Annotated in this window: 103 protein-coding genes, 4 tRNA genes and 3 rRNA genes (2 of these 110 cut by a window edge); 50 read left to right on the forward strand and 60 right to left on the reverse strand. The window is 64.8% G+C overall.

The features are described from left to right. From WJ542_RS15175 to WJ542_RS15185, 3 genes are all read left to right on the forward strand, one after another. Positions 1-6 carry the final stretch of a DUF2069 domain-containing protein gene (locus WJ542_RS15175; RefSeq protein ID WP_411190025.1) on the forward strand. 393 nt of this gene lie to the left of the window's left edge, so 6 of the gene's 399 nt are visible here — the last part of the coding sequence; its start codon lies off the left edge, out of view; it ends in the stop codon at positions 4-6. Positions 7-169: 163 nt separating this feature from the next. Continuing rightward, on the forward strand, positions 170-1636 hold the full coding sequence (locus WJ542_RS15180; protein ID WP_411190026.1) for an FAD-binding oxidoreductase: 1467 nt from the start codon (positions 170-172) through the stop codon (positions 1634-1636). Continuing rightward, positions 1633-2445 (forward strand): metallophosphoesterase, encoded by an 813-nt coding sequence (locus tag WJ542_RS15185; RefSeq protein WP_411190027.1) that lies wholly within the window; start codon positions 1633-1635, stop codon positions 2443-2445. The genes WJ542_RS15180 and WJ542_RS15185 overlap by 4 nt, the downstream gene beginning before the upstream one ends. 53 nt (positions 2446-2498) lie before the next feature. On the opposite strand, the gene WJ542_RS15190 is transcribed toward WJ542_RS15185, so the two are convergent. Both WJ542_RS15190 and WJ542_RS15195 read right to left on the reverse strand, forming a co-directional pair. Then, positions 2499-2663 carry a hypothetical protein gene (locus WJ542_RS15190; RefSeq protein ID WP_411190028.1) on the reverse strand — a complete coding sequence of 55 codons (165 nt, stop codon included), beginning with the start codon at positions 2661-2663 and terminating at the stop codon, positions 2499-2501. A 177-nt stretch (positions 2664-2840) separates the two neighbouring features. Next, positions 2841-3782, reverse strand: a complete 942-nt coding sequence (locus WJ542_RS15195; protein WP_411190029.1) for a LysR family transcriptional regulator — start codon at positions 3780-3782, stop codon at positions 2841-2843. Positions 3783-3938: 156 nt separating this feature from the next. Here WJ542_RS15195 and WJ542_RS15200 point away from each other — a divergent pair, with 156 nt between their 5' ends. The 5 genes from WJ542_RS15200 to WJ542_RS15220 all read left to right on the forward strand — a co-directional run bounded on the left by WJ542_RS15200 (position 3939) and on the right by WJ542_RS15220 (position 11031). Next, positions 3939-5561 (forward strand): efflux transporter outer membrane subunit, encoded by a 1623-nt coding sequence (locus WJ542_RS15200; RefSeq protein ID WP_411190030.1) that lies wholly within the window; start codon positions 3939-3941, stop codon positions 5559-5561. A gap of 11 nt (positions 5562-5572) precedes the next feature. After that, positions 5573-7819 (forward strand): FUSC family protein, encoded by a 2247-nt coding sequence (locus tag WJ542_RS15205; protein WP_411190031.1) that lies wholly within the window; start codon positions 5573-5575, stop codon positions 7817-7819. After that, positions 7809-8009 (forward strand): DUF1656 domain-containing protein, encoded by a 201-nt coding sequence (locus WJ542_RS15210; RefSeq protein ID WP_027793410.1) that lies wholly within the window; start codon positions 7809-7811, stop codon positions 8007-8009. Before WJ542_RS15205 ends, WJ542_RS15210 begins: the two co-directional genes overlap by 11 nt. 17 nt (positions 8010-8026) lie before the next feature. After that, positions 8027-8893, forward strand: a complete 867-nt coding sequence (locus WJ542_RS15215) for an efflux RND transporter periplasmic adaptor subunit (protein WP_411190032.1) — start codon at positions 8027-8029, stop codon at positions 8891-8893. Positions 8894-9114: 221 nt separating this feature from the next. Next, on the forward strand, positions 9115-11031 hold the full coding sequence (locus tag WJ542_RS15220; RefSeq protein WP_411190033.1) for a propionate--CoA ligase: 1917 nt from the start codon (positions 9115-9117) through the stop codon (positions 11029-11031). A gap of 18 nt (positions 11032-11049) precedes the next feature. Here WJ542_RS15220 and WJ542_RS15225 read toward each other — a convergent pair whose 3' ends face one another. Together WJ542_RS15225 and WJ542_RS15230 are read right to left on the reverse strand one after the other, a co-directional pair. Further along, positions 11050-11838, reverse strand: coding sequence for a 5'-methylthioadenosine/adenosylhomocysteine nucleosidase (locus WJ542_RS15225; protein ID WP_411190034.1), 789 nt, complete (start codon positions 11836-11838; stop codon positions 11050-11052). 43 nt (positions 11839-11881) lie between these two features. Further along, positions 11882-14236 carry a UvrD-helicase domain-containing protein gene (locus WJ542_RS15230; RefSeq protein WP_411190035.1) on the reverse strand — a complete coding sequence of 785 codons (2355 nt, stop codon included), beginning with the start codon at positions 14234-14236 and terminating at the stop codon, positions 11882-11884. Positions 14237-14407: 171 nt separating this feature from the next. On the opposite strand from WJ542_RS15230, the gene WJ542_RS15235 reads away from it, so the two are divergent. Both WJ542_RS15235 and galU read left to right on the forward strand, forming a co-directional pair. Further along, positions 14408-17275, forward strand: a complete 2868-nt coding sequence (locus WJ542_RS15235; RefSeq protein ID WP_411190036.1) for a valine--tRNA ligase — start codon at positions 14408-14410, stop codon at positions 17273-17275. 100 nt (positions 17276-17375) lie between these two features. Then, positions 17376-18257 carry a UTP--glucose-1-phosphate uridylyltransferase GalU gene (galU, locus tag WJ542_RS15240; RefSeq protein ID WP_411190037.1) on the forward strand — a complete coding sequence of 294 codons (882 nt, stop codon included), beginning with the start codon at positions 17376-17378 and terminating at the stop codon, positions 18255-18257. Positions 18258-18380: 123 nt separating this feature from the next. Here galU and WJ542_RS15245 read toward each other — a convergent pair whose 3' ends face one another. The 4 genes from WJ542_RS15245 to WJ542_RS15260 form a co-directional block, all read right to left on the reverse strand. Continuing rightward, positions 18381-18608: a sulfurtransferase TusA family protein gene (locus WJ542_RS15245; RefSeq protein WP_027793404.1), complete on the reverse strand. Its 228-nt coding sequence runs from the start codon at positions 18606-18608 to the stop codon at positions 18381-18383. Between the two features lie 104 nt (positions 18609-18712). Then, on the reverse strand, positions 18713-19774 hold the full coding sequence (locus WJ542_RS15250; protein WP_411190038.1) for a Gfo/Idh/MocA family oxidoreductase: 1062 nt from the start codon (positions 19772-19774) through the stop codon (positions 18713-18715). Between the two features lie 25 nt (positions 19775-19799). Continuing rightward, positions 19800-20813 (reverse strand): inositol 2-dehydrogenase, encoded by a 1014-nt coding sequence (gene iolG, locus WJ542_RS15255; RefSeq protein ID WP_411190039.1) that lies wholly within the window; start codon positions 20811-20813, stop codon positions 19800-19802. Then, the gene (locus WJ542_RS15260; protein WP_411190040.1) at positions 20806-21696 is read right to left on the reverse strand and encodes a MurR/RpiR family transcriptional regulator; all 891 of its coding nucleotides are present in this window, start codon (positions 21694-21696) and stop codon (positions 20806-20808) included. Before WJ542_RS15260 ends, iolG begins: the two co-directional genes overlap by 8 nt. Before the next feature lie 252 nt (positions 21697-21948). Between WJ542_RS15260 and WJ542_RS15265 the strand changes: the two genes are divergently transcribed. The 7 genes from WJ542_RS15265 to iolB all read left to right on the forward strand — a co-directional run bounded on the left by WJ542_RS15265 (position 21949) and on the right by iolB (position 31118). Continuing rightward, complete coding sequence (locus WJ542_RS15265; RefSeq protein WP_411190041.1) at positions 21949-23001, forward strand: sugar ABC transporter substrate-binding protein; 1053 nt, start codon at positions 21949-21951, stop codon at positions 22999-23001. Positions 23002-23238: 237 nt separating this feature from the next. Beyond that, positions 23239-24420 (forward strand): ABC transporter permease, encoded by a 1182-nt coding sequence (locus WJ542_RS15270; protein WP_411190042.1) that lies wholly within the window; start codon positions 23239-23241, stop codon positions 24418-24420. 13 nt (positions 24421-24433) lie between these two features. Then, positions 24434-25255 carry an ATP-binding cassette domain-containing protein gene (locus WJ542_RS15275; RefSeq protein ID WP_411190043.1) on the forward strand — a complete coding sequence of 274 codons (822 nt, stop codon included), beginning with the start codon at positions 24434-24436 and terminating at the stop codon, positions 25253-25255. A 39-nt stretch (positions 25256-25294) separates the two neighbouring features. After that, the gene (locus WJ542_RS15280) at positions 25295-27334 is read left to right on the forward strand and encodes a bifunctional 5-dehydro-2-deoxygluconokinase/5-dehydro-2-deoxyphosphogluconate aldolase (protein WP_411190044.1); all 2040 of its coding nucleotides are present in this window, start codon (positions 25295-25297) and stop codon (positions 27332-27334) included. Further along, the gene (iolD, locus tag WJ542_RS15285) at positions 27331-29370 is read left to right on the forward strand and encodes a 3D-(3,5/4)-trihydroxycyclohexane-1,2-dione acylhydrolase (decyclizing) (protein ID WP_411190045.1); all 2040 of its coding nucleotides are present in this window, start codon (positions 27331-27333) and stop codon (positions 29368-29370) included. The genes WJ542_RS15280 and iolD overlap by 4 nt, the downstream gene beginning before the upstream one ends. Before the next feature lie 9 nt (positions 29371-29379). Continuing rightward, positions 29380-30318, forward strand: a complete 939-nt coding sequence (gene iolE, locus WJ542_RS15290) for a myo-inosose-2 dehydratase (protein WP_411190046.1) — start codon at positions 29380-29382, stop codon at positions 30316-30318. After that, positions 30315-31118 carry a 5-deoxy-glucuronate isomerase gene (gene iolB, locus WJ542_RS15295; RefSeq protein ID WP_411190047.1) on the forward strand — a complete coding sequence of 268 codons (804 nt, stop codon included), beginning with the start codon at positions 30315-30317 and terminating at the stop codon, positions 31116-31118. Before iolE ends, iolB begins: the two co-directional genes overlap by 4 nt. An 85-nt stretch (positions 31119-31203) precedes the next feature. Here iolB and WJ542_RS15300 read toward each other — a convergent pair whose 3' ends face one another. Next, entirely contained in the window at positions 31204-32877 is a 1674-nt protein-coding gene (locus tag WJ542_RS15300; protein WP_411190048.1) for a methyl-accepting chemotaxis protein, read from the reverse strand. A 366-nt stretch (positions 32878-33243) separates the two neighbouring features. On the opposite strand from WJ542_RS15300, the gene WJ542_RS15305 reads away from it, so the two are divergent. The 3 genes from WJ542_RS15305 to WJ542_RS15315 all read left to right on the forward strand — a co-directional run bounded on the left by WJ542_RS15305 (position 33244) and on the right by WJ542_RS15315 (position 36135). Continuing rightward, positions 33244-34494, forward strand: a complete 1251-nt coding sequence (locus WJ542_RS15305; protein WP_411190049.1) for an MFS transporter — start codon at positions 33244-33246, stop codon at positions 34492-34494. Positions 34495-34749: 255 nt separating this feature from the next. Next, entirely contained in the window at positions 34750-35235 is a 486-nt protein-coding gene (locus WJ542_RS15310; RefSeq protein WP_411190050.1) for an adenosine-specific kinase, read from the forward strand. Positions 35236-35241: 6 nt separating this feature from the next. Then, the gene (locus tag WJ542_RS15315) at positions 35242-36135 is read left to right on the forward strand and encodes an ATP adenylyltransferase family protein (protein WP_411190051.1); all 894 of its coding nucleotides are present in this window, start codon (positions 35242-35244) and stop codon (positions 36133-36135) included. Positions 36136-36216: 81 nt separating this feature from the next. Here the strand turns inward: WJ542_RS15315 and WJ542_RS15320 are convergent, their stop codons facing one another. The 3 genes from WJ542_RS15320 to WJ542_RS15330 all read right to left on the reverse strand — a co-directional run bounded on the left by WJ542_RS15320 (position 36217) and on the right by WJ542_RS15330 (position 38607). Beyond that, entirely contained in the window at positions 36217-36684 is a 468-nt protein-coding gene (locus WJ542_RS15320) for an acyl-CoA thioesterase (RefSeq protein WP_411190052.1), read from the reverse strand. 61 nt (positions 36685-36745) lie between these two features. Then, complete coding sequence (locus tag WJ542_RS15325; RefSeq protein ID WP_411190053.1) at positions 36746-37276, reverse strand: NUDIX domain-containing protein; 531 nt, start codon at positions 37274-37276, stop codon at positions 36746-36748. Between the two features lie 83 nt (positions 37277-37359). Then, a complete protein-coding gene (locus WJ542_RS15330; RefSeq protein ID WP_411190054.1) occupies positions 37360-38607 on the reverse strand; it encodes a YbfB/YjiJ family MFS transporter in 1248 nt (415 codons plus the stop codon). A gap of 108 nt (positions 38608-38715) precedes the next feature. On the opposite strand from WJ542_RS15330, the gene WJ542_RS15335 reads away from it, so the two are divergent. Next, a complete protein-coding gene (locus WJ542_RS15335) occupies positions 38716-39657 on the forward strand; it encodes a LysR substrate-binding domain-containing protein (protein ID WP_411190055.1) in 942 nt (313 codons plus the stop codon). A gap of 43 nt (positions 39658-39700) precedes the next feature. On the opposite strand, the gene alaS is transcribed toward WJ542_RS15335, so the two are convergent. Continuing rightward, positions 39701-42325, reverse strand: a complete 2625-nt coding sequence (gene alaS / locus WJ542_RS15340) for an alanine--tRNA ligase (RefSeq protein WP_411190056.1) — start codon at positions 42323-42325, stop codon at positions 39701-39703. Positions 42326-42746: 421 nt separating this feature from the next. Between alaS and WJ542_RS15345 the strand changes: the two genes are divergently transcribed. Both WJ542_RS15345 and WJ542_RS15350 read left to right on the forward strand, forming a co-directional pair. Then, complete coding sequence (locus WJ542_RS15345; protein WP_411190057.1) at positions 42747-43967, forward strand: CaiB/BaiF CoA transferase family protein; 1221 nt, start codon at positions 42747-42749, stop codon at positions 43965-43967. 216 nt (positions 43968-44183) lie between these two features. After that, the gene (locus WJ542_RS15350; RefSeq protein ID WP_411190058.1) at positions 44184-45902 is read left to right on the forward strand and encodes a glutamine--tRNA ligase/YqeY domain fusion protein; all 1719 of its coding nucleotides are present in this window, start codon (positions 44184-44186) and stop codon (positions 45900-45902) included. 88 nt (positions 45903-45990) lie between these two features. Here WJ542_RS15350 and WJ542_RS15355 read toward each other — a convergent pair whose 3' ends face one another. Both WJ542_RS15355 and WJ542_RS15360 read right to left on the reverse strand, forming a co-directional pair. Then, positions 45991-46440, reverse strand: coding sequence for an NUDIX hydrolase (locus WJ542_RS15355; RefSeq protein WP_411190059.1), 450 nt, complete (start codon positions 46438-46440; stop codon positions 45991-45993). A 10-nt stretch (positions 46441-46450) separates the two neighbouring features. Continuing rightward, positions 46451-46840 (reverse strand): hypothetical protein, encoded by a 390-nt coding sequence (locus tag WJ542_RS15360; protein ID WP_411190060.1) that lies wholly within the window; start codon positions 46838-46840, stop codon positions 46451-46453. Between the two features lie 186 nt (positions 46841-47026). Between WJ542_RS15360 and WJ542_RS15365 the strand changes: the two genes are divergently transcribed. Beyond that, positions 47027-47263: a hypothetical protein gene (locus tag WJ542_RS15365; RefSeq protein WP_411190061.1), complete on the forward strand. Its 237-nt coding sequence runs from the start codon at positions 47027-47029 to the stop codon at positions 47261-47263. Between the two features lie 81 nt (positions 47264-47344). Here WJ542_RS15365 and WJ542_RS15370 read toward each other — a convergent pair. Together WJ542_RS15370 and WJ542_RS15375 are read right to left on the reverse strand one after the other, a co-directional pair. After that, positions 47345-47421 (reverse strand) — tRNA-Arg (locus WJ542_RS15370). A 111-nt stretch (positions 47422-47532) separates the two neighbouring features. Beyond that, complete coding sequence (locus WJ542_RS15375; protein ID WP_411190062.1) at positions 47533-48363, reverse strand: undecaprenyl-diphosphate phosphatase; 831 nt, start codon at positions 48361-48363, stop codon at positions 47533-47535. Positions 48364-48931: 568 nt separating this feature from the next. On the opposite strand from WJ542_RS15375, the gene WJ542_RS15380 reads away from it, so the two are divergent. The 4 genes from WJ542_RS15380 to WJ542_RS15395 all read left to right on the forward strand — a co-directional run bounded on the left by WJ542_RS15380 (position 48932) and on the right by WJ542_RS15395 (position 52969). After that, on the forward strand, positions 48932-49843 hold the full coding sequence (locus WJ542_RS15380) for an aldose epimerase family protein (RefSeq protein WP_411190064.1): 912 nt from the start codon (positions 48932-48934) through the stop codon (positions 49841-49843). A 157-nt stretch (positions 49844-50000) separates the two neighbouring features. Then, on the forward strand, positions 50001-50699 hold the full coding sequence (locus tag WJ542_RS15385) for a peptidoglycan DD-metalloendopeptidase family protein (RefSeq protein WP_411190065.1): 699 nt from the start codon (positions 50001-50003) through the stop codon (positions 50697-50699). A gap of 609 nt (positions 50700-51308) precedes the next feature. Continuing rightward, a complete protein-coding gene (locus tag WJ542_RS15390) occupies positions 51309-51623 on the forward strand; it encodes a DUF2288 domain-containing protein (protein WP_411190066.1) in 315 nt (104 codons plus the stop codon). Further along, the gene (locus WJ542_RS15395) at positions 51620-52969 is read left to right on the forward strand and encodes an MATE family efflux transporter (RefSeq protein WP_411190578.1); all 1350 of its coding nucleotides are present in this window, start codon (positions 51620-51622) and stop codon (positions 52967-52969) included. The genes WJ542_RS15390 and WJ542_RS15395 overlap by 4 nt, the downstream gene beginning before the upstream one ends. Positions 52970-52990: 21 nt before the next feature. Here the strand turns inward: WJ542_RS15395 and WJ542_RS15400 are convergent, their stop codons facing one another. Continuing rightward, positions 52991-53299 (reverse strand): hypothetical protein, encoded by a 309-nt coding sequence (locus WJ542_RS15400; protein WP_411190601.1) that lies wholly within the window; start codon positions 53297-53299, stop codon positions 52991-52993. Here WJ542_RS15400 and WJ542_RS15405 point away from each other — a divergent pair. Beyond that, a complete protein-coding gene (locus WJ542_RS15405; RefSeq protein WP_411190067.1) occupies positions 53298-53471 on the forward strand; it encodes a hypothetical protein in 174 nt (57 codons plus the stop codon). The genes WJ542_RS15400 and WJ542_RS15405 overlap by 2 nt on opposite strands. A gap of 180 nt (positions 53472-53651) precedes the next feature. On the opposite strand, the gene rrf is transcribed toward WJ542_RS15405, so the two are convergent. From rrf to WJ542_RS15430, 5 genes are all read right to left on the reverse strand, one after another. After that, a 5S ribosomal RNA gene (rrf, locus tag WJ542_RS15410) occupies positions 53652-53765 on the reverse strand. Between the two features lie 156 nt (positions 53766-53921). Then, positions 53922-56802: ribosomal RNA gene (locus WJ542_RS15415) — 23S ribosomal RNA — on the reverse strand. A 300-nt stretch (positions 56803-57102) separates the two neighbouring features. Further along, positions 57103-57178, reverse strand: a tRNA-Ala gene (locus WJ542_RS15420). 37 nt (positions 57179-57215) lie between these two features. After that, positions 57216-57292 (reverse strand) — tRNA-Ile (locus WJ542_RS15425). A 66-nt stretch (positions 57293-57358) separates the two neighbouring features. Next, positions 57359-58889, reverse strand: a 16S ribosomal RNA gene (locus WJ542_RS15430). The 16S, 23S and 5S rRNA genes sit together here with 2 tRNA genes alongside, the layout of an rRNA operon. 673 nt (positions 58890-59562) lie before the next feature. On the opposite strand from WJ542_RS15430, the gene WJ542_RS15435 reads away from it, so the two are divergent. From WJ542_RS15435 to WJ542_RS15450, 4 genes are all read left to right on the forward strand, one after another. Continuing rightward, positions 59563-60777, forward strand: a complete 1215-nt coding sequence (locus WJ542_RS15435) for a DUF2863 family protein (protein WP_411190069.1) — start codon at positions 59563-59565, stop codon at positions 60775-60777. A gap of 196 nt (positions 60778-60973) precedes the next feature. Continuing rightward, positions 60974-61900 (forward strand): helix-turn-helix transcriptional regulator, encoded by a 927-nt coding sequence (locus WJ542_RS15440; protein ID WP_411190070.1) that lies wholly within the window; start codon positions 60974-60976, stop codon positions 61898-61900. Positions 61901-61909: 9 nt separating this feature from the next. After that, positions 61910-62584, forward strand: a complete 675-nt coding sequence (locus WJ542_RS15445) for an energy-coupling factor ABC transporter permease (protein ID WP_411190071.1) — start codon at positions 61910-61912, stop codon at positions 62582-62584. 210 nt (positions 62585-62794) lie between these two features. Then, entirely contained in the window at positions 62795-63442 is a 648-nt protein-coding gene (locus tag WJ542_RS15450) for a BspC domain-containing protein (RefSeq protein WP_411190072.1), read from the forward strand. Positions 63443-63518: 76 nt separating this feature from the next. Here WJ542_RS15450 and WJ542_RS15455 read toward each other — a convergent pair whose 3' ends face one another. Next, complete coding sequence (locus tag WJ542_RS15455; protein ID WP_411190073.1) at positions 63519-64682, reverse strand: M14 family metallopeptidase; 1164 nt, start codon at positions 64680-64682, stop codon at positions 63519-63521. Between the two features lie 15 nt (positions 64683-64697). Continuing rightward, positions 64698-65489, reverse strand: coding sequence for a peroxide stress protein YaaA (gene yaaA, locus WJ542_RS15460; RefSeq protein WP_411190074.1), 792 nt, complete (start codon positions 65487-65489; stop codon positions 64698-64700). A 52-nt stretch (positions 65490-65541) separates the two neighbouring features. Here yaaA and WJ542_RS15465 point away from each other — a divergent pair, with 52 nt between their 5' ends. Beyond that, positions 65542-66072: a putative toxin-antitoxin system toxin component, PIN family gene (locus WJ542_RS15465; RefSeq protein ID WP_411190579.1), complete on the forward strand. Its 531-nt coding sequence runs from the start codon at positions 65542-65544 to the stop codon at positions 66070-66072. A 112-nt stretch (positions 66073-66184) separates the two neighbouring features. After that, positions 66185-67375 carry a pyridoxal phosphate-dependent aminotransferase gene (locus WJ542_RS15470; protein WP_411190075.1) on the forward strand — a complete coding sequence of 397 codons (1191 nt, stop codon included), beginning with the start codon at positions 66185-66187 and terminating at the stop codon, positions 67373-67375. Positions 67376-67492: 117 nt separating this feature from the next. On the opposite strand, the gene WJ542_RS15475 is transcribed toward WJ542_RS15470, so the two are convergent. Next, positions 67493-68134, reverse strand: a complete 642-nt coding sequence (locus WJ542_RS15475) for a glutathione S-transferase family protein (RefSeq protein WP_411190076.1) — start codon at positions 68132-68134, stop codon at positions 67493-67495. Between the two features lie 173 nt (positions 68135-68307). On the opposite strand from WJ542_RS15475, the gene WJ542_RS15480 reads away from it, so the two are divergent. The 5 genes from WJ542_RS15480 (at position 68308) to WJ542_RS15500 (ending at position 73178) form a co-directional block, all read left to right on the forward strand. Then, positions 68308-69096, forward strand: coding sequence for an oxepin-CoA hydrolase, alternative type (locus WJ542_RS15480; RefSeq protein WP_411190077.1), 789 nt, complete (start codon positions 68308-68310; stop codon positions 69094-69096). Then, positions 69097-69816 carry a histidine phosphatase family protein gene (locus WJ542_RS15485; protein ID WP_411190078.1) on the forward strand — a complete coding sequence of 240 codons (720 nt, stop codon included), beginning with the start codon at positions 69097-69099 and terminating at the stop codon, positions 69814-69816. Between the two features lie 34 nt (positions 69817-69850). Continuing rightward, a complete protein-coding gene (locus WJ542_RS15490) occupies positions 69851-70957 on the forward strand; it encodes a phosphotransferase (RefSeq protein ID WP_411190079.1) in 1107 nt (368 codons plus the stop codon). Positions 70958-71008: 51 nt separating this feature from the next. Next, positions 71009-72268, forward strand: coding sequence for an acyl-CoA dehydrogenase family protein (locus tag WJ542_RS15495; RefSeq protein WP_411190080.1), 1260 nt, complete (start codon positions 71009-71011; stop codon positions 72266-72268). A 208-nt stretch (positions 72269-72476) separates the two neighbouring features. Further along, positions 72477-73178 carry a glutathione binding-like protein gene (locus WJ542_RS15500; RefSeq protein ID WP_411190081.1) on the forward strand — a complete coding sequence of 234 codons (702 nt, stop codon included), beginning with the start codon at positions 72477-72479 and terminating at the stop codon, positions 73176-73178. A 90-nt stretch (positions 73179-73268) separates the two neighbouring features. On the opposite strand, the gene WJ542_RS15505 is transcribed toward WJ542_RS15500, so the two are convergent. The 28 genes from WJ542_RS15505 to WJ542_RS15640 form a co-directional block, all read right to left on the reverse strand. Continuing rightward, positions 73269-73739 (reverse strand): MaoC family dehydratase, encoded by a 471-nt coding sequence (locus WJ542_RS15505; protein WP_411190082.1) that lies wholly within the window; start codon positions 73737-73739, stop codon positions 73269-73271. Then, a complete protein-coding gene (locus tag WJ542_RS15510; RefSeq protein WP_411190083.1) occupies positions 73736-74209 on the reverse strand; it encodes a MaoC family dehydratase in 474 nt (157 codons plus the stop codon). The genes WJ542_RS15505 and WJ542_RS15510 overlap by 4 nt, the downstream gene beginning before the upstream one ends. 29 nt (positions 74210-74238) lie before the next feature. Beyond that, positions 74239-75366, reverse strand: coding sequence for an acyl-CoA dehydrogenase family protein (locus WJ542_RS15515; RefSeq protein ID WP_411190084.1), 1128 nt, complete (start codon positions 75364-75366; stop codon positions 74239-74241). Between the two features lie 10 nt (positions 75367-75376). Continuing rightward, the gene (locus WJ542_RS15520; RefSeq protein ID WP_411190085.1) at positions 75377-76585 is read right to left on the reverse strand and encodes an acyl-CoA dehydrogenase family protein; all 1209 of its coding nucleotides are present in this window, start codon (positions 76583-76585) and stop codon (positions 75377-75379) included. A gap of 64 nt (positions 76586-76649) precedes the next feature. Beyond that, positions 76650-77084: a DUF1178 family protein gene (locus WJ542_RS15525; RefSeq protein WP_411190086.1), complete on the reverse strand. Its 435-nt coding sequence runs from the start codon at positions 77082-77084 to the stop codon at positions 76650-76652. 132 nt (positions 77085-77216) lie between these two features. After that, a complete protein-coding gene (locus WJ542_RS15530; protein WP_411190087.1) occupies positions 77217-77807 on the reverse strand; it encodes an NUDIX domain-containing protein in 591 nt (196 codons plus the stop codon). Between the two features lie 85 nt (positions 77808-77892). Continuing rightward, positions 77893-78195, reverse strand: a complete 303-nt coding sequence (locus WJ542_RS15535) for a DUF2818 family protein (RefSeq protein ID WP_411190088.1) — start codon at positions 78193-78195, stop codon at positions 77893-77895. Further along, a complete protein-coding gene (nuoN, locus tag WJ542_RS15540) occupies positions 78195-79667 on the reverse strand; it encodes an NADH-quinone oxidoreductase subunit NuoN (protein WP_411190089.1) in 1473 nt (490 codons plus the stop codon). Before nuoN ends, WJ542_RS15535 begins: the two co-directional genes overlap by 1 nt. 24 nt (positions 79668-79691) lie before the next feature. After that, positions 79692-81191: an NADH-quinone oxidoreductase subunit M gene (locus WJ542_RS15545; RefSeq protein ID WP_411190090.1), complete on the reverse strand. Its 1500-nt coding sequence runs from the start codon at positions 81189-81191 to the stop codon at positions 79692-79694. Positions 81192-81206: 15 nt separating this feature from the next. Next, positions 81207-83270, reverse strand: a complete 2064-nt coding sequence (nuoL, locus tag WJ542_RS15550; protein ID WP_411190091.1) for an NADH-quinone oxidoreductase subunit L — start codon at positions 83268-83270, stop codon at positions 81207-81209. Positions 83271-83281: 11 nt separating this feature from the next. Beyond that, a complete protein-coding gene (gene nuoK, locus WJ542_RS15555) occupies positions 83282-83587 on the reverse strand; it encodes an NADH-quinone oxidoreductase subunit NuoK (protein ID WP_027795463.1) in 306 nt (101 codons plus the stop codon). An 18-nt stretch (positions 83588-83605) separates the two neighbouring features. Then, positions 83606-84280: an NADH-quinone oxidoreductase subunit J gene (locus WJ542_RS15560; protein WP_411190092.1), complete on the reverse strand. Its 675-nt coding sequence runs from the start codon at positions 84278-84280 to the stop codon at positions 83606-83608. Between the two features lie 174 nt (positions 84281-84454). Beyond that, positions 84455-84943, reverse strand: coding sequence for an NADH-quinone oxidoreductase subunit NuoI (nuoI, locus tag WJ542_RS15565; RefSeq protein ID WP_411190093.1), 489 nt, complete (start codon positions 84941-84943; stop codon positions 84455-84457). Between the two features lie 11 nt (positions 84944-84954). Continuing rightward, positions 84955-86019 (reverse strand): NADH-quinone oxidoreductase subunit NuoH, encoded by a 1065-nt coding sequence (nuoH, locus tag WJ542_RS15570; RefSeq protein WP_411190094.1) that lies wholly within the window; start codon positions 86017-86019, stop codon positions 84955-84957. After that, positions 86020-88353: an NADH-quinone oxidoreductase subunit NuoG gene (gene nuoG / locus WJ542_RS15575; RefSeq protein ID WP_411190095.1), complete on the reverse strand. Its 2334-nt coding sequence runs from the start codon at positions 88351-88353 to the stop codon at positions 86020-86022. It lies immediately after the preceding gene. 129 nt (positions 88354-88482) lie between these two features. Then, a complete protein-coding gene (nuoF, locus tag WJ542_RS15580; protein WP_027795468.1) occupies positions 88483-89811 on the reverse strand; it encodes an NADH-quinone oxidoreductase subunit NuoF in 1329 nt (442 codons plus the stop codon). After that, positions 89808-90293 carry an NADH-quinone oxidoreductase subunit NuoE gene (gene nuoE / locus WJ542_RS15585; protein ID WP_411190096.1) on the reverse strand — a complete coding sequence of 162 codons (486 nt, stop codon included), beginning with the start codon at positions 90291-90293 and terminating at the stop codon, positions 89808-89810. Before nuoE ends, nuoF begins: the two co-directional genes overlap by 4 nt. 153 nt (positions 90294-90446) lie before the next feature. After that, positions 90447-91700 carry an NADH-quinone oxidoreductase subunit D gene (locus tag WJ542_RS15590; protein WP_411190097.1) on the reverse strand — a complete coding sequence of 418 codons (1254 nt, stop codon included), beginning with the start codon at positions 91698-91700 and terminating at the stop codon, positions 90447-90449. 9 nt (positions 91701-91709) lie between these two features. Continuing rightward, on the reverse strand, positions 91710-92315 hold the full coding sequence (locus tag WJ542_RS15595; protein WP_411190098.1) for an NADH-quinone oxidoreductase subunit C: 606 nt from the start codon (positions 92313-92315) through the stop codon (positions 91710-91712). Between the two features lie 21 nt (positions 92316-92336). Further along, complete coding sequence (locus tag WJ542_RS15600; RefSeq protein ID WP_006052903.1) at positions 92337-92816, reverse strand: NuoB/complex I 20 kDa subunit family protein; 480 nt, start codon at positions 92814-92816, stop codon at positions 92337-92339. Positions 92817-92890: 74 nt separating this feature from the next. Further along, positions 92891-93250: an NADH-quinone oxidoreductase subunit A gene (ndhC, locus tag WJ542_RS15605; RefSeq protein ID WP_027795472.1), complete on the reverse strand. Its 360-nt coding sequence runs from the start codon at positions 93248-93250 to the stop codon at positions 92891-92893. A 158-nt stretch (positions 93251-93408) separates the two neighbouring features. Further along, positions 93409-93493 (reverse strand) — tRNA-Leu (locus tag WJ542_RS15610). A 113-nt stretch (positions 93494-93606) separates the two neighbouring features. Next, positions 93607-94020 (reverse strand): preprotein translocase subunit SecG, encoded by a 414-nt coding sequence (gene secG, locus WJ542_RS15615; protein ID WP_411190099.1) that lies wholly within the window; start codon positions 94018-94020, stop codon positions 93607-93609. 99 nt (positions 94021-94119) lie between these two features. Beyond that, on the reverse strand, positions 94120-94902 hold the full coding sequence (tpiA, locus tag WJ542_RS15620) for a triose-phosphate isomerase (protein WP_411190100.1): 783 nt from the start codon (positions 94900-94902) through the stop codon (positions 94120-94122). A gap of 152 nt (positions 94903-95054) precedes the next feature. Further along, the gene (locus WJ542_RS15625) at positions 95055-96065 is read right to left on the reverse strand and encodes an NAD(P)H-quinone oxidoreductase (protein WP_411190101.1); all 1011 of its coding nucleotides are present in this window, start codon (positions 96063-96065) and stop codon (positions 95055-95057) included. A gap of 133 nt (positions 96066-96198) precedes the next feature. Further along, complete coding sequence (gene pnp / locus WJ542_RS15630; RefSeq protein ID WP_411190102.1) at positions 96199-98358, reverse strand: polyribonucleotide nucleotidyltransferase; 2160 nt, start codon at positions 98356-98358, stop codon at positions 96199-96201. 364 nt (positions 98359-98722) lie between these two features. Further along, on the reverse strand, positions 98723-98992 hold the full coding sequence (rpsO, locus tag WJ542_RS15635; protein WP_027795476.1) for a 30S ribosomal protein S15: 270 nt from the start codon (positions 98990-98992) through the stop codon (positions 98723-98725). A gap of 166 nt (positions 98993-99158) precedes the next feature. Continuing rightward, positions 99159-100433, reverse strand: coding sequence for a branched-chain amino acid ABC transporter substrate-binding protein (locus WJ542_RS15640; RefSeq protein ID WP_411190580.1), 1275 nt, complete (start codon positions 100431-100433; stop codon positions 99159-99161). Between the two features lie 247 nt (positions 100434-100680). Here WJ542_RS15640 and WJ542_RS15645 point away from each other — a divergent pair, with 247 nt between their 5' ends. Next, positions 100681-101190: a hypothetical protein gene (locus tag WJ542_RS15645; RefSeq protein ID WP_411190103.1), complete on the forward strand. Its 510-nt coding sequence runs from the start codon at positions 100681-100683 to the stop codon at positions 101188-101190. Positions 101191-101291: 101 nt separating this feature from the next. On the opposite strand, the gene WJ542_RS15650 is transcribed toward WJ542_RS15645, so the two are convergent. The 6 genes from WJ542_RS15650 to WJ542_RS15675 all read right to left on the reverse strand — a co-directional run bounded on the left by WJ542_RS15650 (position 101292) and on the right by WJ542_RS15675 (position 108365). Then, positions 101292-102836, reverse strand: coding sequence for a 2-isopropylmalate synthase (locus WJ542_RS15650; RefSeq protein ID WP_411190104.1), 1545 nt, complete (start codon positions 102834-102836; stop codon positions 101292-101294). A 336-nt stretch (positions 102837-103172) separates the two neighbouring features. Then, positions 103173-104051 (reverse strand): CDP-diacylglycerol--serine O-phosphatidyltransferase, encoded by an 879-nt coding sequence (gene pssA, locus WJ542_RS15655; RefSeq protein ID WP_411190105.1) that lies wholly within the window; start codon positions 104049-104051, stop codon positions 103173-103175. Between the two features lie 11 nt (positions 104052-104062). After that, the gene (locus WJ542_RS15660; protein WP_027795481.1) at positions 104063-104716 is read right to left on the reverse strand and encodes a phosphatidylserine decarboxylase; all 654 of its coding nucleotides are present in this window, start codon (positions 104714-104716) and stop codon (positions 104063-104065) included. Positions 104717-104866: 150 nt separating this feature from the next. Further along, positions 104867-105883, reverse strand: coding sequence for a ketol-acid reductoisomerase (gene ilvC / locus WJ542_RS15665; protein WP_411190106.1), 1017 nt, complete (start codon positions 105881-105883; stop codon positions 104867-104869). A gap of 90 nt (positions 105884-105973) precedes the next feature. Continuing rightward, positions 105974-106465, reverse strand: coding sequence for an acetolactate synthase small subunit (gene ilvN, locus WJ542_RS15670; RefSeq protein ID WP_027795483.1), 492 nt, complete (start codon positions 106463-106465; stop codon positions 105974-105976). Between the two features lie 115 nt (positions 106466-106580). Then, a complete protein-coding gene (locus tag WJ542_RS15675) occupies positions 106581-108365 on the reverse strand; it encodes an acetolactate synthase 3 catalytic subunit (RefSeq protein WP_411190107.1) in 1785 nt (594 codons plus the stop codon). Between the two features lie 334 nt (positions 108366-108699). Between WJ542_RS15675 and WJ542_RS15680 the strand changes: the two genes are divergently transcribed. The 9 genes from WJ542_RS15680 to WJ542_RS15720 all read left to right on the forward strand — a co-directional run. Then, positions 108700-109263 carry an RNA polymerase sigma factor gene (locus WJ542_RS15680; protein WP_411190581.1) on the forward strand — a complete coding sequence of 188 codons (564 nt, stop codon included), beginning with the start codon at positions 108700-108702 and terminating at the stop codon, positions 109261-109263. After that, entirely contained in the window at positions 109260-109715 is a 456-nt protein-coding gene (locus WJ542_RS15685) for a DUF3619 family protein (protein WP_411190108.1), read from the forward strand. Before WJ542_RS15680 ends, WJ542_RS15685 begins: the two co-directional genes overlap by 4 nt. A gap of 16 nt (positions 109716-109731) precedes the next feature. Next, positions 109732-110514, forward strand: a complete 783-nt coding sequence (locus WJ542_RS15690) for a DUF3106 domain-containing protein (RefSeq protein WP_411190109.1) — start codon at positions 109732-109734, stop codon at positions 110512-110514. 101 nt (positions 110515-110615) lie between these two features. Then, the gene (locus WJ542_RS15695; protein WP_411190110.1) at positions 110616-111146 is read left to right on the forward strand and encodes an RDD family protein; all 531 of its coding nucleotides are present in this window, start codon (positions 110616-110618) and stop codon (positions 111144-111146) included. A 124-nt stretch (positions 111147-111270) separates the two neighbouring features. Next, positions 111271-112218 carry a UDP-2,3-diacylglucosamine diphosphatase gene (locus WJ542_RS15700; RefSeq protein ID WP_411190111.1) on the forward strand — a complete coding sequence of 316 codons (948 nt, stop codon included), beginning with the start codon at positions 111271-111273 and terminating at the stop codon, positions 112216-112218. A 107-nt stretch (positions 112219-112325) separates the two neighbouring features. Next, entirely contained in the window at positions 112326-113357 is a 1032-nt protein-coding gene (locus WJ542_RS15705) for a glycosyltransferase family 4 protein (RefSeq protein WP_411190112.1), read from the forward strand. A 163-nt stretch (positions 113358-113520) separates the two neighbouring features. Then, on the forward strand, positions 113521-114141 hold the full coding sequence (locus WJ542_RS15710) for a diacylglycerol kinase (protein ID WP_411190582.1): 621 nt from the start codon (positions 113521-113523) through the stop codon (positions 114139-114141). A 183-nt stretch (positions 114142-114324) separates the two neighbouring features. Continuing rightward, on the forward strand, positions 114325-115050 hold the full coding sequence (locus tag WJ542_RS15715; protein WP_411190113.1) for a TetR/AcrR family transcriptional regulator: 726 nt from the start codon (positions 114325-114327) through the stop codon (positions 115048-115050). Further along, positions 115047-115343: the 5' portion of an LOG family protein gene (locus tag WJ542_RS15720; RefSeq protein ID WP_411190114.1), read on the forward strand. It continues 288 nt past the right edge of the window; the window shows 297 of its 585 coding nt (coding positions 1-297); the start codon lies at positions 115047-115049; its stop codon lies off the right edge, out of view. Before WJ542_RS15715 ends, WJ542_RS15720 begins: the two co-directional genes overlap by 4 nt.

The raw sequence follows: 115343 nt of genomic DNA on the forward strand, positions 1-115343 counted from the left end.
GCATGACGGGTCGCACGACGGGCCGCATGACCTGCCGCCTGCCCGCCCGCGCACCGCTGGCGCGCGCACCGTGTCACACTGAACCCCTCTAGCCAACCGCCAGGCGCCAGGTCCGCGGCGGCAGCGCCCGCCACCGCCCCCCGCGCCCGCGAACAGCCCCCGGAAAATCATGAGCCAAGCTCAACCCGATACCCCTTCCGCCTTCCTCGATGCCTGCGTAGCCGCGCTCGGCGCGCAGCACGTCCTCACCGACGCGCACGACACCGCGCCCTTCGTCACGGACTGGCGCAAGCGCTATCAGGGCACCGCGCGCGCCGTGCTGTGTCCGGCCGACGCGCGCGAAGTAGCCGCCGTCGTGAAGCTCGCGCACGCCCACCGCATCGCGCTCGTGCCGCAGGGCGGCAACACGGGCCTCGCGGGCGGCGCGACGCCCGACGCCGGCGGCGGCGAAGCCGTGCTGAGCCTGCGCCGCCTGAACCGCGTGCGCGAGATCGATCCGCACAACAACACGATCACCGTGGAAGCGGGCGCGATCCTCGCCGACGTCCAGGCGCGCGCGGCGGAAGCCGGGCGCCTGTTCCCGCTCTCGCTCGCGGCCGAGGGCAGTTGCACGATCGGCGGCAATCTCTCGACGAACGCGGGCGGCACCGGCGTCCTGCGCTACGGCAACACGCGCGAGCTGTGCCTCGGCCTCGAAGTGGTCACGCCCGAAGGCGAGATCTGGGACGGCCTGCGCGGGCTGCGCAAGGACAACACGGGCTACGATCTGCGCGACCTCTTCATCGGCGCGGAAGGCACGCTCGGCATCATCACGGCGGCCGTAATGAAGCTGCATCCGCAGCCGGCCGCGCGCGTCACGGCGCTCGCGGGGCTCGGCTCCGCGCATGCCGCGCTCGACTTTCTCGCGCTTGCGCAGCGTTATGCCGGACCGCTCCTCACGGGCTTCGAGCTGATGTCGGACTTCTGCATGCGGCTCGTGGGACGCCATTTCCCGCAGCTACGCTATCCGTTCCAGACGCACCACGCGCAAGTCGTGCTGCTCGAACTGTCGGACAACGAGAGCGAAGAGCACGCACGCGCCCTCTTCGAGCGCCTCATGGAAGCCGCTCTCGAACAAGGCCTCGTGGAAGACGCCGTGGTGGCCGAAAGCCTCGCGCAATCGCAGGCGTTCTGGAATATTCGCGAGCACATCCCGCTCGCGCAGGCGCAGGAGGGGCTGAACGTGAAGCACGATATCGGCGTGCCGATCTCGCGCATCGGCCATTTCATCGAGGAAACCGACGCCGAAATCGCACGTGCGGTACCGGGCGCGCGCATGGTGACGTTCGGCCATCTCGGCGACGGCAACCTGCACTACAACGTGCAGGCGCCCGAAGGCGTCGATCCGAAACCCTTCCTCGCCGAAAACGAAAAGACCCTGAACCGCATCGTGTACGACAGCGTGCATCGCCACCGCGGCACGATCAGCGCGGAGCACGGCCTCGGACAGTTGAAGGTGGACGAAGCGGCGCACTACAAGAGCGCCGTGGAATTGCGGCTGATGCAGGCGATCAAGACGGCGCTCGACCCGCTGAACCTGATGAATCCGGGCAAGGTGCTGCGCACGCCGCAGGAGCGGCGGGAGACCTCGACGTGAAGATCCGCATCCTGTCCGACCTGCATCTGGAGCACGACGAGCCGGACACGATCCCGCACGCCGACGCCGATCTCGTCGTGCTCGCGGGCGACATCCACAACCACGCGCTCGGCCTGCGCTGGGCGGCGGAAACCTTCGATCCGCAGGTGCCCGTGGTCTATGTGCCGGGCAATCACGAGTATTACGACGGCGAATTCGGCGCCCTCGAGACCGCGATGCAGGACGCGGCCTCGGCGCTCGATCACGTGCACTTCCTGAACAATGCGACCCTCGTCGATCCCGCGGGACGCTGGCGCGTGCTCGGCACGACGCTGTGGGCGGACTTCACGCTGTTCGGCGCCGACGACGACGCGCGCGAACGCGCGATCGCCGCGGCCGGGCGCGTGATGCTCGACTTTCGCGGCCTGATTCAGGTGTCGTGGCCCGAGAGTCCCGGCGCACTGGCGCGGGACTTCACGCCCGGGGATTCGGTCGCGCTGCATGTCCATGCGCTCGCATGGCTCAAGGGCGAGCTGGCCAAGCCGTTCGCTGGCAAGACGATCGTCGTCACGCACCATGCGCCGCACCGGCTGAGCCTCGCGGCGCGCTACGCGAACGATCCCGCGTCCGCGGGCTTCGTGAACGATCTCGACGCGCTCGTGCGCGCGCCCGTGGCGCTATGGCTGCATGGACACACGCATACGTGCTTCGACTACACGGTCAATGGCGCGCACGTCGTCTGCAATCCGCGCGGCTACCGCGATCGCCGCACCGGCGTGCCGGAAAACCCGGCGTTTGCCTGGGACAAGGTGGTGGAGCTGGAAGACTGATACGGCCCGTCGGACCGGCGGCGGCTAGTGCCGTCGGGCGGTTGACGCGTTGCTCAGCGCAGACCGTCGCGCGCGTCCGGCGCGGCGCCGTCGATGCGCTGCGCGCGCAGCGACACCGGCTGAAGCAGTGCGCGACGCATGCGCAGCAGATCGCGCGATGCCGCAATGCCGATCAGGCCCATCATCACGGCGATGCCGATCATCAGATGCGTATCCATGGAAGTCCTCGGGTGCTGGCGAATTGAACGTTGGCGAAAAAGCGTTCCGCTACGTTAGCAAAGCGCCGCGCAGCCGGGCGTAAGGAAGTGTTGCGATCGGCCTCAGGTGTAACAGCCTGTCACAGCGGCCGGTAACAACGCACTGCCCGTCAGGGAGGGCAGGCCAGGTACGACTGGCTAGGTGCGCGCGAACTGGCGCAGTTCCGCCTCGTCGGTGGCGAGCGTGGACGGCAAGGACTCGCGCAGCAGCTCGATCCACGTACGGATCTTCGCGTCGAGATACTGGCGCGACGGGTACATCGCGTAGATGTTCATTTCCTGCGACTTGTATTCGGGCAGGATCCACACGAGGTCGCCGTTGCGCAGCCCGCTGATGGCCGAGTACATCGGCAGGACGCCCACGCCCATCCCCTCGCGCAGGGCCACGGCCAGGGCCTCCGCCACGTTCACCTGGAACGTCGAGGGACCGAGGTCGGTGACCTGGTCGCCGCCCGGGCCGGTGAAGCGCCATTGCGACGCGGGAAAGATCGGCGTCACCATCTGCAGGCACGCATGCTGGGCAAGATCGGCGGGCGTTTGCGGCACGCCGTGGCGCTCCAGGTAGGCCGGCGAGGCGCAGGCGATGCTGAACGTGCTCGCAATGCGCTGCGAGACGAAACCCGAATCGGGCAGATCGGTCGCGAGCATGAGCGCCACGTCGTAGCCTTCGTCGAGCAGGTCCGGCATGCGCTGCGCGGCGAGCGTCAGCTCGACGCTCACGTCGGGATAGAGCTGCTGGTACCGCCCCACGGCCGGCACGACGTAGTGCTGACCGAAGCTCGTCATCGAGTAGATCTTCAGCTTGCCCGAAGGCCGCGCGTGCGCGTCGCCGGCCTCCGCTTCCGCCTGGTCCACGTACGCGAGGATCTGCTCGCAGCGCTGCAGGTAGCGTTCGCCGGCCTCGGTCAGCGCGATGCGGCGCGTCGTGCGGTTCAGGAGGCGCGTGCGCAGATGCGCTTCCAGATCCGAGACGGCGCGCGAAGCGTAAGCCGTCGTCGTATTCAGGTGCTGCGCGGCGCCCGTGAAGCTGCCTGCCTCGACCACCCGCACAAATACCCGCATGTTTTGGAGCGTATCCATAGCCATCCTCTCTATGACGGAGGCATTGTTACATATTTCGTAAGATCGATTGTCTCAAATCTCGTAAAAATGCCTTGCATCTTTACCGGTTATTCGGGAATAGATCGAAAAATATAATTACGCACACTGATCTATAGCCAATAAAAGGAGTAAATCGTGCAGTCTCCGGTACCGAAAGGACTTGCCGCACTCACGGTTCTTACGCTCTCGTTGATAATCACAGGTTGCGCCAGTACCGGGGGCATCGCACCGCAGGCGAAACAGACCGAGGCGTCGCAACTCGATGCCGGATCGGCCATCCGGGCCGCCGACACCGACGCCCAGTGGCCCGCCAGCGACTGGTGGAAGAGCTACGACGACCCGCAACTGAACGCCTGGATCGAAGACTCGATCTCGGGCAATCCGTCGCTCGCGGCCGCCCAGGCGCGCGTGCGCGAGGCCCGTTCGATGGCGGGCGTCGCGCAGGCCGGGCTGCTTCCGCAAATCAGCGGCAATATGTCGGTCCAGCGCGAGCACTGGTCCGACAACGTGTTCTACGGTCCCGGCCCGCTCGCCGACGCGAATACCTGGAACAACACGGCCACGCTCGGCCTCTCCTATCACCTCGATCTCTGGGGCCAGGACAAGAACACGGCCGAGCAAGCGCTCGACCTCGCGCACGCGAGCGCCGCGGACGCGCGCGCCGCGCAGCTCGAACTCGAAGTGAACGTCACGCGCGCGTACATCGAGCTTTCGATGAACTACGCGCTGCTCGATATCGCAAAGCAAACGCTCGCCGAACAGCAGAAGGTGCTCGCGCTCGCCCAGCGGCGTCTGGCGGGCGGGCTCGGCACGCAGCTCGAAGTGACGCAGGCGCAAACGCCGCTGCCCGAGTACGAGCGCCAGATCGACGCGCTCGAAGAGGCCATCGCGCTCGGCAAGAACCAGCTCGCCGCACTCGCGGGCAAGGGGCCGGGCGCCGGCGAAGCGATCACGCGCCCGGCGCTCTCGCTCGCAAGCCCGGCGGGCCTGCCCTCGGCGCTGCCCGCCGAGCTGATCGGCCATCGCCCGGACATCGTCGCGGCGCGCTGGACCGTGGCCGCGCAGGCGCGCGGCATCGACGTGGCCAAGGCCGGCTTCTATCCGAACGTGAACCTGCTCGTCTCGATGGGCGGCTATGCGGCCGCGGGACCGCTCTTCCAGTTCCTCAAGTCGTTGAGCGGCAGCTACTCCGCGGGCCCAGCCCTCTCGCTACCGATCTTCGACGGCGGACGCCTGCGCGCGCAGCTCGGCGCGCAATCGGCCGCCTACGACGTCGCCGTCGATCAATACAACCAGACCATCGTCACCGCGCTCAAGGAGATCGCCGACGAGGTGGTGCGCATGCGCTCGCTCGCCACGCAGGAAGACGACGCCCACCGTTCGGTGACGATCGCGCAGCGCAACTTCGACCTCTCCGAGGAAGGCTATCGCCGCGGCCTCACCGACTACGTGAACGTGCTGATCGCGCAGCAGCAACTGCTGACGGCGCAGCAGGGCGTCGCGCGCATTCAGGCCGCGCGCCTGACTGCGCAAGCCACGCTCGTCGCCGCGCTGGGCGGTGGGGTGATCGACGCGGCGAGCGATCCCGCTGTCGCCACGCCCACCGAAGCCGAGCAACTGCCCGCGCACGGCAGGAAGACCCGCGACATCCCGCTCGCGCCGGCCGCTCTGCTCGCACCGCGTTCGTCGGTCACCGAAGGCGCGAACGCACCCGGCGCCAACGCCAGCGCCGGCCGTCCGGCTCCCGCGGCCAACTGAGGCACGCCACGATGCAAGCGTCCTCTCCCCCCGCACCGCCGGCCGCCGAGCGCACCTTCGCGGCGCTCGCCGACTGGGCGCGCACGGACGGCCTCGTCTGGATCTACGTCTTCAAGGCCATCGCCGCGGCATTGCTCACGCTCGCCATTGCGATGAAGCTCGATCTGCCGCAGCCGCGCACGGCAATGACCACAGTCTTCATCGTGATGCAGCCGCAAAGCGGCCCCGTGTTCGCCAAGAGCTTCTACCGGCTTTGCGGCACGCTCGTCGGTCTCGTCGTGATGCTCGCGCTGATCGGCCTCTTCGCGCAGCAGCCCGAGCTGTTCCTCGCTTCGACCGCGCTCTGGGTCGGCATCTGCACCGCGGGCGCCGCGCGCAACCGCAACTTCCGGTCTTACGGCTTCGTACTCGCCGGCTACACGGCCGCGCTGATCGGCATTCCGGCCTCGCAGCATCCGGACGGCGCGTTCATGTCGGCCATGACGCGCGTGTGCGAGATCTCGGTCGGCATTCTCGCGTCGGGCTTCGTGAGCGCGGTCGTGTTTCCGCAGTACACGGGCGATCTGCTGCGCTCGACGGTGCGCCGGCGTTTCTCGTCGTTCGTCGACTACATCTCGGCGGCGCTGGCAGGCCAGGTGGATCGTTCGCAGATCGAAGCAACCAACCTGCGCTTCGTGTCCGATATCGTCGGGCTCGAGGCCAGCCGCAGCACGGCCGTGTTCGAAACGCCCGATTCGCGCATGCGCTCGGGGCGTCTCGCGCGCCTGAACACCGAGTTCATGAGCGCCTCCACGCGCTTTCACGCGCTGCACCAGTTGATGAACCGGCTGCGCAGCGAAGGCGCCTCGGCCACGGTCGACGCGCTCGAGCCGTACTTCCGGGAAATCGCGCCGCTCTTCGCCAAGGCCGGCGAGCCAGTGCTCGCGGCCGCCGACGCGGCGCACGTCGCGCGGCAGCTCGACGCCTGGCGCGAAGCGCTGCCGAGGCGCGTGCACGAAACACGCGCCATGCTGGAGACAGAACTGGAAACAGAAATGCGTGACACGCACGCCGGCGCCGCCGCCGGCCTGCTCGACTTCGACACCGCGACGGAACTGCTGTACCGCTTCGTCCACGACATGAACGAGTACACGGCGACCTACGCGTCGCTCGCGGTCGACACCCACTCGCGCGAAAAGTGGATCGCCCGCTACGTGCCGAAGACGAACGGGATCGCAGCCGGCGTCGCGGGCCTGCGCGCGGCGATCGTCATCGGGCTGCTCGGCGCGTTCTGGATCGCGACCGCCTGGCCGAGCGGCACGACCCTCGTGCTGACCGCGGCGGCCACCTGCGCGCTGGCCTCCTCCGCGCCGCAGCCCGCGCGCATGGCGACCCAGATGGCGCTCGGCACCGTGCTCGCGTCGCTCGTCGGCATGATTCTGGTGTTCGGCGTGTTTCCGCGCATCGACGGCTTTCCGATGCTGTGCGTCGCGCTCACGCCGGCGCTCGCGTTCGGCGTGTTCCTCACGACGCGCCCGCCGTACGCGGGCTACGGCATGGGCTACTGCATTTTCCTGTGCTTTCTCGCAGGCCCGGACAACGTCATGCAGTACAACCCGGACAGCTACATGAACGACGCGCTCGCGCTCGCAATGTCGATGGGCGTCACGGCCGCGGCGTTCGCGGCGTTCCTGCCGCCTTCCGCGCGCTGGCAGCGCGAGCGCCTGCTCGCCGACCTGCGCCGCGCGGCGGTGCAGGCGTGCTGCGCGCGCCTGACGGGACTGGGGGGATTGCGCAATCGCTTCGAGAGCGGCACGCGCGACCTCGTGTTCCAGTTGAGCGCGCTGGCCGGCAACGATGAGGCCCAGCGCCGCGACACGCTGCGCTGGCTCTTCGCCACGCTCGAAGCCGGCAATGCCGCGCTCGACCTGCGCGACGAACTGGCGACGCTGCCGGCCCATCCGCGCTACGCGAAGGGCACGGCATGGCGCGAAGCGATCGACGCGACGCTCCAGTCCGTGAGCGCCCTCTTCGACCGCCCGGCCGCGCCGCGCCATGCCGCCGCGCTCGCGGCCACGCGCACGGCCATCGACGCGGCGCAGGGCGTGCTGCACGGCTTCGAGCCGCCGCGCGAAGAACGCCGCCAGTTGCAGCGCATCCTGAGCCATCTGCATTTCATCCGTACCGCCCTCATCGACCCGCAGTCGCCGTTCGCGAGCTGGGCCGAAAGCGAAGGCGCGCATCCCGGCGCAAGCCCTGGAGCCCACCATGCCTCGTGACGTTGCGTTACTGGACGCCTACATTCCCGCGATCGTGCTGCTCTTCATCCTGGGCGCGGCGATCACTTGGGTGCTCGACTCGCTGCTGGCCCGCACGGGCCTGTACCGGGTCGTCTGGCACCCCTCCCTCTTTCGCGTGAGCCTGCTCGTGGTCGTGTGCTGCGTGCTCGGTCTCGCCGTCTATCGTTGAACCGGATTCGAAGCATCATGACACTGCGAAACCTCATTGGCTTTACCGCGACGGCCATCATCTTCGTCGTCGCCCTCCTGGTCGGCCGCGTGCTGTGGGTCCACTACATGGACGACCCGTGGACCCGCGACGGCCGCGTGCGCGCCGACGTGGTCAATATCGCCCCCGACGTCTCGGGCGCCGTGGTCGACCTGCCCGTGCACGACAACGAGTTCGTGCACAAGGGCGACCTGCTCATGCAGATCGACCCGTCGCATTACCAGATCGCCGTGGAGCAGGCCCAGGCCGCCGTCGCCGCGCGCCGTGCCGAACTGACCATGCGCCAGGACGACGCGAAGCGCCGCGCCGACGTGGACAGCCTCGTGGTCTCGCAGGAAAGCCGCGAGAACGCTTCGCATGCCGCCAATTCGGCCCAGGCGCAGTACGAGGAGGCGACCGCCGCGCTCGACGCCGCGAAGCTCAATCTCGAACGCACGCGCGTGATCTCGCCGGTGGACGGCTATGTGACGAACCTGCAGGTGTTCAAGGGCGACTACGCGATCTCCGGTCAGGCCAAGCTGGCCGTGGTGGACAGCCACTCGTTCTGGGTCTACGGCTACTTCGAGGAGACCAAGCTGCCGCACGTGAAAATCGGCAACCAGGCCGAGATCAAGCTGATGAGCGGCGGCACGCTGCAGGGCCACGTCGAGAGCATCTCGCGCGGCATCTACGACCGCGACAATCCGCAAAGCCGCGAACTGCTGGCCGACGTGAACCCCACCTTCAACTGGGTGCGCCTCGCGCAGCGCGTGCCGGTGCGCATTCACATCGACACGGTGCCCGACGGCATGATCCTCTCCGCGGGCACGACCTGCACGGTGGTGGTGAAGCCCGGAACCACCTGAGTGCGCGTGCCGGGCGGGACGGCAAGAAGTTCGGCAAAAAGCGCGACATCATGGAGAACCCGCGTTGTCCGCGTCCGCGGCACTGCCCTATGCTGCGGTGAATCCGGCCCTCGATGCGCGACGAGTGCGACGAAGGCGCGCGCAAAGCCAGCGCGTGCGACGCGAGCCGGACCGAACCCTGCCGGCCCCAAGGCGGCCGGCCGCCCCGGAGGATGGTTGCCATGCGCCGTTACCGCGACTTTCACCGCGAATCGATTGCCCAGCCCGAGGACTTCTGGCGCCGCGAAGCCTCGCGCATTCATTGGGACACGCCGTTCGACACGGTGCTCGACCGTTCGAATCCGCCGTTCGCGCGCTGGTTCTGCGGCGGCCGCACGAATCTGTGCTTCAACGCGGTGGACCGGCATCTTGCCGAACGCGCCCAGCAATGTGCGCTCGTCTACGTCTCGACCGAGACCGGCATCGAGCGCCGCTATACCTATGCCGAGCTGCACGCCGAAGTAAACCGCATGGCCGCCGTGATGCAGTCGCTGGGCGTCGCGCGCGGCGAACGGGTGCTGATCTATCTGCCGATGATCCCCGAGGCCGTGTTCGCGATGCTCGCCTGCGCGCGGCTGGGCGCGATCCATTCGGTGGTGTTCGGCGGCTTTGCCGCGCCCTCGCTCGCGGCGCGCATCGACGACGCGAAGCCCGTGCTGATCGTGAGCGCCGACGCGGGCGCGCGCGGCGGCAAGGTGATCGACTACACGCCGCTCGTGGACGAAGCCATGGCGCGCGCGCAGCACGCGCCGCCCAAGGTGCTCCTGATCGACCGGCAGCTCGCGCCCGAACGCCTCGCCGCCCCCTACCTCGTGGACTACGAGCCGCTGCGCGAGCAGCACTACGGCGCGCAGGTGCCGTGCGTCTGGCTCGAATCGAATGAACCGTCGTACATCCTCTACACCTCGGGCACGACCGGCCGGCCCAAGGGCGTGCAGCGCGACGTGGGCGGCTATGCCGTGGCGCTCGCCGCCTCCATGGAGTACATCTTCGAGGGCCGCGCGGGCGACACGATGTTCACGGCGTCGGACATCGGCTGGGTAGTGGGGCACAGCTACATCATCTATGCGCCGCTCCTCGCCGGCATGACGACCGTGATGTACGAAGGCACGCCCATCCGCCCCGACGGCGGCATCTGGTGGCGCCTCGTCGAGCAATACGGCATCAATCTGATGTTCACGGCGCCCACGGCCATTCGCGTGCTCAAGAAGCAGGACCCGGCGCTGCTGCATGCCGCCGACCTCTCCAGCCTGCGCACGCTGTTCCTCGCGGGCGAGCCGCTCGACGAGCCCACCGCCGCGTGGATTTCGGAGGCGCTCGGCAAGCCGGTGGTCGACAACTACTGGCAGACCGAAACCGGCTGGCCGATGCTCGCGATCCAGCGCGGCGTCGAGGCGCTGCCGCAGAAGCTCGGTTCGCCGGGGGTGCCCGCGTACGGCTACGACCTCACGTTGCGCAGCGAGCATACGGGCGAGCCCTGCCCGACCGGCGAGAAAGGCGTGATCACGCTGGGCTACCCGCTGCCGCCGGGCTGCATGCAAACGGTCTGGGGTGACGACGCGCGCTTCGTGAAGACCTACTGGGAGAGCGTGCCGGGCCACCAGGTGTACTCGACCTTCGACTGGGGCGTGCAGGACGAAAACGGCTACGTGACGATCCTCGGCCGCACCGACGACGTCATCAACATCGCCGGACACCGGCTCGGCACGCGCGAAATCGAAGAAGCGATCTCGTCGCATGCGGCGGTGGCCGAAGTGGCCGTGGTCGGCGTGAACGACGCCGTGAAGGGCCAGGCGGCGCTGGCGTTCGTCGTGCTGCGCGACGCGGCCGCCGCGGCCGATCCGAAGGCGGCGAAGCAGCTCGAAGCGTCGATTGCCGCGACCGTGGATCGCCAGCTCGGCGCCATCGGCCGGCCTGCGCGCGTGCTGTTCGTCGGCATGCTGCCGAAGACGCGCTCCGGCAAGCTGCTGCGGCGTGCCATCGCCGCTCTCGCGGAAGGACGCGAACCCGGCGACCTGCCGACGATCGAGGATGCCTCGGCGCTACAGCAGGTGCGCGACGCCGTGGCCGAGGGGAGTCGCGGCGACGGCGGCGTCTAGATACCGCTTAAACACCGCTTAGCGCGGCGTCGAAGCGTAGACGGAGAGGAAGCGGCGCAAGATGCCGGTGGAATACGTGCCGGCGATATCGGTGAGAAACGTGGCGAACGACGTGCTCGCATGCTCGTCGGCGGTATCGGAGATCGTGCGCACCACGGCGCACGGCAACCCGTATTCGTAGCAGACCTGCGCGATGGCGGCGCCCTCCATCTCGACCGCCAGCGCCTCGGGGTGTGCCGCGCGCAAGGCGCCCACGGCCTCGCCGCTCGCGACGAACTGATCGCCGCTGATCACGAGACCGCGATGCACGCGCGGCTGCCGGGTCTGGAAGCGCTCGGCCAGCGCCGCCCCCTCTTCCGCCACGAAGCGCTCGCAGGCTTCGGCGAGCGCCGCGGCGAGCGCAGGATCCGCCTCGAAGCGCGCGCGGCCAAGCAGCGGAATCTCGAAGCGCGGAAAGAGCGGCTCGGCGTTCATGTCGTGCTGGAGCAGCGTCTCGCCCACCACGATGTCGCCGATATGCACCGCCGGCCCGACGCCGCCGGCCACGCCCGTGAACACGATCGCCTCGACATCGAAGGCATGAATCAGCGCGCTCGCCGTCGCGGCGGCCGCGACCTTGCCGACGCGCGCGAGCGTCACGACACAGGGCGCGCCGTGGACGGTGCCGAGGTGATAGTCGCGCTGACCGAGCGTGCGCGTCGTCACGCCCGACTCCGCGCGCATGGCCGCGAGCAGATCGCCGAGTTCTTCGGGCAGCGCGGCCAGCACGCCGAGCGGACGCGCCGCGGCGCGGGACGATACATTCATCGTTGAGGGTTCCGTAGAGTCCAGTTCGTCGGGCGGTATACGCTCATTCCACCGCTTGCAGTTTCGCCACCGCCAGCGCGAGCCACTTCTCGCCGTGACGCTTGAAGCGGACCTGCGCCTTCGCGTCGGTGCCGCTACCTTCCAGCGCCGTGACGGTGCCTTCGCCGAATTTCGTGTGGAACACGAGCTGGCCCACGCGGAAACCCGTCTCGGCCGCGCGTTGCTCGTTGGCGAACGCCGGCGGCGGGCTCTTGTCCGCCACGTAGGCGTCGCGCTCGCGGCCGCCCTCGGGGCGCGCGAACCAGTCGCGGCCCCAGCCCGCGTTGTCGGAGCGTCCGCCCCAGCGGGCGCCGGCTTCGACCTTCGGCGTGAGCCATTTGAGCGTTTCCTGCGGCAGTTCGTCGAAAAAGCGCGAGCGCACGTTGTAGCGCGTCTGGCCGTGCAGCAGCCGGCTCTGCGTGAACGAGAGGTAGAGCCGCTCCTTCGCGCGCGTGATCGCCACGTACATCAGGCGGCGCTCCTCTTCGAGGCCATCGGCTTCCATCGCGCTGTTCTCGTGCGGAAAGAGCCCCTCTTCGAGACCCGTGATGAAGACCGCCGTGAATTCGAGCCCCTTGGCCGCGTGCACGGTCATCAGCTGCACCGCGTCCTGGCCCGCCTGCGCCTGGTTGTCGCCCGCTTCCAGCGAGGCGTGCGAAAGAAAGCCCGCCAGCGGCGTCATGACGTCGGGGTTCTGCGCGGGGTCCGTGATCGCGGGGGCGTCGAGCACTTCGATCTCGCCGTCCTGCGAGACGATCTCCGGCAGCGCGCTCGCGCCGCGGCGCAGCGGAATCGAGCGCGCGGGCGTGTCGAGGCCGTAGCCCTCCTCGCTCACGAACGCCGTGGCCGCGTTGACGAGTTCCTGCAGGTTCTCCAGCCGGTCCTGGCCTTCGCGCTCGTTCTGGTAGAACTCGGCCAGCCCGCTCATGCGGACCGTGTATTCCACCGTTTCCGGCAGGCTCAGTTGCGCCGTTTCCGCGCGCATCTTCGCGACGAGGTTCGCGAACGCGGCGAGGCTCGACCCGGCCTTGCCCGTCACGTACGGAATCGCCGCCGCCATCGAGCAGTTGTAGAGGCGCGCCGCGTCGGCGAGCTGCTCGATCGAGCGTGCGCCAATGCCGCGCGTGGGGAAGTTCACGACGCGCGCGAACGCGGTGTCGTCGTTCGGGTTGTCGATGAGACGCAGATACGCGAGCGCATGCTTCACCTCCTGGCGCTCGAAGAAGCGCAGGCCGCCATACACCTTGTACGGAATGCCCGCGTTGACGAGCGTGTGCTCGATCGTGCGCGACTGCGCGTTGCTGCGATAGAGCACCGCAACCTCGTTGCGCGCGAAGCCCGTGTTGATGAGCGCGCGGATCTCCTCGACGATCCAGCCCGCTTCCTGCGAATCGGTCGCGGCCTCGTACACGCGCACCGGCTCGCCGTGGCCCGCGTCGGTGCGCAGATTCTTGCCGAGGCGGCGCGAGTTGTGCGCGATCAGGTGGTTCGCGGCGTCGAGAATATGGCCGTGCGAGCGGTAGTTTTGCTCGAGCTTGATCAGGTGTTTCACGCGGAACTCCTGCTCGAAGTCGCGCATGTTGCCCACGTTCGCGCCGCGGAACGCGTAGATCGACTGGTCGTCGTCGCCCACCGCGAAGATCGCGTTGTTCCCGCCCGCCAGCAGCTTCAGCCACGCGTACTGCAACTTGTTGGTGTCCTGGAACTCGTCGACCAGGATGTCGCGAAAGCGCGCCTGGTAGTGCGCGCGCAGCGGCGGATTGTGCGCGAGCAGTTCGTAGCAGCGCAGCAGCAGCTCCGCGAAGTCGACCACGCCCTCGCGCTGGCACTGCTGGTCGTAGGCCTCGTAGAGTTCGACGAACTTGCGGTTGAAGTTGTCGGTGACGTCCACGTCCTTCGGCCGCAGGCCCTGCTCCTTTGCGTTGTTGATGAAGTGCTGCAGGCTCTTCGGCGGGTATTTCTCGTCGTCGATGTTCAGGCCCTTCATCAGGCGCTTGAGCGCCGAAAGCTGGTCGGCCGTATCGAGAATCTGGAACGTCTGCGGCAGGCCCGCGTCGCGGTAATGCGCGCGCAGCATGCGGTTGCACAGGCCGTGGAAGGTGCCGATCCACATGCCGCGCGTATCGATGGGCAGGAGCGCCTGCAGGCGCCCCACCATCTCGCGCGCGGCCTTGTTCGTAAAGGTCACGGCGAGGATCGTGGGGGGCGAGGCGAGTCCCTGCTGGATCAGCCACGCAATGCGCGTGATCAGCACGCGCGTCTTGCCGCTGCCGGCCCCGGCCAGGATGAGCGCCGGCTCGTTCGGCAACGTGACGGCGGCGAGTTGTTCGGGATTCAGGTTCGCGAGCAGATCGGGCATGGAGTACGCAGGAAGCTGGAAGACGCGCGAAAGCGAAGGCGCGCCGAAGATGGGCAGGCCGCCATTATAAGTCTCCCCTCACCGGGCTGCCGCCCTCCGGCGGCGCGGGCCCACTGGCACTTCCCCTTATAATCGAAGGTTTCCGCATCCCTTTTTCGGCAGATTTCACCCATGAGCGACAGCACGCTAGCGAAGAGCTTCGAGCCCCAGACGATCGAGGCCCACTGGGGCCCCGAATGGGAGCGCCGCGGCTACGCCGCCGCGACCTTCACGCCCGGCCGCAGCAACTTCTCGATCCAGTTGCCGCCGCCCAACGTCACCGGCACGCTGCACATGGGGCACGCGTTCAACCAGACGATCATGGACGGCCTCGCGCGCTATCACCGCATGCTCGGCGAGAACACGCTGTGGGTGCCCGGCACGGACCACGCGGGCATCGCCACGCAGATCGTGGTGGAACGCCAGCTCGACGCCCGGAAGATCTCGCGCCACGACCTCGGCCGCGAAAAGTTCGTCGAGCGCGTGTGGGAATGGAAGCAGCAGTCGGGCTCGACCATCACGGGCCAGGTGCGGCGCCTGGGCGCCTCGATCGACTGGTCGCGCGAGTACTTCACGATGGACGACAAGATGTCGGCCGCCGTGCGCGACGTGTTCGTGCGCCTCTATGAACAGGGCCTGATCTATCGCGGCAAGCGCCTCGTGAACTGGGACCCGGTGCTGGGCACCGCCGTCTCGGACCTCGAAGTGGCGAGCGAAGAGGAAAGCGGCCATCTCTGGCATCTGCGCTACCCGCTCGCGGACGGCTCGGGTCACCTGACCGTGGCCACCACGCGCCCGGAAACCATGCTCGGCGACACGGCCGTGATGGTCCACCCGGAAGACGAGCGCTACGCGCACCTGATCGGCAAGAGGGTGAAGCTGCCGCTCACGGACCGCGAAATCCCCATCATCGCCGACGACTACGTGGACCGCGAGTTCGGCACCGGCGTCGTGAAGGTCACGCCCGCGCACGACTTCAACGACTACCAGGTAGGCCTGCGCCACGGCCTGCCGATGATCGAGATTCTCACGCTCGACGCGAAGATCAACGCCAACGCGCCGGAAAAGTACCGTGGCCTCGACCGTTTCGAGGCCCGCAAGCAGGTGGTGGCCGATTTCGAGACGGCGGGGCTGCTCGAATCGGTGCAGCCGCACAAGCTGATGGTGCCGCGCGGCGACCGCACGGGCGTCGTGCTCGAGCCGTTGCTCACGGACCAGTGGTTCGTGGCGATGACGAAGCCCGCGCCCGAGGGCACCTTCAACCCCGGCAAGTCGATCACCGAAACCTCGCTCGACGTGGTGCGCAGCGGCCAGATCAAGTTCGTGCCGGAAAACTGGACCACGACCTACTACCAGTGGCTCGAAAACATCCAGGACTGGTGCATCTCGCGCCAGCTCTGGTGGGGCCACCAGATTCCGGCCTGGTACGGCGAAAACGGCGAGATCTTCGTCGCGAAGAGCGAGGAAGAGGCGCGCGCGCAAGCCGAAGCCAAGGGCTACAAGGGTGCGCTCAAGCGCGACGATGACGTGCTCGACACGTGGTTCTCATCGGCGCTCGTGCCGTTCTCGTCGCTCGGCTGGCCCGAGGAAACGCCGGAGCTGAAGGCGTTCCTGCCCTCGTCCGTGCTCGTGACGGGCTTCGACATCATCTTCTTCTGGGTGGCGCGCATGGTCATGATGACCACGCACTTCACCGGCAAGGTGCCGTTCGACACCGTGTACGTGCATGGTCTCGTGCGCGACGCAGAAGGCCAGAAGATGTCGAAGAGCAAGGGCAACACGCTCGACCCCATCGATATCGTGGACGGCATCGGCCTCGAAGCGCTCGTCGCCAAGCGCACCACGGGCCTCATGAACCCGAAGCAGGCTGCGTCCATCGAAAAGAAGACGCGCAAGGAGTTCCCGGACGGCATTCCCGCCTTCGGCACCGACGCGCTGCGCTTCACGATGGCCTCCATGGCCACGCTCGGCCGCAACGTGAACTTCGACCTCGCGCGCTGCGAGGGCTACCGCAACTTCTGCAACAAGCTCTGGAACGCCACGCGCTTCGTGCTGATGAACTGCGAAGGCCACGACTGCGGCTTCAGCAAACCGGGAGACTGCCAGCCCGGCGATTGCGGCCCCGGCGGCTACACGGACTTCTCGCAGGCCGACCGCTGGATCGTTTCGCTCCTGCAGCGTGTGGAAGCCGAAGTCGCGAAGGGTTTCGCGGACTATCGCTTCGACAATGTGGCGAACGCCCTGTACAAGTTCATTTGGGACGAATACTGTGACTGGTATCTGGAACTGGCCAAGGTTCAGATCCAGACCGGCGCGCCCGAGCAGCAGCGCGCCACGCGCCGCACGCTGCTGCGCGTGCTGGAGACGGTGCTGCGCCTCGCGCATCCGGTGATCCCGTTCATCACCGAAGCGCTGTGGCAGAAAGTGGCGCCGCTCACCGACGCGTATCCGCAAGGCATAGCCGGGGGCGCGGCATCGATCATGGTGCAGCCTTACCCGGTCGCCGAGCCGAAGAAGATCGACGAGACCGCCGAACAATGGGCCGCGGATCTCAAGGCCGTGATCGACGCCTGCCGCAACCTGCGTGGCGAGATGAACCTTTCGCCCGCCACGAAGGCGCCGCTGCTGGCCACGGGCAACAGCGAGCGGCTTGCTAGCTTCGCGCCGTACGCGCAGGCACTGGCGAGGTTGTCGGAGGTCCAGATCATCGCCGACGAGGCAACGCTCGACGCCGCCTCGGCAGGCGCGCCGGTTGCTATCGTAGGAACAGACAAGCTGGTGCTGAAGGTCGAGATCGACGTGGCAGCCGAGCGGGAGCGGCTCTCGAAGGAGATCGCCCGCTTGGCGAACGAAGTGACGAAGTGCAACGCGAAACTCGGAAATGACAGCTTTGTCGCAAAAGCTCCGCCCGCTGTCGTTGAACAGGAGCAGAAAAGGCTGGCAGAATTCCAGGCGACGCTCGGCAAACTGACCGCGCAGTTGGAACGGCTGCCGGGCTGAGGGCCGGAAGCACGGCCTGGCGAGCAGGACGTGACCCAGAGTGCAGGACGCGCGCGCCAACAGGGAGGACCGCGCGGCCTGCAGGACCAGGACTAAAGACATGCTAAAAGTTACAAAAGCGGTATTTCCGGTAGCGGGCCTCGGCACGCGTTTCCTTCCGGCCACCAAGGCCAGTCCGAAGGAAATGCTGCCGATCGTCGACAAGCCACTGATCCAGTACGCCGTCGAGGAAGCCGTGGCGGCCGGGATCACCGAGATGATCTTCGTGACCGGCCGCAGCAAGCGCGCGATCGAGGACCATTTCGACAAGTCCTACGAGATCGAGGCGGAACTCGAGGCGCGCGGCAAGGCGAAACTGCTGGAGCTGGTCCGCAACATCAAGCCGGCGCACGTCGACTGCTTCTACGTACGCCAGCCCGAGGCGCTCGGCCTCGGCCACGCCGTGCTGTGCGCGGAAAAGCTCGTGGGCGACAACCCATTCGCCGTGATCCTCGCGGACGACCTGCTCTACGGCACGCCGCCCGTCATGCAGCAGATGGTGGAGGTGTTCGACCACTACCATAGCTCGGTGCTCGGCGTGGAAGAGATTCCGCCTTCGGAAACACGCTCGTACGGCATTGTCGACGGCAAGGAGTGGGAAGACTCGATCGTCAAGCTCTCCGGCATCGTCGAAAAGCCGGCGCCCGAAGTCGCGCCGTCGAACCTCGGCGTGGTGGGCCGCTATGTGCTCAAGTCCCGCATTTTCGAACACCTGAAGTCGATCAAGCCGGGCGCGGGCGGCGAACTGCAACTCACCGACGCAATCCAGTCGCTGCTCGCCGACGAGCAGGTGCTGGCCTACAAGTACCACGGCACGCGCTTCGACTGCGGCAGCAAGCTCGGCTATCTGAAGGCGACCGTCGAGTTCGCGCTGCGCCACCCCGAAGTGGCCACTGAATTCGCCGAATACCTGCATACGCGCAAGCCGACGATGGAAGGCTGAATTCCGGTCCTGGCGGCGCGAAACGCCGCCGGTATGCTGCCGGTACAAACGACATGGCCCGCGTTCAGCGGGCCATTTTTCTTTGCGCGCGCTCCGGGGAGAGCGACACAGCCGGGGCCGATTTCAGCGCCGGCGCATCAGGAACACGAAAATCTTGTCCTGCTGCGTGCTTTCGACGATCTCGTTGCCGGTCTGCTTCGCGAACGCGGCGAAATCGCGCTGCGAACCGGGATCGGTCGCGAGCACCTTGAGAATCTGGCCGCTTTCCATGTCGGCCAGCGCCTTCTTGGCGCGCAGGATCGGCAGCGGGCAGTTGAGCCCGCGCGCGTCCACTTCCTTGTGAACCTGAATTTGCATCGGGGTTGGATCCTTCGGGGGAGGCGCCTCATGCGGCGCACGGCACATATCAATAGCGCCGATTCTACCGCAGGCGCGCCCCGCCCTCAGGACGCCGCTCAGAGCGTGACCGCCTGCCCCGTCTGCAAGGACTGGCGCAGCGCCTGGCCAATGCGCGTCGCCTCCAGCGCGTCTTCCAGCGTCGCGCCCTGCGCACCGGCGTCATGTGCGCCGCTTGCGCCCATGCGTGCCCGCACCGACGCCACGAAGGCCTGCGCCTCGACCAGGAAAGCCTCTTCGAAGCGATCGAAGAAGGTGGGCGTGCATTCGCTGCGCACGCCGCCCGCATCGTAGATTTCCACGCGGTTCACGCGCGGAATATGCCCGATCGCGAGTGCGCCCGCCGTGCCGATCACTTCGCTCGACGTGTCGTTGCCGTGCGCCATGGTGCGCGACGCATAGAACATGGCAAGACCGCCCCCCTCGAACTCGCAGACCGCCACGCCGTTGTCCACGTCGCCCGCCGCGCGCAGGCCCTCGTGCAGCGCAATCGTGCCCGTGGCGTAGACGCGCGTGGCGCGCGGCTTGCCGAGCAGCCAGCGCGCAACGTCGATGTCGTGCACCGTGCAGTCGAGGAAAATGCCGCCCGAGGTGGGCGCGAAACGCACGAAGAAGCCTTCGGGGTCGTTGAGGTCGCAGGTCTGCGAGCGCACGAGGAACGGGCGGCCGATCGCGCCCGCCTGCACCTTCGCATAGGCCGCCTGGTAGCTCGGATCGAAGCGCCGCATGAAGCCGATCGTCACCTGCTGGTTGTCGTAGCGGCGCGACTCGGCCACCACGCGTTCGCATTCGGCGACGTCGAGCGAGAGCGGCTTCTCGCAGAACACGTGCTTGCCCGCGCGCAGCGCGTCAACGATCTGCTGCGCGTGCAGCGCCGAGGGTGTGACGAGCCACACCGCGTCGAGCGCGTCGTCGGCCAGCATGGCCGCATAGTCCGCGTACAGGCGCGCCGCGGGCAAGGCCTCGCGCGCCCACGCCAGATCCTCTTCCAGCGGGCTGCATGCCGCCGCAAGCGTCGCGCCCGGCACGCGATACGCGAGATTCTGGGCGTGCCGCCGCCCGAGCCGCCCCAGTCCCGCCACACCCACGCGCAAAGGCTGGGTCCGTGGTGTTTCCTGCATCTCCTGCATCCTGCGCCTCCGTCCGTTATGCGCCGACCTTCACCACACGCCCTTCGCGCCACGACTGCGAGGCCGCCTCCGCGAGTTCGAGCGCCTTCAGTCCATCCGCCACCGTCGTGCGTACCGGCGTGCCCTTCGTGACCGCCTCGTAAAAATGCGCCATCTCGCTCGCATAGGCCGCGCGGTAACGTTCGAGGAAGAAGGCCTCGGGCACGTCCTGCGCCACGGCCGTCTTCGACCACGCCACCACTTCCGTGGGCTTCATGTTGCCCGCCTGGAGCATGCCCTCGCTGCCGAGAATCTCGAAGCGCTGGTCGTAGCCGTACGCCGCGCGCCGCGACGTGTTGATCTGGCAAAGACGGCCGCGCTTCGTGCGGATCGTCACCGCCGTCGAGTCGATGTCGCCGGCCTCGGCAATCGCCGAGTCGGTGAGGCAACTGCCGGTCGCGTGCACCGTGTCGGCTTCGTCGCCCAGGATCCAGCGGAAGATGTCGAAGTCGTGGATCAGCATGTCCTTGAAAATGCCGCCCGAGTGCTTGATGTAGTCGACGGGCGGCGCGCCCGGATCGCGGCTCGTCACCACGAGCATTTCCGGCGTGCCGATCTCGCCCGCGTCGAGGCGCGCCTTGAGCGCCGCGAAGGTGGGATCGTAGCGGCGCTGGAAACCGATCATGGCCACCACGCCCGCGCGCTCGACGGCCTCGGCGCACGCGCGCGCACGCTCGATAGCGAGATCGACCGGCTTTTCGCAGAAGATGTGCTTGCCCGCCGCCGCCGACTTGAGTATCAGTCCGGAGTGCGTATCGGTACTCGAACAGATCACGGTGGCGTCGATCGATGCGTCGCCGAAGGCGTCGTCCACGCCGGCCACCTCGGCACCATGCTGCGCGGCGAGCGCGGCGGCGGCGTCGCGATTCACGTCGATCACGTACTTCAGGCGCACGCCGGGCTGGCGCGCGAGATTGCCCGCATGTATGCGCCCGATGCGGCCCGCGCCGAACACCGCAACGTTCAGCGTCTTGCCTGCTGCTTCAGTCATCGTATCCTCCATGGTCCGTCGACTCTTCGACGTTCAGTTCGAGCCGGTACGCAAGCGCGATGAACAGCGCCTGGCACAGGCAGAAAGTGCTCGTGAGCGAGCGGAACGCGAATGCGCTCCCCTCCTTCACGTAAAGCTGGGCGTTCGCATGGCGTGCGAGCGGAGAAAGTTGGCTATCCGTAATGACGAGCGTTTTCGCGTGATGCTGCTGCGCGACGCGCAGGCAGTACTGCGTCTCCTTGCCGTAGGGCGCGAAACTGATCGCGATGACCACGTCGCCCTTCTTCACACTGCGAATCTGCTCGTGATACATGCCGCCGAGGCCCGAGACGAGATGCACGCGCTTTCTCGTATGCTGCAGCGCATAGACGATGTAGCTCGCCACCGGAAACGAGCGCCGCACGCCGATCACGTAGATGTTGTCGGCCTGCTCCAGCATCTTCACGGCCTCGTCGAACTGCGCGTCGTCGAGGCCGGCGTCGAGCTCGTCGAGACCGCTGCGGCAGGCGCCGATGAACTCGCGCGCCACCGCGCCGCCCAGGTCCGGGCTCGCCTTGCCTTCCTTCTCGTCGATCAGTTGGCGAATGCGCTGCTGATAGCTCGTCGCCGAGGCGCCCTGCCCCGCGTAGGCCTGGCGGAACACGGCCTGCAGGTCCGAAAAGCCCGAAAAGCCGAAGCGCTGCGCAAAGCGCACCACGGCCGAGGGGTGCACGCCGCAACTGGCCGCGATGTCGCTCGTGCGGTCCATCATCACGCTCGCGCGGTTCTGCTCGATATAGGTCGCGACGCTCTTCAACTGCCGCGGCAGCGCCTCGTAGTCGTGCGCGACGCGCTGCATCAATTCGTCGACGCCCGATGCAACGTCGCTTGTCTCGTCCGCCATGATCTTTTTCCTTCGCGTTATGCCGCAGTGCCGCAAAACCCTTGCCAGGCGCGGCTTTCAGGGCATACCGACGATGCCGATTATAGGAAGGTCCCCGCTCAAATGGAACAGATTTTCTATTTTTATTTACGATGAAATTTCTGTTGCATCTGGCGCGCCGATCGCCTAATCTTGTTCATGAGCGAGACGACAGGGACGCCCCCAAGCCGCCCCGCTCATCCCAAAAATGACAGACCGAGAAAGGTGGAGACAATGACACAACGCAAGGGCAAGGCAATGCTTGCGCGGGTCGCGGCGACGCTGCTGCTCGCCGCAGGAGTGAGCACGCTGGCCATGCCGGCGGCGCAGGCCGCGGACGCGCACTTCGTGCTGATCAGCCACGCGCCCGATTCGGATTCCTGGTGGAACACCATCAAGAATGCGATCAAGCAGGCCGACGAAGACTGGAACGTCGAGACCGACTACCGCAATCCCCCCAATGGCGACATCGCCGACATGTCGCGCCTGATCGAACAGGCCGCCGCGCGCAACTACGACGGCGTGATCGTCACGATTGCCGACTACGACGTGCTGAAGAGCTCCATCTCCAAGGTCACGGAAAAGCATATCCCGCTCGTGACGATCAACTCCGGCACCGAGGAACAAAGCGCCCAGCTTGGCGCCGTCATGCATATCGGCCAGCCGGAGTACGTGGCAGGCCACGCCGCCGGCGAAAAGGCCAAGGCCGCGGGCGTGAAGTCGTTCCTCTGCGTGAACCACTACGCGACGAACCCGCTGTCGTTCGAGCGCTGCCGCGGTTTTGCCGACGCGCTCGGCGTGGACTACAAGAGCTCCACGATCGATTCGGGCCAGGACCCGGTCGAAATCCAGTCGAAGGTTAGCGCCTACCTGCGCAACCATCCGGACACGGGCGCGATCCTCACGCTCGGCCCGGTGTCGGCGGTGGGCACGATCAAGGCCGTGCAGCAGATGGGCCTCGCAGGCAAGATCTACTTCGCCACCTTCGACTTCTCCGACGACATCGCCAAGGGCATTCGCGACGGCACGATCAAGTTCGCGATCGACCAGCAACCGTACCTGCAAGGTTATATCGCCGTCGCCGTGCTTGCGATCGTGCACAAGGATCACACGACCGATCCCGCGAAGATCCGCCAGATCCTGCAGTCGAATCCGAAGTTCCAGCAGCGCCTCGAGACTTACGGGCTGCAGCCGTCGTACGGCCCGCGCAACATCCGCTCGGGTCCGGGCTTCATCACGAAGGAGAACATCGACAAGGTCGTCAAGTACGCGGGCCAGTACCGCTGATCCGTCCAGTCGTAGCGTAGTAGCAGAGCAGTTTTTCGTCAGCCCCGCGCGGCGACGGTTCGCCCCTCGCGAGTCCCGTTTCGCCCTTCGCTCACCGCGCCGCGCGCTCTTCACCGGTACGTCGCCACCATGTTCCGCCTCACTGCATCATGCATGAGGTGGCGTACCGGGCATCAGCAACTGCATGGGACCTGAGCCGGTGCTAAAGCGCTAACTCCGGTCGACAAAGGAGACATCATGGGTGTAGCCGGCAAACACTTCCCCTCGCATGCACCGGACGGTGGCGCGCAAAACTCCGACGCCACGCCCCCGGGACCGGCAGGGACAGGAGGCTCGGCGGATGAGCGCGTGCGCCGCGAATCGCGCTTCGGCCACCTGCTCGGCAGGCCGGAATTCGCCGCGATTTCCGGCACCGTGCTCGTATTCGCCGTGTTCGCCATCGGCGCCGGCGGCTCGGGCATGTTCGACCTCGACGGCATCATGAACTGGTCGCAGGTCGCGGCCTACCTCGGCATCCTCTCGGTCGGCGCGTGCCTGCTCATGATCGCCGGCGAGTTCGACCTTTCCATCGGCTCGATGATCGGCTTCGCCGGAATGATGGTCGCCATCCCGACCATGTACTTCCACTGGCCAATCGCGCTCTCCATTCTGTTCGCCTTCGCGGGCTGCACCGCGATCGGCGCGCTCAACGGCTACCTCGTCATGCGCACGCGGCTGCCCTCGTTCATCGTGACGCTCGCCTTCATGTTCATCCTGCGTGGCCTCACGCTCGCGCTCTCGATCATGTTCGCCGACCGCACGATCGTCTCGGGCGTGGGCGACGTCGCCAAAGCCGACGCGCTCAGCAACTTCCTCTTTCACGGCACGGCGTTCAAGGGTCTCTTCATCGCCCTCGCCCACATGGGCATCGGCAAGATGCTCGACAACGGCCAGCCGCTCGTGCCGGGCATCCCGAAGGTCATTCTCTGGTGGTTCGCACTTACGATCGTCGGCGCGTTCGTGCTCGCAAAAACGCGCTACGGCAACTGGATCCTCGCCGTGGGCGGCGACGCCAACGCCGCGAAGAACGTCGGCGTCCCCGTCAAGCGCATCAAGATCTCGCTCTTCATGCTGACCGCGTTCTGCTCGTGCCTCTTTGCTGTGCTCCAGGTGTGCGACATCGGCTCCGCCGCCGCCGACCGCGGCCTGCAGAAGGAGTTCGAAGCGATCATCGCCGCGGTGATCGGCGGCACGCTGCTCACGGGCGGCTACGGTTCGGTGGTTGGCTCCGCGTTCGGTGCACTGATCTTCGGTGTCGTGCAGATCGGCATCACCTATACGAACATCGATTCGGACTGGTTCCGCGTGTTCCTCGGCCTCATGCTGCTCATGGCCGTGCTGTTCAACCACTACGTGCGCCGTCGCGTCGCGCAGTCGTAATCCGGAGGCTTCCATGTCCGAAACCACTACCGCAAGCAGCGCGGCAAACAACGCCGACACGATCCTCGCGCTCGAAAACGTCAGCAAGTACTTCGGCAAGGTCATCGCGCTCAACGGCGTCACGCTGCGCCTGAAACGCGGCGAGGTGCACTGCCTGCTGGGCGACAACGGCGCCGGCAAGTCCACGCTCATCAAGACGCTCGCGGGCGTGCACCAGCCCACCACCGGCCAGTACTTCGTGGACGGCAAGCCCGTGCAGTTCGAGTCGCCCAAAGAGGCGCTCGATCTCGGCATCGCGACCGTCTACCAGGATCTGGCGCTCGTGCCGCTGCTTTCCGTCGCGCGCAACTTCTTCATGGGCCGCGAACCGCAGAAGAAACTCTTCGGCCTCCTCAACGTGATGGACCTCGATTCGAGCGCGACGATCGCGAAGGATCGCCTCGCCGAGATGGGCATCAACGTGCGCGACCCGCACCAGGCGATCGGCACGATGTCGGGCGGCGAACGCCAGTGTCTCGCGATCGCGCGCGCCATCCACTTCGGCGCACGCGTGCTGATCCTCGACGAACCCACTGCCGCGCTCGGCGTCAAGCAGAGCTTCAACGTGCTCAAACTGATCCATACCGCGCGCGCCAAGGGCATCTCGGTCATTTTCATCACGCACAACGTGCACCACGCCTACCCCATCGGCGATTCGTTCACGCTGCTCAATCGCGGCCGCTCGCTCGGTACCTACACGAAAGACACGATCAGCAAGAACGAAGTGCTGGACATGATGGCGGGCGGCGCGGAGATGCAGAAGATGATCGCCGAGCTCGACGGCGCGACCATCTGAGCGCGCGGTACGACGGCATCGAATTCAACAGGAATACCTATGGCACTCACCCGTTCCCCCGCCTCGTCCGCCGCAGCCACCGACGCGGCGAGCCGCTTCGCGCCCGGCAAGACGCGCGACATCGTCTGCCTCGGGCGTCTTGGCGCGGATCTCTACGCGCAGCAGGTTGGCGCGCGGCTCGAAGATGTCTCGACCTTCTCGAAGTACCTGGGCGGATCGTCGGCGAACATCGCGTTCGGCTGCGCGCGGCTAGGACTCCAGTCGGCCATGCTCACGCGTGTCGGCGACGATCACATGGGCCGCTTTCTCGTCGAAACGCTCGCGAAGGAAGGCTGCGACACGAGCCACGTGCGCGTGGACCACGAGCGCCTGACCGCGCTCGTGCTGCTCGGCCTGAAAGACCGCGACACGTTTCCGCTCATCTTCTACCGCGAGAATTGCGCCGACATGGCCGTCGATGCGCAGGACTTCGACGAAGCGTTCATTGCCTCGTCGAAAGCGCTCCTCATCACGGGCACGCACTTCTCCACCGAGCAGGTGAACCGCACGAGCCTCACGGCGCTCGACTACGCGCGCCGCAACAACGTGCGCACAGTGCTCGACATCGACTATCGCCCGGTGCTATGGGGCCTCACCGGCAAGGCCGACGGCGAGACGCGCTTTGTCGCGAGCGAAGGCGTGTCGGCACACCTGCAGCGTATTCTGCCGCTCTTCGACCTCGTGATCGGCACGGAAGAAGAGTTCCGCATTGCCGGCGGCAAGGAGTCGCTGGCCGAAGCCCTCGCGTGCGTGCGCGAAGTCACCGGCGCCACGCTGCTCGTCAAGCGCGGGCCGCTCGGCTGCCAGATCATCGAGGGCCCCGTGCCCGCCTCGCTCGACTCGGTGCCGATGCAGCGCGGCGTGGAAGTCGAAGTGCTCAACGTGCTGGGCGCGGGCGACGCGTTCGCCTCGGGCTTTCTCTCGGGATGGCTGCGCGATGCGTCGCTCGAAGACTGCGCGCGCACCGCAAACGCATGCGGCGCGCTGGTGGTGTCGCGCCACGGCTGCGCGCCCGCCATGCCGACGCCCGCGGAACTCGACTATTTCCTGAGCGAAGCCGCCGCCGACCCCGTACGCATGCGCCGCCCCGACCGCGACGCGACGCTTGCACGCCTGCACCGGGTGACGCCGGCACGCGTTCAGCACGACGAAGTGCTGGGCTTCGCCTTCGACCATCGCAACCAGTTCTTCGACCTCGCGCAGCAAACGGGCGCCGACGAATCCCGCGTTTCGCAGCTCAAGAACCTCTTCGTCGAAGCCGTCGCTCAAACCGAGCAGGCGCTTGGCCTGCAGGGTCGCATCGGCGTCCTGATCGACGACCGCTACGGCCAGGACGCGCTGAACGCGGCCACCGGACGCGGCTGGTGGATCGGCCGTCCCGTCGAGCTGCCCGGCTCGGTGCCGCTCGTGTTCGATCACGGCCGCTCGATCGGCACGACCCTGGCGTCCTGGCCCATCGGACACACGGTGAAGTGTCTCGTGCAATACCATCCCGACGATCCCGTCGAGCAGCGCATCGAGCAGGAGTCCCAACTGCGCGCGCTCTACGACGCCGTGCAGGCCAGCGGCCACGAACTGCTGCTCGAAGTGATTCCGCCGAAGCGCGACGGCGTGCCGAACGCGCCCGATACGGTCTACCGCGCACTCAAGCGCCTCTACAACATCGGCCTCTACCCCGAGTGGTGGAAGCTCGAGCCGACGGACGCCGAACAGTGGCGCGCCATCGATGCACTGATTACGGAGCGCGACCCGTATTGCTGCGGCGTCGTGCTGCTCGGACTCTCGGCACCGGTCGAGCAGCTTGAAGAAGGCTTCCGCCTGGCGGCACAGTCGGCCGCCTGCCGCGGCTTCACGGTGGGCCGCACGATCTTCTACGAACCGAGCCTCGCTTGGCTCGCGGGCGAAATCGGCGACGATGAAGTCATCGCGCGCGTGCGCCGCACGTTCGAAACACTGATCGCCGCCTGGCGCGCCTCGCGCGCGAAACCGCAATCCGCCGCCGATGCCGCGACGCTCACCCGCGAGGAGAAAGCAGCATGAACCAGCGCATCGCTCCCGCCGCGACGGAAAGCCACCCGGCTCACCCGGGCGCCCAACAGGCCGCGCACGGTCCGACCGTGCGTCTCACGGCCGCCCAGGCGCTGGTGCGCTACCTGGCCGCGCAGCGCGTGGCTTGCGAGGACGGCTCGGGCCGCACCGAGCCGCTCTTTGGCGGCGTCTTCGCGATCTTCGGCCACGGCAACGTGGCCGGCCTCGGCGAGGCGCTCTATCAGTGGCGCCACGAACTGCCCACGCTGCGCGCGCACAACGAGCAGGCGATGGCGCACAGCGCGATCGCCTACGCGAAGGCGCATTTTCGCCGCCGCATGATGGCCGTGACCACGTCGATCGGCCCCGGCGCGACGAACCTCGTCACCGCCGCGGCGCTCGCGCACGTGAATCGCCTGCCCCTGCTGCTCCTGCCCGGCGACATCTTCGTTTCGCGCGAGCCCGACCCGGTGCTGCAGCAGATCGAGGACCTGCACGACGGCGGCCTCTCGGCCAACGACGCGCTCAAGCCGGTCTCGCGCTACTTCGACCGCATCGTGCATCCGGCGCAACTGCTCAGCGCGCTGCCGCGCGCCATGCGCGTGCTGACCGACGCGGCGCTGTGCGGCCCCGTCACGCTCGCGCTGCCGCAAGATGTGCAGGCCACCGCGTGGGACTACCCGGTAAGCTTCTTCACGCCGCGCCTCGTGAGCTTTCACGCACCCGCTCCGGTGCAGGCCGAGATCGACAGCGCGCTCGACCAGCTCTCGCGCGCGAAGCGTCCGCTGATCGTGGCGGGCGGCGGCGTGCTGTACTCGCGCGCCTCGGAAACGCTGCAGGCGCTCGCGGCGGCACGCGGCATTCCGGTCGCCGAAACGCAGGCCGGCAAGGGCGCGCTCGCGTGGGACGATCCGCTCAACGTCGGCGCGCTCGGCGTGACGGGCTCGCCCGGCGCCAACGCGCTCGCGCATGAGGCCGACTGCATCCTCGCCGTCGGCACGCGGCTGCAGGACTTCACGACGGGCTCGAATTCGCTGTTCCAGCACGCGCACGTCATCAGCCTGAACGCCAACGGCTTTGACGCGATCAAGCACAACGCATGGACCGTGCAGGCCGACGCGAAGCTCGCGCTCGCCGCGCTCGGCGAAGAGCTTGGCGAGTGGCGCGCCGACGCCGGCTGGACCGCCAGAGCCCTGAGCCTCGCGAGCGAATGGCGCGAGCGCGTCGAAGGTCTCACGCATGCCCCGCAGGCACGCAACTCCCTTCCCTACGACGCCGACGTGATCGGCGCGGTGCAGCGCTCGTCGAGCCGCTCGCCCGCCGAAGACATCGTCGTCTGCGCGGCGGGCACGCTGCCGGCCGAACTGCACAAGCTCTGGCGCGCGGGCCGGCCCGGCGCCTATCACGTCGAGTACGGCTACTCGTGCATGGGCTACGAAATCGCGGGGGGCCTCGGCGCGAAGCTCGCGCGTCCCGACCGCGAAGTGATCGTGATGGTAGGCGACGGCAGCTACCTGATGATGAACAGCGAGATCGCCACCTCGGTGATGCTCGGCGCGAAGCTCATCATCGTCGTGCTCGACAACCGCGGCTATGGCTGCATCAACCGGCTGCAGCAAGCCTGCGGCGGCGCCCCGTTCAACAACCTGTTCGACGACTGCGCGCAGGGCCCGCTCGGTGCGCCGCGCATCGACTTCGCTTCGCATGCGCGCTCGCTGGGCGCCCAGGCGGAGCACGTCGCGAACGTCGCCGAGCTGGAGGCCGCCATGCAGCGTGCGCGCGCCTCGGCACGCACCTACCTCATCAGCATCGACACCGATCCCGCGCGCACGACCGCGGACGGCGGCTGGTGGTGGGAAGTGGCCGTGCCCGAGGTCTCGGCGCGCGCGGCGGTGCGCGAAGCGCGCGAACACTACGACGAACGCCTGGCCTCGCGCAGCCGCGGCGAGGAACCCGCCGCGCAGCCGGAAGACACGGCGCCCGCGGCCGCACCGGCCGACGCCGATGGCGCCGACGCACCCGCGCCGCGCGCTGACGATCAAGCCTGAGGAACGCATATGAGCGCATTTGAAATACGCATCGGCATCAATCCGCTTTCGTGGATGAACGACGACCTCCCGTCGCTGGGCGGCGAGACGCCGCTCGAAGTCGCGCTGACCGAAGGCCGCGAGATCGGCTACGAAGGCTTCGAGCTCGGCAACAAGTTTCCGCGCGAGCCGCAGGCCCTGAAGGCCCTGCTCGCCCAGTACGACCTTTCGCTCGTGTCGGGCTGGTACTCGGGCATGCTGGCGCGCCGCAGCGTGGAGGAAGAGATCGCCGCCGTGGACAAGCATCTCGACCTGCTCGCGCAAAACGGCGCAACGGTCATGGTCTACGGCGAAGTCGCCGACTCGATCCAGGGCGCGCCGCGCCCGCTGTACCAGCGGCCGCGCTTCTTCAGCGACGCGCAATGGGATGCCTACGCCGCGCGCGTGGACGCCTTCGCGCAGCACACGCTCTCGCGAGGCGTGCGGCTCGCCTATCACCATCACATGGGCGCTTATGTCGAAACGCCCGCCGACGTGGACAAGCTGATGGCGCGCACGAGCGACGCGGTAGGCCTGCTGTTCGACGCGGGACACATGACGTTCGCGGGCGGCGATCCCGTCGCCGAGCTCGACAAGCACATCGCGCGCGTGTGCCACGTGCACTGCAAGGACGTGCGCCCCGCCGTGATCAAGCTCGCGCGCAACCGCAACTGGAGCTTTCTCGACGCGGTGCTCGCGGGTGCCTTCACGGTGCCCGGCGACGGCGCCGTCGACTTCCCGACGGTCATCGACCGCCTCAAGCGCCACGGCTATCGCGGCTGGCTCGTGGTGGAGGCCGAGCAGGATCCCGTGATCGCGCCGTCGTATGCCTACGCGCAGAAGGGCTACCGCACGCTGCGCGAACTCGCCGACGCGCCGCCGCTGTCGCCGCAATCGGCAAACCGGACCGTATCCAAGGAGGCAGCATGAGTCTGCTCGTGAAGGCCGCGCGCGAAGGCCTGACCATCGCGCGCGTCACGCCCGCCAGCGCGGGCTGGCGCTATGTGGGCTTCGCCGCGCATCGGCTCGCCGAGGGCGACGTGGTCTATGTGTACGAAAAAGACCGCGAAAGCTGCATCGTCGTGCTCACGGGCACCGTGGATATCGAAGCGGGCGGCGAGCGCTGGTCGAGCCTCGGCTCGCGCGACAGCGTGTTCGAGGACGCCGCGCCCTACGCGCTCTATGTGCCGCCCGGCGTGAAGGCGACCGTGCGCGCCACGCGCGCGGCAGAGGTGGGCGTGGCGAGCGCGCCGGCGCAAGGCACGCTGCCCCTGCGTCTCATCGAGCCTGCCCAGATGAAGCGTTCGACGCGCGGCAAGGGCCTCAATACGCGCTACGTCTGCGACATCCTCCCGCAGACCGAACCCGCGGAATCGCTGCTCGTGGTGGAAGTGCGCACGCCCACCGGGCATTCGTCGAGCTATCCGCCGCACAAGCACGACGCCGATCGCCTGCCGCAGGAAAGCGCGCTGGAAGAGACCTACTATCACCGGCTGAACCCGCCGCAGGGTTTCGCGTACCAGCGCGTCTACACCGATGCACGCGACCTCGACGAAACCATGGCCGTGGAGGATCACGACGTGGTGATGGTGCCGCGCGGCTATCATCCGGTCACCGTGCCGTACGGCTACGACTCGTACTATCTGAATGTCATGGCCGGACCGCGCCGCGAGTGGCACTTCCACAACGATCCTGCTCACGAATGGATCATCGAGCGGGATGCCAACTAATCCGAAGCAAGCGTAGTGCCCCTGAACGCAAAAAGCCGCCTGCAAGGGCGGCTTTTTGCATCATCCCCCGGGCCGGGACGGCACCTCACGCCAGCCTGAACTTCCCGACCAGCCGCTTGAGCGCCTTGGCCTGATCGTCGAGCGACTGGGCGGCGGCCGTGGCTTCTTCCACGAGCGCCGCGTTCTGCTGCGTGCCGGCGTCCATCTGCGTGACCGAACGGCTGATCTCCTCGATGCCCGCGCGCTGCTCGTGCGACGCCGCGGAAATTTCGCCGATGATGTCGTTCACGCGCTTGACCGCCTTCACGACGTCGTCCATCGTGCGGCCGGCATCCTGCGCGAGCGTCGAGCCGTTCGCCACGCGCTCCACCGAGGCGCTGATGAGCGACTTGATCTCCTTCGCCGCCGTGGCGCTACGCTGCGCGAGATTGCGCACCTCGCCCGCGACCACCGAGAAGCCACGCCCTTCCTCGCCCGCCCGCGCCGCTTCGACGGCCGCGTTGAGCGCCAGGATGTTGGTCTGAAACGCAATGCCCTCGATCACGCCGATGATGTCGGCAATGCTCTTCGCGCTGTCGTTGATCTCGTTCATCGTGGAGACCACGCGGCCCACCACGGCGCCGCCCTTCTCCGCAATTTCCGACGCGTTGCCCGCCAGCGTGCTCGCCTGCGCGGCGTTCTCGGCGTTCAGGCGCACGGTGGAGGTGAGCTGCTCCATGCTGCTTGCGGTGCGTTCGAGCGCGACCGCCTGGTCCTCGGTGCGTTTCGAGAGGTCGAGGTTGCCGGTCGATATCTCGCTCGACGCCGAGGCGATCGCCTCGGCGCTCGCGGCGATTTCCGCTACCGTCACCGAAAGACCTTGCTGCATGTCGCGCAGCGCGCCAAGCATGCTCGAGGCGGCACGCGCATCGAGCTTTACGGGCTGAGCGAGATCGCCCGCCGCAATGCGGCTCGCAATTGCCTTCGCCACCGCGGGATCGCCGCCCAGTTGCCGTGCGATGCGCCGCACGACCCACTCGCTCACGAAGAACGCGAGCACGAACAGCGCGACGGTAGCCGCCGCGATCATCACGAACGACGACTTGAAGATGAACGCCGCCGCCGAAATCGTTTCTTTCGCCGCGGCGCCGCGCTGCTCGACGAGCTCATCGACCAGCTTTTCGAGCTTCTCCGTTTCGACGAGCAGCGAGACGTCCTGCGTGGCGACCTGCCAGCCCATCTGCGAAAGGTCGAGCGGCTGCGCCTTCACTAGCGTCACGAAATCGCGCAGATGACCGCTCCAGGTCGAACTCGCGCCCGCCAGCTTCTTCTGGAGATCGAGCGCCGCGCCGCCCGAGCGCTGCGCATCCTGCTGCAGTTGATCCATCTCGCTCCCGAGCGCCGCGAGATCGTGATCGATATCCTCGCCCAGTTCGTCGCGCTCCTTCGCCGTGGTGGCCGTGAGCAGCATCTTCTGGGCGCGGCTCGCGCGCAGCATGTGACCGCGCACCTCTTCGGCCGCGCGGCTCGCCACGTAGCCCTGTTCGTAGATCGACTGCGTCGAGCCGTTGAGGCGGCTGATCTGCGCGAGCGAAAACGCGCCCATCGCGAGCGTGCCGATCAGCAGCACGGCAAATGCGGTGCGCAATGTCGCCTTGACTGAAAACGCTTTGCCGCCGCCTTGCCGCGCGGCTCGGGAGGAGGCCTGGGGCGCACCCGCGGCGCCTGGGTCCTGCGGCACGAAGCCGGCTTGCCGGCTGCCCTGCGATACAGCTTTCATGTTTTGACGGTCTCCAGCGTTTTGTCGGACGCGCACAGACTGATCGACACAGCGCGCCACAACCCGGTCAACGGCAAATTCGCGCGCGATCTTTAACATCGCGCCGGTATCGGTCTCGCGTTCCGGCCCCGTAGCGACGCGCCTCGTGGGCACGCGCACCGGCGGGTTATACACGATCAAAAAGTACCGCCAATAAAACGCCTCGCGGGGAATGTCCCAATCTCGACAAAATATGTCCTGACCGTGCAGACGAGACACATTACACTGCGTCTCATAACTCATATACATGTTCCTTTCATGCCGTCGCCGACTCTCTCGCCCCACTGGGGTACGGCTCCCGCATGAAGCTCTCTGCCCTTGGACACGATGGAAACCAGCCTCGACAAGCGCGCCCTGCCCGGCGCCGCCCCCGCGTCTGCGCCGAGCGCCTCCGGCGCCCAGCGCACCGTGTACTCCGTGCTCGGCGCGATCAGCTTTTCGCATCTGCTCAACGACATGATCCAGTCGTTGATCCTCGCCATCTATCCGATGCTGAAGGACAACTTCTCGCTGTCGTTCACGCAGATCGGCCTCATCACGCTCACTTACCAGATCACGGCGTCGATGCTGCAGCCGCTCGTAGGCGTCTATACCGACAAGCGGCCGATGCCGTACTCGCTGCCCGTCGGCATGGGCTTCACGCTGTGCGGGCTGCTGCTGATGTCGGTCGCGCCGACCTTCGGGGTGCTGCTCGTGGCGGCGGCACTGGTGGGCTGCGGCTCCTCGGTGTTCCATCCCGAATCGTCCCGCGTCGCGCGCATGGCCTCGGGCGGCCGCCATGGCCTTGCGCAGTCGCTCTTCCAGGTGGGCGGCAATGCGGGCTCGTCGCTCGGGCCCCTGCTCGCCGCGGCCATCATCATTCCGCACGGCCAGCGCAGCATCGCGTGGTTCTCGGTGGCGGCACTCGTCGCCATGTTCGTGCTCACGCAGATCGGCCGCTGGTACAAGGCGCATCCGGGCATGAAGAAAAAGCGTGCCGAGATGCCGCATGTCGCGCTCTCGCGCGCCCGCGTGGCGAGCGCCATCGGCGTGCTCGTGCTGCTCGTGTTCTCGAAGTACTTCTACCTCGCGAGCATCAACAGCTACTTCACGTTCTATCTGATCGACCGCTTCCATCTGCCCATACAGGCCGCGCAGATACATCTGTTCGTGTTCCTCGCCGCCGTTGCCGCGGGCACGATCATCGGCGGCCCGGTGGGCGACCGCATCGGCCGCAAGTACGTGATCTGGGGCTCGATTCTCGGCGTGGCGCCCTTCACGCTGCTGCTGCCCTATGCGAACCTGTTCTGGACCGGCGTGCTGACGGTGATCATCGGCATCGTGCTGGCCTCGGCGTTCTCGGCCATCCTCGTCTATGCGCAGGAGCTGATTCCGGGCAAGGTCGGCATGGTGGCCGGCCTCTTCTTCGGCTTCGCGTTCGGCCTCGGCGGCATCGGCGCGGCCGTGCTCGGCCAGCTTGCCGACGCCACGAGCATCGGCTTCGTCTACAAGGTCTGCTCGTTCCTGCCGTTGATCGGCATCCTCACCGTGTTCCTGCCCGACGTCGAGGGCAAGCGGGCGAAGAAGGCCGCGGCCTGAATGAAAGGCGAGGTCCTCGGGCCTCGCGCGTGCAAGACAGAACGGCCGGATGCCCCTGGGGGCGCCGGCCGTTTTCTTGGGTCCGCGCCTGGCCTGTGTTCGGCCCGCGTTTTGCCCGGCGTGGCGCCGCGCACGGGACGTACTACACTGGGTTTGACGGCAAGGCATTCGCGCTTTGCGCATCGCAAGCCGATCCGAAGCCCCCGTCCCGACGAGGGCCGCCGCCCTTCGTGACGCCCACGCGCGAGGTCCGCCATGCAACTGTCCACGGTAGAGATCGTCAAGCCCGAGGCCACCAACTTCGTCCTCGGGCAATCGCATTTCATCAAAACGGTCGAAGACCTGCACGAGGCGATCTACGGCGCCGTGCCGGGCATCCGTTTCGGGCTCGCGTTCTGCGAGGCATCGGACAAGCGGCTCGTGCGCCGCTCGGGCACCGACGACACGCTCGTCGAGATGGCGACGGACAACGCGCAGCGCATCGGCGCGGGACATAGCTTCATCGTCTTTCTCGGCGACGGCTTCTTCCCCGTCAACATGCTCAATGCGATCAAGTCGGTTCCCGAGGTCTGCCGCATTTTCTGCGCGACGGCCAATCCGACCCAGGTGCTGATTGCGGAAACGGACCAGGGGCGCGGCATTGTCGGCGTGGTGGACGGCTTCCCGCCGCTGGGCATCGAAGCCGAAGACGACGTGCGCTGGCGCAAGGACCTGCTGCGCGCGATCGGCTACAAGGCTTGAGCGCCGATGAGCTCGTCCGTCGACCTGTACACGGCGCTCGAACGGCAAACGGCGCTGGCGCTCCAGCGCGGCGCGCTGCTGCCGATCGAAACCGCGCTCACACCGATCGACGATCACGGCGTGCGCTTCGCCGTGCGCGTGGCGGCCAATCTCGCACGCAAGGACGCGGCACGAAAAACGCAGGATACCCAAGCACCGCATAACCCCTTTCTGCCGTACGACGACGACCTCTTCGTCGCCGATCTTTCGCCCACGCACGTCGCACTGCTCAACAAGTTCAACGTGATCGATCATCACTTGCTGATCGTGACGCGAGCCTTCGAACCGCAGGAAGCGCTGCTCGACGCCGCCGACTTCGCGGCGCTCGTCATGGCGCTGCGCGAGCTCGACGGCCTCGGCTTCTATAACGGGGGAACGGCGGCGGGCGCGAGCCAGCCGCACAAGCACCTGCAGGTGGTGCCGTTGCCGCTTGGCGACAGCGCGCCGCCGGTGCCTATGGAGGCGCTGCTCGACCGCGCGCACGTCGTGCACGACACGCTGCCGGTCGAAACCGTGCCCGATCTGCCGTTCTGTCATGCCTTCGCGCGTCTCGACCTTGCCGGCGGCGCCGTCGACGAAGCCGCGCGCGAGGCGCTCGGGTGCTATCGCGAACTGCTCGACGCGGCGGGCGTTCCCGTTATCTACGTAGGCGGTGTGCCGCACCAGGGCGCGCCGTACAACCTGCTTGTCACGCGCCGCTGGATGCTGGCCGTGCCGCGCTCGGAGGAGCGCGCAGAAGGGATTTCGGTCAATGCGCTCGGCTTTGCGGGCTCGTTCTTCGTGCGCGACGCGGCGCAATTGCAGGCACTCAGGAGCCTCGGGCCGATGACGGCGCTCGCGCGCGTGGGCGTTGCGCGCTAGAGCGCGGGCTCGCGCTTGCCCACACCTGCGCCCGCAACCGCAACCGCAGTCGCAGTCGCACCCAAGCGAATGCGGCGCTGCTTAGCCGCGCGTAGGATCGGCGACGGCTTCGGTCACGACAAGCGGTTCGAGCGCCGCACGCAGCGCATCGGGCAGCGCGCTTACGGGCCGCCGCGTCGCGCGATCGACGTAGACGTGCACGAAATGGCCTTGCGCCGCAGGCGCCTCCTCGCCCTCGCGAAAGAGCCCGACCTCGTAGCGCACGCTCGATGAGCCAAGACGCGCCACGCGCAATCCCGCATCGACACGCTCGGGAAACACGAGCGGCGCGAAGTAGTTGCACTGCGTTTCGACGACGAGCCCGATCGTCGCGCCATGCTCGATGTCGAGCGCCCCCGCGCGGATCAGATACTCGTTTACGACGGTGTCGAAATAGCTGTAGTAAACGACGTTGTTCACGTGGCCGTAGACATCGTTGTCCATCCAGCGTGTGCCGATCGGCAGGAAGTGGCGATAGCCTGCACGGGAAACGGTGACGGGTCGGTTCATCGGCGTGATCCTGGGAAGGCGGTACGGGAAAGGTTGCGAGGAAAGCGCGCTGGCAGGCGCATCACTGCCCGGGCCGTTCGACGAATTCGAACGGCAGGCCGCGCCGGCGCATCCATTCGCCGAGCGCCTGGCCCGTGCCCGCGCGCCACGGCCGCAGCTTGGCGGGCTCGACGAGGCGGTATTCGAGCAGTTCGGGGGAAAGCGCAATCGTGCCCGTCGCCTTCACGTGATACGCAATGATGAGTTCGTTCTTGCGGATGAACTCGTAGACGCCGACGAGCTCGACGCTCTCGGCGCGCAGCGCAGTCTCTTCGAACACCTCGCGCGCAATGCCCTCTTCGGGCGTCTCGCCGTTTTCGAGGAAGCCGGTGATGAGCGCGAACATGCCCTCGGGCCAGGCGGCGTTGCGCGCGAGCAGCACGCGGCCCTCGTATTCGACGATCGCGGCGACAACGGGCAGCGGATTGTTCCAGTGCACGTACCCGCAGACGAGATCGGGGCAAGCAAGGCGGACGCGGCCGCCTTCGTGGGCGGGATCGGCGCGTTCGGTGAGACGCGAGGCACAGCGGGGACAGTACTGGTAGTCGCTCATGTCGATGGGGGCATGCGCAAGGCAAGCCCGATGCCGCCGCGCGGCCCGGCGGGCACGCTCACGACGGACGCAAGGCGACTATTCTAGTGCGCTATCCGGCCGCGCGTGCAGGCTCGCCAGACAAGGCCGAGCGCTCCGGCCACGAGCGCGGCCGCCGCGAGCCACAACGACGGCGAGAAGGAGCCGGTCGCCGCCGCCAGCGGCGCGGCCACGAGCGGCCCGGCGATCTGGCCGATCCCGTAGGCGGCCGTAGCATACCCCATCAGCGCGGCGGCATGCTCGCCGCGCAGCAAGCGGGCTTCGCGCATCGCAAACAGCGTGATGGCCGTGAACGGCAGCCCGATCAGCACGCTGCCGAACGAAAAGCCCGCCGCGTTCGGCCAGACGATCCCCAGCGCAATGCCCACGGCCTGGAACACGTAGCAGCCCGCGAGCATCAGGCGATTGTCCCAATGCAGCGGCAGGCGCGCACCGGCGAGCGCCCCCACGATCAGCGCCGCGCCGAACATCGGCCAGAACAGGTCGGGCCACACGGAGCCGGGCAGCGCATGGCGCGCGATCACGGGCAGAAAGGTCGCCGTGATGATGTAGCCGAAGCCCGGCACGCCATAGAGCAGGACGAGCCAGAAGGCGTCGGCGCGGTTCGTATCGGGTGCGGCGGGAGCATTTGCCCCGGCCGCGGCGCGTGCAGCTCCTGCCGCGCGGGGCGCCGGCGCGCGCCGGTCCTCGCCGAAAGTGGACCACACGAACACGGCGAGCACCGCGCTGATCAGCCCGAAGCCGATCCAGCCGGCGCGCGCCCCAAGACCGCCGGCTGCGCTGACGACAAGCCCGGTCGCGACGATGCCGACGCCCGGGCCCGTATAGATCACGCCGCCCCACTCGGGCGCGCTCAATTCGGCCAGCCGCCGCAGACCCCATTGCGAGGCGAACACGAAGGTCCACGCGCTCACGGCGCCCGCCACGAACCGCACCACGGCCCAGATCCAGAACTGCTGCGTGAGCCCCATTGCCAGCGTCAGCAGGACCGTCGCGGCCAGCCCCACGCGGACGATCGTGGCATGCGCGCCGCGCAGCGCCACGCAACTGAGCGCACCCGCAAAATAGCCCGCGTAGTTGAGCGACGCCAGCCAGCCGCCGTGGCGCAAATCCAGTCCGCCTCCGTGCAGCATTAGCGGCAGGAGCGGCGTGAACGCGAAACGGCCGACGCCCAGCGCCACCGCGAGCGTCACCATGCACGCGAGCGCGGTCTGGCGCGCGGCATCGGGGCCGTGCGAGCGGGCATGCGGCTCGGCAGAAGAAGCGGCGGGACGGGAGACGAAATCATTCATGGCGGCAAAAGGCGCGGAAGACGCAAATCGACCTTGCCGTATCGTAAGCCATCCAATCGATCACGAAAAATGAATTATGATGAGCGAATCCATCCCAAGGAGAGAATCATGGATCTGACCGCACTGGCCATTTTTCGGGCGGTGGTCCACGAAAACGGCGTGACGCGCGCGGCGGCGAAGCTCAACCGGGTGCAGTCGAACGTCACGACGCGTATCAAGCAGCTCGAAGAACAGCTCGGCGCCGAGCTCTTCACGCGCGAAGGGCGCCGGCTCGTCCTGACGCCCGCGGGCGAAACGCTGCTGCCCTACGCCGAGCGCCTGCTCGCGCTCGCCGACGAAGCGCGCCACGCGGTCAAAAGCGGCCGACCCTCGGGACGGCTGCGCCTCGGCACGATGGAAAGCACGGCGGCAAGCCGCCTGCCCGGCGTGCTCGCGCGCTATCACCAGGACTGGCCCGAGGTCACGCTCGAACTCGAAACCGGCACCACCAGCCACCTGACCCAGCGCCTGAGGGAATTCGAGGTGGACGCCGCGCTGATCTCCATGCCGCTCGGCGGCCCGCCCGACGCCGCGCTGTTCGAGTACGTGCCGGTCTACCGCGAGGAACTCGTGATACTGACCCCGCGCGGCCACCGGCCGATCCGCCAGCCCGGCGACGTCGCCCTCTCCACGCTCGTCGCGTTCGAGCGCGGCTGCGCCTATCGCAGCTACATCGAGCGCTGGTATCTCGAATACGGCATCCGGCCCACGCGCGTGCTCGAACTCGGGTCGTATCACGCGATCGTTGCCTGTGTGGCGGCAGGCGCAGGCGTGGCGGTCGCACCGCGCTCGGTGCTGGAACTGCAGCGCAACGTGGACGACATTGCGATGCATCCGCTGGGGAAGCACGGGCTCATCGACACGCTGCTCATCTGGCGGCGCGGACATTTTTCGCCGGCGCTCGACGCGCTCAAGGGCGCCCTGCTGGAAAACGCCGGAGGCGCACAAGACGCGGGAGACGCGCAACAAAAAGGGCTGCCCTCACGGACAGCCCTTCTTCAAACCCGCTAACGGACGAATTAACGACCGGACGAATTGACGACCGAATCGGCGCTTACAGCTTCGCCTCGACCCAGCCCTTCACGCCTGCGAGCGCGGCCGGCAGGTTGGCCGGCTCGGTGCCGCCCGCCTGCGCCATGTCGGGACGACCGCCGCCCTTGCCGCCCACCTGCTGGGCGACGAAGTTCACGAGCTCGCCCGCCTTGACCTTCTTGCTCGCCTCGGCCGTGACGCCGGCGATCAGGCTCACCTTGCCGCCCTCCACCGCCGCCAGCACGATCGCCGCGCTCTTGAGCTTGTCCTTGAGCTTGTCCATGGTCTCGCGCAGCGTCTTGACATCGGCGCCTTCGAGCGTCGCCGCCAGCACGTGCACGCCGTTCACCTCGACGGCCTGGCCCACGAGCTCGTCGCCCTGGCTCGACGCCAGCTTCGACTTGAGCGCGCCCAGTTCCTTTTCGAGCGACTTGACCTGGTCCTGCACCTGCGCGATGCGCTGCGTGAGTTCCGCAGGCTGCGCCTTCAAAGCCGCGGCCGCCGCGTTGATGCGCGCGTCGAGCTCCTGCACGTAGCGCACGGCGTTGTCGCCCGTGATCGCTTCCACGCGACGGATGCCCGCGGCCACGCCGCCTTCCATCACGATCTTGAAGAGGCCGATGTCGCCGCTGCGCGTCACGTGCGTGCCGCCGCACAGCTCGCGCGAGAAGCCGAGGTCGAGCACGCGCACTTCGTCGCCGTACTTCTCGCCGAAGAGCGCCATCGCGCCGCCCTTCACCGCTTCGTCGAACGGCATCACGCGCACGATGCCGGGCGCGTTCGCGAGCACTTCCGCGTTGACGATCTGCTCCACGCGGCGGATTTCGTCGTCCGTCATCGGCGCATTGTGCGCGAAGTCGAAGCGCGTCTTCTCGGCGTCGACGAGCGAACCCTTCTGCTGCACGTGGGTGCCGAGCACTTCGCGCAACGCCTTGTGCATCAGGTGCGTGGCCGAGTGGTTGCGTTGCGTGCGGGCACGGCGGATCGCGTCGATTTCCGCCTTCACGACGTCGCCCACCTTCAGCGTGCCTTGTTCGAGCGTGCCGTGATGGCCGAAAACGTCGGCCTGGACCTTGAGCGTATCGGTCACCGCGAAGCGCACGCTCGCGTTCGCGATCACGCCCTGGTCGCCCACCTGGCCGCCCGATTCCGCGTAGAACGGCGTGTGGTCGAGCACGACCACGGCGTCCTGACCGGTCTTCACTTCGTTGACCGATGCACCGTCCACGTAGAGCGCGACGATCTTCGCGTCGTCGAACACAATCTCTTCGTAGCCGTGGAACGTGGTCTTCGCGCCCGAGTACTCGAGGCCCTGGGTCATCTTGAACTTGCCCGCCGCGCGGGCCTGCTCGCGCTGGCGCGCCATGGCATCGTCGAAAGCCGGTTCGTCGACGCTCACGTTGCGCTCGCGGCAAACGTCCGCCGTGAGGTCGAGCGGAAAGCCGTAGGTGTCGTGCAGCTTGAACGCGAGCTCGCCGTCGAGCGTCTTGCCGCCCTTCTTCTCCAGATCGGCCAGCTCGGCTTCGAGAATCGACATGCCGTGCTCGATGGTTTCGAAGAAGCGCTCCTCTTCCTGGCGCAGCACGTCGGTCACGCGCTGCTCTGCTTCCTTCAGTTCCGGGTAGGCCGCGCCCATTTCCGCGACGAGGTCCGCCACGAGCTTGTGGAAGAACGCGCTCTTCTGGCCAAGCTTGTAGCCGTGGCGGATCGCACGACGCACGATGCGGCGCAGCACATAGCCGCGGCCTTCGTTGCCGGGAATCACGCCGTCGACGATCAGGAACGAGCACGCGCGGATGTGGTCGGCAATGACCTTCAGCGAATTGTTCGTGAGATCGGGCGTATGCGTTTCGCGCGAGGCGGCCTTGATCAGGTTCTGGAACAGGTCGATCTCGTAGTTGCTGTGCACGTGCTGCAGCACGGCCGCGAGACGCTCCAGCCCCATGCCCGTATCGACGCACTGCTTGGGCAGCGGCGTCATGTTGCCCTGGGCGTCGCGGTTGAACTGCATGAACACGAGATTCCAGATCTCGATGAAGCGGTCGCCGTCTTCTTCAGGAGACCCCGGGGGGCCGCCCCAGATTTCCGGGCCGTGGTCGTAGAACACTTCAGAACACGGACCGCAGGGGCCGGTATCGGCCATCTGCCAGAAGTTGTCCGACGCGTAGCGCGCACCCTTGTTGTCGCCGATGCGGATGATGCGCTCGGTCGGCACGCCGATTTCCTTCGCCCAGATGTCGAACGCCTCGTCGTCTTCCTGGTAGACGGTGACCGTGAGCTTTTCCGCCGGCAGGCTGTAGACCTTCGTCAGCAGTTCCCAGCAGTAGTGGATCGCGTCGCGCTTGAAGTAGTCGCCGAATGAGAAGTTGCCGAGCATCTCGAAGAACGTGTGGTGACGCGCCGTATAGCCGACGTTCTCCAGATCGTTGTGCTTGCCGCCGGCGCGCACGCTGCGCTGCGCGGTGGTCGCGCGCGAGTACGGGCGCGATTCGGTGCCGAGGAACACGTCCTTGAACTGCACCATGCCGGAATTGGTGAAGAGCAGCGTGGGGTCGTTGCCCGGCACGAGGCTCGACGAGCGCACGATGGTGTGGCCCTTCGATTCAAAGAACTTGAGGAATTTCTCGCGGATTTCAGCGGCTTTCATGGCGTGCTTGCGGGCGTCCTGTGCGTATGTCCCGGCCTTCGGGCCTGCCTGGCGGCACGCCGCGCGCGAGTCGTGCGCCGACGTGACGGCCGGAGGGCCTCCGGTTGTTTCGGTTGGGTTCGAACCGGGTTCGTAGCGGTTTCGATCAGCGGCTAACCCGGCGCAAAACGGCGTGTTCGCGCGTGCATCGCTCGCTGGGGAATCGGTCGATTATACGGGATCGAAGCAGGCTCGCGGCAGCGCGCTCCGTCCGGCGTGCGAAGGCGCGACATCGCGTACTCCACTCCCCCGCACAACATCGCTAAGTTCCGCTTGGCGAAACAACGTACCGAAAATTGGCATAGGGAGTCCGAATCCCTTAAGATGCCGTGAACGCGCCGCGCCTCGCGGCCAGCCAGACAACTACATCGGAAGACACTCTATGGGCGCTCTGAGCCATATCCGCGTACTCGACCTGACCCGCGTGCTGGCAGGCCCGTGGTGCGCGCAGACCCTCGCCGACTTCGGCGCGGACGTGATCAAGGTGGAACGCCCCGGCGCCGGCGACGACACGCGCCACTGGGGCCCCCCGTACCTGAAAACGCCCAGCGGGGAGGACACGGCCGAAGCCGCCTACTATCTCGCCGCGAACCGCAACAAGCGGTCCGTGACCCTGGATATCGCCACGCCGGAAGGCCAGCGCATCGTGCGCGAACTCGCCGCGCAAAGCGACGTCGTGCTCGAGAACTACAAAGCGGGCCAGCTCAAGAAATATGGCCTCGACTACGCGTCGCTGCGCGAAGTGAAGCCCGATATCGTGTACTGCTCGGTGACGGGCTTCGGCCAGACCGGCCCCTATGCGTCGCGCGCGGGCTACGACTTCATCGTGCAGGGCATGGGCGGCTTCATGAGCATCACGGGCGAGCGCGACAGCCTGCCCGGCGGCGGCCCGCAGAAGGCGGGCGTGGCCATTGCCGACCTGATGACGGGCATGTACGCGACCATCGCCGTGCTCACGGCGCTCGCGCACCGCGACCGCACCGGCGTGGGCCAGTACATCGACATGGCGCTCCTCGACGTGCAGGTGGCCATGCTCGCGAACATGAACTCGAACTACCTCGCGAGCGGCAATCCGCCGGCGCGCTGGGGCAACGCGCATCCCAATATCGTGCCCTACCAGGCGTTCCAGACGAGCGACAGCTGGATCATCATCGCAGTGGGCAACGACGGGCAGTTCCGCAAGTTCGTCGAAGCGGGCGGCCGGCCGGAACTCGCCGACGACGCGCGCTTCGCGACCAATCCGGAGCGCGTGCGTCATCGCGATACGCTCGTGCCGATCCTCGCGGAGATGGTCCGCACGCGCGCGAAGGCCGACTGGATCGCGGCGCTGGAGGGCGCTGGCGTGCCCTGCGGGCCGATCAACGACCTCTCCGAAGTGTTCGAGAACGAGCAGGTGGTGGCGCGCGAAATGCGCGTGGACCTGCCGCATCCGTCGGGCGGCACGGTCAAGCTCGTGCGCAACCCCGTACGCATGAGCGAGACGCCGCCGCGCGTGGAAAACCATCCGCCGACGCTTGGCGAGCACACCGACGAGGTGCTGCGCGACGTGCTCGGCTACGGCGACGAGGAGGTGGCGTCGCTGCGCGGCAAGGGCGTGGTCTAGCGCCTCTTCATACCGCCATCGATTCGATGGCCCCGCGGCCGGTTGCCAGGGCCGCTCGCGACGTTGACGGGCCTGCGCGGCCCGCGGACTGTCGCGCCCGGTTGCGTCAGGTAGAATGGTCATCATCAGCCCGGCGCGCGTGCCGCCGCCATCCCGACGGAATCTCGTCGGAGTCCTGGCAAAAGCGCGCGCCCTCGAACGATCTTCCCTTTTCGCATGAATACCGAACGTAAAGACGCCGACCGCACGGACGCGCCTGCGGCATCCAATTTCATCCGCAACATCATCGACGACGACAACCGCTCGGACAAGTGGGGCCAGCGCGTGGAAACGCGCTTCCCGCCGGAGCCGAACGGCTATCTGCACATTGGCCACGCGAAGAGCATCTGCCTGAACTTCGGCGTCGCGAAAAGCTATGGCGGCGTATGCCACCTTCGCTTCGACGACACGAACCCGGAGAAGGAAGACGTCGAGTACGTCAACTCGATCGTCGACGCCGTCGAGTGGCTGGGCTTCGAATGGAAGAAGGACGATCAGGAATACCTCTTCTACGCCAGCGACTACTACGACAAACTCTATGAGTTCGCCGAACTGCTGATCCAGCGCGGCAAAGCGTATGTGGACAGCCAGTCGCCGGACGAGATGCGCGCGAACCGCGGCTCGGCCACCGAGGCGGGCAAGAACTCGCCGTTCCGCGATCGCTCCGTGGAAGAAAACCTCGACCTGTTCCGCCGCATGAAGGCCGGCGAGTTCGAGGAAGGTGCGCACGTGCTGCGCGCGAAGATCGACATGGCGTCGCCGAACTTCAACATGCGCGATCCGGTGATCTACCGCATCCGCTTCGCACACCACTACCGCACGGGCGACAAGTGGTGCGTGTATCCGATGTACGACTACACGCATTGCATCTCGGACGCGCTCGAAAACATCACGCATTCGCTCTGTACGCTGGAATTCGAGGACCATCGCCCGCTCTACGACTGGGTGCTCAACGAACTGGCGGACGCCGGCGTCTTCACTCGCCCGCTGCCGCAGCAAATCGAATTCTCGCGCCTGAACCTCACCTACGCGATCACGAGCAAGCGCAAGCTGCTGCAACTCGTGACCGAAGGCCACGTGGACGGCTGGGACGACCCGCGCATGCCCACCATCGTCGGAGTGCGCCGCCGCGGCTTCACGCCCGAGGCCATCCAGCTCTTCTGCGAGCGCATCGGCGTGACCAAGGTCGATTCGTGGATCGACATGAGCGTGTTCGAAGGCGCACTGCGCGACGACCTCGACGACAAGGCGCCGCGCACGGCCGCCGTGCTCGATCCGCTCAAGCTCATCATCGACAACTATCCCGAAGGCCAGAGCGAGGACTGCACGGCCCCTGTGCATCCGCATCATCCGGAGCGCGGCCTTCGCACGTTCCCGATCTCGCGCGAGCTGTGGATCGAGCGCGAGGATTTCAACGAGGCGCCGCCCAAGGGCTACTTCCGCCTGTTCCCGGGCAACAAGGTGCGTCTGCGCTACGGCTTCGTGATCGAATGCACGGGCGCGGACAAGGACGAGAACGGCAACGTGGTCGCCGTGCACTGCAACTACTTCCCGGACAGCAAGTCAGGTACCGAAGGCGCGAACAACTACAAGGTCAAGGGCAACATCCACTGGGTGAGCGCGGCGCAGGCCTGCCCGGCGGAGGTGCGGCTCTACGACCGCCTGTTCCGCGAAGAGCAGCCTGACGCCGGCGGCCGTAGCTTCCTCGAAGCGCTCAATCCGGATTCGAAGCGCGTGGTGCAGGCGTATCTGGAACCGGGCGCGCGCGACGCGGTGCCGGAAGACCGCTACCAGTTCGAACGTCACGGCTACTTCGTTGCCGACCGCTACGATTCGAAGCCGGGCAAGCCGGTGTTCAACCGCATCGTCGGCCTGCGCGACAGTTGGGGTAAATAAGCGGCACGAGCGTTCCGCCAGTCGAAAAAAAACCGCACTTCAAAGTGCGGTTTTTTATTGGCACGGCAGCGATGGCAATGCGCACCGCTCACAGCGTGCGATGCAGTTCCGCAAGCGAAAGCGTTGTCTCGAAAAGGCGCGTGAGACTACGGCTCGCGTAGCGCGCGACATCGCCAGGGGCGATCCACGACCACGCGTCCATTTCGGGGATCATCACGCCGTCTTCGCGGCGCGGAAAGAGCGACGTGCAGTGGCAGCGCGACAGGTCGAGTTCCTGCGGCAACGCACGCGCGGCGAAGAGATGCAGATCCTTGTCCCGCCGGTAGACGAAGCGCCCGAGGTCCGTGAGGCGCGATGCGTCGATCTCGATGCCCGTCTCCTCCACCATTTCGCGCAGCGCGCTCGTGCTCTCCGTCTCGCCGGGTTCGCCCTGCCCCTTCGGGATGTCCCAGTGGTTCGTGCCTGTCGCATGCGCGAGCAGCACCCGGCCCTGCGGATCGAGCAGTACCGTGCCGCACGAAACGATCTTGCCGCTCACGCCGCGGGGCTCAATGCGTCTTCTGGTAGACCCATGCGCCCGTGCCCTGGCGGCAGAACCGCGGACGCAGCGTCATCGACTGGCCCTTGGCGTTGACGACCACCTGGGTGTCGCGGCAGGTCGTATCGCCGGTCGTTTCGGTCTTCGTCGGCGTGATGGTCGCGTCGATCTTCACGCTGTTGCGCAGACCTTCGTTTGTCCAGGTCGCGGACTCGCCGTCCTGCTTTTGATCGACGGCCTCGCGCACGGCCTTGGAAAGCGAAGCGTTGTCGGCCTGCCTCATGTAGGCCGCCGGCGTGTTGTTGAGAAAGCCGAGATTCTGGGCATGGGCAACGCTGCCAAGCGTCGCGAGCAGCAGACCCGCGCCAAGGCTGGACAGGATTCGGGGGGACATCGGCATCGAAGCTTCTCCTTGAAAGGCTGTCGTCGCCGGGGAGGATAGCACGCGCCCTATTTTTCCTGCGCACGGGTGAACGCGAACGGGGCCACCGTTTGGGACGAGTCTGATAGCGACGTAAGAATTGTCTCCCTATTCTGGACACATTCGACGCCTCAGCTGTCCCGACAGACTCGCATATTGTCCATCATGACCTACTCTACCGCCCTTCGGGTGTTCGCCTTCGCGCTCGCCCTCATCTGCATCGGCCTCATGGCCCTTGTGGCGCATTACCTGCCGGCATCCGGCACCGCCGCGCGCCTGCCCCGCGCCATCCACGTACCCGCGCCGCACTGGCCCGACTCTATGTTGCGCGGCGGCACGGTTTGCTTGCTCGTGTCGTTCGTTGTACTTATTGCTACCTGTTGCATGATTGCGAGTCTTTGAGGCGGGTAGCTGCTTTCTTCCTGCTCCGTGCAAAAAACAAAAAGCCCAGTCGCAACGACCGGGCTAATTGCTTGAATTGATTGGCGCGACAGGAGGGGCTCGAACCCCCGACCCTCGGCTTAGAAGGCCGATGCTCTATCCAGCTGAGCTACTGTCGCGCAGAAGCGCGTCGTCCGCGCCACCCGCCTTCCCACGCGTCGAACGCGGCAAGACGGGCGCTGGATTATACCGCGTCCGGATCAGGCGGGCCGCACCCGACCCGCGTCGCGTCAGACCGGCTGCTGATGGACCACGAACCAGCCGAGACAAATGGCGCCCGCGATCACGCAGTACACGCCAAACGAGGCAAGACGCCCGCGTCCTTCGAAATAACGCATCAGGAAGCGCACGCTAAGCCATGCGGCAATGCCCGTGAGCACACCGCCCACCACCGCCGTCATCAACTGATCGCGCGCGTGAAAAAGCTTCGGCAGTTCAAGCAGCCCCGCGGCGAAAATGATCGGCGTGCCGAGCAGAAACGAGAACTCAGCGGCCTTCTCGGTCGTCAGTCCGGCAGCATTACCCGCGATCATCGTGAGACCGCTGCGGGAAAAACCCGGGATCAACGCACCGATCTGCGCGAGGCCCACGAGAAAAGCCTGGCGAAACGAGAGCCGCTCCGGTGGCCGATGCGTACGGGTGCGCTGCAGGCGATCGCCGAACCACAGCAACACGCCATTGATCATCAGCGCGACAGCGACGATGCGCAGGTCATGAAAGAGCGCCTCAATGCGCTTTTCCAGCACGAGGCCGACGATTCCGGCCGGAATCGTGCCGATGATCAGCGCCCACACCATATGGCTGTCGTCACTGTGGCGTCCGGCGAGCGAGCCAAAGAAACCGCGGATCAGCGCAACCCAGCGTTCGCGGAAATACCACAGCAGCGCAACGGCGGTGCCGAGGTGCAGCGCGACCAGGAACGGCAACAACTGTGGCGCATGCTTGTCGATATGCATGCCAAACAACGCCGGCACCAGCAACGTATGGCCAAGGCTGCTGACAGGAAAGAGTTCGGTAACGCCCTGCAGCACGCTCAAAAAGAGTAGAAACCAGAGACTCACTCGCGAATCCTCAAAGTGGGGTGGTTGACGCCGAGCCGAGGCAGTGTCGGCGCGGCAGAGCGCACCGATTATGCCGGTGGCCGCCGCTGAGCGCCACGCATCGAGGGAGATTTGTCGGCAAATTTACGGCGCCGCAACAATTTTGCGGACGCAGACGTGGAGAATGGCGCCAGGTGATGAGGGACGCAGTCGCGCAATCGGGAGCCGGTCGCGCGGACGGGATGCGATATCCGCCGATAGCGTGGAAAGCGCTGGAAAACGGGGCTGAAGCAGGCCGCGAGGTGTGCGTGCTTCAGCGCGCCATCTTGTAGAAAAAGTAAGCGCTACTGCCGACAAACAGGCCGAACAGTGCCGTACTCATGGCCATGGCGATATCCATGGAACCTCCTGGATCAATCCGTGCGCTATCGCACGATGTAGCGCGATTATCCGTCCCCGACTTCGCGCGCCATACCCGCGCTTTCCCGACAAAGGGTTTTCACGCATCGGAAAGCGGCGCACAATCCGCGTGCATGGCGCGGCGCAGCCGCGACCCGCCTACCCCTCCCCCTTTCCTCACGCGAGCCCAATGGAATCCAGCCCTCAGCACGACATCCTCGATATCTCCAGCGGCGCTTCGATGCTGCGCTTCGCCCCGTGGGCCGGCGGACGGCTGCTCTCGTGGCATGTCGACGGCCAACCTGTCATCCACTGGCCCGAGCAGGCGAACTGGAGCGAGCCCGCGCGCATACGCGGCGGCAACCCGCTGCTGTTCCCGTTCCTCGGCCGTCATCGCGTGGATGGCCAGATCGGCCGCTGGCGCGACGCACAGGGTGTCGTCCGTGATCTGCCCATGCACGGCTTCGCGCGCGACCTGCCGTTCGCGACGCAGATCGATGACGACGGGCGCGGTATTCACATGACGCTCGCCGACTCGGAGGCCACCCGCACCGGCTACCCGTTCTCGTTCCGCTTCGAAGCGGCCTACCGCCTCGCCGACGATCACACGCTCGATGTCTCGCTGACTGCGGCCAATACCGGTAACAATCCGCTGCCCTGGTACGCCGGTCACCATTTCTATTTCGCGCTACCCCATGGGCAACGCGCGCAGACCACGATGGAACTGCCGCCGACAGTGCGCCGATATCAACTGCCGGACGGCTCGATTAGCCCATCCGAAGCCGGCGCGGCACAGTACCGCCTCGACGACCCGCAGATCCTCGACCGCTTTCACGTGCTCGAGCCGACGCCGCCCGCCGCACCGGTACGGATGATCGCGCCAGGTCTTGGCCGTGTCGTGACGATCGAACTCGATCGCCCCGGCTCGATGCCGTGGTACGCGGTGACGACCTGGACCGAAGCCGAAAACTCCGACTTCTATTGCATCGAGCCGTGGCTCGGCCTGCCGGATGCGATCCACAACGGGCTCGGACTGCATTGGCTCGCGCCTGGGGCAAGTGCGCGAGCCGATCTGCGCATCCGCGTTGACGCGCTCGTCTAACGCTACCTGCAAGCCTCCGGGGACCGTCGCCCGCTTCCATCCCGGACGGCGACGAGCGCGCTGCAAGCGACAATGACGCGCCCGCCCGGACAAACCCGCTAAAATCAGACGTTTTGCTGGCGCGGCCTGTCCGCCCGGCAGCGCCTTGCGAGGTTCAATGTTGGCAACAGGAATCAGACGTTTCGCCTGCGCGACGCTAGTCGCGCTGCTCGCCGCGTGCGGATCGGCGCCAGTCGGCCCCGGCTACTACCGTGTGGAACGCGGCGACACGGTAAACAAAATTGCGCGCAGCAAAGGGCAGTCCGTGCAAAACATCGTGCGCTGGAACAACCTGTCCAATCCCGATGCCATCGAGGTAGGCCAGGTCCTGCGCGTCGCACCGCCCGCGGGCGCGGTCAGCTCCGCGGCGCCCGCGGCAAGCGCTGCACCCCGAGCCAGCCGTCCCGCTCCTTCCGCCGCCGACAATGCACCGGCTGCCGCACCCGCCTCCTCGATCTCCCTCGTCTGGCCGGCCAACGGCACCGTGATCCGCAGTTTCGACGGGCGCAATTCGAAGGGCATCGACATCGCCAACAGCGCGGGTACCCCGGTAGTGGCGGCGGCGGCCGGCTCGGTCGTCTATGCCGGCAACGGCCTGCGCGGCTACGGCAATCTGCTGATCATCAAGCACAGCGGCGACTACCTGACGGCTTACGCACACAATCAGACGCTGCTCGTGAAAGAAGGTCAAACGGTGGCACAAGGGCAGCAGGTTGCACAGATGGGCAGCACCGACAGCGATCGCGTGATGCTGCACTTCGAGCTACGCTATCAGGGCCGATCGATCGACCCGACCCACGATTTGCCGTTACGCTGAGTTTCGGCGAATCGAACTCCGGACGAAAAAAAAGCCCGGCATGGCGCCGGGCTAACGGGGGTTTGGCGCATATCGGCAAAGGACCGGTTTACCATGCGCCGAAGTGCAATCTATCAATGGCGGTTAACGGGCGCAACGATTTAATTCGATTAAAAATGTGTCTCGGCGCACGGATTAAGGACCACACCCGCTTTTTATGGCGAACCTGATCGCCGTAAGCGCTGCCATCGAGCATTACCCGCGCTTGCCGTTATAACTTTACAAAATCAATACATAACATCCAGATCGTTGACTGGAAAGGATTTTTCTCAATCCATCAAAGCCGGACGAAGGCGATTCGAGGACATTTCCGACGCCGCCGGCAATGAACAATTTCGATCCGCCCCGCCTGAGTCGATTTTGTGGGCAAACGCACGCACATCGCGATTCAGCCGAGATTGCGCACAGGAATTTAAAACATATTTATCAATTCCGGCTTTTGTCTGCTTTTTATGATTAAGTCGAAAATCGCTTTGTATTATTAATAAGGATAGCCCGGGCCATGCGCGATTTTCCGCGCATCGTCTGCAGCACGGGATCGTTTATAGTATCTGCCGCAACCTTTCCAACATGACCATGACTACCCCAGACGCCGCGCCCAGCGCACTGTATGCCAAGTTGCTCGGCGAAACCGCAAAAATCGACTGGGAGGATCTCGAGCGGTTCTTCGCGCAAGGCAAGCTGCTTTCCGTCGCGCGCGATCTCGATCTCGTGAGCGTCGCCGAGGCCATAGCAAGCGACGACGCCGAACCCGTCACCCAATGGCTTTCCGCCGGGTTCATCGAGCGAATGCAGGCTGGCACCGCCACCGACTATGCCGCGCGCAAGCCGGAATTGTGGGCGGTCGTCGTCTCCCCCTGGATCTGCGTGCAGGAGCGCGGTTGAGCGACAGCCTTCCCCTTCCTGCAGAGCGCGGCTGGCACCGTCGGGTTCTGACGCTCGCTTTTCCGATCGTCCTCGCGAATCTCACCCAACCGATACTCGGCGCAGTCGATACGGCGGTCGCGGGTCACCTCGGCAGTGCGGCCGACCTCGGCGGCGTAGCGCTTGGCGGGCTGTTCTTCAACTTTGTATTCTGGGGATTCGGCTTCCTGCGCATGGGCACCACCGGGCTCGTCGCACAGGCATTCGGCGCCGGCGACCGCGCGGCACTGCGCGCCAATGTCGTGCGCGCGCTACTGCTGGCGTTCGCGATCGGCGCCCTGATTCTGGCGATCCAGGCGCCGTTGATTCGCTACGTGCTCGCGTTGATAGGCGGCAGCCATGAGGTGCAGGCCAACGCCCGACTCTATTGCGCGGGGCGCATTGGCTCCGCCCCGTTCGGCCTTGCGAACTACGTCGTGCTTGGCTATCTGCTGGGTACCCAGCGGGTGCGGGTGGCGCTCGCCGCTCAGGTGTTCATCAACGTCGTGAACATGATCGCGGTGCTGCTCTATGTATATGGGCTGCATTGGGGCATTGCCGGTATCGGCGCGGCCACCGCAACGGCGGATACATGCGGCTTTGTTTTCGGCGCAGCAGTGCTTTGGGGGCTACGGCCCCGCGGCCTCTCACCGCTTCAATGGGCTGACGTGCTCGAACCGAAGGCACTCAAGCGCCTCGTTGCCATCAACCGCGATATCTTTCTGCGGACGATGTGCCTGCTCGGATCGTTCGGCTGGTTTGCCCATCTGGGGGCGAAGCAGGGCGACACCATACTGGCCGCCAATGCGCTGCTGCTGAATTTTCAGACCTTCATGGCATACGGCCTGGACGGCTTTGCGCACGCGGCCGAGGCACTGGTCGGCGCCGCTATCGGCGCGCGCGACCGCGATGCCTTCCGGCAAGCGGTCAAGGTGAACCTGCTCTGGTCCGTGCTCGGCGCACTCGGGTTTTCGCTGGTCTATTGGGCGGCGGGCGGCTGGATCATCGACCGGCTAACCGATCAAGCTGCCGTGCGCGATGCCGCGCGGGCCTTCCTGCCTTGGGCTGCGCTCTCGCCGGTGATTTCGGTCTGGGGTTTTCTGCTGGACGGCGTCTTCATAGGCGCTACGCGCACGCACGATCTCATGCGTGCGATGGCGTTATCGCTCGCCCTATTTCTGGTGGCCTCGTGGGCCCTGGTAGGCCCTTTCGGCAATCATGGCTTGTGGGGTGCGTTGCTGCTCTTCATGGCCGCAAGAGGGTTGACGCTCTCGCCGCTGTTGCCACGGGTTTCCCGCGCCATCGTTCCTCGCGCCGGTCAGTCTTGACGGCACCGCGCCCCACAGTCGTTATTGAGCCGGCGGAGGGTTGTCGATCATCGTGGGCGGCCGGTCGTCGGTCGGAACGCCGTGATAGTCAGGCGGATCCTGCGGCGGCGTCCCATGGTGCTTGACGGTCATATCGTCGGCGCATGCGGAGAGGAAAGCGGCCATCGCTGCTGCAACAAAGATACGAAGCATTCGTCCGAATCCTTTCAAATTTATTTCGCTTCTGGCACGAAAATCGGGGGCGATGTCGCGCCCGATTTTCCCCACTTTTTTTCCTGCCTGTTGCTGTCCTAAGATACTTGTATGGCTGCAACCGAAGGAGGCTGCCATGGATGCCGAAACTATTGCGGGTCTCGCCGGGCTGGCCGTCGGCCTGCTTGTTCTGCTCGGGCTATCGATCTTCGAGTCCCGTGCCTACCGGAAAGAACACGACGGCGAAGGCATGATGCATCACTGGCTGGTCACGCATCACGTGCTTGATCGGGTACACCGCAGGCATTGAACGCAGACGCGCGGTTCGACGCGCCGCGCGCCGGTTGGTCCGCAACGACGCCCTGAGTTTTCAGGTCGCGGAGATTGTTTGGCCATATTATCGCGAGGCTCATGGGCAGACAGAGGCCATTTGCCTGCCGCCAACGCAAAAACCCCGGCTTGTGAGGGCCGGGGTTCTGCTGGATAAGGAGCCTGACGATTACCTACTTTCACACGGGCAATCCGCACTATCATCGGCGTGGAGCTGTTTCACGGTCCTGTTCGGGATGGGAAGGGGTGGGACCAGCTCGCTATGGTCATCAGGCATGACGGGTTGCTGCGTCGCAGTTTCCTGCGCCACAGCCAGTCGGGAAGAAGCGTAAAGAGGTTTCTTGTTGGGGTTGTGTTGTTTGTGGCACAACACCGATCTCTCAACCTGTGCGCACTTCACTCCACGTCGGGAGCGAGGCACACCTGTTATAGGATCAAGCCTTACGGGCAATTAGTATCAGTTAGCTTAACGCATTACTGCGCTTCCACACCTGACCTATCAACGTCCTGGTCTCGAACGACCCTTCAAGGAGCTCGAAGCTCCGGGGAAGTCTCATCTTGAGGCGAGTTTCCCGCTTAGATGCTTTCAGCGGTTATCTCTTCCGAACATAGCTACCCGGCAATGCCACTGGCGTGACAACCGGTACACCAGAGGTTCGTCCACTCCGGTCCTCTCGTACTAGGAGCAGGCCCCCTCAAACTTCCAGCGCCCACGGCAGATAGGGACCAAACTGTCTCACGACGTTTTAAACCCAGCTCACGTACCTCTTTAAATGGCGAACAGCCATACCCTTGGGACCGGCTACAGCCCCAGGATGAGATGAGCCGACATCGAGGTGCCAAACACCGCCGTCGATATGAACTCTTGGGCGGTATCAGCCTGTTATCCCCAGAGTACCTTTTATCCGTTGAGCGATGGCCCTTCCATACAGAACCACCGGATCACTATGACCTGCTTTCGCACCTGTTCGACTTGTCAGTCTCACAGTCAAGCACGCTTATGCCATTGCACTATCAGCACGATTTCCGACCGTACCTAGCGTACCTTCGTACTCCTCCGTTACCCTTTGGGAGGAGACCGCCCCAGTCAAACTGCCTGCCATGCACTGTCCCCGATCCGGATTCACGGACCAGGGTTAGAACCTCAAACAGATCAGGGTGGTATTTCAAGGACGGCTCCACGAGAACTGGCGTTCCCGCTTCACAGCCTCCCACCTATCCTACACAAACCGGTTCAAAGTCCAATGCAAAGCTGCAGTAAAGGTTCATGGGGTCTTTCCGTCTAGCCGCGGGGAGATTGCATCATCACAAACACTTCAACTTCGCTGAGTCTCGGGAGGAGACAGTGTGGCCATCGTTACGCCATTCGTGCAGGTCGGAACTTACCCGACAAGGAATTTCGCTACCTTAGGACCGTTATAGTTACGGCCGCCGTTTACCGGGACTTCAATCAAGAGCTTGCACCCCATCATTTAATCTTCCGGCACCGGGCAGGCGTCACACCCTATACGTCCACTTTCGTGTTTGCAGAGTGCTGTGTTTTTATTAAACAGTCGCAGCCACCAGTTTATTGCAACCCCTTCACCCTTCCGGCGCAGGCCGGTCAAGCTACCAGGGCGTACCTTATCCCGAAGTTACGGTACCAATTTGCCGAGTTCCTTCTCCCGAGTTCTCTCAAGCGCCTTAGAATACTCATCTCGCCCACCTGTGTCGGTTTGCGGTACGGTCAACGTGAAACTGAAGCTTAGAGGCTTTTCCTGGAACCCCTTCCAGTTGCTTCGCTTCCGAAGAAGCTCGCGCCACACCCTTGAATCCTGCGCCCGGATTTGCCAAAGCGCCTTCTCCAATGCAGCGACCGGGACTTCCAACACCCGGACAACCTTCCGCGATCCGTCCCCCCATCGCATTTCACGCCGGTGCAGGAATATTGACCTGCTTCCCATCAGCTACGCATTTCTGCCTCGCCTTAGGGGCCGACTCACCCTACGCCGATGAACGTTGCGTAGGAAACCTTGGGCTTACGGCGAGGGGGCCTTTCACCCCCTTTATCGCTACTCATGTCAGCATTCGCACTTCTGATACCTCCAGCACACCTTCCGGTGCACCTTCGCAGGCTTACAGAACGCTCTCCTACCATGCACATAAATGTGCATCCGCAGCTTCGGTATATGGCTTAGCCCCGTTACATCTTCCGCGCAGGACGACTCGATCAGTGAGCTATTACGCTTTCTTTAAAGGGTGGCTGCTTCTAAGCCAACCTCCTGACTGTTTTAGCCTTCCCACTTCGTTTCCCACTTAGCCATATTTGGGGACCTTAGCTGGCGGTCTGGGTTGTTTCCCTCTTGACACCGGACGTTAGCACCCGATGTCTGTCTCCCGTGATTGCACTCTTCGGTATTCGGAGTTTGCTATGGCGAAGTAATCCGCAATGGACCCTTCAACCATGACAGTGCTCTACCCCCGAAGGTGAGACACGAGGCACTACCTAAATAGTTTTCGGAGAGAACCAGCTATTTCCAGGTTTGTTTAGCCTTTCACCCCTATCCACAGCTCATCCCCTAACTTTTCAACGTTAGTGGGTTCGGTCCTCCAGCACGTGTTACCGTGCCTTCAACCTGGCCATGGATAGATCACCTGGTTTCGGGTCTACACCCAGCGACTAATCGCCCTGTTCGGACTCGCTTTCGCTACGCCTGCCCTATCCGGTTAAGCTCGCCACTGAATGTAAGTCGCTGACCCATTATACAAAAGGTACGCCGTCACCCCTTGCGAGGCTCCGACTGTTTGTATGCATGCGGTTTCAGGATCTGTTTCACTCCCCTCCCGGGGTTCTTTTCGCCTTTCCCTCACGGTACTGGTTCACTATCGGTCGATCACGAGTATTTAGCCTTGGAGGATGGTCCCCCCATCTTCAGACAGGATTTCACGTGTCCCGCCCTACTTGTCGTACACCCAGTTCTTCCAATCTGTTTTCGCCTACGGGGCTATCACCCGCTATGGCCACACTTTCCAGAGTGTTTGGCTAACAGTTCAGATAAAGAGTACAGGCTGATCCCATTTCGCTCGCCACTACTCTGGGAATCTCGGTTGATTTCTTTTCCTGCGGCTACTTAGATGTTTCAGTTCGCCGCGTTCGCTTCACGTAGCCTATGGATTCAGCTACGGATACTCCATACGGAGTGGGTTTCCCCATTCGGACATCCCCGGATCAAAGCTTGTTTGCCAGCTCCCCGGGGCTTTTCGCAGGCTACCGCGTCCTTCATCGCCTGTGATCGCCAAGGCATCCACCACATGCACTTGTTCGCTTGACCCTATAACGGGTGTGTCTCTTTCGTGTTGCCACGTCCGGACTCACTCGCTACAGGCTGAGTTTTCGCGTTGTGCCGTATTCCAAAGCAATCTTTCGATCACTTAAAAAATACTTCGATACAATCACAACCCTGATTCACTTACTGACGCCCATCTCTAGACGCGTTCAGATGAATCTCTTTACTACTTCTTCCTGATTGTTAAAGAACGACAGCCGATACTTTACGTACCGCTCTGACTGGCTCAATCGCCAATGCGTAATACCCGGTTTGTGTTCAAACCGGACACTAGGCATTAAGGATTGGTGGAGGATGACGGGATCGAACCGACGACCCCCTGCTTGCAAAGCAGGTGCTCTCCCAGCTGAGCTAATCCCCCAGTCACATTCTCAAGGGATCTGCCCGTCCACAGACAGTGGTGGGTCTGGATGGATTCGAACCATCGACCCCCGCCTTATCAAGACGGTGCTCTAACCGACTGAGCTACAGACCCCTGAGTCTGTCTTTTCTACAGCCGACAAGTGTGAGCGCTTAACACGCAGTGAGCAGAAAGCTCTGGAAAGGAGGTGATCCAGCCGCACCTTCCGATACGGCTACCTTGTTACGACTTCACCCCAGTCATGAATCCTGCCGTGGTGACCGTCCTCCTTGCGGTTAGACTAGCCACTTCTGGCAAAACCCACTCCCATGGTGTGACGGGCGGTGTGTACAAGACCCGGGAACGTATTCACCGCGGCATGCTGATCCGCGATTACTAGCGATTCCAGCTTCACGCAGTCGAGTTGCAGACTGCGATCCGGACTACGATCGGTTTTCTGGGATTGGCTCCACCTCGCGGCTTGGCAACCCTCTGTTCCGACCATTGTATGACGTGTGAAGCCCTACCCATAAGGGCCATGAGGACTTGACGTCATCCCCACCTTCCTCCGGTTTGTCACCGGCAGTCTCCCCGGAGTGCTCTTGCGTAGCAACTGGGGACAAGGGTTGCGCTCGTTGCGGGACTTAACCCAACATCTCACGACACGAGCTGACGACAGCCATGCAGCACCTGTGTGATGGCTCCCTTTCGGGCACATCCACCTCTCGGCAGACTTCCATCCATGTCAAGGGTAGGTAAGGTTTTTCGCGTTGCATCGAATTAATCCACATCATCCACCGCTTGTGCGGGTCCCCGTCAATTCCTTTGAGTTTTAATCTTGCGACCGTACTCCCCAGGCGGTCAACTTCACGCGTTAGCTACGTTACCAAGCCAATGAAGGCCCGACAACCAGTTGACATCGTTTAGGGCGTGGACTACCAGGGTATCTAATCCTGTTTGCTCCCCACGCTTTCGTGCATGAGCGTCAGTATTGGCCCAGGGGGCTGCCTTCGCCATCGGTATTCCTCCACATCTCTACGCATTTCACTGCTACACGTGGAATTCTACCCCCCTCTGCCATACTCCAGCGATGCAGTCACCAATGCAGTTCCCAGGTTAAGCCCGGGGATTTCACATCGGTCTTACATCACCGCCTGCGCACGCTTTACGCCCAGTAATTCCGATTAACGCTCGCACCCTACGTATTACCGCGGCTGCTGGCACGTAGTTAGCCGGTGCTTATTCTTCCGGTACCGTCATCCCCCCCCGGTATTATCGAAGAGGATTTCTTCCCGGACAAAAGTGCTTTACAACCCGAAGGCCTTCTTCACACACGCGGCATTGCTGGATCAGGGTTGCCCCCATTGTCCAAAATTCCCCACTGCTGCCTCCCGTAGGAGTCTGGGCCGTGTCTCAGTCCCAGTGTGGCTGGTCGTCCTCTCAGACCAGCTACAGATCGTCGGCTTGGTAGGCCTTTACCCCACCAACTACCTAATCTGCCATCGGCCGCCCCTTGAGCGCGAGGTCCGAAGATCCCCCGCTTTCCTCCTCAGAGCGTATGCGGTATTAATCCGGCTTTCGCCGGGCTATCCCCCACTCCAGGACACGTTCCGATGTATTACTCACCCGTTCGCCACTCGCCGCCAGGATTGCTCCCGCGCTGCCGTTCGACTTGCATGTGTAAGGCATGCCGCCAGCGTTCAATCTGAGCCAGGATCAAACTCTTCAGTTCAAACCTGTTACTGTTTTCTGTCCCTCTCGGAACAGGTCGCTCACTCAAAGCTGACAGGTTCTGAATAAATTCAAAAACCTGACTTACTTTAGTGTGAGACTCTTGATACTTGTGCTTTCCGACAGACTCCGAAGAATCCACCGGCCCGCCCACCGCATCAAGCGCCCACACCTGTCGGCTGTAAATTTTTAAAGATCGTTCGCAAAAACGCCGCTAAAACTCATCAACTGCCGGCTTCTTCCTGCGTCGCTGCGTCTGCAGCAGAGAAACGAGATTATGGAGACTGCCGGGTGATCTGTCAACAGGTTTTTTACTTCGCTTAACCTGCCGCCAACCTGCCCACCACCCGGAAGACCCCGGCGCCACAAGGCTTTCGCCCCAGGCTTCCCGTCTCCCCGCGCTCTCGTCGAAAGCGCGAAAGACCGAGATTCTAGTGACCCGGTCCCCTTCTTGCAAGCGGTTTTTTTGACCTGACCATCCGGGTATCGCGCAACGCACCTGCCGATCGTCCAGTCCATCCGGATGAAGTCGATCCCAGACCGGCCTCGCTCTACTATCGCCCCGCTCCACGTCATATAGACATATACGCCTGTCGTGATGCTGCGGCACAAACCGATGGCGCGCACGGAACCGACTAGAATACGAGGTTCTCTGCATTCCAAATCACAGATTTATGCGCTCGCGAATCGCCAAACGCCTTCCTCCAGACGCCGACAAACTCGTCGGCCTGTCGCTCGCCCTGTTCGCCTCGGGCAGCCGCACCGAAGACCGATTCTGGGAGGCCAAGCTTGACACGCTGCTAGCGAAGATCGTGCGCAACGGTAACCAGACGACGCTCGACGCCGCACTCGACCATCTGCAGCAAAACCATCCGGACGCCTACGGCGCCCTGGCGGACATGGCCGAAACGCACAGCGAATCGTTCATCGTCGAGCATGAAGGCGCTCAATACGAGGCGCTGCTCATCGCCGCGCCGGTGCTCGCCTGGACACGCTACGTCATCCCGTCGGGGCCGCTGAAGGCCGACAATTCCGACGCCCTTCGCAACCATCTCCAGGCCCACGTGCTGGCAAACGGTACGCGTGTGGCGATGGCGCCCTACCTCTACAGCATCGACCAGTTGCCGCGCCATCACGTCGAAACCTGGCGCCTCGCCCAGCAGCTTTCGCACGCCGCGTTAGGCGGCGCCGCCGCAAAGATCAGTTCCGGCGAACTGCCCGAGACATCCCCCATCCTCGCCGACCCGCGCTTCCTGCTCGCCGTTGTGGCAGCACCGGTCGGCGCCCCGCTCTTCCGCTGGCAGGAAGAGGAGCACAGTTCGCGCATCGAGCGCGGCCAGTGCCTCGAACAGTGGGCAACCCAGGGCGGCGCCAATCTCGCCGTCGTGATGCCGGGCTGCGAGTTCGAATGTCTGCTGCCGGACGCGTATTACTCGGCCTGCCGCGACGCCGACGAGCGTGTACGCCCTCACACGATCCGCACGGCTGTCCGTTACCTGCTCGACACGATCGGCGGCGGCGCGCAAGACCTGCGCGCAGTTGTCGCGGGCTTCGGTGAGCGTCGCATCGACGAATATCGCATCGGCTTCACGCGCCGCGGCAGCAACGACGTCCTCTACGGTGTCGTCTGGCCGCTGTACGGGCGTGAAAACGGCGACGCCGAGATCGACGAGGAACCGACAGAAGAAGGCGCCGGCAGCGGTCCGCTCGAGGAAATCGTGGCGCTGCTGAAGGAGTCGGGCATCACCGAGATTCGCCGTCATGCCGGCCGCTTCGAGCCGGAATATTGCGACGACTGCGGCGTACCGCTCTATGCAGACCCGCTCGGCGAGATAGTCCACGCCGAGATGCCAGAAGATGCTGAGCCCGTGCAGCCACATTTCCACTAAGAAACACGTCATATTCCTACCCGGTCCCGCCTGTGCGCGGGACTTTTTTTTGCCATTTGTCTTATGCCATCTGGACAGGCCGCCACGCTGCAAGCTTTTTGTCATCATGGCGACGTGGTTCCTCGCCAAGCGGCGTGCCCAGTAAATGCGCTGTGCATTCATTTCGAGAGGGCCTCAAAAACAGGAGGGCTTGTCCATGCGGTTCGCAGTATTTAATCCGGATGCCGAACGGCGCGAAGGGCTCAAGGCCCTGCTTAGGCAAATCGACCGTCGCGCACGCTTTAACGATGCTCCCGACTGGCGCAGTGCCGAGCGCGCCATGCAGCGTTTCGCACCGGATCTGTTCGTGGTCGACTGGCATGCCGGCATTCGCGCGGGAGAGCTCCGGAATTTCGCGAATCGCTACCGTAGCCTGCCGATTGCGGTCATCGTGGACGCAGAAACGCCCCCCACCGCGGTCCGCGACCTGCTCGCGGAAGGCGCACGCGGGATCATCCGTCGGACTACCGATTCAATTTTGATCGTCAAGCTGCTCGAACTCATCCTGCTTGGCGGCAACCATCTACCGGCCGATGTCCTCGCCGCGCCATGGCCGTCGCCGCAGCCGGCGCAACAGCCGGCGAGAAGCGACACGACGACGCGCCCTCGCCGCCCCGTGGTCCACCTGTCGCCGCGTCAGCAGCAGATTCTCCGTTGCGTCCACATGGGCAGCACGAACAAGATGATCGCCCGAGCCCTCGGCATTAGCGAAGGCACCGTCAAGATCCACCTGACCAGCATCTTCCAGCAGCTTGGCGCACCCAACCGGGCGGCGGCCGTCGCGATCTACAACGGTCTGCTCGCGAACCAGCTCGAGGTGCTGCGTGTCCAGATGGACCGCGCGCCCAAACCCATGCACGGCGAGCATGGCCCTATGCCGCTGCGGCCGCGCGAAACCGATTCGTTCCGGTACCCGTTGCTGACAGGCGACACCGCGCCGCCGCTGGCGATGGCTGCGGAACCCGATTGTCCGTGGGGAGAAACCGGGTTAGCGCAGTGCAGCGAGCCTGGCCTCGACAGCGACGGCGCCGACGACAATCCACCGGGGCCACCCTGCGCACACGTTTTGTCATCCAACGAGTAATATGAAGCCATGGGGTTCCTGTATACGCCGCTTCCGCTGTGGGTCGTCATCGGTGGGTGGATTGCCGCCGTGGGCCTGCTCGCGCTCGCGGTATGGAACAACCCGTTCAAGCGTCTCCAGGACGCTACGCTCCAGCACGTATGGCTCGCGATCGTCGTAGCCGTATCCGTGCTGTGGGCGAGCAATGCATGGCTCGAAGACGGCACCGTGCTGCATCTGCTCGGCGCAACGCTCGTCGTGACGCTGTTCGACTGGGACCTCGCACTCGTTGCGATGGCGGCGGTCGTCGCACTCGCGGCGCTCGTCTTCGACACGCCCTGGGACGGCGTCGCGCTCAGCTTCCTCGTATTCGGCGCCTTTCCGGTCGGAGTTTCGGCTTTGCTGCAACGAGCCTGCATCGCGTGGCTGCCGCGCAATCTCTTTATGTTTATCGTAGGTCAAGGCTTCGTCTCTCCGGCGATTGCCGTGGCCTGCGCAGCGTATCTCGCGCTCGGTACTCATATCGCCCTGAACGGCGACTCGATGGTCGTCGTGCCGGTCGGTTATGCCTTCAGCGTGTTCCTGCTGGCATCCGGCGAGGCCTGGTTCACTGGCATGGCTACGGCATTGATCGCCGTCTATCGACCGGCCTGGGTCACGACCTACGACGTGCGGCGATACCGGCTAGGCGGTCCACGCACCTGAGAACGCCCTCCGAAGATCAGGTCGTCTCTGCGCTACACACCAGTCTTCGCATCGCGCGTAGCGCCGCAGCACGAAGCGGTCTCGTGCACACCGTCCCGGCGACGGCACGGCCTTACGTAGGCACAAAATAATTGTTTCAGAATTGAACTCGCCCACGCATCGCAAGCTCTTATTGAGCCTGACGTCCCACCCCGCTTCGACATTAACCAGATGGACCGCAATTCCGCATCTCGCCGGTTGCTGACAATGGCCGGCCGACTGGCAGCATGCGCCGCAAGCCTCGCGCTTGCCCTCGCACTGCCCGCCAAGGCCGATCAACTCGATCAGCACAACGACCTGGTCAACACCTACATCAACCAGATGCATGCCGATCCGCTGGTCGCCGACTGCGCCGCGCATGGCAACTTCGTCGCCAGCACCTCGACGGCGCTCGACCACGTCGAGTTTCCCCCCTCGTCGTTCGATACCGCCCATGCCACCGTCACCCCATGGAACGATTCGTTCGACGAAGGTAAGCAGCGCGTGAAGGTCGATACGATCGTGACGGTCGACGGCATCGGGATTCCGCACGATAGCGACGCTTCGCCCTACGACCTCAAGTTCCGCTGCGGCTACGTGGGCAATCAGATGCTCGCCTTCAGCTGGAACGACCCCGTACCGCCGGCGCGCGCTCGTGCGGAGACCGGCGGGTCGTCGCACAGCAATGCGCACGGGCATGGCAAGCACTCAACGAAGAAGTCGACGGGCAAGACTTCGAAAAAAGGCACATCGAACAAGTCGAGCCGCAAGCCGGGTTCGTCCTCGAAGAAGACAACCGCGAAAAAGACAGCCTCGAAAAAGACAACGACGGCCCAATAACCGCCCACCGGCGCGGGCCAGCAAAAAGGGGGAAGCGACCTGGATCGCTTCCCCCTTTTCTCGTCTACCCCGCTCGTTACGCGAACGTCTCGACGTGATGCAGGATGGCCTGCAGCATCGCTGCGCCAAGCGCGGCGCTGCGCTCGCCATTCCAGCCCACGCGCTCGTCCGGCAGGTTGGCGTTGTCCTTGAACGGCATCTCCAGCGTCAGCGAAAGGCAGCCGTAGCGGTGGCCGATGTATTTGGACGCGAGCTTGAGCGCGTCCTCCCGGTAGCGGCTCGACTCGTAGCCGTGCTGGTCCTGAAAGTCAGGGCTCGCGATCTTGAACGCGTCGATAAACGCCTTTTGTTCGACACGCTGCTGCCCGGTGAAGCCCGGCAGCATCTCCGAACCGGCAACGAATACGTACGGCAGCGACTCGTCGCCATGGATGTCGAAGAAGAGATCGACGCCCGTGGCCTCGATCGCCTCTCGCACCACCAGCACCTCCGGGCTGCGCTGCGCGTCCGGCTCCATCCATTCGCGGTTCAGGTTCGCCCCGGCTGCATTCGTGCGCAGGTTGCCGTGCACGCTGCCATCGGGGTTCATGTTCGGCACGATGTGGAACACCGCGCGGTCGTAGAGCTTGCGCGCCACCGGGTCGCCCGCCCAGTCGCCCCAACCGGCGAGCCGCTTCACGAGCCCTTCGACGAACCACTCGGCCATCGTTTCTCCCGGATGCTGGCGCGCGATGATCCAGACCGTCTTCTTCGGCTTGCCGTCCGGTGTGGTGTCGCCCGCCGTGCCGAGCGTGAGCAGCGACATGGGCCGCCCCTCTCCCGTCTGGCCGAGTTCGGTCAGCGTGGCATGAGGCAGTTGCTGCAGTGCGCCGAGGAACTCCGAATGACGCTCCTCGCTGTACGGCTCGAAGTACGCGTAATAGACGCGATCGAAATCGGGCGTATGGTCGATCGTGAGCTTCTGGCCGTCGTACGAAGTCGGCACGCGGAACCAGTTCACGCGGTCGTAGCTCGCCGCCGCCTGGTAATTGCGCCATCCCTCCGGAAATGCGCAGGCCGCCGCGTTCTCGAACGTCATCACGCAGCGCTCGCCGCGCGCGCCCGAGAGCCGGAAGTAGAACCACTGCGCGAACTCCGACTGATTGTCGGAGCGCACACGCAGGCGGATATCGTCGGCGCGTCCGCACGACAGGACTTCGATCGCGCCGGCGTCGAACTGGCTGGTAATGGCTAGGGTCATGACGGTTCCTCTCGCTTATTCGGCAATGCGCCGGCGAAATATCCAGGTCGAGTCGTTGGATGCATCGGCATCGAATGCGTAGCCTTCGGCGTCGAAACCCTTGAGCGCCTGAGGCTCCGAGATGCGATGCTCGACCGCATAGCGCGCCATCAGGCCGCGCGCACGCTTTGCGTGGAAGCTGATGACCTTGTAGCGGCCACCCTTCCAGTCCTCGAACACCGGTGTGATAACCGGCGCCGCCAGCTTCTTGGGCTTGACCGACTTGAAATACTCGTTCGACGCGCAGTTCACGAGCACGCGCGCACCCTTCGTACGCCGGGCGTTATGGTCGAACTGGGCGTTCAGTGCGTGGGTGATGCGCTCGCCCCAGAAGGCATAAAGATCCTTGCCGCGCGCATTCTCGAAACGCGTGCCCATTTCGAGGCGATAAGGCTGCAGCAGGTCGAGCGGGCGCAGCAGACCGTAGAGGCCCGAGAGCACGCGCACGTGCTGCTGTGCGTAGTCGAGATCGGCGGCGGAGAGCGAGCGGGCCTGAAAGCCCTCGTACACATCGCCGTTGAACGCGAGCACGGCCTGCTTCGCGTTGGCCTGGCTGAACTGTTTCGACCAGTCGGCGTAACGCTGGAAATTCAGCCGTGCGAGCGGATCGGATAGGCTCATGAGCGTGCCGATCTGCTGCGGCGAAAGACGGCGCAGGCCGTCGATCAGTTCGGCCGCGTCGTCGACGAAGTCGGGAATCGTGTGGGTTTCGACGTGCGCCGGCGTGTCATAGTCGAGCGATTTGGCCGGCGACAGAACGATTATCATAGAGCGCTTGCAATGTCCAAAGGCGAAAGCCCGATTGTAGCGAATGTCCAGAATGACCGGTTTTCCGCCCCAGGCGCCCGCCCACGCCATCTCGGTAGTCCTCGATTCGAATGTGTGGATCGACATCCTCGTGTTCGACGATCCGCATACGCGTCCGATACGCGCCGGCCTTGAAAGCGGTGCGCTTGGCGCCGTGATCGACGCACGCTGCCTCGCCGAACTCGCGTATGTCCTCGACTACCCCCAGTTCGCAGGACGCGGCATCGAAAAGGCCGACGCGCTCGCCGCCATCTCGCGCCTCGCGCGTGAAATCGTGCCGCCCGCGCTCCCCGACGACGCGCGGCCCCTGCCGCAATGCCGCGACCGGGACGACCAGAAGTTTCTCGAACTCGCGCGCGCGAGCGGCGCGGCCTGGCTCGTCTCGAAGGATCGCGCCGTGCTCAAGCTCGCGCGGCGCATGGCGCGCGACTTCGGCTTTCGCGTGGCAACGCCTGGCGTCTTCGTTGCCGAAACGGGGCTTGAAGCAGGATTTGAAGCGGGACTTGAAGCGAGGCTCGACGGCACCGGAACCGACGCTACCTGAAGCCAGTCAACGGGCACTCCCGGAACAAGCGCAGGACACCCGCACGAACCCGCGCCGATTTGCCTAAAATCAGACTTTCCCGCTCAACCCAGACCCACTGCCCGTCCGCGCCATGAACGCACCGCACTCGTCGAACGAATCGCCCGCCACGCCGCTCACGCCCTCATTTCCTTCGCGTCTGCCGAACGTCGGCACGACGATCTTCACGGTGATGAGCGCGCTCGCCGCTGAAAAGGGCGCAGTCAATCTGGGCCAGGGCTTTCCCGACTTCGACTGCGACACGCGCATCGTCGATGCCGTCGCGCAGGCCATGCGCAGCGGCCACAACCAGTACCCGCCGATGGCGGGCGTGCCGACGCTGCGCGAAGCCATCGCCGACAAGATCGCCCAGGTGTACGGCCGTCGCTACGACGCGGCGAGCGAGATCACGGTGACGGCAGGCGCGACCCAGGCGATCCTCACGGCGATCTTGTGCGCGGTTCACCCCGGCGACGAAGTGATCGTAGTCGAGCCGACCTACGACAGCTATCTGCCGTCGATCGAGCTCGCGGGCGGCAAGCCCGTATTCGTCACGCTGGAGGCGCCCGACTACGCCATTCCGTTCGACCGCCTGGCCGCCGCCATCACGCCGAAGACGCGCCTCATCCTCATCAACACGCCGCACAACCCGACGGGCACCGTATGGCGCGCCGAGGACATGCGCAAGCTCGAAGCCATCGTGCGCGGCACCAGCGTGCTGATCCTCTCCGACGAAGTCTACGAACACATGGTCTACGACGGCGCGCCGCACGAGAGCGTCGCGCGCTATCCAGAACTGGCGGCGCGCAGCTTCATCGTGTCGAGCTTCGGCAAGACCTATCACGTAACCGGCTGGAAAGTGGGGTACGTCGCCGCGCCCGCGCCGCTCACCGCGGAATTCCGCAAGGTCCATCAGTTCAACGTGTTCACGGTGAACACGCCGATGCAGGTGGGTCTTGCGCAGTATCTGCGCGACCCGAAGCCGTATCTGGAGTTGCCGGCGTTCTATCAGAAGAAGCGCGATTTCTTCCGCGCAGGCCTCGCGAACACACGCTTCAAACTGCTGCCGTGCGAGGGCACGTACTTCCAGTGCGTCGATTACTCGGCGATCAGCAGCCTTTCCGAAGCCGAGTTCTCGAAGTGGCTCACGACCGAGATCGGCGTGGCCGCGATCCCCGTGTCGGCGTTTTATCGCGAGCCGCACGAATCGGGCGTCGTGCGCTTTTGCTTCGCAAAGCAGGAAAGCACGCTCGCGGCCGCGCTCGAACGGCTCGCGCGGCTCTAACGGCATCCATGCGCGATGAATCCGCGGACGACATGGCGTTCCCGATCATCGCGCGACGCAGCGAGGCGCTGCGCACGCGAGGCGCACCGCGTACGCCTCGCGACCGTTGCACTGCCGTTACGAGTTCGCGTCGATATACGCCTTGCGATCCGCGTTGACGCGCTGCGCCGACGGCCGCTCACCCACCAGCTGCGCGTACGGCTTCCAGTCGATGCCGGCCTCGACCACCATATCCTCGCCATAGACCCGCTGCGTCGCCCTCGCGACGAGCGGCAAGCTCACGTAGGCCGCCGTGTCGACCACGCCGAACCGCTCGCCCGCCACATACGGCGTGAACTTCGCGAGACGCCTGAAGGCCGCGAGATAGCGGCGCAGACGCTTTTGCGCCGTCGCCTTGACCTCGTCGCTCACCTTGCCGCCGAAGAACGCCTCGCTGTAGAGTTCGCGCGCTTCGAGTTCAAGGTGCGTTTCGACGAAGGTGATCAGTTCGCGCTCCTTCGCGGCCTCCCACAGATCCGCGGAGAAAATCCGCTTCTCGGGGTAGCGTGCGTTCAGATATTCGACGATGACCGCCGATTCGCACAGAAAGCCATGCTCCGTTTCGACGAACGGCACCTTTCCTGCGGGCGAGTGCGCAAGCAAGGCCTCGTCGAGCGGGAGCTTGTTGAAAACTTCCTCGAAGGGAATACCGTGCTCGAGCAGCACGAGCTTGACCTTGTTGTAGTAGTTCGAGAGCGCGAATCCATGCAGCTTGATCATCCTCATTCCTCCTTGGGGTCAGGCGACTGCCGATACAACGTCGCCGATCTGTTTTCGTGAAAATGTACGACCGTGCTATTCTAGGACAATCATGGAGCGAAGTTTCTAATGGCTTCCCATCATTTCAACATTGAGACACCTGGCAAAGCCAACGAACCGAACGAGGCCCGCGTATGAGCGCCGAACTCCGCAGTGCACGGCCGCAAGGCCATGAATCGACGCTCGTCCTGACGCTGTCGAATCCCGGCGCGCGCAATGCGCTGCATCCCGACATGTACGCCGCCGCCATCGAAGCGTTCGACGCCGCCGAGCGCGATGCCTCGCTGCGCGCGATCGTGCTGACCGGCGCCGATCATTTCTTCTGTGCAGGCGGCAATCTGAACCGCCTGCTCGAAAACCGCGCGAAAGATCCGTCGGTGCAGGCCGCCAGCATCGACACGCTCGCGAGCTGGGTCACGGCGATGCGCCAGTGCAGCAAGCCGATCATCGCCGCGGTGGAAGGCGCGGCGGCGGGCGCCGGCTTCTCGCTGGCGCTGGCCGCCGACCTCGTCGTCGCCGCCGAAGACGCGAAGTTCGTCATGTCGTATTCGCGCGTGGGCCTCACGCCCGACGGCGGCGGCTCGTGGTTCCTCGCACGCGCGCTGCCCCGTGCGCTCGCGACCGAACTGATGCTGGAGGCCAAGCCGATCGGCGCGGCGCGCCTGGCGGAGCTCGGCGTCGTGAACCGTCTCGCGAAGCCGCACGGAGCGCTCGACGCCGCGCTGGCCTGGGCCGACGACCTCGCGAAGGTCTCGCCGAACTCGGCCGCGCGCATCAAAGGCCTCGTCAATGCGGCGGAAACCCAGCCGCTTGCCGACCAGCTCCTTGCCGAGCGCGAGAGCTTCGTCGCCTCGCTGCATCATCGCGACGGGCTGGAAGGCATTACGGCGTTCCTCGAAAAACGTGCTCCAGTCTACAAGTAAATGAGCGGCTTCCAGATGCCCACGCGCCGGCGCATTTTTCTGATGCGGCATGGCGACGTCACCTACTTCGACGGCTCGGGCCGCGCGATCGACCCCGACACGGTGCCGCTCAACGAAAACGGCCGCGCTCAGGCAACGGCCGCCGGCCGGGCGTTCGCGTCGCAGAACGTGCGCTTCGACCGCGTGATCGTGAGCGGCCTCAGGCGCACGGTCGAGACGGCACAGCTTGTGCTCGCCGAAACGGGTCAGCAGATCGAGCTCGAAGTCCAGCCGGCGTGGGAAGAGATACACGGCGGACGTCTTGCCGAGATCCCGCCCGACGAAGTGGAGAGCGCCTTCCTGCGCGTATTCGAAGGCATCGTGCCTGAAACCACGCGTTTTCTGGGCGGCGAAACGGTGGGCGAGCTGCTCGACCGCGTGCTGCCCGAAGTCGCGAAGCTGCGCGCCGATCCGTCCTGGGACACCGCGCTGCTCGTGCTGCACGGCGGCGTGAACCGCGCGATCCTTTCGCATGCGCTCACGGCGGGAGGCCGCACGTTCTTCGGACATCTGGCGCAGGCCACCGGCTGCATCAATGCGCTCGACGTCGGCTCGGCGCCCGCAGACTGGGTCGTGCGCCTGCTCAATTTCTCGCCGCCGTCGCCGCTCCATCGCGACGTGCGCAACACCTCGATGGAAATGCTCTACGCGCAATTTTTGCGCTACCGCCCACAGGGCTAGCGCTCGGCGCCCGAACAGCATAAGGGAGACAGACATGGCGCAAGCCACCCCGGATGGAGACGCCCCGAAGCAACCCGACTACTCGGCATTCGAGGGCACGCGCCCCGTCGCCGAACGCCAGCGCTTCGACACCGAGGCGCTCGCCGCCTGGCTGGCCGCCCACGTCGATGGGTTCGCCGGGCCGTTGACGGTCGAACAGTTCGCCGGCGGCCAGTCGAATCCCACTTTCAAGCTCGTCACGCCAACGCGCACCTATGTGATGCGCGCCAAGCCGGGGCCGAAGGCCAGGCTGCTGCCGTCGGCGCACGCCATCGAGCGCGAATACCGCGTGATGGCCGCGCTCGGCAACACCGACGTGCCCGTCGCCAGGATGCTCGCGCTGTGCGAAGACGAAGCCGTGATCGGCCGCGCGTTCTACGTGATGGAATTCGTCGAGGGCCGCGTGCTGTGGGACCAGTCGCTGCCCGGCATGACGCGCGCGGAACGCGCGGCGATCTACGAGGAAATGAACCGGGTGATCGCCGCGCTGCACAACGTGAAGCCGGAGGCAATCGGGCTCGGCGATTACGGCAAGCCCGGCAATTATTTCGCACGCCAGATCGATCGCTGGAGCCGCCAGTATCAAGCGTCGGAGACCGAACCGATCGAGGCAATGCATCGCCTGATCGAGTGGCTGCCGCAGCACATGCCCGACGATACGGGCTCGCGCATCTCGGTCGTGCACGGCGACTACCGGCTCGACAACCTGATCTTCCACCCCACCGAGCCGCGCGTGCTCGCCGTGCTCGACTGGGAGCTCTCGACACTGGGCGACCCGCTTGCCGACTTCTCGTACCACTGCATGGCCTGGCACGTCGATCCGGCGCAGTTTCGCGGCATAGGCGGACTCGACTGGGCCGCGCTCGGCATTCCGGACGAAGAGGACTACGTACGGCGCTATCGCGAGCGTACCGGCCTCGAGATTCGTGGTGACTGGAACTTCTACCTGGCCTACAACATGTTCCGCATCGCCGCGATCCTGCAGGGCATCATGAAACGCGTGGTGGACGGCACGGCGGCGAGCGCCCAGGCCGCCGACGCAGGCAGCCGCGCGCGGCCGATGGCGGAACTCGCGTGGCACTACGCGCAGCAGGTCCGTTGACACCGCGATACCGATAGCGGCACGACAGCTCATTTCAAGGCGAGGTCACAGATGAACTTCGATTACACCCCGAAAGTTGAGGCACTGCGCAAGAGACTGCTCGCGTTTTTCGACGAGCACATTTACCCGAACGAGTCCGTCTATCACGCGGAAGTCGAGCGCAATCGCGCGAACGGCAACGCGTGGGTGCCGACGGAAATCGTCGAGAAGCTGAAGATCAAGGCGCGCGAAGCGGACCTGTGGAACCTGTTCCTGCCCGATTCGACGCGAGGCGCCGGCCTGACGAACCTGGAGTACGCGCCGCTGTGTGAAATCATGGGCCGCGTGTACTGGGCGCCGGAGGTGTTCAACTGCAGCGCGCCCGACACGGGCAACATGGAGACCATCGAGCGCTACGGCACCGAGGAACACAAGCGCCAGTGGCTCCAGCCGCTGCTGGAAGGACAGATCCGCTCGGCGTTCCTGATGACGGAGCCCGACGTCGCCTCGTCCGACGCGACCAACATCCAGACCCGCATCGAACGTGACGGCGACGAGTACGTGATCAACGGCACGAAGTGGTGGTCGTCGGGCGCCGGCGACCCGCGCTGCGCGATCTACATCCTGATGGGCAAGACCGATCCCGAGGGGCCGCGCCACGCGCAGCAGTCGATGATCCTCGTGCCGGCCGACACCGCCGGCATCACCGTGCGCCGCCCGCTGACGGTGTTCGGCTACGACGACGCCCCGCACGGCCACATGGAGATCGCGCTCGAAAACGTCCGAGTGCCCGCCTCGAACATCCTGCTGGGCGAAGGCCGCGGCTTCGAGATCGCTCAGGGGCGTCTCGGGCCGGGCCGCATCCATCACTGCATGCGCCTGATCGGCCTCGCCGAGCGCGCGCTCGAACTGATGGCGAAGCGCGCGTTGACGCGTGTGGCGTTCGGCAAGCCGGTGGCCCAGCAGACGGTCACGCAGGAACGCATTGCCGAGGCGCGCTGCATGATCGACCAGGCGCGCCTCCTCACGCTCAAGACCGCGTACATGATGGACACGGTCGGCAACAAGGGCGCGCGCGGAGAGATCGCGATGATCAAGGTGGTGGCGCCGAACATGGCCTGCCAGGTAATCGACTGGGCGATGCAGGTGCACGGCGCGGCGGGTGTGAGCGGGGACTTCCCGCTCGCCTACGCGTACGCCTCGGCGCGCACGCTGCGTTTCGCGGACGGTCCCGATGAGGTCCACCGCAATGCCATCGCCAAGCTCGAACTGGCGAGGCATATGGACGCCGATGCCGCCTCGCGCGTCGAGATGCCGGTCACGCGGTCCTGAAGCGGCGCCCCGCCTGCCCGGCTGCGATCTGTGCGCCGGGCGGGCGCCGTGATCCCCACGGTCATTGCCCATTCGGCCGATGGCCCTGACGTCAACGCGGACTCCTGTTCGCCCTCGGCAGCGCCCGCCGAACTATGCTAATTTCCGCGAGATCCGGCGAGGCGCCAAAGGCACGCCCGCCGCCCTTCTATCGCGCCATGGAGCCACGATGATCGACGTCTACAGTTGGGCCACGCCGAACGGCCACAAAGTCCACATCATGCTGGAAGAGACCGGCCTGGCGTACCGGGTGCATCCGGTCGATATCGGCGCGGGCGACCAGTTCCAGCCGGACTTCCTCGCCATCAGCCCGAACAACAAGATTCCGGCGATCGTCGATACGGAAGGTCCGGCGCGCGAGGACGGCAAGCCGTTTTCGCTGTTCGAATCGGGCGCCATCCTCATCTATCTCGCCGCGAAGACCGGCAAGTTCATGCCCGAGGATCTCGCCGCGCGCTACGACGTGCTGCAGTGGGTGATGTTCCAGATGGGTGGCCTCGGGCCGATGCTCGGTCAGGCGCACCACTTCCGCATTTACGCGCCGGAGAAGATCGAGTACGCCGTCAATCGCTACACGAACGAAGCCAAGCGGCTCTACAACGTGATGGATACGCAGCTCGGCAAGACCGAATATCTGGCAGGCAATGAGTACACCATCGCCGATATCGCCGCGTTCCCGTGGACGCGTTCGTGGCAAAACCAGGGCATCGACCTCGACGCGCTGCCGAACGTGAAGCGCTGGCACGAAGCCATTGCGGCGCGCCCGGCGGTCAAGCGCGGCGTCGAGGTGCTGGCTTCGGCGCGCAAGCCGATTACCGACGACAAGGCACGCGAGGTCTTGTTCGGCGCGACGCAGTACAAGAAGCACTGAGCACCGCGCGCGCAAACGGACTCTGCAAAAAAGGGGCGCCCGGCCTTCACGGCCGGACGCCCCTTCTTCATTCATCGCGCCTGGATGCGCTCAGAAATAGTGCCGCGTGAGAAACTCCGCGACGCACGCGGGCCGCTCGCCACCTTCGCGCTCGATGGTCACGTCCCACGTTACCTGTACGCCGCCGTCGCCGACCTCGCTCACTTCCTTCACGCCGAAGCGCGCCCGCACCTTCGCTCCCACGGGCACCGGTGAAGTGAAGCGCACGCGGTTGAGCCCGTAGTTGACGCCCATGCGCTGACGCATCTGCACGGTCTGTTCGAGCAGCGCCGGGATCAGCGAAAGCGTGAGAAAACCATGCGCGATCGGACCGCCGAACGGCGACTCGCGGCGCGCGCGTTCCGCGTCGACGTGAATCCACTGATGGTCGCCGGTGGCATCGGCAAAGCCCAGTACCTGCGGCTCGCCTACTTCGATCCAGCCGCTCACGAACGGCGCGCCGCCTGCAAGCGCGCGCAGCGCGGCAAGGTCGGCGATCTGCACGATACCGCTCTCGCTCACGATGCGCTCCCGGTTTGGCCCACGCCAGGATGGCGCAATCCGAACAGCCCTTTCGAGCGCACCGTCACGACGGTCTCGCCGTGCTGGTTGACGCCTTCCCAGCGCGTTTCGACGATACCGCGATCGGGCTTGCTCTCCGACACGCGCTTGCTGACGATGGTGTTCTTCATCGTCAGCGTGTCGCCGACGCGCGTCGGCTTGAGCCAGCGGATCTCGTCGACGCCGGGCGAGCCCATCGAGGTCGAATCGCGCAGGAAGTGGCGCACGAGCAGCCCCATCATGACCGAGCACGTGTGCCAGCCGCTCGCCACGAGGCCGCCGAACATCGACGCCTCGCCGCCCGCCTCGCTCACGTGGAACGGCTGCGGATCGAACTGCTCCGCGAAATGCACGATCTCGTCGCGCGTGAACGTATGCGAGCCGACTTCATACGTCTTGCCCACTTCCAGGTCTTCGTAGCTCAAGCCCATCGTTGCTTCCCTCGCTGCTGCCGCGGTGTTCACGCCGCCGCCTTCGCAAAGCCCGGCAGCGCGGCGAACCGCTCCAGATGATGATCGACGTCGCCAAGCGTCGTGTCGATGATCGTGAGGCGCTTGAACAGATGCGCCGCGGCGACCTCGTTGGTGACACCCATGCCACCGTGCAGCTGCACGGCCTGCTGGCCGACGTAACGCGCCGCCTGCCCCACGCGCACCTTCGCGGCGGAAATCGTGCGGCGGCGCTCGTCCGGCGACTCGCTACTGTAACGCGCCGCGGCAAGATACGTGAGCGAGCGCGCCTGCTCGGCGTGGATCAACATTTCGGCCATGCGATGCTGCAGCGCCTGGAAACGCGCGATCGGCACGCCGAATTGCTGACGCGTTTTCGTGTACTCGACGGTCGCGTGATTGAGCGCATCCATCGCGCCGACGGCTTCCGCGCACAGCAGGAAGGTCGCGTAGTCGGCGATCTGCTCGAGCGTTGCCGCGCCCACCGAGGCATCGCCCAGACGCCGCGCGGGCGTGCCGTCGAACCTCAGCGTCGCGGCACGCTGGCCATCGATCGTGCGGTAATCGCTCACTGCAACACCCTCGGCGTCGCGGGCCACGACAAACAGCGCGATGTCGCCACCAAGACGCGCCGGCACGATCCAGTAGTCGGCCTGAGCGCCATGCTGCACGACGGACTTGGCGCCCGAAAGCGCAAAGCCGTTGCCGGTTTCCTTTGCCATGGTCTCGATCGAGAACAGGTCGTAACGCGCATCGGGCTCGTGAAACGCCACGGCAACGCGCGCCTCGCCTGCTGCCACGCGTTCGAGCAGTTGCGCGTTCTCGGGCTGCGCGGTTCCCGCCAGCCTGAGCGCCTCGACACCCACCGCCGTCGCCCAGTAAGGCTCGACCACGAGCGCGCGGCCAAGCTCCTGCATGACGACCAGCATGTCGAACGGCGTGCCGTCGAAGCCGCCCTGGTCCGCCGGCACCGGCAGCGCCGTGAGACCGAGTTCGACGAACGCGCTCCAGTGGTCGGCCGAGACACCTTCAGCCGTCTTCACGATCGCCTGGCGCGCTTCGAAGCCGTAGTTCTTGTCGAGATAGCGACGCAGTGCGTCGGTGAGTTGCTGTTGCTCTTCGGTGAAATTGAAGTTCATGCGCCGCTCCTCAAAGCCCCAGGATCATCTGCGAGATGATGTTCTTCTGGATTTCGTTCGACCCGCCGTAGATCGACGTCTTGCGATAGTTGAAGTAGTAAGCCGCGAGCGGGGCCGCATCATCGTCGCCGCCGGCCGCATGTGCGTCTTCGCCTTCGAGGAAGGCCGGATCGAACGGTGCGGCGAGCGGGCCGACCGCGTCGACCATCAGCTCGGTCAGCGCCTGCTGGACCTCGGTGCCCTTGATCTTGAGCATGGACGCCTCGGGACCGGGCCCGCGCCCGGCGCCTTCGCTCGCGATCACGCGTTCGACGGTCACCTCGAGCGCCATCAGCTCGATCTCGACGGCGGCGACGCGCGCCGCGAAGAGCGGGTCTTCGAGCAACGGCTTGCCGTGCTTCTTTTGCTTGAGCGCGAGCTTCTTGAGGAACGCGAGTTCGCGCTTCGAGGCGCCCACGCGCGCGATGCCGGTGCGCTCATGACCGAGCAGATACTTCGCGTACGTCCAGCCGCGGTTCTCCTCGCCCACCCGATTTTCGACGGGAACCTTCACGTCCTCGAAGAACACTTCGTTCACCTCATGCTCTTCGTCGAGCATGATGATCGGACGCACGGTGATGCCTGGCGTCTTCATGTCGACCAGCAGGAACGAGATGCCTTCCTGCTTCTTCGCAGCCGGATCGGTGCGCACGAGGCAGAACATCATGTCGGCGTGCTGGCCCAGCGTGGTCCAGGTCTTCTGGCCGTTCACGACGTAGTGATCGCCCGAATCGTCCTGGACCCGGACGGCGCGCGTGCGCAGCGAAGCGAGGTCGGACCCGGAGCCGGGTTCGGAGTAGCCCTGGCACCACCAGTCGGTTCCCGCCAGGATGCGCGGCAGATAGTAGCGCTTCTGCGCTTCGTTGCCATACTTCATAATCACCGGCGCGACCATCGACACGCCGAATGGCAGCACCGGCGGCGCGCCGATGCGTGCGCACTCCTCGTCCCAGATATGACGCTGAGCGGTGTCCCAGCCCGGGCCGCCGTACTCCACGGGCCACGCGGGCGCGGACCAGCCGCGTTGACCGAGCAGCTTGTGCCAGCTCGCGATGTCGTCACGACTCAGACGTTTGTGGTTGAGAATCTTCTCGCGCGCGGCTTGAGGCACGTTAGCCTCGAGCCAGGCGCGGATTTCGGCGCGGAATGCGTCGTCGGCGGGGGAATAATCGAGATCCATGCGCAGTGTCTCCTGGCCGCGGCCGGTGCGGGACAACCCCGCGCCGCGGCGAAGACCCGCAGGATTACTGCAGCGAGTCCTTCAGCGCGGCCGGAACCGGCAGCGGCATCACGTCGATGCCTTCTTCGACGAGGGCTTGCGCATCTTCCGCGGAAGCGACTCCGCGGATGTTGCGCGACGGCGCTTCGTTGTAGTGAATACGCCGTGCCTCCTCGGCGAAACGGTCGCCCACGTTCTCCGTCTTCTCCAGGACCTCGCGCAGTGCGCGCATCGCCTTAGCCTGCCAATGCGCCGCGCCATCCGGGGCAGGCCGCTGGCTCGCCTCGGCGGCACCCGACAAATTTAGCCGGGGTGCGGACGGCAGGCGGCTCACTTCCTTGGCGCCGCACATCGGACATTCGACCAGCTTGCGAGAAAGCTGCGACTCGAAGTCGTCAGCGGACGCGAACCAGCCTTCGAACCGATGGCCGTCTGGACACTGTAAATCGAGAACCTTCATGGGGAATCGGGGCTTGGCAACGAGTGTAGCGCAAAATGACGATTTGTGAACGACCGTTCGTAAATTTTCCGGCAGGCCGTTCTCGGCGTAACCATTTATTGTAGCGCTGCGTAGCTTGCGCCGCTCATGCCCTCAACCCTGCTCGATCTTGCCCAGCGGCCAGGTTCCCGAGAGTGCCTTCTCGAGCCAGAACGTGCCGATGATCGTCTTGACGTCGGTGATCTTGCCGTTGCGCACCCATTCGAGCAGTTCCGGCACGGTCGCCGTGAACGTCTCCAGGAACTCGCCTTCGTCGAGCTTCGCCTCGCCCGCGGTCAAACCGCGCGCGAGATAGATGTCGATGAATTCCGTCGAGTACGAGATGACCGGATGAATCTGGGTCAGGTAGAGATACTCGCGCGCCGTATAGCCCGTTTCTTCCTGAAGCTCGCGTTTCGCGCAGGCCAGCGCTCCTTCCTGCGGGTCGAGCTTGCCGGCCGGAAACTCGGTCATCACGCGCGCGAGCGGATAACGGTATTGACGCTCCATCAGCACGCGGCCGTCGTCGAAAAGGGGGATCACCATCACGGCGCCTGGGTGCACGACGAATTCGCGCGTCGCGTGCTTGCCGTCGGGCAACGCTACCGTGTCGCGTTTGAGGGTCAGGAAGTTACCCGAATAGAGCGTCGTGCTTTGCACGCACGTCTCGGCAAGTGCCGGGTCGTGTTTCTGATGTTCAGCCATTTTGAACCTCTGGATAGCGCACAGATGCGGCAGTGCAAAGAGAGTGCCCGCGCCTCATGACAAAACGAGGCGCGTGGGACGCAGATTACGCCGGGCGGCGCTTGACGAGATATTGCCAGGTGAAGCCGGGGAACGCGAACACCACGAACAGGCTGAACGTGATGGCGTAGAACTGCCAGCCCTGATCGAACCGGTTGCCGGCGCGCGCTTCGAACATGAACCCGAACGCGCCGACCACAAAATACAGCACGATCAGTTCGGCGATGCGCAGCCACGCGCTCTTCTTCTGGGTGCGCAGCGACACGACGCCGAACAGCCGTTGATTGACGAACGGCAGGTTGGCGCCGGCGAGCGCCAACAGCACGATAAACCAGCCCGCTGCCGACATTACAGCGGCAGCGTATGCGCGACGGCTCGCAGGCAGAGCGACATCAGCGGACCAGGAAGGATGCCGAGCACCAGCACGGCCGCACCGTTGACCGTGAGCAGCGCGCGGTTGAACGTATGGCCTTCGATCGGCGCCGTGTCGTTCGGCGCGTCGAAGTACATCAGCTTCACGATACGCAGGTAGTAGAACGCGCCGAACAGCGACGTGATCACCGCAAGAATCGCGAGCCAGGTCAGGCCGGCGTCCATCGTCGCTTCGAGCACCGCGAGCTTCGCGTAGAAGCCCACCGTCGGCGGAATGCCGGCGAGCGAGAACATCATGAGCAGCATGACGAACGCGAACACTGGGCTGCGCTGATTCAGGCCCTTGAAGTCGTCGAGCGTTTCGGCTTCGAAGTCGCGGCGCGTCAGCAGCATCACGATACCGAACGCGCCGAGCGTCGTAAGCAGATAGATGATGCTGTAGAACATGGCCGAACTGTAGGCGCTGGCCGCCCCGCTCGCCTTGCCGTCCACGATGCCGGCCAGCAGGCCGAGCAGCACGAAGCCCATGTTCGAGATCGCCGAGTACGCCAGCATGCGCTTGACGTTGCGCTGAACGATACCCGTGATGTTGCCGACGATCATCGAAAGCGCGGCGAGGATGATGAGCATTTCCTGCCAGTCGACGGCGAGCGGCAAAAGTCCCATCACGAGAAAGCGCACGGCCCACGCGAAAGCCGCGACCTTCGGGCCGCCGCCGGTAAGCAGCGTCATTGCCGTTGGCGCGCCCTGATAGACGTCAGGCACCCACATGTGGAACGGCACCGCGCCCATCTTGAACGCCACGCCCGCGACGACGAACACCACGCCGAACAGCAGCACGATGTCGTTGATGTGGCCCGACGCCACGGCCTTGAGCACTTCGTTCAGTTCGAGCGAGCCGGTCGCGCCATAGAGCATCGAGATGCCGTACAGCAGGAAGCCCGAAGCGAGCGCGCCGAGCACGTAGTACTTCATCGCGGCTTCGTTCGACTGGCCGGTATCGCGGCGAATCGCGATCACGGCGTAGAGCGAGAGCGACATCAGCTCGAGGCCGAGATAGAGCGTGAGGAAGTTGTTGCCCGAGATCATGACGAGCTGACCGAGCAGCGAGAACATGCCGAGCAGGAAGAACTCGCCCCGGAACATGTCCCGGTCTTCCAGGTACTTGCGCGAATAGACGATCGACACGGCGTAGCCGAGCGACACGACCGCTTTCATCGCGCTGGCGAACGCATCGACCACGTACATCCGCGAGAAGTAGTAGTACACGTGCGGATCGAACGCATTCGCCGCGAACCAGATGCCGGCCACGAGCGTGGACAGCAGTGCGATGAGGTACGTCGTCTTGCGGCCCGAGGGACCGGTGAACGTGTCGTTGAGCCACGCGACGACGACGGCGGTCATCACCAGCGCGTCGGGCAGCAGTTCGTTCATAGGGGCGTTTGGCATAATCTTTAAGTCCTCCGCTCGGTATTACTGCGACAGCGGCAGCTTCGACACTGCGACGTGGGAGAGGAGGTTATCCACTGAAACGTGCATCACATCGGTAAAGGGCTTCGGGTAGATGCCCATGAAAAGCGTCAGCAGCGCGAGCACTGCCAGCATGAGGTACTCGCGACGGTCGATGTCCTTCAGATCGCGGACGTGGTCGTTCACGACCGCGCCGAAGTACACGCGCTTGTACATCCACAACGTATAGGCCGCGCCGAGTATCAGCGTGAACGCTGCCGCGAAAGCGATCCAGAAGTTGAACTGCACCGCGGCCAGAATCACCATGAACTCGCCGACAAAGCCCGACGTGCCCGGCAAGCCGCAGTTGGCCATGGCGAACAGCATCACGAGCGCGGCGAACTTCGGCATCGTGTTGACGACGCCGCCGTAATCGGAGATCTGGCGCGTATGCATGCGGTCGTACAGCACGCCGATACAAAGGAACATGGCGCCCGAAACGAAGCCGTGCGAGATCATCTGGATGATCGAGCCTTCCATCGCCAACTGCTGGGATGGGCCGAACATAAAGAAGCCGAGCGTGACGAAGCCCATGTGGGCGATCGACGAGTACGCCACCAGCTTCTTCATGTCCGCCTGCACCATCGCGACCAGTCCGATATAGATGACCGCAATGAGTGACAGCGTGATGATGAACGGCGCGAGATAGTGACTCGCGTCGGGCGTGATGGGCAGCGAGAAGCGCAGGAAACCGTACGCGCCGAGCTTCAGCATGATCGCGGCCAGCACGACCGAACCGCCCGTGGGCGCCTCCACGTGCGCGTCCGGCAACCACGTATGGATCGGGAACATCGGCACCTTCACCGCGAAGGCGAAGAAGAACGCGATGAAGAGCAGGATCTGCGGCGTCATGCCGAGTCTCGCGGCCTGCCACGTGGCGAGATCGAAGGTGTGCGTCTCGCGGTACATGTACAGCAGCGCGACCAGCATCAGGAGCGAACCGGCCAGCGTATAGAGAAAGAACTTGAACGCCGCGTACACGCGATTCGGGCCGCCCCAGATACCGATGATGATGTACATCGGGATCAGCGTGGCTTCGAAGAACACGTAGAACAGCAGGCCGTCGGCGGCGCAGAAGACGCCGATCATCAGCCCCGACAGGATCAGGAACGCCGCATAGTATTGCGCAACGTTCCTCTGGATGACCTGCCAGCCCGCGATCACGACGATCACGGTCATGAGCGACGTCAGCACGACGAACCACATCGCGATGCCGTCGATGCCCAGGTGATAGGCAATATTGAACCGCTCGATCCAGACCGACTTCTCCTCGAACTGCAGGGCAGCCGTGGTCGTGTCGAAGCCCGAAACGAGCGGAAGCGTGACGAGGAAACTCAGCACAGAACCGATGAGCGCGAGCCAGCGGTCCGCGCTCGAGCTCCGAAGGGAACCCACTACCAGAACTACGATGCCGAACAGGATCGGCAGCCAGATCGCAATACTTAGAATCGGATATGTGTGCATTCAGTTTCCCTCGCCTTATTTGCCGCCGAGCGTTACAAACAGGGTCAGGAGGCCGAGCATACCAATGATCATGGCAAATGCGTAGTGATAGATATAGCCGGATTGCAGGAATCGAATAACAGTTGCAAACCAGCCGATAAACTTGGCGCTCCCGTTCACGACGCCGTCGATCACGACGACATCGCCCTCCTTCCACAGACCGCGACCGATCGCGACCGCTCCGCGAGCGAAGACGATTTCGTTGATCTTGTCGAGGTAATACGCGTTAGCCAGCAGCTTGTAGACCGGCGAGAACGTACGCGACACGACGGCCGGCAGATCTGGGCGCTTCATATAGAAGAACCACGCCACCACCACGCCCGCGAGCGCGAGCCACACCGGCAGGCCGGAGAATGCATGCGCACCCATCGCGGCCCAACCCTGGAACTCCTGACTCATGTCGGCAAGTCCCGGGTGGTTCTGGCCGATGAAGATGACGTTCTGGAACGCCACGCCCGGCGAGAAAAAGCCGCCGTAGAGCAACGGCTGGATCGCATAGGCGCCCGAAATCACCGAAGGAATCGCGAGCAGAACGAGCGGCACCCAGATCACCCACGGCGACTCGTGCGGCTCGTGCGCATGGTGGTGATCGTCGTGGTCGTGGCCGCCATGGGCCGCCGCATGGGCTGCCTGCGCGGCCTCGATGCCCATCGGCGACTCGGGATGCTTTGGACCGCGGAAGCGCTCGGCGCCATGGAACACGAGGAAATACATGCGGAACGAGTACAGCGCCGTCACGAACACGCTCGCGACCACCGCGAAGTACGCGAAGCCCGAACCTGCCAGGTGCGAGGCCTTCACCGCATCGATGATCGAATCCTTCGAATAGAAGCCCGAGAAGAACGGCGTGCCGATCAGCGCGAGCGAGCCGATGAGCGAGGTGATCCACGTGATCGGCATGTATTTGCGCAGACCACCCATGTTGCGCATGTCCTGATCGTGGTGCATGCCGATGATGACCGAACCCGCGGCGAGGAACAGCAGCGCCTTGAAGAACGCGTGCGTCATCAGGTGGAAGATCGCGACCGGATAGGCCGACACGCCGAGCGCCACGGTCATGTAGCCGAGCTGCGAGAGCGTGGAGTACGCGACCACGCGCTTGATGTCGTTCTGGACCACGCCAAGGAAGCCCATGAAGAGCGCGGTGATGGCGCCGATCACGACGATGAACGAGAGCGCCGTTTCCGAGAGTTCGAAGAGCGGCGACATGCGCGCGACCATGAAGATACCGGCCGTCACCATGGTTGCCGCGTGAATCAGCGCGGAGATCGGCGTCGGGCCTTCCATCGAGTCGGGCAGCCAGACGTGCAGCGGAAACTGCGCCGACTTGCCCATCGCGCCGATGAAGAGGCAGATACAGGCCACCGTAAGCAGGTTCCACGAGGTGCCTGGGAACGTCAGCGTGGCGAGCTCGTTACCCTTCGCGAACACGTCGCTGTAGTTCAGCGAGCCGCCATAGGCAAGCAGGAGACCGATGCCGAGCAGGAAGCCGAAGTCGCCCACGCGGTTCACGAGGAACGCCTTCAGGTTCGCGTAGATGGCGCTTTCACGCTTGAAGTAGAAGCCGATCAGCAGGTACGAGACGAGGCCCACCGCTTCCCAGCCGAAGAACAACTGCAGGAAGTTGTTGCTCATCACGAGCATCAGCATCGAGAAGGTGAAGAGCGCGATGTACGAGAAGAAGCGCTGGTAGCCGTCCTCGTCCGCCATGTAGCCGATGGTGTAGATGTGCACCATCAGCGACACGAAGGTCACGATGACCATCATGAGCGCCGTGAGCGAGTCGACGAGGAAGCCAACTTCGAACTTTAGCCCGCCAACCGACATCCATTCGTACACGGTCGCGTTGAAGCTCGCGCCGCCGAGCACGTCGAGCAGCGTGATGCACGAGAGCACGAACGCGATCGCGACGCCGAGAATGGTGACCGTATGCGCACCCGCGCGGCCCACGGTCTTGCCGAAGAGACCGGCAATCAGGGAGCCGGCAAGGGGTGCCAGCGGAATCGCCAGCAACAGGGATTCGTTGAGTGTTGTTGCCATAGCCGCCTGCCTTAGCCTTTGAGCTGATCGAGATCCTCGACGTTGATCGTGTCGAGGCTGCGGAACAGAGTCACAAGAATAGCCAGACCAATCGCGGCTTCCGCTGCCGCAACCGTTAGCACGAAGAACACGAAAATCTGTCCGTGTATATCACCCAGATAGTGCGAGAACGCGACGAAATTCGTGTTCACCGCCAACAGCATCAGCTCGATCGCCATCAGGATGATGATGACGTTGCGCCGATTCAGAAAAATGCCGACGATCGAGATCGCAAAAAGGATCGCGCCGAGGACGAGATAATGGGCCAGGGTCAACATGGTTCGCTCCTCCGCGCTTTAAGCCTTGGTACCGGCCGGGGCGTCGCCCGCGGCGGCGCCATCGGTTGCCTGCACCGTTTCCGGCACTTCCTTCTCCGGCTGCATCTTCACGAGGCGCACGCGATCCTGACGGCGCACGCTCACCTGCTTCGCGACGTCCTGGCGCTTGGAGTCCTTCGGCTCGCGCACGGTCAGCGCAATCGCCGCGACGATCGCCACGAGCAGCACGAGACCCGCCACTTCGAACGCGAAAATGTAGTCGGTATAAATGATCTTGCCGATCAGATGCGTGTTCGACACGGCCGTTGCGGCAGCGGCCGACGTATCGGGCACGGGCTGCAAGGTCGCGCCGTAACCACGCCACAGGATCAGCGCGGTCTCGACCACGATGATGCCGCCCACGATGGTCGCCACCGGAATGAAGCGCTTGAAGTCGCGGCTCAGCACGTCGACGTTGATGTCCAGCATCATCACCACGAACAGGAACAGCACCATCACCGCGCCCACGTAGACGAGCACCAGCAGGATCGCGAGGAATTCCGCCTCGAGCAGCATCCAGATCGCGGCCGCGTTGAAGAACGCCAGAACGAGGAAGAGCGCCGACGCAACGGGGTTGCGCGACGTGATCACCTTCAGCCCTGACAACGTCAGCAGCAGGGCGAAGATGTAAAACAGGACGGTCGTGAATTCCATGATTACGGGTTCATCGTTGAGGCCATCTTAAGGCGGGTTGCGCGGCGCAGGCTGGCGGCCAGACCAGGGAGCGTCGCGCCGCGGCGTTTCGGGCTGGGGAAAGGTGCCGTTTTCCGGCACAGCCCTTCCCCACAGCCGGCCCCGCCGCGGGCCGATGCAGCGTCAAACTGAATATCAACGGTACGGTGCATCCGCTGCCTTGTTTGCTGCGATCTGTGCTTCGTAGCGATCGCCAACAGCCAGCAGCATGTCCTTCGTGAAATACAGATCGCCACGCTTCTCGCCGTGATACTCGAGAATGTGCGTTTCGACGATCGAATCGACCGGGCAGCTCTCTTCACAGAACCCGCAGAAGATGCACTTGGTCAGGTCGATGTCGTAACGTGTCGTGCGGCGCGTGTTGTCCTCGCGCACCTCGGATTCGATCGTGATCGCGAGCGCGGGACACACGGCCTCGCACAGCTTGCACGCGATGCACCGCTCTTCGCCGTTCTCATAGCGGCGCAGCGCGTGCAGGCCGCGAAAGCGCGGCGAGATGGGTGTCTTTTCTTCCGGGAACTGCACGGTGAACTTGCGCTTGAAGGTATAACGGCCAGTCAGCGCGAGACCTTTGAGAATCTCGGTCAGAAAAAACGTCTTGAAGAAGTTTTGGATAGCGTTCATTGCGTCGCCCCTTATTTCCAGATGCTCAACGGCGACATGTACCAGAAGCCGACGACGATCAGCCACACCACGCAGACCGGAATGAACACTTTCCAGCCCAGACGCATGATCTGGTCATAGCGGTAGCGCGGCAAGGTCGCGCGCGCCCAGATGAACACCGAAAGGAGACAGAAGACCTTCAGCACGAGCCAGAACACGCCCGGGATGAAGTCGAGGAAACCGAACGGCGCGCTCCAGCCGCCGAGGAACAGCACCGAGGCCAGCGCCGAGATCACGATCATGTTGATGTACTCGGCGAGGAAGAACAGCGCGAACGCCATCCCCGAGTAATCGATCATGTGACCCGCGACAATTTCCGACTCCCCTTCCACCACGTCGAACGGGTGGCGGTTCGTCTCAGCCAGACCCGAGATGAAGTAGACGACGAACATCGGCAGGAGCGGCAGCCAGTTCCACGAGAGGAACGTGATGCCCCAGCTCGCGAACATGCCGCGCATCTGCCCTTCTACGATGTCCGAGAGGTTCAGGCTGCCCGAGACCATCAGCACGACGACGAGCGCGAAGCCCATCGCGATTTCGTACGACACCATCTGCGCCGCGGCGCGCATCGCGCCAAGGAACGCGTACTTCGAGTTCGAGGCCCAGCCCGCGAGAATCACGCCGTACACGCCAATCGACGAGATCGCCATCACGTAGAGCAGGCCCGCGTTGATGTTGCCGAGCACCGCACCCGCCTGGAACGGGATCACGGCCCAGACGGCGAACGCCGGCACCACCACCATGATCGGCGCGACCATGTAGATCCAGCGACTGGCCTGGGCGGGCTGGATGACTTCCTTGAGCAGCAGCTTCAGCACGTCGGCGATCGGCTGCAGGAGACCGGCGGGACCCACGCGGTTCGGGCCGAGACGCACGTGCATCCAGCCGATCAGCTTGCGCTCCCAGAGGATCAGGTACGCCACGCACAGCAGGATCACCACCGCGACGACGAGAATGCGCACCAGTGCCCACACGGTGGGCCATGCCACGCCGAGCAGCTGGCTGCCGCCTGCATTGATCGTATCGAACAAGCTCATTTAGGCCTTCTCCACCAGCAGTTCACCGAACAGGCTGCCGAGCTGCGCGCCGGCCGGCGTCGCCGCCGAAACGCGCACCACCGTCGGCGCAAGATTCGCATCGCGCGTAGCCGGCGCTGTGACCGACAGGTCGCCCTGGCGCACGCGCACCGCTTCGCCTTCCTTCAGACCGAGCTGGTCGAAAAGCGCGGCCGGCAGACCGACTGTGTTCGCCACGCGTGCGGCCGTCGTGAGCTGCAGCGACTCGGCGCGGCGCACGAGCGGGTCGGCGTGGTAGATCGGCACGTCGGAAATGCGTTCGAAACGGCCTTCGGCTGCCTTCGCCGCAGTGCCCTTCGCGACCGGTGCGCCCGCCCGGTTCGAGAGACGCTGCGCGAAATCGCCGTCTCCCAGCGCCTTGCGGCGCACTTCTTCCGACGTGTCGTATTCGAAGCCGTGCGCGCCGAGCAGCGTGCCCAGCACGCGCAGCACCTTCCATGCGGGACGCGTCTCGCCAAGCGGACGCACCACGCCGTTGAACAGCTGCACCGTGCCTTCGGCGTTCACGAACGTGCCGGCGGTCTCGGTGTACGGCGCGATCGGCAGCAGCACGTCGGCGTACTCGAGGCCCGTCTTGAACGGCGAGAGCATCACGACCATTTCGGCCTGGCCCAGCGCGGCGCGCGCCGCAGCCGGGTTCGCCGTGTCGAATTCGGGCTCGACGTTGAGCAACAGGTAGCCCTTGCGCGGCTGTTCGAACGCTTCGCGCGCGTTCAGGCCGTCGTTGCCCGGCAATGCGCCCACGAGGTAGGCGCCAACCGTGTTGCCTGCTTCGGTCAGGAAGCCGAGCGTCGCACCGGTCGTTTCGGCGATGAACTGCGCCGCGGCATGCAAGCGCGAGAAGTCCGGATGCTGGACGGCAGCATTGCCGAGCAGCACGAAGCGGCGCTCGCCGCTCGCGAGCGAGGCGGCGACCTGCTTCGCACCATCGCTCGCCTGCGTGCCCGCAAAGGCTTCCGGCAACGCGACGCCCTTCGCCTCGGCCGCCGCGGCGGCAATGCCGGCCAGTTCGTCGAGCCACGCCGAAGGCGCGGCGACGATGCGCTGCGCGCCCGGGATCAGCGAGCCGTCGGCCGTAGCCTGCAGCAGCGCGACCTGCGCGCCGCCCTTCGCGGCCTGGCGCAAGCGCGCAGCGAAGAGTGCGTGGTCGCGGCGCAGGAACGAGCCGATCACGAGCGCGGCATCGGCGTACGACAGATCGGCGATCTTCGTGCCGAGCCACGGCGCACCCGTCAGCGGCGCCGAGAAGTCGCTCTGGCGCAGGCGGAAGTCGACGTTCGGCGTGCCGATCGCGTTCGCAAGCTGCTTGAGCAGATAGAGTTCTTCCGTCGTGCTGTGCGGGCTGGCAAGCGCGGCGATCATGTTCTCGCCGTGCTCGTCGCTGATGCCGTTGATGCCCTTCACGACGTAGTCGAGCGCCGTCTGCCAGTCGGTCTCGACCCACTCGCCGCCCTGCTTGAGCATCGGGCGGGTCAGGCGGTCTTCGCTGTTCAGGCCTTCGTATGAGAAGCGATCCTTGTCCGAGATCCAGCACTCGTTGATCGCCTCGTTTTCGTACGGCAGCACGCGCATCACGCGGTTGTTCTTGACCTGGACGATGAGGTTCGCACCGGTCGAATCGTGCGGGCTCACCGACTTGCGGCGCGAGAGCTCCCACGTGCGCGCCGAGAAGCGGAACGGCTTGCTCGTGAGCGCGCCGACCGGGCACACGTCGATCATGTTGCCCGAGAGTTCCGAGTCCACCGTCTTGCCGACGAACGACGTGATTTCCGAGTGCTCGCCGCGGCCTAGCATGCCGAGCTCCATCACGCCCGCGATCTCGTCGCCAAAGCGCACGCAGCGCGTGCAGTGAATGCAGCGCGACATCTCTTCCATCGAGATGAGCGGACCCACGTTCTTGTGGAACACCACGCGCTTTTCTTCGCTGTAGCGCGAGGCCGATTTGCCGTAGCCCACGGCCAGATCCTGCAACTGGCATTCGCCGCCCTGGTCGCAGATCGGGCAGTCCAACGGGTGGTTGATGAGCAGGAACTCCATCACAGCTTGCTGGCCCTGCACGGCCTTTTCGGACGACGTGCGCACGACCATGCCCTGGGACACCGGGGTCGCGCAGGCGGGCACGGCCTTCGGCATCTTCTCGACATCGACAAGACACATCCGGCAGTTGGCCGCAATCGACAGCTTCTTGTGATAGCAGAAGTGCGGGATGTACGTGTCCACCCGCTGCGCAGCCTGGATCACCATGCTGCCCTCGGGCACCTGCACCTTCTTGCCGTCTATTTCAAGTTCAACCATGATGGTTAATCGTCCCTAACCTGTTACCGCGCTATTGCGCTTTCACGCCTGTCGCGGTCTACCCCGTTGCGTCCTGCCACGCGGCTCGCGCCCAACGTGCTGCCTGTCCTGTTCGCCGGCCTTTTACCGTCAAGCGGCCACCGTCTCCGATGCCGCGTGCGAGTCGGCATGTCCGCCGACGAGGCAACGCTTGTTGTGCACGTGATATTCGAATTCGTCCCAGTAGTGCTTGAGCATACCGCGCACGGGCATGGCCGCCGCATCGCCGAGCGCGCAGATCGTGCGGCCCATGATGTTGCCCGCCACCGAGTTCAGCAGGTCCAGGTCTTCCTGGCGGCCAAGGCCGTGCTCGATTCGATGAACCACGCGATAGAGCCAGCCCGTGCCTTCGCGGCACGGCGTGCACTGGCCGCACGACTCTTCGTAATAAAAGTACGAGAGGCGCAGCAGCGAGCGCACCATGCAGCGCGTTTCGTCCATGACGATGACCGCGCCCGAGCCGAGCATCGAGCCCTGCTTGGCGATCGAGTCATAGTCCATGTCGGTCTGCATCATGATGTCGCCCGGAATGACCGGCGCCGACGAGCCGCCCGGAATCACGGCCTTGAGCTTCTTGCCGCCGCGCATGCCGCCGGCGAGCTCCATGAGCGTCGCGAACGGGGTGCCGAGCGGGATCTCGTAGTTGCCCGGACGCTCCACGTCGCCCGAGATCGAGAAGATCTTCGTGCCGCCGTTGTTCGGCTTGCCGAGTTCCATGTACGTCTGCGGGCCGACCGTCAGCAGGAACGGCACCGCCGCGAACGTCTCGGTGTTGTTGATCGTGGTGGGCTTGCCGTACACGCCGAAGCTCGCCGGGAAAGGTGGCTTGAAGCGCGGCTGGCCCTTCTTGCCTTCGAGCGATTCCAGCAGCGCGGTTTCCTCGCCGCAGATGTACGCGCCGTAACCGTGGTGCGCGTGCAACTGGAACGAGAAGTCCGTGCCCAGAATGTTGTCGCCGAGCAAGCCCGCCTGGCGCGCTTCTTCGAGTGCAGCCTCGAAGCGGCGATACACCTCGAAGATTTCGCCGTGGATGTAGTTGTAGCCCACGGTAATGCCCATCGCGTACGCGCCGATGGCCATACCTTCGATCACGGCATGCGGGTTCCAGCGCAGGATGTCCCGATCCTTGAACGTGCCGGGCTCGCCCTCGTCCGAGTTGCAGACGAGGTACTTCTGGCCGGGGAACTGACGCGGCATGAAGCTCCACTTCAGGCCGGTCGGAAAGCCCGCGCCGCCGCGGCCGCGCAGACCGCCGGCCTTCACGTCGGCGATCACCTGCTCGGGCGGAATCTTCTCTTCGAGAATGCGGCGCAGCTGCTTGTAGCCGCCGCGCGCAACGTAGTCTTCGAGGTGCCAGTTCTCGCCGTTCAGGCCCGCGAGAATCAGCGGTTTGATGTGACGGTCGTGCAACGAAGTCATTTCGAAAGCTCCTCGAGCAACTGGTCGATCTTCTCGCGGCTCATGAAGCTGCACATGCGGTGATTGTTCACGAGCAGCACCGGTGCGTCGCCGCACGCGCCCATGCACTCACCCTCCTTGAGGGTGAACTTGCCGTCGGACGTGGTCTCGCCGAAGTCGATGCCCAGCTTCTCTTTCAGGTATTCGGCGGTAGCCTCGGCGCCGCCGTGCGGGCCGAGCTGGCACGGCAGGTTCGTGCAGAGCGTGATCTTGTGCTTGCCGACGGGCGTTGTCTCGAACATCGTGTAGAACGTGGCGACTTCCTGGACCGCGACAGGCGGCATGCCGAGGTAGTCGGCGACGAACTGCATGAGCTCGGGCGACAGCCAGCCATGCTCTTCCTGAGCAACGGCCAAAGCCGCCATGACGGCGGACTGTTTCTGATCGGCGGGGTACTTGGTCAGCGCGCGATCGATTTCTTTCAGGCCTTCAGCTGAGATCATTTTCAGACACGACTCTTTCAATTCCTACCGTTTCGATTCCCGCCAGACACAAACCTGCCGCGCGTTACATGGACCTGCTCGCTGCGACAGACGTGGCGTTCCCGGTATTTCGCCGCGCACCCTTCCCGATCGGGCGCGCCGGCCATTTGCTGCCTAGCGGTCGATTTCCCCGAACACGATGTCCTGCGTGCCGATGATCGTAACCGCGTCGGCAATCATGTGCCCGCGCGCCATTTCGTTCAGCGCGGACAGGTGGGCGTAACCCGGCGCGCGGATCTTCAGACGATACGGCTTGTTCGCACCGTCCGACACCAGGTAGATGCCGAATTCCCCCTTCGGATGCTCGACGGCGGCATAGGCCTCGCCCTCGGGCACGTGGAAACCTTCGGTGAAGAGCTTGAAGTGGTGAATCAGCTCTTCCATGTTCGACTTCATGTTCACGCGCGAAGGCGGCGCAATCTTGTGATTGTCGACCATCACGGGGCCGGGATTCTTGCGCAGCCACTCAATGCACTGTTTCGCAATGCGAGTGGACTGACGCATTTCCTCGACCCGGACGAGATAGCGGTCGTAGCAGTCGCCGTTCACGCCCACCGGAATGTCGAAATCCATCTGGTCATACACTTCGTACGGCTGCTTCTTGCGCAAATCCCATTCGATACCCGAACCGCGCAGCATCGCACCCGTCAGGCCGAGCTGCATGGCCCGCTCCGGGGTCACCACGCCGATGCCGACGAGACGCTGCTTCCAGATCCGGTTGTCGGTGAGAAGCGTTTCGTACTCGTCGACACAGCCCGGGAAGCGCGTGAAGAAGTCGTCGATGAAGTCCAGCACCGAGCCCTGGCGCGCTTCGTTCATGCGCGCGAGCGCCTTCTCGTTGTGGATCTTCGACGCTTTGTATTGCGGCATCGCGTCAGGCAGGTCGCGATAGACGCCGCCCGGACGATAGTAGGCCGCGTGCATGCGCGCGCCCGACACCGCCTCGTACACGTCCATCAGGTCTTCGCGCTCGCGAAACGCGTAGAGGAACACCGCCATCGCGCCGACGTCGAGCGCGTGCGAGCCGATCCACATGAGGTGGTTCAGCACGCGGGTAACCTCGTCGAACAGCACGCGGATGTACTTCGCGCGGATCGGCGGCTCGATGCCGAGCAGCTTTTCGATCGCAAGCACGTAACCGTGCTCGTTGACCATCATCGACACGTAGTCGAGTCGGTCCATGTACGGCACCGACTGAATGAAGGTCTTGTTTTCGGCAAGCTTTTCGGTCCCGCGATGCAGAAGGCCGATATGCGGATCGGCGCGCTGGATCACTTCCCCGTCGAGTTCGAGCACGAGGCGCAGCACACCGTGCGCTGCCGGGTGCTGCGGGCCGAAGTTGAGCGTGTAGTTCTTGATCTCTGACATGCGACCCTCTTACTGTTTCTTCAGACCGCCGTACCGATCCTCGCGGATCACGCGCGGCGTGATTTCACGCGGCTCGATCGTCACCGGCTGATAGACCACGCGCTTCTGCTCCGGGTCGTAACGCATTTCGACGTAGCCGGAGATCGGGAAGTCCTTGCGGAACGGATGGCCGATGAAGCCGTAGTCGGTGAGGATGCGGCGCAGGTCGGGATGGCCGTCGAACACGATGCCGAACAGGTCGAACGCCTCGCGCTCGTACCAGTTCGCCGAGTTCCAGATCTCGAAGACCGAGGGCACGATCGGCACCTCGTCGTCCGGCGCGAAGACGCGCAGGCGCAGGCGCCAGTTATGCGTGATCGAGAGCAGTTGCGACACGGCGGCAAAGCGCGGGCCGTCCCAGGCCCCGTCGCCGTAAGTCTGGTAGTCCACCCCGCTAACGTCGATGAGTTGCTCGAAGCGCAGCGTGGGGTTGTCGCGCAGATCCTTCGCGACATCGAGGTAGTCGCCCGCTTTCACGACCAGCGTGAGTTCGCCGAGCGCCTCGGTGAGGCTGACGATGCGCGCGCCAAGAGCCGTTTCGAGGTTCGCTTTCAGGGTCTCGAGTTTGCTTGCCATATTGTGGGAGGCACGCGGCCTTTATTGACGTGCGATGGTATTGGTGCGGCGGATCTTCGCCTGCAACTGGATCACCCCGTAGACCAGCGCTTCCGCGGTGGGCGGGCAACCCGGCACGTAGACATCGACCGGCACGATACGGTCGCAGCCGCGCACGACCGAGTACGAGTAGTGGTAGTAGCCGCCGCCGTTGGCGCACGATCCCATCGAGATCACCCAGCGCGGCTCGGCCATCTGGTCGTAGACCTTGCGCAGCGCGGGCGCCATCTTGTTGCAGAGCGTGCCGGCGACGATCATGACGTCGGACTGGCGCGGGCTGGGACGGAACACAACCCCGAAGCGGTCGAGGTCGTAACGGGCGGCGCCCGCATGCATCATCTCGACCGCGCAACACGCGAGCCCGAACGTCATCGGCCACAGCGAGCCGGTGCGCGTCCAGTTGATCAGCTTGTCAGCCGTAGTGGTGACAAACCCTTCCTTCAAGACCCCTTCGATACTCATGTGTTTTCCACTCCAGACGGACGACCAGCAGTGTGCCTGTAGAGCCGCCCTTACGCTATCCGGTGATTAACCCGTCACTCCCAGTCGAGGCCACCCTTCTTCCAGATGTAGGCGAAGCCCAGCAGGAATTCGAGCAGGAACAGCATCATCGACAGGAAGCCCGGCCAGCCGATGTCGCGCAGGGCCACACCCCACGGGAACAGGAACGCCGTTTCGAGATCGAAGATGATGAAAAGGATGGCAACCAGGTAGTAGCGTACGTCGAACTTCATACGCGCGTCTTCGAACGCTTCAAAGCCGCACTCGTAAGGCGAGTTCTTTTCGCTGTCTGGCCGGTTGGGGCCGAGGATCTTGCCGATGGTAACCAGCGCTACGCCCAGACCGAGACCTACGAGGAGGAACAACAGGACAGGGTAATAGGCAGCGAGGTTCAAGGCTATCCTCTATCGGTTGGTTCAGGGTTCCGCAGAACATGTCGCTCCGCGGGGTCACTTCACGTACTTCGCGCTGCGAACAATAAACGAACACGATGCCAGAAGCAAAAATGCCAGCCCGAGCTGAAGCAAGTGGCTGGCATTTTGTAGAATAACATTGGTGCCGACGGCGAGACTCGAACTCGCACAGCTTTCGCCACTACCCCCTCAAGATAGCGTGTCTACCAATTTCACCACGTCGGCACTACATGCAATCCGGGAGGACAATTTTGTTGAAACCCGCGAATCGCTTCAAGACTTAAATTCTAACTTGCCTTAGCGATTTGTTCAATGCACAAAAACAAGTTTTTCTAAATTTATTTCGGCACATCATTACCTGGAGCCGAGCCCGCCTTTGCCGGCGATGCTGCTGCCGGAGCGGATGCGGCAGGCGCTGCAGCAACCACACTGGCAGGCGCTACAGCAGCCGGAACCGAAGCAGCGACAGGTGCCGGAGACGCAGCACCCAACACACCAGCCGACGGCTTCGCATGATACGACCCCAAGTAGGTTAATGCAAGGGTCGAGGCGAAAAAGACCGTGGCAAGAACCGCCGTCGTACGCGAGAGGAAATTAGCGGAACCGCTCGCGCCAAACAGGCTGCCCGAGGCGCCACTACCAAATGCGGCACCCATGTCCGCGCCCTTGCCGTGCTGAAGCAGCACGAGGCCAATTACCCCGATCGCCGACAGAAGCTGAACGACGATAATCAACGTTTTCAAATACAGCATCACACTCACCTGAGTCCTGGTTGAACGCAGCCGGGTCACGGCCTGCGCATACGCGCCTCACGCGCTCATTCAAGCGCGCGGGCGCAACTTCCTAGCCCTTTAACCCGCGACATCCGCGCCCGCCGCAGCGGCCGCGCAAATCGCGAGAAAATCTTCTGCCTTCAACGAGGCGCCGCCGATCAGGCCGCCATCGATGTCGGCCTGGCGGAACAGCTCCGCCGCGTTCTCCGGCTTCACACTGCCGCCGTAGAGCAACAGCACGCCGGCCGCCTGCGCGCCCTTCGCCGCAAGCCGCGCGCGCAGAAACGCGTGCACCTGCTGCGCCTGCTCCGACGTCGCGCTCCGACCCGTGCCAATAGCCCAGACCGGCTCGTACGCCACCACGATACGCGCGGCCTCGCCGGCCGTCAGCACAGCCAGCACGGCCTCGAGCTGCGCGCCGACCACCTTCTCCGTCGCGCCCGATTCGCGCTCTTCGAGCGTTTCGCCCACGCAGACAATGGGCGTGAGCCCCGCTGCCAGCGCGCGCTGCGCCTTCGCCGCCACGAGTTCCGAGCTTTCGCCGTGATACGCGCGCCGCTCCGAGTGGCCCACGATCGCATACGTGGCCTCGAAGTCGGCAACCATACCCGCCGCGACCTCACCGGTGTACGCGCCCTGCTCGTGCGCCGATATGTCCTCCGCACCCCAGGCTACCCGGCTACCGCCAAGCAGCGCCTGAGCCTGCGCGAGATACGGGTGCGGCACGCACACGCCGACACGCACCTCCTGAGGCAGCGCCTCGGCGCCACGCGCGACACCTTCGAGCAGCGCCGCGTTGACCGCGAGGCGACCATGCATCTTCCAGTTACCGACTACCAGCTTGGCTCGTTGATTCGACATTGTTTCGGTTGCGGTTAAAAGCGGGCGCAAAACACGCAATTTTACTGCGCGAAATCGAAGCGGGTCAAACCGCCGCGTTTCGTTCGCGCCCTTTGTCACGCAGAAAGGTGGCGGAATTCAGGCCTGCGACTCTCCATCAGACTAAATCGGCCTCAATCATCCCAGGCGAGGACGATCTTGCCGATATGCTCGCTGCTCTCCATGAGCGCATGCGCTTCGGCCGCCTGCGCCGCGGGAAACACGCGGAACACCACCGGTTTGATATGGCCCTCCTCTATCAGCGGCCATACGCGCTCCTTCAGGTCGCGTGCGATCCGCGCCTTGAATTCGACCGGGCGAGCACGCAGCGTCGACCCCGTGATCGTCAGTCGCCGACGCATGATCTCGGGCAGGTTGACCTCCGCTTTCGCACCGCCCAGCGTCGCGATCAGGACGATGCGGCCACCGTCGGCCAGCGCGGTCAGCTCGCGCGGCATATAGCCGCCTCCCACCATGTCGAGGATCACGTCCACGCCGCGATCGTTCGTGAGCGCCTTCACCACGTCGACAAAATCTTCGCTGCGATAGTTGATCGCCCGTTCCGCGCCCAGTTGCTCGCAGGCGCGGCATTTGTCGTCGGAGCCCGCCGTCACGAAGACGCGATAGCCGAGCGCATGCGCCATCTGGATCGCCGCCACGCCGATACCGCTCGAACCGCCCTGCACGAGCAGCGTCTCGTTCGCGCCGCCCTCGCCCGCGCCAAGCTGGCCGCGCTGGAACACGTTCGTCCAGACCGTGAAGAAGGTTTCCGGCAGCGACGCGGCCTCGATGTCCGACAGCCCCTGCGGAACCGGCAGGCACTGGCCGAGCGGCGCCACGGCGTACTCGGCGTAGCCGCCGCCCGCGATCAGCGCGCATACGCGCTCGCCGATCTTCAGGCCGAACGGATTGTTCTTCTCGTCGATCGTCCCGCCGATGATTTCACCCGCCACCTCCAGCCCCGGCAAATCGGAGACGCCCGGCGGCGGCGCATAGGAGCCCTTGCGCTGGAACACGTCGGGCCGGTTCACGCCCGCCGCCGCGACCTTGATCAGCACTTCGCCCGACTTCGGCTCGGGCATGGGACGCTCGGTCAGCTTGAGCACGTCCGGTGCACCAAATTCGGTAATCTCGACAGCCTTCATCTCGCGTCCCCCTGAGTCTGGATGGCATTGCGCACGCGGCGCCCGCTCCATGCATGAGCAATGTCATACAGACATTCCATCATGAAAAACGGCCGGCGCGCCAAAGCGCTGCCGGCCGTTACAGGCTACCGCATTATTGCTGCGGCTCGCCTTGCGGTGCACTGCCGCCGTTGCCGCCTGCCGCTGCGTCGTTCAGCAGCGCCTTGGCCGACAGGCGCACGCGGCCCTTCTCGTCCGTCTGGATGACCTTGACCTTCACGATCTGGCCTTCCTTCAGATAGTCGTTGATGTCCTTGATGCGCTCGTTGGCGATCTCGGAGATGTGCAGCAGACCATCCTTGCCCGGCAGCAGGTTCACGATCGCGCCGAAGTCCAGCAGCTTGAGCACCGGGCCTTCGTAGATCTGACCGACTTCGATTTCGGCCGTGATGTTCTCGATGCGCTTCTTCGCTTCGGCCATGCCTTCGCTCGACGTGCTCGCGATGGTCACGACGCCGTCGTCCGAGATGTCGATCGTGGTGCCGGTTTCTTCGGTCAGCGCGCGGATCACCGAACCACCCTTGCCGATCACGTCGCGGATCTTTTCCGGGTTGATCTTGACGGTGATCATGCGCGGAGCGTACGCCGACAGCTCCGTGTTCACGCCCGACACCGCCGACGTCATCTTGCCGAGGATGTGCATGCGGCCTTCCTTCGCCTGTGCGAGCGCGACCTGCATGATTTCCTTGGTGATGCCCTGGATCTTGATGTCCATCTGGAGCGCGGTCACGCCCGCTTCCGTGCCCGCCACCTTGAAGTCCATGTCGCCGAGGTGGTCTTCGTCGCCGAGGATGTCGGTCAGCACGGCAAACTTGTTGCCTTCGAGGATCAGGCCCATCGCGATGCCCGCGACGTGCGCCTTCATCGGCACGCCGGCGTCCATCAGCGCGAGGCAGCCGCCGCACACCGATGCCATCGACGACGAACCGTTCGACTCGGTGATTTCCGAGACCACGCGGATCGAGTAGCCGAACTCCTCGGCGCTCGGCAGGCACGCGACGAGCGCGCGCTTGGCGAGACGGCCGTGGCCGATTTCACGGCGCTTCGGCGAACCCACGCGGCCCGTTTCGCCGGTCGCGAACGGGGGCATATTGTAGTGGAGCATGAAGCGGTCGCGGTACTCGCCTTCGAGCGCGTCGATGATCTGCTCGTCGCCCTTGGTGCCGAGCGTCGCGACCACGAGTGCCTGCGTCTCGCCGCGCGTGAAGAGCGCCGAGCCGTGGGTGCGCGGCAGCACGCCGGTGCGGATCTCGATGGGGCGCACGGTGCGCGTGTCGCGGCCGTCGATGCGCGGCTCGCCGTTCAGGATCTGCGAGCGGACGATCTTCGCTTCGAGGTCGAACAGGATGTTGCCGACCGAAGCCTTGTCGGCCGCAACCGTGCCGGCAGCAGCCGCTTCTTCTTCGAGCTTCTTCGAGGTTGCCGAATAGACTTCCTTCAGCTTCGTCGAACGCTGCTGCTTGTCGCGCAGTTGATACGCGGCCAGCAGTTCGTTGTAGGCGATGTCCGTGACGCGCGCGATGAGCGCCTCGTCCTTCGGCGCCGGCTGCCAGTCCCACTCGGGCTTGCCGCCGTCGCGCACGAGCTCGTGGATCGCGTCGATGGCCGTTTGCATCTGCTCGTGGCCGAACACCACGGCGCCGAGCATCACGTCTTCCGGCAACTGATCCGCTTCCGATTCCACCATCAGCACCGCGCGCTCGGTACCGGCCACGACGAGGTCGAGGCGCGATTCCTTGCTTTGCGAGCGCGTCGGGTTCAGCACGTACTCGTTGTTGACGTAGGCGACGCGCGCTGCGCCGACCGGGCCGTTGAACGGCAGGCCCGAGATCGCCAGCGCTGCCGACGCGCCGATCAGCGCGGGAATGTCAGCCGGGATTTCCGGGTTGATCGACAGGACGTGGATCACGACCTGGACTTCGTTGTAATAGCCTTCCGGGAAGAGCGGGCGCAGCGGACGGTCGATCAGGCGCGAGATCAGCGTCTCGCCTTCCGACGGACGGCCTTCGCGGCGGAAAAAGCCGCCCGGGATCTTGCCGGCCGAGTAGGTCTTTTCGATGTAGTCGACGGTCAGCGGGAAGAAGTCCTGACCCGGCTTGGCGGTCTTCGCGCCGACGACGGTCGCGAGCACGACGGTATCTTCGACGTCGACGATGACGGCACCGCTTGCCTGACGGGCGATCTCACCCGTCTCGAGGCGCACATTGTGCTGGCCCCATTTGAATTCTTTCACGACTTTATTGAACATGGTCATGGTCTAGTCACTCCTTACTCGTTGTTATGCTGCGTGGCCTGCCATGGGCAGGCGACACGGCAATACACGGACCGGTGCCGCGCAGGAAGAGGAGTGTTATGCCATTCCAGCGAATCGCGGGTAAAGCGTACGCCCGGCGCGTGACCCGCTGGAATGACACAAAGCTCTGCCCCGTGGACCGGCCCTGCTGATGCTGCTGTTTTAGCCGCTTTTTAGCGGCTTGTCCGACTCTGGTGCTGCCTGTCCTGCCGATGCGCTCCGCCTCGCGCCAGGGCGGTGCCGGGCATCACGAAGCGGACCGTTCAAAAACAAAATGCCTGCATCAGTGGAACTGACACAGGCATCTTTCTGGAAGACCTTCCGGTTACTTGCGCAGACCCAGCTTTTCGATCAGCGCGCGGTAACGATCGGCGTCCTTGCCCTTCAGGTAGTCGAGCAGCTTGCGGCGGCGGCTCACCATGCGCAGCAGGCCACGGCGGCTGTGGTGATCCTTCGCGTGCGACTTGAAGTGGCCAGTCAGTTCGTTGATACGCGACGTGAGGAGGGCCACCTGAACTTCGGGCGAACCCGTGTCACCGGTGCCGCGCGCGAATTGCGCGACGATGTCGGATTTCTTGATATCTGCTACGGACATTTGCTTTTCCTTTAAAGCTAACGGGCGGTCACGGAAGAAAGGCCGTGCCGTGGATTACATCGCCGCGGGCTGCATTCCTGCCTGCCCTTTACGGCGAAGCGCGCATTGTAGCACAGGCCGGGTTTGCCGCGAACCCGGGCATCGCCGGCGAACGCGGGCACTGCGCTCAGGGCCGGTTCATATGGCACGTCGTCGGCAGCACGGTCTGCTGTGGCGGTAATTCCCGCACCGTCCGGAAGCCGTAGCCCGAGCCTTCGTTGTCGTAGCGCACGCCCGGCGTGCCCGCTTTGTCCATTTGCATCACATAAAGGGGCTGGATCACCTGATGATCGTCGGGGCGCATCCACATCGGATGAAAGCCGCTTTCGTCGCCCATGAACCGCAGCCCTTCCAGCGCCTTCGCCACCGCGGTGGGGTCGGCCGTGCCGGCGCGGGTCATGGCCTGCGCCAGCATCTCGACCAGCATTTCCACGCGCAGCATCGGGTAATCGTCCCGCGGGGCCGGGTAGCGCGTGCGGAATGCGGCGTACCACGCGTCGGAGGCGCTGCCGCCGGCGTTCGGATGCCAGTCCGCCACCGCGATCACGCGCTTCACGCCTGCGTCGCCCAGCGCCGCCGGCGCCCCGAGACTGTTGCCGTAGAACGTATAGAACTTCGCGTCGAGCCCCTGCTCCCGCGCGGCTTTCACGAGCAGCGTGAGGTCGTCGCCCCAGTTGCCGGTGACGATGGCGTCGGCGCCCGAAGCGCGGATCTTCGCAATATAGGGCGTGAAGTCCTTGACGCGGCCGATCGGGTGGAACTCGTCGCCCACGATCGCGATGTCGGGCCGGCGCCGAATGAGCGCGGTGCGCGCGAGCGTGCTCACATCGTGGCCAAAGCTGTAATCCTGGTTCAGCAGATAGACCTTCCTGACGGAACGATCGGCGGCGATCACGTCCGCGAGCGCATCCATGCGCATGCCGGCGTGAGCGTCGAAGCGGAAATGCCAGAAGCTGCAGTTCGCGTTCGTGAGCGCGGGGTCGTCGGCGGAATAGTTGAGGAAGACTTCGCGGTTATCGGGCTCGCGCGCGTTCTGGCGCTCGACGGCCGTCACGAGCGCCGCCGCCACCGCCGAGCTGTTGCCCTGGAGGATGAAGCCGATGTGCCGGTCGGCGGCCGCGTGCAACTGGATCAGCGCCGTCGCGGCGCTGCCCTTGCTGTCGAGCACGACCAGTTCGAGCGGATGCCGGCCGTCGCGCAACGTCACGCCGCCGCGCGCGTTGACGCGCTCCACACCGAAGCGAAGATTGCGTTCGACGGCTGCGCCCGCGTCGGCGAACGGTCCCGACATGCCCTCGATCAATGCGAGCCGAATCGGCGCGCCCGCCGGATCCTGCGCCTCGGCCGCCTGAGCCCGCACCGCGCCCGTCGATGCGACGACAAGCGCAGTCCCGAACGCCATCGCAAGCGCGCTCACCCGTGCTCCCAGCCCCGCCGCCGCGCGGCCGATTCGTGCCTTCATACCCTCTTCCTCCGATGTCGCGCCCGACCCAATGCAACCCAACGCAACCCAACTCGATACCCGGCGCGGACGAAGCGCGGATCATAGGGTGCGCAGTGTCAATGCCGCAAGCCCAGGCGCCATTGCGTGTCAAAATAGGGCATTGATAACAATGGCGTTCTTCGGAACATCGCCTTTGGGAGATTCCATGCTCAACCGCTTTACCCGCGCGCTGGCAGCCGGCCTCGGAGCGCTCGCGCTCGCCGGATGCGTGCAGCCTTGGCAGCGATTCCATACGGGCGACGACGCGCAAGCCGTGATCGCCCGCTTTGGGCCGCCGAGCGAAATCTATGACCTGCCGAACGGCGGCAAGCGCCTGATGTGGCCAACCCAGCCGATGGGCGAGACGACCGTCGCCGCCGACATCGACGCGAGCGGCAAGGTCGTGAACGTGCGCCAGGTGCTGCAAAACAGCGAGTTCTATCGCGCCGAGATCGGCAAGTGGACGCGCGCCGACGTGCTCGTGAACTTCGGCCGCCCCGAAGACACGTCCTACTACCCGTTGATGAAGCGGCAGACGTGGACGTACCGGTATCTGGACGACGACATCTGGTACATGCTCTACAGCTTCTACTTCGACGACGACGGCGTTCTTCGGCTCATGCAGAAGACGCCCGATCCGCTGCACGACCCGGACGAGCGCCGCGGTTTCTTCTAATCCGCGGCGATATCTCGCCCAAAAGCAAAACCCCCGCGCTCTCATGCGCGGGGGTTTTGCTTGTGCCCCGAAGCGGTAGACGCAACGGGGTGCGCCGCCGCTTACGAACGCTGCGGATTGAGCTTGTCGCCCGAGTAGAGCTTGTTGAGCGCCGAGATATACGCCTTCGCCGAAGCGGCGACGATATCCGGATCGGTGCCCACACCGTTCACGATACGGCCAGCCTTCGACAAACGCACGGTCACTTCGCCCTGGGCCTGGGTGCCGGTGGTGATTGCGTTCACCGAATACAGCAGCAGTTCGGAGCCGCTGCCGACTTCGGTCTCGATGGCGTTGAGCGTCGCGTCGACCGGGCCGTTGCCGGCCGCCTCGCCCGTCACTTCCTTGCCGTCGGCCGAGAACACGACGCGGGCGTGCGGACGCTCGCCCGTTTCCGAGTGCTGCGCGAGCGAGAGGAACTTGTAGTGCTCCTTCTCCTGCGCCTCGGCCGACTCTTCCGTGACGATCGCGATGATGTCTTCGTCGAAGATCTCGGCTTTGCGGTCCGCCAGTTCCTTGAAGCGCGCGAACGCGTTGTTCAGTTCGGCTTCGCTGTCGAGCTGAATGCCCAGTTCCTGCAGACGCTGCTTGAATGCGTTGCGGCCCGAAAGCTTGCCGAGCACGATCTTGTTCGCGCTCCAGCCCACGTCTTCCGCGCGCATGATCTCGTAGGTGTCGCGCGCCTTGAGCACGCCGTCCTGATGAATGCCCGAGGCATGCGCGAACGCGTTCGCGCCCACCACGGCCTTGTTCGGCTGCACGACGAAACCGGTGATCTGCGAAACGAGCTTCGAGGCCGGCACGATCTGCGTGGTGTCGAGGCCGAGGTCGAGGCCGAAGTAGTCCTTGCGGGTCTTCACGGCCATGACGATTTCTTCGAGCGAGGTATTGCCGGCGCGCTCGCCGAGACCGTTGATCGTGCACTCCACCTGGCGCGCGCCGCCGATCTGCACGCCGGCCAGCGAGTTCGCGACGGCCATGCCGAGGTCGTTATGGCAGTGCACCGAGAACACGGCCTTGTCCGAGTTCGGGATGCGCTCGCGCAGCGTCTTGACGAGGTTGCCGTACAGCTCGGGAATGCCGTAGCCGACCGTATCGGCGATGTTGATCGTCGTGGCGCCTTCGTTGATGACGGCTTCGAGCACGCGGCACAGGAAGTCGAGATCCGAACGGCTGCCGTCTTCCGGCGAAAACTCCACGTCGTTGGTGAACTTGCGCGCAAAGCGCACCGCCAGCTTCGCCTGCTCGAACACCTGCTCGGGCGACATGCGCAGCTTCTTCTCCATGTGCAGCGCCGAGGTGGCGATGAACGTGTGGATGCGGAAGTGGTCGGCAGGCTTGAGCGCGTCGGCGGCGCGCTGGATGTCCTTGTCGTTGGCGCGGGCGAGCGAGCAGATCGTGCTGTCCTTGATCATGCCGGCGATCGTGTGGATCGCGTCGAAGTCGCCGTTCGAGCTGGCCGCGAAGCCCGCCTCGATCACGTCGACCTTCATGCGTTCGAGCTGCTTCGCGATGCGAATCTTCTCTTCCTTCGTCATCGACGCACCGGGCGACTGCTCGCCGTCACGCAACGTCGTATCGAAGATGATGAGCTTGTCTGCTGCCATTTCGGGTCTCCAGGGGGACTTGTTCAGTGTCTAAAACGGATTTCGGGTGTTCGCGCCACCGATGGCGACGCTGACAATGAACGAGGCTTACGGAGGGCGAGCGAGATCAGCGCGGCAGGCGCGCTAGAGCTAGCGCGCTTAGGAGCGCACCGGCTTGAAGAGAAAGAAGGGGGAACGAGATCGTTGCCATGCCGCCGACTATAGCCGGATTCGGCCGATAGTGCAATCGGATGGGCCCCGGAGCGGCCGGGAACCGTAGCGAGCGCCGGAAACGACCGGGGCCGCCGAAAGCGGCCCCGAATGCGGGCGTGCCGGGTCGCGTAAAACGCGCCCGTGCTACCGGTCGCGCGGCGAGGAACGCGCCGGATTGGCGCGACCGCGCGCGGCCTGCCAGGCCCAGAACACGTAGCCCGAGAGGCCATACAGCACGAACAGGCCGAACAGCATCAGCGGCGGATCGGACGAGACGAGCACGAACGCCACCACCACGAGCAGGATCGCCGCGAACGGTACGCGGTGCCGCACGTCGAGCGCCTTGCCACTGTAGAACGGCGCGTTCGACACCATCGTCACGCCCGCGTAGATCGTCAGCACGAACGCCACCCACGGCAGCCAGGCAAGCTTGACCGGCACGCGGTTGTCGGTGGACAGCCAGACGAAGCCGGCAATCAGCGCCGCGGCCGCCGGGCTCGGCATGCCCTGGAAGAAGCGCTTGTCGACCACGCCGATGTTCGTGTTGAAGCGCGCAAGCCGCAGCGCGGCACCGGAACAGTAGACGAAGGCCGCGAGCCAGCCCCAGCGCCCGAGGTCCTTGAGCACCCACTCGTACATCACGAGTGCGGGCGCGACGCCGAACGACACCATGTCCGAAAGGCTGTCGAACTGCTCGCCGAACGCGCTCTGCGAGTGCGTCATGCGCGCAACGCGCCCGTCCATGCCGTCGAGCACCATCGCCACGAAGATCGCGATGGCCGCCACTTCGAAGCGCACGTTCATCGCCTGCACCACCGCGAAGAAGCCGCAAAACAGCGCCGCAGTGGTGAACGCGTTGGGCAGCAGGTAGATGCCGCGCTTTTTCAGGAACTGCTGACGGGCGGCGCGGCGCGTCGCCGCAACGCCCATCGGCGGGTCCTGCAAGGACTTGTTGCGGCGGAACGGCCGCGGCAGCGGTCCGCCCGTCGCATTGCGGGGACGACGCGGTTTGAGTCCGGCCATCGCAACCCTCCTTATGCCGATTGCGTTTGCAGTTCGGCGAGGATCGTCGACGAAGCGGACACCTTCTCGCCGATCGACACACGCGGACGGCTGCCCACCGGCAAATACACGTCGACACGCGAGCCAAAGCGGATGAAGCCGTAGCGCTGGCCGCGCGAGAGCGGCTCGCCCGAACGCACGTAGCAGAGAATCCGCCGCGCGATCAGGCCCGCGATCTGCACCGAGGTGACGACGGTGCCGTCGGCCATCGTCAGCACGACAGCGTTACGCTCGTTCTCGGTCGAAGCCTTGTCGATGGCCGCATTCAGGTAGGCGCCCGGGAAGTATTCGACCTTCGCAACGGCGCCGTCGACCGGCGAGCGTTGCGAGTGCACGTTGAACACGTTCATGAACACGCTGATCTTGAGCGCCTCGCGGTTCGCGTACGGATCGTGCGCGGTCTCCACGGCGACGATACGGCCGTCGGCCGGGCACAGCACGGCGTTGGCCTGGGTCGGGATCGGGCGCGGCGGGTCGCGGAAGAACTGCACGACAAAGATGAGGATCAGCCAGAACGGCCACGCGAGGCCGAACCCTGCGACGGCATGGATCAAGAGCGCCACGACGGCCGCAATGGCGATGAACGGCCAGCCTTCGCGGGCGATGATCGGGTGAGGGTAATTCATGGTGGCTTCGGTGTTTTTTTAAAAACCGTAGGATAGCAAAAGCCGCCCAAGCTTCATCCCACCTGGGCGGCTTTTGCTGGAACTGGCGGCGGCGGCGCGGCGGCGTTGCGAAAAATTCTCCGGCCGCCTGGCCGCACGAGCAAGGTCAGATCAGTTCTTCGACTGGTCGACGAGCTTGTTCGCGGCGATCCACGGCATCATCGCGCGCAGCTTCGCACCGACCTGCTCGATCTGGTGCTCGGCCGTCAGGCGGCGGCGCGATTGCAGCGTCGGGGCGCCGGCCTTGTTTTCGATGATGAAGCTCTTCGCGTACTCGCCCGTCTGAATGTCGGTCAGCACCTGCTTCATCGCCTTCTTCGTTTCAGCCGTCACGATCTTCGGACCCGTCACGTACTCGCCATACTCGGCGTTGTTCGAGATCGAGTAGTTCATGTTCGCGATGCCGCCTTCGTAGATCAGGTCGACGATCAGCTTCAGTTCGTGCAGGCACTCGAAATACGCCATTTCCGGCGCGTAGCCCGCTTCCACCAGCGTTTCGAAGCCGGCCTTGATCAGGTCGACCGTACCGCCGCACAGCACAGCCTGCTCGCCGAACAGGTCGGTTTCGGTTTCTTCGCGGAAGTTCGTTTCGATGATGCCGGCACGGCCGCCGCCGTTCGCTGCCGCGTACGACAGGGCGATGTCACGCGCCGCGCCCGACTTGTCCTGGTGGACAGCGATCAGGTGGGGCACGCCGCCGCCTTGCGAGTAGGTGCCGCGCACCGTGTGGCCCGGCGCCTTCGGGGCGATCATGATGACGTCCAGATCCGCGCGCGGAATCACCTGGCCGTAGTGGACGTTGAAGCCGTGCGCGAAGGCGAGCGCAGCGCCATTCTTGGCGTTCGCGTGCACTTCCTTCGCGTACACGTCGGCGATCTGCTCGTCGGGCAGGAGCATCATCACGACGTCGGCGTTCTTGACGGCTTCGGCGACTTCCTTGACCGCGAGGCCGGCGTTCTCGGCCTTGCTCCACGAAGCGCCGCCCTTACGCAGGCCGACCGTCACGTTCACGCCGCTGTCCTTGAGGTTCAGCGCGTGGGCGTGGCCCTGCGAGCCGTAACCGATGATGGTGACCTGCTTGCCTTTGATGAGGGAGAGGTCGGCGTCCTTGTCGTAAAAAACTTTCATGTCTGTTCCCTGGCGAGAGTACAAAAATAAGCGAAAAAATTGAGAAATCCGGTACTGCCGTATGTGAATCCGACGAATGGCGAGGTGTCGTCACACCTTCAGGATGCGCTCCCCGCGCCCGATGCCCGAGCCGCCCGTGCGGACGGTTTCGAGAATCGCGGTGGCGTCGATCGCCTCGATGAACGCGTCGAGCTTGTCGCTCGCCCCCGTCAGCTCGATCGTGTAAGTCTTTTCGGTGACGTCGATGATGCGGCCGCGGAAGATATCCGCCATCCGCTTCATTTCCTCACGCTCCTTGCCAACCGCCCTGACCTTGATCAGCATTAGCTCGCGCTCGATGTGGGCGCCCTCGGTCAGGTCGACCACTTTCACCACCTCGATCAGGCGGTTCAGATGCTTCGTGATCTGTTCGATCACGTCGTCCGAGCCAATGGAAACGATGGTCATGCGCGACAGCGAACGGTCTTCGGTCGGCGCCACCGTCAAGGTTTCAATGTTGTAGCCGCGTGCGGAGAAGAGTCCGACCACGCGCGAAAGCGCGCCCGGCTCGTTTTCCAGCAAAACGGAAATGATGTGTCTCATGGTGTAATCCGCGATTTATCCAGTGGAGCTTGACTGCCGCCCTTCCCCGCGAACCCGCGCGCCCTTTGTGTGGACGCGCGCCGCGCGAGGTCGAAACGGCGCCGTGCAAATACCGTTACAGGTCTTCCGAACCGAGCAGCATCTCGGTGATGCCCTTGCCGGCCTGAACCATCGGCCAGACGTTTTCGGAAGGGTCGGTCTGGAAATCGAGGAACACCGTGCGGTCCTTCAGGCGCAGCGCTTCCTTGAGCGCCGGCTCCACATCAGCGGTCTTTTCGATCCGCATGCCGACGTGGCCGTACGCCTCGGCGAGCTTCACGAAGTCCGGCAGCGCATCCATGTACGAATGAGAATAGCGCTTGCTGTATTCGATCTGCTGCCACTGGCGGACCATGCCGAGGTAGCGGTTGTTCAGCGAGATGATCTTCACGGGCGTGTCGTACTGCTTGCAGGTCGACAGCTCCTGAATGCACATCTGGATCGAGCCTTCGCCCGTGATGCACAGCACGTCGTCGTCCGGGTGCGCCATCTTCACGCCCATCGCCGCCGGCAGGCCGAAGCCCATCGTGCCAAGGCCGCCGGAATTGATCCACCGGCGCGGCTGGTTGAAGCGGTAGAACTGCGCAGCCCACATCTGGTGCTGGCCCACGTCCGAACACACGAACGCGTTGCCGCCCGTGAGCTCCCACGCCTTTTCCACCACGTACTGCGGCTTGATGATCTCGCTCGAACGGTCGAACTTCAGGCAGTTCTTCTCGCGCCAGCCTTCGATGTCCTTCCACCAGTCGGCAAGCGCGACCGTATCGGGGCCGTGCTCGGCGTGCTGGAGTTGCTCGATGAGCTCCTTGAGCACTTCCTTCACGTCGCCGACGATGGGGATATCCACCTTCACGCGCTTGCTGATCGACGACGGGTCGATGTCGATGTGAATAATCTTGCGCGGGCGCGAGGCGAAGTGCGCCGGGTCGCCGATCACGCGGTCGTCGAAGCGCGCGCCGATCGCGATCAGCACGTCGCAGTGCTGCATCGCCATGTTGGCTTCGAACGTGCCGTGCATGCCGAGCATGCCGAGGAACTTGCGGTCGCTCGCGCGGTAGCCGCCCAGCCCCATCAGCGTGTTCGTGACCGGATAGCCAAGCAGGTCCGCGAACTGGTTCAGCTCGCGCGACGCATCGGCGAGGATGATGCCGCCACCGGTATAGATATACGGACGTTTGGCCGTCAGCAGCAGCGAAACCGCCTTGCGGATCTGCCCCGAGTGGCCCTTCGTGACCGGGTTGTACGAGCGCAGCGCGATGCTTTTGATCGGTTCGTACGCGCACGGCGTCTTCGACACGTCCTTCGGAATGTCGATCAGCACGGGGCCGGGACGGCCGGTGCGCGCAATGTAGAAAGCTTTCTTGACGGTGGCGGCGAGATCGCGCACGTCCTTCACGAGGAAGTTGTGCTTCACGCAAGGGCGCGTGATGCCGACCGTGTCGCACTCCTGGAAGGCGTCCTGACCAATCGCGGCGGTAGGCACCTGGCCGCTGATGACCACCATCGGGATCGAGTCCATATAGGCCGTCGCGATGCCGGTCACCGCATTGGTGACGCCGGGGCCCGAAGTCACGAGACACACGCCGACCTTGCCGGTCGAGCGGGCGTAGGCGTCGGCCGCGTGCACGGCTGCCTGTTCGTGGCGCACGAGCACGTGCTGAATCTTGTCCTGCTTGTACAGCTCGTCGTAGATGTAGAGTACCGAGCCGCCGGGATAACCCCAGATGAATTCGACCTGCTCGTCGGCGAGCGCCTTCATCAGCACGGTTCCGCCGATGGACTGGCCTTGCTGGCCATGAGGGTCAGATTCGTTTGAAACGGGGGAAACCGACGTGGAGAATTCCGCGCTGGGCATATTCATCGTTCACCTTTCGAATTTTCGGCAAAAAATTGATCGGGTGCTCTCTGCCGGGCTTGTGGCTCGGGTTCAAGCGGCGCGTCCAGTTGACAGATGAGCTTCTTGGGCCACATCCGAATTGAGACAAGTCACTTATGTTGCGAACCGTCGAAGATAGCGACTCGTGCCCCACTGGTCAAGCAATTCTTGCAGTCCATGCATGACGCAAATTCCATTATCTAACCGCAGTCTGGCCGCGCCATTACCCCGTGAGCGCGAAAATTTGCTAGCATCCGCGAGTTTTACGACATTTTTCGAACGATTACGCGTACGCTCTGGTGGCGGCGCCCTGCAACGGATGGCATCAGACAAAGAACTCGCCGATTTTCTGGCGGGCGTCGAGAGACGCGCGTTCAAGCAGACGGTCTACGCCGTGCGGGACGACGACGCCTCGCTCGATATCGTGCAGGACGCGATGATCAAGCTCGCGGAAAAATACGGAGACCGACCGGCAGCGGAACTCCCGCTGCTGTTCCAGCGCATCCTGCAAAATGCGACACATGATTATTTTCGCCGGCAAAAAGTACGCAATACTTGGGTGAGCCTGTTCTCCTCGCTCGGCAACGCCGACGACGAGGACTTCGACCCGCTCGAAATCTTCGAGGCCGAGCAGGGATCCGCGGGCGCCGAAAGCAGCGAACAGCAACTGGAACGGGAACAGGTTCTCAACCTGATCGACCAGGAGATCCAGAAATTACCGGCACGTCAACGGGAGGCGTTTCTCATGCGTTATTGGGAAGATATGGATGTCGCCGAGACTGCCGCCGCGATGGGCTGCTCCGAAGGCAGTGTGAAAACGCACTGCTCCCGGGCTACCCACACGCTGGCACAAGCGCTCAAGGCAAAAGGAATCACGCTATGAGCTCCACTCTCGAAAACAAAGAACTAGAGTTCGTGCGGGAGCTGCGCCGTGCCCTCGACGAGAGTGCCGCCGGCCTGCCCGCCTCCGCTACGGATCGCCTCGCCGCCGCCCGTCGTACCGCGCTCGCCCACAAGAAGGCCGAGCTGGTGTTCGTGCGCGTGCCGGCGCTCGCACCTGCCGGCGCCGCTGTCGGTGCTTCTGCTGGCTTTTCTACCGGCGTCGGAATACCCGGCGGTCTTGCCGCACCGCGCCGCCGGTCGCCGTTTGCGCGCCTCGTGCTCGCCTGGCCGCTCGTCGCGCTCGTGGCGGGCCTCTTCGCCATCGCGTATTTCGAAGATCAGCAGCGCACGGCCGAGCTTGCCGATATCGACGCCGCCATGCTGAGCGACGACCTGCCGCTCACTGCGTATCTCGATCACGGCTTCAACGCCTACCTGTCGCGATCGCATTAACGGGGAGACGCACGGGGTGAGCTACAAGCGCGGCCTGGCCGTAGCGATTGGATCGGTAGTCGCGGCACTCGTGTCGTATGTGGCGACCTATCCGCGCTTTCACCCCGAAGCCGCGCCTGGCGCGGCGGCCAGCACGCCGGCCAGCGGAGCCTCGGTCGACACGTCGATCGCCACGGCCTTTACGCCCCTGCCGGGCCGCAAGGATCCCCTCGCCTGGGCAAATCTTACCGATGCGCAGCACACGGCGCTCGCGCCGTTCGCTCTGGAATGGGACAAGTTCAGCGACGAGCGCCGGAAGAAGTGGCTGAGAATCGCCGCGCGTTACCCGAAGTTGACGACAGATGCACAAAAGCGACTGCATGACCGCATGACCGAATGGGTCCGCATGACCCCCGAGCAGCGGCGTGTCGCGCGCGAAAATTATCAGGTGTCGAAAGAACTGCCGGCGCAGGCGCGCCAGCGTGCCTGGAAGGACTATCAGCAGCTCTCGCCCGAGCAGAAGGCGAAGCTTGCCGCGACCGAGCGCAAGCGCCGCACGGTCGTCAGCGCACCGCCTAGCAGCACCAAGAGCGAGGTCCGCGACATCGACCGCCTCGTCGACGAACGCGATCGCCGCAACCAGCCGCACTCGCCGGCTTCCGCACCGCTGGTGCCGGGCGTGCGCCCGGGTTCGGCGCCGGGCGCCATGAACGCGCCGGCAGCCACCGCGGCAATCCCCCCGGCCGCAAGCTACGCGCCGGCCGCGCCCGCTCCCGTTTCGCCGGCCGCCGAAGCATCCGCGGTGTACAAGGGTTCGTAAGCCCCCTCCCGCTGCTTTCCCCTGGTTGCCGGAACGGGGGCGTTCGCAGGTATGCTTGAGGCATCCTGTCCTCCCCCCCTTTTCCGACTTCCGGCGCCACCGTGACCGAACCCGCCATTGCCGAGGTGCAAGCGTCCCCTTCCGCCACGAACGCCGGGACGCCCCCGTCCATCCGCCGGCGCCTTGCCGCGCTCCTGTACGAAAGCGTGCTGCTGTTCGGCGTGATCTTCATCGCCGGACTCGCGTTCAGCCTCGCCCTCGGCCAGCGCAACGGGCTCACCTATCATCACCTGATGTCGGTCTGGATCGCGATCGTCGCCGGCGTCTACTTCGTCGGCTTCTGGCACCGCGGCGGGCAAACGCTGCCGATGAAAACCTGGCGCCTGCGCGTGGTCGGCCCGCACGACGCCCCGCCATCGCTCCCACGCGCGACGCTGCGCTACCTCGCCGCCTGGCTCTGGTTCCTCCCGCCGCTCGCGCTGCATCCGCTCTTCGATCTCTCGATTCCGCGTACGCTCCTGCTCGCGGTCGTCTGGTTCGCGCTCTGGGTCGCAAGCGCGCGCTTCGGTACGAGCCGCCAATTTCTGCACGACCGTATCGCCGGCACGCGCATCGCCGCCGTGCCGCGCTAGCTCTCGCGGTTTTGCAACATTTCGCAGCACCGCAGGACTGCGTAACAAGAACATCTTGTGACTGTCACGGCACCGTCACGCCCGCATGGCGCAATGCGCGTATTGCAAACCCGCAGCGCGAGCCATGGCCCAGAACCCGACCGCGACCACGCTGTTCCGGCAGACCACCGGACCGGCCACCGACCCCGCCGCTTTTCACTCCGGCTCTGGCGGCGCCACTTTTTCCCCACCGCCGCCGCCGATCTCCACCGATACCGCCACCGGCCCCCACGACGACGACCATCCCGCCCCGCATCGCTACCGCACCATCTGGCTCTCCGATATCCACCTCGGATCGAACGGCTGCCAGGCGAACTACCTGCTCGACTTCCTGCGTCACAACGAGTCGGAATACCTGTACCTCGTCGGCGACATCATCGACGGCTGGCAGTTGAAGAAGGGCTGGTACTGGCCGCAGGCGCACAACGACGTGGTGCAGAAAGTGCTGCGCAAGGCGCGCAAGGGCACTCAGGTCGTGTACATCCCGGGCAATCACGACGAAGCGGCGCGCCAGTTCTGCAACCTCGCGTTCGGCGACATCCACGTGCGCGACGAGGCGTTTCACACGACGCTCGCCGGCAAGCGCCTGTGGGTCGTGCACGGCGATCTGTTCGACGGCGTGATCCAGCACGCCAAATGGCTCGCCTACCTCGGCGACTCGGCGTACACGGTGATCCTCGTGCTGAACCGCTGGTTCAACCGCATCCGCGCGAAACTGGGCTTCCAGTACTGGTCGCTCTCGCAGTACCTCAAGCACCAGGTGAAGAACGCCGTGAACTTCATCTCGTCGTTCGAGCGCGTGATGACGGACGAAGCGCGCCGCCGCGGCTGCGACGGCGTGGTTTGCGGCCACATCCACAAAGCCGAGATCCGCGACATCGACGGCGTGTTGTACTGCAACGACGGCGACTGGGTGGAAAGCCTCTCGGCGCTCGTCGAAACCTTCGAGGGCGAACTGCGCATCGTCTACTGGACGGTGATGCAGGCTCCCGAGGCGCAAGGCGCCTCGCGCAAGGCGCGCATCAGCGCCTGAACGCGCGCCCGGCGATCCGCGAGGAGTGCGGATCGCCTTCGTGCCCGCAGCCGGGCCAGCCTGGCCGGCCGGACAGAACAACCGCAATACGAGAGAGCCGACGACCGATGAAAGTAATGATCGTGACCGATGCATGGGAGCCGCAGGTCAACGGCGTAGTACGGACGCTCAAGAACACGACGCGCGAGCTGATCGCGCTCGGGCATCAGGTCGACCTGCTTACGCCGCTGGAATTCCGCACGATCCCGTGCCCGACCTACCCCGAGATCCGTCTTTCGCTGCTTCCGAAGCGCCATCTGCGCAAGCGCATCGACGAGTTCGGTCCCGATGCGCTGCATATCGCCACCGAAGGCCCGCTCGGCCTCGCCGCGCGCGCCTACGCGATCGAACACGACCTGCCGTACACGACCGCCTATCACACGCGCTTTCCCGAGTACGTGCAGGCCCGCTTCGGCATTCCGCTTTCGGCCACCTATCGCTTCCTGCGCTGGTTTCACAAGCCTTCGCTCGCGGTGATGGCGCCCACGCCGGTCGTGAAGGCCGACCTGGAGAAGTTCGGCTTCACGAACGTCGTGCTGTGGACGCGCGGCGTCGATCTCGACATCTTCGAGCCGATGGATTCGAAGGTGCTCAACACGGCACGCCCGATCTTTCTCTATGTGGGCCGGGTGGCCGTGGAGAAGAACGTCGAGGCGTTCCTCAAGCTCGATCTGCCGGGTTCGAAGTGGGTCTGCGGCGAGGGTCCGGCGCTCGCCGAGCTGAAGTCGCGCTATCCGCAGGCGAACTACCTCGGCGTGCTGAGTCAGCCGGAGCTGGCCAAGGTCTACGCCGCCGCCGACGTGTTCGTGTTCCCGAGCCGCACCGATACCTTCGGCCTCGTGCTGCTCGAAGCGCTTGCCTGCGGCACGCCGGTCGCCGCTTATCCGGTGACGGGCCCGATCGATGTGCTCGGCAACGGCCACGCGGGCGCGATGAACGAGGATCTGCGCGAAGCTTGCCTCGAAGCGCTCAAGATCGACCGCGCCACGGCGCGCGCATGGGCCGAGCGCTTCTCGTGGCGCGCCGCGTCCGAGCAGTTCGCGTCGCACCTCAAGCCGCGGCCGCGCACGACGATGCAGGAATCGAGCGCCACGGCCTGAAGCCGGGAGGTTCGCGATGACCCGGCCTTCGACTGCGCGCGTGCCCACCCGCGAGGGCGCGCAGGATCAGCCCACCAACACCCCCAAGGCGGTTGCCGCGGCGGATGCGTCCGGCGCAGCGACCCGGGCGGCGTGCGATACTGGTGCGACCGCTCGCACCGCCATGCCGCCACGCTCGCCTTCACCGCAGGGATCCGCCCAGCCCGCCGCCGTCGCGCTGCAGCGGCGCGCCGCGCCCGATCATCCCGACAACGCGGCCGGCGCTGCCGTGGACGAAGCGCCCCAGCCGCCGCTCTCGCACCACGACGCCGCCGAGCCCGTCGATCCGCACGAACCCCACGAACCGCTCGGCCCGGACGATCCGCTCGCGCCGCCGCCGTTCAATCCCTACAAGGGCAATCGCGGCGTGACGCGCGCCTGGCACGCGCTCAAAAACTCGATTGCAGGTTTTCGCGTGGCGATCGAGGAGGAAAGCGCGTTCCGCCAGGAACTCACGCTCGCGGCCATTCTCCTGCCGATCGGCCTCGTCATCCCGGTGGAGCCCGTGGCGCGCGTGCTGCTGCTCGGTTCGGTGATGCTCGTGCTGATCGTCGAACTCATCAATTCGAGCATCGAAAACGCCATCGACCGCATCGGCCTCGAGCGCAACGAGCTCTCGAAGCGCGCCAAGGACCTCGGCAGCGCGGCCGTCACCGTGGCGCTCGTTCTCTGCGTGATGACATGGGGGCTGATCCTCGTGCCGCTCTTCGGACCGCCGCTCGTACGCTGGCTCGCCTCGCTGTAAACCCTGCCGCGCGATGCCGGGCGCATGGGTGCCCGCGCCCCGCTCCCGTTACGATTCCTTACAGGCCGAATCGTCGGTTTATAATCGTTCGATAGTCTTGAAAAGACCAACCGTATCCGGGCTGTCCACGCAGCAGCAAACCTGCAGCAGCGCGCAAGCCCGGCACTTTCTGGGCCGGACGACATGGAAGCCAAAACTCCCCGCCGTACACGCGAACGGATACTCGAACTCTCGTTGAAACTGTTCAACGAGATCGGCGAGCCCAACGTCACCACGACGACCATCGCCGAGGAAATGGAAATCAGTCCAGGCAACCTGTACTACCACTTCCGCAACAAAGACGACATCATCAACAGCATCTTCGGCCAGTTCGAGCAGGAGATCGAAAAGCGGCTGCGCTTTCCCGACGACCATCGGGCAACCATCGACGAGATGTGGGCCTATCTGCAGTACATGGTCGATTTCACGTGGCGCTACCGCTTCCTCTACCGCGACCTGAACGATCTGCTCGCGCGCAACCGCACGCTGGAGATGCACTTCAAGCAGATCATCAGCCACAAGGTGCACTTCGCGAAGCAGTTCTGCGAGCAGCTCGTGGCGGACGGCGAAATGGTGGCCACGCCCGCCGAGATCGACGTGACGGCGACCAACATCGGCGTGATCGCCACCTACTGGCTCTCCTACCAGTTCGTGATGAACCCGCGCAAGTACAACGATCAGGAAGCGATTCGCGACGAGCTCCACCAGGTGAGCGTGCAGATCGTTTCGCTGATGGCGCCCTACCTGCGCGGACGCGCGCGCCAGCTTTTCGACGACCTCGTCTCGGGCAAGCTGGAAAAGCGCGAGTTCTACGACTACCTGCCGCCGCGCGACGGCGCGGCGCGTGACAACAAGGACGTGCGCGAATGAAAGCGGTCTGTGTGTATTGCGGCTCCTCGCACGGAGTCAGTCCCGTCTACACCGAAGCGGCCCGCGCTTTCGGCCGGGCACTCGTTGCGGCGGACCTCGGCCTCGTCTACGGCGGCGGCAAGGTGGGCCTGATGGGCGTAATCGCCGACACCGTGATGGCCGAAGGCGGCCGCGCGATCGGCGTGATTCCCGAACTGCTCGTGAACAAGGAAGTGGGCCACGAGGGACTCTCGGAGCTGCACGTCGTGCCCGACATGCATCATCGCAAGAAGATGATGGCCGATCTCTCCGAT

Origin of the sequence: Paraburkholderia yinzeri (assembly GCF_046581065.1) — a bacterium.
In the GTDB taxonomy this organism is placed as follows: Bacteria; Pseudomonadota; Gammaproteobacteria; order Burkholderiales; family Burkholderiaceae; genus Paraburkholderia.

Bases quoted from the DNA above. Each gene is read 5' to 3' on its own strand.
- WJ542_RS15380 (WP_411190064.1), top strand. From the start codon at position 48,932: ATGGAATCCAGCCCTCAGCACGACATCCTCGATATCTCCAGCGGCGCT.
- nuoL (WP_411190091.1), bottom strand. From the start codon at position 83,270: ATGGCAACAACACTCAACGAATCCCTGTTGCTGGCGATTCCGCTGGCA.
- WJ542_RS15325 (WP_411190053.1), bottom strand. From the start codon at position 37,276: ATGAGCGACTACCAGTACTGTCCCCGCTGTGCCTCGCGTCTCACCGAA.
- WJ542_RS15390 (WP_411190066.1), top strand. From the start codon at position 51,309: ATGACCATGACTACCCCAGACGCCGCGCCCAGCGCACTGTATGCCAAG.
- WJ542_RS15685 (WP_411190108.1), top strand. From the start codon at position 109,260: ATGAGCTCCACTCTCGAAAACAAAGAACTAGAGTTCGTGCGGGAGCTG.
- WJ542_RS15640 (WP_411190580.1), bottom strand. From the start codon at position 100,433: ATGGCGTTCGGGACTGCGCTTGTCGTCGCATCGACGGGCGCGGTGCGG.
- WJ542_RS15180 (WP_411190026.1), top strand. From the start codon at position 170: ATGAGCCAAGCTCAACCCGATACCCCTTCCGCCTTCCTCGATGCCTGC.
- WJ542_RS15495 (WP_411190080.1), top strand. From the start codon at position 71,009: ATGAACTTCGATTACACCCCGAAAGTTGAGGCACTGCGCAAGAGACTG.
- WJ542_RS15590 (WP_411190097.1), bottom strand. From the start codon at position 91,700: ATGTCAGAGATCAAGAACTACACGCTCAACTTCGGCCCGCAGCACCCG.
- yaaA (WP_411190074.1), bottom strand. From the start codon at position 65,489: ATGATAATCGTTCTGTCGCCGGCCAAATCGCTCGACTATGACACGCCG.
- WJ542_RS15210 (WP_027793410.1), top strand. From the start codon at position 7,809: ATGCCTCGTGACGTTGCGTTACTGGACGCCTACATTCCCGCGATCGTG.
- WJ542_RS15510 (WP_411190083.1), bottom strand. From the start codon at position 74,209: ATGGGCTTGAGCTACGAAGACCTGGAAGTGGGCAAGACGTATGAAGTC.
- secG (WP_411190099.1), bottom strand. From the start codon at position 94,020: ATGCTGTATTTGAAAACGTTGATTATCGTCGTTCAGCTTCTGTCGGCG.
- alaS (WP_411190056.1), bottom strand. From the start codon at position 42,325: ATGAAAGCCGCTGAAATCCGCGAGAAATTCCTCAAGTTCTTTGAATCG.
- WJ542_RS15350 (WP_411190058.1), top strand. From the start codon at position 44,184: ATGAATACCGAACGTAAAGACGCCGACCGCACGGACGCGCCTGCGGCA.
- WJ542_RS15400 (WP_411190601.1), bottom strand. From the start codon at position 53,299: ATGGCAGCCTCCTTCGGTTGCAGCCATACAAGTATCTTAGGACAGCAA.
- WJ542_RS15190 (WP_411190028.1), bottom strand. From the start codon at position 2,663: ATGGATACGCATCTGATGATCGGCATCGCCGTGATGATGGGCCTGATC.
- WJ542_RS15205 (WP_411190031.1), top strand. From the start codon at position 5,573: ATGCAAGCGTCCTCTCCCCCCGCACCGCCGGCCGCCGAGCGCACCTTC.
- WJ542_RS15275 (WP_411190043.1), top strand. From the start codon at position 24,434: ATGTCCGAAACCACTACCGCAAGCAGCGCGGCAAACAACGCCGACACG.
- WJ542_RS15595 (WP_411190098.1), bottom strand. From the start codon at position 92,315: ATGGCAAGCAAACTCGAGACCCTGAAAGCGAACCTCGAAACGGCTCTT.
- WJ542_RS15270 (WP_411190042.1), top strand. From the start codon at position 23,239: ATGGGTGTAGCCGGCAAACACTTCCCCTCGCATGCACCGGACGGTGGC.
- WJ542_RS15600 (WP_006052903.1), bottom strand. From the start codon at position 92,816: ATGAGTATCGAAGGGGTCTTGAAGGAAGGGTTTGTCACCACTACGGCT.
- WJ542_RS15660 (WP_027795481.1), bottom strand. From the start codon at position 104,716: ATGAATTACCCTCACCCGATCATCGCCCGCGAAGGCTGGCCGTTCATC.
- galU (WP_411190037.1), top strand. From the start codon at position 17,376: ATGCTAAAAGTTACAAAAGCGGTATTTCCGGTAGCGGGCCTCGGCACG.
- WJ542_RS15645 (WP_411190103.1), top strand. From the start codon at position 100,681: ATGCTCAACCGCTTTACCCGCGCGCTGGCAGCCGGCCTCGGAGCGCTC.
- WJ542_RS15445 (WP_411190071.1), top strand. From the start codon at position 61,910: ATGGGGTTCCTGTATACGCCGCTTCCGCTGTGGGTCGTCATCGGTGGG.
- WJ542_RS15225 (WP_411190034.1), bottom strand. From the start codon at position 11,838: ATGAATGTATCGTCCCGCGCCGCGGCGCGTCCGCTCGGCGTGCTGGCC.
- ilvC (WP_411190106.1), bottom strand. From the start codon at position 105,883: ATGAAAGTTTTTTACGACAAGGACGCCGACCTCTCCCTCATCAAAGGC.
- WJ542_RS15435 (WP_411190069.1), top strand. From the start codon at position 59,563: ATGCGCTCGCGAATCGCCAAACGCCTTCCTCCAGACGCCGACAAACTC.
- iolD (WP_411190045.1), top strand. From the start codon at position 27,331: ATGAACCAGCGCATCGCTCCCGCCGCGACGGAAAGCCACCCGGCTCAC.
- WJ542_RS15475 (WP_411190076.1), bottom strand. From the start codon at position 68,134: ATGATCAAGCTGCATGGATTCGCGCTCTCGAACTACTACAACAAGGTC.
- nuoE (WP_411190096.1), bottom strand. From the start codon at position 90,293: ATGATCTCAGCTGAAGGCCTGAAAGAAATCGATCGCGCGCTGACCAAG.
- WJ542_RS15650 (WP_411190104.1), bottom strand. From the start codon at position 102,836: ATGGCAGCAGACAAGCTCATCATCTTCGATACGACGTTGCGTGACGGC.
- WJ542_RS15345 (WP_411190057.1), top strand. From the start codon at position 42,747: ATGGGCGCTCTGAGCCATATCCGCGTACTCGACCTGACCCGCGTGCTG.
- WJ542_RS15385 (WP_411190065.1), top strand. From the start codon at position 50,001: ATGTTGGCAACAGGAATCAGACGTTTCGCCTGCGCGACGCTAGTCGCG.
- WJ542_RS15310 (WP_411190050.1), top strand. From the start codon at position 34,750: ATGCAACTGTCCACGGTAGAGATCGTCAAGCCCGAGGCCACCAACTTC.
- iolB (WP_411190047.1), top strand. From the start codon at position 30,315: ATGAGTCTGCTCGTGAAGGCCGCGCGCGAAGGCCTGACCATCGCGCGC.
- WJ542_RS15405 (WP_411190067.1), top strand. From the start codon at position 53,298: ATGGATGCCGAAACTATTGCGGGTCTCGCCGGGCTGGCCGTCGGCCTG.
- WJ542_RS15525 (WP_411190086.1), bottom strand. From the start codon at position 77,084: ATGAAGGTTCTCGATTTACAGTGTCCAGACGGCCATCGGTTCGAAGGC.
- WJ542_RS15465 (WP_411190579.1), top strand. From the start codon at position 65,542: ATGACCGGTTTTCCGCCCCAGGCGCCCGCCCACGCCATCTCGGTAGTC.
- WJ542_RS15490 (WP_411190079.1), top strand. From the start codon at position 69,851: ATGGCGCAAGCCACCCCGGATGGAGACGCCCCGAAGCAACCCGACTAC.
- iolE (WP_411190046.1), top strand. From the start codon at position 29,380: ATGAGCGCATTTGAAATACGCATCGGCATCAATCCGCTTTCGTGGATG.
- WJ542_RS15715 (WP_411190113.1), top strand. From the start codon at position 114,325: ATGGAAGCCAAAACTCCCCGCCGTACACGCGAACGGATACTCGAACTC.
- WJ542_RS15305 (WP_411190049.1), top strand. From the start codon at position 33,244: ATGGAAACCAGCCTCGACAAGCGCGCCCTGCCCGGCGCCGCCCCCGCG.
- nuoH (WP_411190094.1), bottom strand. From the start codon at position 86,019: ATGAGCTTGTTCGATACGATCAATGCAGGCGGCAGCCAGCTGCTCGGC.
- WJ542_RS15230 (WP_411190035.1), bottom strand. From the start codon at position 14,236: ATGCCCGATCTGCTCGCGAACCTGAATCCCGAACAACTCGCCGCCGTC.
- nuoI (WP_411190093.1), bottom strand. From the start codon at position 84,943: ATGAACGCTATCCAAAACTTCTTCAAGACGTTTTTTCTGACCGAGATT.
- WJ542_RS15330 (WP_411190054.1), bottom strand. From the start codon at position 38,607: ATGAATGATTTCGTCTCCCGTCCCGCCGCTTCTTCTGCCGAGCCGCAT.
- tpiA (WP_411190100.1), bottom strand. From the start codon at position 94,902: ATGTCGAATCAACGAGCCAAGCTGGTAGTCGGTAACTGGAAGATGCAT.
- WJ542_RS15235 (WP_411190036.1), top strand. From the start codon at position 14,408: ATGAGCGACAGCACGCTAGCGAAGAGCTTCGAGCCCCAGACGATCGAG.
- nuoF (WP_027795468.1), bottom strand. From the start codon at position 89,811: ATGACTTCGTTGCACGACCGTCACATCAAACCGCTGATTCTCGCGGGC.
- WJ542_RS15300 (WP_411190048.1), bottom strand. From the start codon at position 32,877: ATGAAAGCTGTATCGCAGGGCAGCCGGCAAGCCGGCTTCGTGCCGCAG.
- pnp (WP_411190102.1), bottom strand. From the start codon at position 98,358: ATGACCATGTTCAATAAAGTCGTGAAAGAATTCAAATGGGGCCAGCAC.
- WJ542_RS15625 (WP_411190101.1), bottom strand. From the start codon at position 96,065: ATGAAGGCTGTCGAGATTACCGAATTTGGTGCACCGGACGTGCTCAAG.
- WJ542_RS15315 (WP_411190051.1), top strand. From the start codon at position 35,242: ATGAGCTCGTCCGTCGACCTGTACACGGCGCTCGAACGGCAAACGGCG.
- nuoG (WP_411190095.1), bottom strand. From the start codon at position 88,353: ATGGTTGAACTTGAAATAGACGGCAAGAAGGTGCAGGTGCCCGAGGGC.
- WJ542_RS15360 (WP_411190060.1), bottom strand. From the start codon at position 46,840: ATGCCGATGTCCCCCCGAATCCTGTCCAGCCTTGGCGCGGGTCTGCTG.
- WJ542_RS15535 (WP_411190088.1), bottom strand. From the start codon at position 78,195: ATGTCGGCAGCGGGCTGGTTTATCGTGCTGTTGGCGCTCGCCGGCGCC.
- WJ542_RS15480 (WP_411190077.1), top strand. From the start codon at position 68,308: ATGAGCGCCGAACTCCGCAGTGCACGGCCGCAAGGCCATGAATCGACG.
- WJ542_RS15675 (WP_411190107.1), bottom strand. From the start codon at position 108,365: ATGAATATGCCCAGCGCGGAATTCTCCACGTCGGTTTCCCCCGTTTCA.
- WJ542_RS15520 (WP_411190085.1), bottom strand. From the start codon at position 76,585: ATGGATCTCGATTATTCCCCCGCCGACGACGCATTCCGCGCCGAAATC.
- WJ542_RS15705 (WP_411190112.1), top strand. From the start codon at position 112,326: ATGAAAGTAATGATCGTGACCGATGCATGGGAGCCGCAGGTCAACGGC.
- WJ542_RS15515 (WP_411190084.1), bottom strand. From the start codon at position 75,366: ATGAACTTCAATTTCACCGAAGAGCAACAGCAACTCACCGACGCACTG.
- WJ542_RS15320 (WP_411190052.1), bottom strand. From the start codon at position 36,684: ATGAACCGACCCGTCACCGTTTCCCGTGCAGGCTATCGCCACTTCCTG.
- WJ542_RS15710 (WP_411190582.1), top strand. From the start codon at position 113,521: ATGCCGCCACGCTCGCCTTCACCGCAGGGATCCGCCCAGCCCGCCGCC.
- WJ542_RS15470 (WP_411190075.1), top strand. From the start codon at position 66,185: ATGAACGCACCGCACTCGTCGAACGAATCGCCCGCCACGCCGCTCACG.
- WJ542_RS15250 (WP_411190038.1), bottom strand. From the start codon at position 19,774: ATGCAGGAAACACCACGGACCCAGCCTTTGCGCGTGGGTGTGGCGGGA.
- WJ542_RS15335 (WP_411190055.1), top strand. From the start codon at position 38,716: ATGGATCTGACCGCACTGGCCATTTTTCGGGCGGTGGTCCACGAAAAC.
- WJ542_RS15450 (WP_411190072.1), top strand. From the start codon at position 62,795: ATGGACCGCAATTCCGCATCTCGCCGGTTGCTGACAATGGCCGGCCGA.
- WJ542_RS15265 (WP_411190041.1), top strand. From the start codon at position 21,949: ATGACACAACGCAAGGGCAAGGCAATGCTTGCGCGGGTCGCGGCGACG.
- WJ542_RS15455 (WP_411190073.1), bottom strand. From the start codon at position 64,682: ATGACCCTAGCCATTACCAGCCAGTTCGACGCCGGCGCGATCGAAGTC.
- iolG (WP_411190039.1), bottom strand. From the start codon at position 20,813: ATGACTGAAGCAGCAGGCAAGACGCTGAACGTTGCGGTGTTCGGCGCG.
- WJ542_RS15215 (WP_411190032.1), top strand. From the start codon at position 8,027: ATGACACTGCGAAACCTCATTGGCTTTACCGCGACGGCCATCATCTTC.
- pssA (WP_411190105.1), bottom strand. From the start codon at position 104,051: ATGGCCGGACTCAAACCGCGTCGTCCCCGCAATGCGACGGGCGGACCG.
- ilvN (WP_027795483.1), bottom strand. From the start codon at position 106,465: ATGAGACACATCATTTCCGTTTTGCTGGAAAACGAGCCGGGCGCGCTT.
- WJ542_RS15700 (WP_411190111.1), top strand. From the start codon at position 111,271: ATGGCCCAGAACCCGACCGCGACCACGCTGTTCCGGCAGACCACCGGA.
- WJ542_RS15220 (WP_411190033.1), top strand. From the start codon at position 9,115: ATGCGCCGTTACCGCGACTTTCACCGCGAATCGATTGCCCAGCCCGAG.
- WJ542_RS15280 (WP_411190044.1), top strand. From the start codon at position 25,295: ATGGCACTCACCCGTTCCCCCGCCTCGTCCGCCGCAGCCACCGACGCG.
- WJ542_RS15560 (WP_411190092.1), bottom strand. From the start codon at position 84,280: ATGGAATTCACGACCGTCCTGTTTTACATCTTCGCCCTGCTGCTGACG.
- rpsO (WP_027795476.1), bottom strand. From the start codon at position 98,992: ATGTCCGTAGCAGATATCAAGAAATCCGACATCGTCGCGCAATTCGCG.
- WJ542_RS15260 (WP_411190040.1), bottom strand. From the start codon at position 21,696: ATGGCGGACGAGACAAGCGACGTTGCATCGGGCGTCGACGAATTGATG.
- WJ542_RS15680 (WP_411190581.1), top strand. From the start codon at position 108,700: ATGGCATCAGACAAAGAACTCGCCGATTTTCTGGCGGGCGTCGAGAGA.
- WJ542_RS15545 (WP_411190090.1), bottom strand. From the start codon at position 81,191: ATGCACACATATCCGATTCTAAGTATTGCGATCTGGCTGCCGATCCTG.
- WJ542_RS15195 (WP_411190029.1), bottom strand. From the start codon at position 3,782: ATGGATACGCTCCAAAACATGCGGGTATTTGTGCGGGTGGTCGAGGCA.
- WJ542_RS15500 (WP_411190081.1), top strand. From the start codon at position 72,477: ATGATCGACGTCTACAGTTGGGCCACGCCGAACGGCCACAAAGTCCAC.
- WJ542_RS15530 (WP_411190087.1), bottom strand. From the start codon at position 77,807: ATGGCTGAACATCAGAAACACGACCCGGCACTTGCCGAGACGTGCGTG.
- WJ542_RS15440 (WP_411190070.1), top strand. From the start codon at position 60,974: ATGCGGTTCGCAGTATTTAATCCGGATGCCGAACGGCGCGAAGGGCTC.
- WJ542_RS15485 (WP_411190078.1), top strand. From the start codon at position 69,097: ATGAGCGGCTTCCAGATGCCCACGCGCCGGCGCATTTTTCTGATGCGG.
- nuoK (WP_027795463.1), bottom strand. From the start codon at position 83,587: ATGTTGACCCTGGCCCATTATCTCGTCCTCGGCGCGATCCTTTTTGCG.
- WJ542_RS15365 (WP_411190061.1), top strand. From the start codon at position 47,027: ATGACCTACTCTACCGCCCTTCGGGTGTTCGCCTTCGCGCTCGCCCTC.
- nuoN (WP_411190089.1), bottom strand. From the start codon at position 79,667: ATGCCAAACGCCCCTATGAACGAACTGCTGCCCGACGCGCTGGTGATG.